This window comes from Bradyrhizobium sp. AUGA SZCCT0160 (assembly GCF_018130105.1).
Taxonomy (GTDB): Bacteria; Pseudomonadota; Alphaproteobacteria; order Rhizobiales; family Xanthobacteraceae; genus Bradyrhizobium.
Window position 1 is genome coordinate 1 of the sequence record NZ_JAFCMD010000024.1, and the last position, 113,519, is coordinate 113,519.

Sequence of the window (113,519 nt, forward strand, 5' to 3'; positions counted from 1 at the left end):
TTCCCTGCGCAATGGCTTTACGGCTTATGACGCGCTCTCCCCGGTGAGACGGCCTCTATTGCCACCGTCGCCCCTCGGAAGCGTTAGCTCCCGAAAGACTTGACGCCGTTACGGGCGCCAGGACCACACGCTTTCGCCGTACGCTTCAGCCGCGACCGTCAATCGCAACCTCAGCGTCCACCGCGACCCGCCCCTCGTTGTGACGATGGCCAACGCCCTCTGAGTGGGACGGGATGGCTATTGATGTGCAGGTGATTTGGGGGCGGAGGAAAGGGAAATATTTTTGATTGTCGGAAATTTTCTGCTTGACACGATTTCGATAAATCAGAATTTGGTTGCCGTGACTTCCACCTTCGCTCGTTGAGCTGCGGCGGACAGGTCGCCAAGGCTACGCCGGGCGCAGCCGTCGGCCGTTTTGTCGCGGTCGCCGGCGGCGGTGGGCCCGGGGCCAAGGATGACCGTGCCGGGGTCACCGGGAGGCGTGCCCGGCCCGGGCGGGGGCCGGGCTTACGACGGGAGGCGTACCGCCTCACGGGCGCGGCATCGAACCGGGGCACCATTTTCTCGCGCCATCTTCTCTGAAGGGAACCTTTGCCGGTGCCGTGTCAGCACGGCGTCAGACGACAATTGTGTGATGTCACGTTTTCGTTATCCCGGGCGCGGCCTCAATCTTGGGCAGTCGCGCCATCGGCGATTTTCCTGAAGGCCAGCGCTTCTAACCCATGCGTGGAGCCCAGTACCCGCACGGGCGCAAGGCGTGATCGTCCGCCATGCATTACGATTGTGCTTGATCCGATCGCCTTCTTGAACAGACTGGAAAGCAGTCACATCTGTGACCTCCGCCGGAGCGGCAGTCGCCTCCATCGATCGAGATGTCTGGAAGTGCAGGGGAGATGGAGCAGATGGAATTGGGCGCGATTGAACAACGGAATCGTCCGGGCCAACCGGAAGGCCGTCAAATATTACATCGTTTCTTGCATCCTTCATTCCGCAGTCTCTCGCCGCTGATCCTGGGGTCCGCGCTGGCGCTGTCGGGCTGCGGCGACAAGCCGCCGCAACCGGCGGCCGCGGCGCCACCATCCGTCACGGTCGCGCAGCCAGTGAAACGGACCGTCACCGATTGGGATGAATTCACCGGGCGATTCGAGGCGCTGGAAGAGGTGCAGGTGCGCGCCCGGGTCGGCGGCTTCGTCAACACCGTCGAATTCCGCGATGGCGCCATCGTGCGCGCCGGCGATCTGCTTTACACGATCGATTCCCGCCCCTTCGAAGCCGTCGCCGCGCAGGCCGAGGGCCAGCTCGCGGATTCGCGCGCCAAAGTGGAGCTTGCCAAGCGCGAACTCGATCGGGCCCTGAGCCTGGTCCAGACCAGTGCAGTCTCCGAACAAGTCGTCGACCAGCGCCGCCAGGCCTTGCAGGCCGCGCATGCCGCGGAGATGCAGGCCGATGGCGCGCTGAAGGCGGCTAAACTCAATATCGAATTCACCCACGTGCTTGCCCCGATGACCGGCCGGGTCAGCCGCCACCTCGTCAGCCCCGGCAATCTCGTGCAGGGCAGCGAAGGCAGTGCCACGCTGCTCACTTCGATCGTCACGCTCGATCCGATCTACATCTATTTCGACGTCGACGAGGCGACCTATCTCAAGAACAACAGGCTGTGGTTCGAGGGCAAGCGGCCGAGTTCGCGCGACACGCCGAACCCGGTGGAAGTCGCGCTGACCGGCGAGAGCAAGCCGTCGAAAGAAGGCAAGATGGATTTTCTCGACAACCGTCTCGATGTCTCGACCGGCACGCTGCGCAGCCGCGCCATCATTCCCAACAAGGACTTCTCGATTCTGCCGGGGCAATTCGGCCGCGTGCGGCTGATCGGCTCCTCGCCCTACGAGGCATTGCTGCTGCCGGACACGGCCATCGCCACCGACCAGTCGCGCAAGATCGTCTTTGTCGTCAAGGATGACAACACCGTCGAAGCAAGGCCTGTGCAGCTCGGACCGCTTGACGAAGGCTTGCGCGTGGTTCGCGAGGGGTTGAAGGCGGAAGATCGCGTCATCGTCGACGGTATCCAGCGCGCTCGGGTCGGCGCGAAGGTGACGCCGCACACCGCGCCAGCCGGTGGCAAGTCATGAATCTCGGCCGGCTCTCCATCAACCAGCCCATCCTGGCGATGGTGCTGTCGATCGTGCTGCTGATCGTCGGCGCGATTGCCTATACCACGCTGCCGGTCTCGGAATATCCGCAAGTGGTACCGCCGACCGTCGTCGTCACCACGCAGTATCCCGGCGCTACCGCGCAGACCGTCTCCGACACCGTTGCAGCTCCGATCGAGCAGGAGATCAACGGCGTCGAGGATATGCTGTATCTCTACAGCCAGGCGACCTCGAACGGCAATCTCACCATCACGGTCACCTTCAAGCTCGGAACCGATCTCGACAAGGCGCAGGTGCTGGTGCAGAACCGCGTCGCCATCGCGCAGCCGCGATTGCCGGAAGAGGTGCAGCGCAACGGCGTCGTCACCCGCAAGAACAGCCCCGACATCCTGATGGTCGTGTTCATGCTGTCGCCGGACGACAGTTTTGACCAGCTCTACATCTCCAACTATGCGCTGCTGCAGGTGCGCGACGAGCTGCTTCGCCTCGACGGCATCGGTGACATCCAGATGTTCGGCGCCCGCGACTACTCCATGCGGCTGTGGCTCGACCCGGACCGCATCGCGACGCTCGGCCTGACCTCGGCCGAGGTGATAGCTGCGATCCGCGCGCAAAACCTGCAGATTACGGGCGGGCAGATCGGCGAGCCGCCGATTGCCGACCGCGCATTCCAGCCCAATCTCACCTTCACCGGACGGCTGAAGGATCAGAGGCAATTCGAGGACATCGTGGTCAGGGCCGGCGCCGACGGCCGCACGGTGCGGCTGCGCGACGTGGCGCGGGTCGAGCTTGGTGCGCTGTCCTATTCGACCAACAGTTTCCTGCTGCGGAAATCGGCGGTGGCGCTGCTGGTGACGCAGCGGCCCGGCTCGAACGCGCTGGCGACCGCGAAAAATATAACCGATGCCATGGAGAAGCTGAAGACCCGTTTCCCAAAGGGCCTCGACTACAATATCGGTTACAACCCCACCGAATTCATCGCGCAGTCGGTCCACGAACTGATCAAGACGATCTACGAGGCCATGCTGCTCGTCGTCATCGTCGTGCTGGTGTTCTTGCAGGGCTGGCGCCCCGCGATCATTCCGATCATCGCCATTCCGGTGTCGCTGGTCGGCACTTTTGCTGTGATGGCGGCGCTGGGATTCTCGATCAACAATCTCACGCTGTTCGGGCTCGTGCTCGCGGTCGGCATCGTGGTCGACGATGCGATCGTGGTGGTGGAAAATGTCGAGCGGCACCTCGAGCACGGCATGAGCCGGCGCGATGCGGCGCTCAAGACCATGGATGAGGTCGGCAGCGCGCTGGTCTCGATTGCGCTGGTGCTGTGCGCGGTGTTCGTGCCGACCGCGTTTCTCGGCGGCATTTCCGGGCAGTTCTTCCAGCAATTCGCCGTCACCATCGCGGTGGCGACCGCGATCTCCTGTTTCTGCTCGCTGACCCTGTCGCCCGCGCTGGCCTCGATGATCCTGGTGCCGCACGCGGAAAAGAAGCCGCCGGCCAGCTGGAATTTCATTGGGCGCGGCTGGGACGCATTTGCGGGCGTCTTCAACCGGACTTTCGACCGGCTGTCCCACGGTTATGCCAATGCGGCCAACTTCGTGATCCGGCATTCGACGGTCATGCTGCTCTTGTATGTGGCGTTGATCGGCAGCGCCGGATGGCTGCTTGCGATCACGCCGCAAGGCTTCATTCCCGCCCAGGACCGCGGCTACGTCATCATATCGGCGCAGTTACCGGGAGCCGCATCGCTGGCGCGCACCACCGATATCGTCCGCCAGATCGAGAAAACGGCGCTGGACACCCCGGGCATCATTCGCGTCGCGGCGTTCGCCGGCTTCTCGGGCGCGACCCGGACCCAGTCGGGCAACGCTGCGGCCCTCTTCCCGGTGTTCGAAGAACCGGAAGTGCGCCTGAAGAAGGGCCTGACCTCGCAGGCGATCACCGCGGATCTGCGAAAGCGCCTGGCCGCGATCCAGGGGGCTTTCATCATTGTCATTCCGCCGCCGCCCGTGCCGGGCATCGGAACGGGTGGCGGTTTCACCATGCGGGTCCAGGATCGCCAGGGCCGCGGCCCCGAACTCCTGGCAGCCGCCAACGACGAGCTTGTCGCCGCGGCGCGCAAGGCGCCCGAGCTGACGCAGGTGTTTTCGCCCTTCACCGCCAACACGCCGCAGCTCTTCGTCGACATTGATCGGGTCAAGGCGCAGAAGCTCGGTGTGCCGATCTCCGGCGTCAATGAAACGATCCAGACCTATTTCGGCTCGACCTACGTTAACGACTTCAACCTGTTCGGCCGCACCTATCACGTCACGGCCCAGGCCGATCTGCCGTTCCGCAAGGAAGCGTCGGATCTGGCGCGGTTGCGCACCCGCAACGCCGCAGGCGACATGGTGATGCTCGGCAGCGTGGTGGATTTCCGCGACGTATCCGGCCCCGACCGGGTGGCGCGCTACAATCTCTATCCGGCCGCGGAACTGCAGGGCGAAGGGACGCCGGGCACGAGTTCGACGACCGCGATCAACACCATGAAGAAACTCGCGGAGGACACGCTTCCGAGCGGGTTCTCCTTCGAATGGACCGACCTTTCGTACCAGCAGGTCACGGGAGGCAATGCAGGTCTCTACGTGTTCCCGATCTGCGTGCTGTTCGTCTTCCTGGTGCTGGCGGCGCAATATGGCAGCTGGAGCCTGCCGTTCGCGGTAATCCTGATCGTGCCGATGTGCCTGCTCGCCGCCACCATCGGCGTGCGGATCATGGGGCAGGACGTCAACATCCTGACCCAGATCGGCTTCGTGGTGCTGGTCGGGCTGGCGGCAAAGAACGCGATCCTGATCGTCGAGTTCGCGCGCGACATCGAGCTTGAAGGCAAGCCGCGGCTGGAGGCGGTGATCGAAGCCTGCCGGTTGCGGTTGCGGCCGATCCTGATGACGTCGTTCGCCTTCATTCTCGGCGTGCTGCCGCTGGTGATTTCGTCCGGCTCGGGATCGGAAATGCGCCAGGCGGTCGGGGTTGCGGTGTTCTTCGGCATGATCGGTGTCACGCTGTTCGGCCTGATCTTCACGCCGATCTTCTACATGATCGTCCGTGGGCTGGCCGATCCGAAGAAGCCGAAGGATTCCGTCGCGGCTTGAGTCGCGGACTCCATCCCCGTCATCCCCGCGTAACGGCTTTGCCGTTATCGCTGGAGGAGCGCGCTCTTGCGCGTCTCGAAGGATGAATCGGCCACAGACGGGCCGTCGCCTTTCGAGGCAAGCAAGCCAGCGGCGCAATTGCGCCGCCGAGCGCACCTCCAGCGACAACGGCGATGCCGTTGCGCGGGGGTGACGGATCTCCCCATACCATCGGCCGATCTGAAATAGATGGGCAGCGGCAGGGTTATAAAATATTGTCGGGCGGAATTTATCCTGAACGGAAACTGCCGGGAGACGGATATGAAATCGGGTTTGTTGGCGACCGTAGCATTGAGCGGTCTTTTGCTCGCCGGATCGGCCTCGGCGCAGGGCGTCAAGATCGGCATTCTGAACGATCAGTCCGGAGTCTATGCCGATTACGGTGGCAAGTGGTCGTTCGAGGCCGCCAAGATGGCGATCGAGGATTTTGGCGGCGAGGTGCTCGGCCACAAGATCGAGATCGTCTCCGCCGACCACCAGAACAAGCCCGATCTCGGCACTGCGATCGCGCGGCGCTGGTATGAGGTCGAGAACGTCGACATGATCACGGAGCTGACGACCTCCTCGGTCGCGCTCGCGATCCATGATCTGTCGAAGCAGATGAAGAAGATCGACATCGTCGTCGGAGCGGCCACCTCGCGCCTCACCGGCGATGCCTGCCAACCCTACGGATTCCACTGGGCCTACGACACCCACGCGCTGGCGGTCGGCACCGGCGGGGCACTGGTGCAGGCCGGCGGCGACAGCTGGTTCTTCCTGACCGCCGACTACGCCTTCGGCCATGCGCTGGAAAAAGACACCGGCGACCTCGTCAAGGAAAAGGGCGGCAAGGTGCTGGGCGCCGTCCGCATTCCCCTGAACTCGTCGGATTTCTCGTCGTTCCTGCTGCAGGCGCAGAGCTCGAAGGCGAAGATCATCGGGCTCGCCAATGCCGGCCTCGACACCACCAACTCGATCAAGCAGGCCGCCGAATTCGGCATCGTCAGGAGCGGCCAGAAGCTCGCCGGCCTGCTGCTGACGCTCGCGGAAGTCCACGGCCTCGGGCTCGAAGCGGCGCAAGGCCTGGTGCTGACGGAAGGTTATTACTGGGATCGCGACGACAGGAGCCGTGACCTCGCGGGCCGCTTCTTCAAGCGCACCGGCCGGATGCCGAACATGATCCAGGCCGGCACTTACTCCGCGACGCTGCAATATCTCAAGGCGGTCAAGGCGGCCGGCACCAAGGACACCGAAGCCGTCGCCAGGAAGTTGAAGGAGCTTCCGGTCGACGATCTCTTCGCGCAGGGCAAGGTGCTCGAAAACGGCCGCATGGTGCACGACCTCTATCTGTTCGAGGTCAAGAAGCCGTCGGAGTCGAAGAAGCCGTGGGATTATTACAAGCAGCTCGCGGTGGTGCCCGGCGACAAGGCGTTTCCGAGCGCCAAGGATTCGGGTTGTCCGTTGGTGAAATGAGGGCACGATCTTTCAACACCGTCGTCCCGGCCTTGAGCCGGGACCCATAGCCACCGGCCGCTGTTGTTTGCAGAAGGCGTCTGCCAGCTTGCCTTAACGCGACTGCACGGCGTATGGGTCCCGGCGTTCGCCGGGACGACGTGGGGAGAGAGTGGCCGACGCGTTACGGATGCACGATTCGCCACACGATCGCGCCCGACGCCCCCACCCAGAGCACGATCGCAGCTAACGCCTGGATGCCAAAGCCGCGGCCGCGCTTGGCGGCGGCCTGCGAATAGCCGAGCATGTAGAGGAGGCGGCCGGCGATCCAGACCAGGCCGAGCCCTGCCGCAACCGGGTCGCTGATATAGACCGCGAACAGCCACAGCGACGGCAGGAAGATCGGCATCCATTCCAGCGTGTTCATCTGGACGCGAAAGACACGCTCGAAATCCGGATGGCCTGACGTCGCCGGTACCTTGACGCCGAACGTGCTGCGCGCTTTCGAGACCTGAATCGAGGTGAAGAAGTAGAACAGGATGGCAAGGCAGGTGACGAGAGCGGTGAAGTGATACATTGGAGGGATTCCCTTTGACTCTTTCCTTTCGTCATGCCCGGCCTTGTGCCGGGCATCCACGTCTTGGCTACAGTCAAGGAAGCAAGACGTGGATGGCCGGAACAAGCCCGGCCATGACGAATGAAACAGAAGCGCTTTTAGTACCCCGTCATCTCCAGATAGCCTAATCCGGTGTGGCTGCCACGAAAGCTGATCGGGCCTTCCCAATAGGGAAAATTCGTTCCCATCCAGCTCTTCGGGTTGAGCGGCGTGCAGTCGATCGTGACGACGAGTTTGGGAATCGCGATGCGCCATGAGGTCGGGATTTTGCGGTTCGCGATCTCCGTGTAAGCCTGCGGCGTGAAGCTGATGTCTGCTGAAGCGAGCAGCTCAGTGCTGCCGTCGCGGGCGACCCATTTGCCCGAGCCGTAATGCTGGCCGTCGGTCTGGCGCATCCGGTACAGCATCAGCTTTTCGCCGGTCTTGAAATGCAGCGACAGCCAGTCCCAGCCGCTCTGGTCGGAGGCCAGCGGCTGGCTGCTCCATTCGCGGTCCAGCCAGGCCTGTCCGGTGACATCGACGGTTTTGTCGTCGATGGTGATGCTGCCCTTCGCCTGATAATGCGGCTGAGTGTAGTAATAGGAGGCCTGTTCGCGCAGCGATTTTCGGCTGTAGCCGGCCTCGCCCTGCAGCACCAGCGGCCGGTCGGCATCGAGGCGCAGCGCATAGTTAAAATCGGCGCCTGAGGCCTTGAGTTCGAGCGGCGCCATGTTGGTCGCGCTCATGGAATCAAGCCCGCGCATTTCCCAGGAATCGATCCAGGCGAGAAATGGATCGGCGTCGGCGCCGGCCTGGCCGACGCCGCCGCGCGCAAAGGTCTCGCTGGTGCGATGGGTGTCCGCGCGCGTCACCGCGGCATGGCCCATCCAGAGCTGTTGATTGGCCCAGCCTTCCTGTTGCGCGCCCGGCTTTGTCGCCTGCCGGAACAATGTCCATTGCGCGCCATAAGGGACCCCGTTGGCATCGGCGAGATTGGCGGTCACGTACCACCACTCGATGCGGAATTCCGGATGCGGGCCGTGATCGGCGGGAAATGAAAATGTCCTGCCGGGCATGACGGCGGCATAGCCGCTGGCGCTCTCACCAAGTCCGGCAAAGCCCTGCGCCAACGCCTTGCCACTGAGCGAGGCGAGAAGGATGCCGCTCGTAAAACTGCGGCGGGATATCAGGCCGCTACCGCCCGCTGCTAAGAATCCGCTACCGCTCATTGGCAAAGATCCTGATCAGGCTGGCCGGCTGCATCCGCGCCAGCCGCATGACCGGAAGCGCTGCCGCACAAAACGCCGCCGCCATCGCGACGCCGACCAGCCACAGCAATTGCGCCGGGAAGACGTGGAACGGCAGACGCCAGCCAAAGGCCTTTACGTTCACGATCGCGAGCAGGCACCATGCCACCAGGAGGCCCAGCGGCAGCGCGAACAGCGCGGTGATCAACGCGACCGACATCGTCTTGAGAAGCTCGATCGCAGCCAGCCTGCGCCTAGTAATGCCGATCGCCCATAGCGGCGCCAGTTGCGGCAGGCGCGAATTGCTCAGCGTCAGCAGGCTGGTGAGGAGCGCGATGCCGGCGACGCCGAGCGTGAAGGCGTTGAGCGCCGCGGTCACTGAGAAGGTGCGGTTGAAGATGCGTTTCGATTCCGCCTTCATCGTCGCCTGATCGGCGACGTTGCGATCATCGAGCCCGAACTTTTCCTGCAAAGCCGTGATCAACGTCGGGATCTTCCCGGATTTGACGCGCAGGCCCATCCGTGTCAGCGGGGTTTCCGGAAAGCGCCGCGTCAGCGCGGCATAGTTGACCGCGATCTGGCTCTTGGGATTGCCGTAGTCGGCGTAGATGCCGACGATCTCGAGCGTCCAGTTGCCGCCGGACGCCGGAATGTCGATGCGATCGCCGATCGAAAGCTTCAGGCGCCGCGCCAATTGTTCGCTGACGAGACAGGTGGTGCCGGGACGAAGTCTGGTCCAGGCGTTTGGCGCCGACTCTAATAGCGGCCAGCTGTCGCGATAGGTGGTGTGATCGGGCAGGCCCAGCACCTCGAGCGGGGCGCCTGCCAACTGCGTGTCGGCGCGGCCGCCGGGCAGGATCGCCTCGACCTCGGGCCGTTCGCGCAGCCAATTCCTGATCTCGCTCGCCTGGGCATTGCTGGACGCGCTGATATAGACATCCGCCGCCAGCCTTCCGTCGAGCCAGACCAGGAAGGTGCGATTGAAACTGCCGACCATGGTGCCGACGCCGACATTGACCGCGAGCGCGAGCAGCAGCGCCATCAGCGCCAGCGACAATCCCGAGAGCTGCTGGCGGCTGTCGGCCCAGAACCAGGTGCTCAGCGGCCCACGCGCATGCCGCTGGCCGAACGCGAGCACGACTTCCAGCAGCATCGGCAGGATCAGCGCCGCGCCGAGCAGCAGGGCCGCGAGCACGGCAAAACCCGACACCAGGGAATCGCCGAACAGCAAAAACGCGCCGGCAGCGGCGAATACGGCAAGCGCCACAGCGCTCTGGAACATCAGCCAGCGGCGCTGCGCCTGTTGCCACGCATAAGGCTGCGCGGTGGCGAGCAGCGGCAAGCGAAGCGCCTTGGTCAGGCTGGTCGCCGCGGCGGCGAGCGCGCCCAGAATACTGATGGCGATGCCCGCGAGCCACCATTCGCCCTTCAGCGTCAACTGTCCCGGAATCTGCGCGCCGTATAGTCCGCGCAGGGACGCGGCGACGTCGGGCAGCAATGTCGCCGCAATCAGATAGCCGCAGACGAGCCCGATCAGGCCTGCGAAGAGCGCCAGCGAAACCAGCTCGATCACCATCACGCTGTTCAACATCCGCGCCGAGACGCCGCAGGCGCGCAGCGTGCGCAAGGTGGGCAGGCGCTGCTCGAAGGCAAGGCCGATGGCGGAATTGACGATGAACAGGCCGACGAAGAACGACAGCAGTCCGAATGCGGTGAGGTTGAGATGAAAACTGTCGGTGAGCCGTTCGAGATCGGTTTCGGCGTCCGGCGCAACCAGACGCAATTTGTCGCCGACGACGCTTTCCAGCGAGGGGTGTTTGCCTTTGGCCTTGCCGATCAGCAGGCGGGAGAGCTGTCCCGGCATGTTCAGGAGATTTTGCGCGATGCCGATGTCGACGACCAGCACGCCGGGCACGAGCTGCGTCTGGACGCGCAGCGGTGGTAATGCCACGCCGCCATTGGTGACAGCTATAGCGCCCTCGGTGAGCTTGAGATCGGAAAGCGTTTCCGGTGCCACCAGCACTTGCCCGGGCGGCGTCATGAAGGCCTGCAGATTGGCCGTTTCGACCCCGGGCGCGCTGCCGACCTCGCGCGGCAACGTCACGGGTTCGATGCCGAGCAGGCGGAACGAGCGTCCGCCGATCTGGATGCGGCCTTCGAGTGCGGGCGATACCGGCCAGCCGGCGCGGCGCAGGTCGACGAACAGTTGTTGCGGGAAGGTCGGACTGTCGCGGCCGACCAGCATGGCCGTCCGCGTGCCGCCGAATGTGGCGGCGGCGCGGTCGTAGGAGGTGCGCGCCTGCTGATTGAGTGCCTGCACGCCGCTCCACAATGCGGTTGCCGAGATCAGCCCGATCAGCAAGGTCGCGAGCTGCATCGGATGGCGCCGCCAATGGCTCAGCAGTACGGCGAGCGTCCAGAGCGCGCGTTTCACGCAATCACCCCGGCGTGCAGGTTGACCTGGCGGTCGAGCGTGGCGGCGAGGCGGGCGCTGTGCGTCACCATCAGGAAGCCGCAGCCGCTGCGCGCCACGAGGTCGCGCGCCAGCGCCAGCACTTCGTCGGCGGTGGCTTCATCGAGATTGCCGGTCGGCTCGTCCGCGAGCAGCAGCAGCGGCTTTGTTGCGAGCGCGCGGCCGATCGCGACGCGCTGCTGCTGACCGCCGGACAATTGCTCGGGATAGCGTTTCAAGAAATTCTTAAGGCCCAGCCGCTCCACCAACTCCTGATGCCAGGCATCATCGTGGCGTCCGGCGATGCGCGACTGGAACGCCAGATTGTCTTCGACGGTCAGGCTCGGGATCAGGTTGAATTGCTGGAACACGAGACCGAGGCGATCGCGGCGCAGTTCGGCGCGGCCGGCATCCGTGAGCTCGGAGACCAGGGCGTTGTCGAGCCTGATCGCGCCGCCATCGGCGGCATCGAGGCCGGCGATCAGGTGCAGCAGCGTGCTCTTGCCGCTGCCCGATTCACCGGTCAGCGCGACACTCTCGCCGGCCGCGACGGACAGGTTGACGCCGCGCAGCACCGCGACCTCCTCGCCGGCGGCGCGGTAGCTCTTGGTCAGGCCGTTCACGGTGAGCACGATTGATTCGCCGTTGATCATGCGCTGATCACAGCGGCTTCCGGCGCGTGGGGAAAGCCGCAGCGGCCAAAATATCGACGCGGCGATGGATTGATTTGACCATGAAAAATCCCTGACGTGGTGACCCCGGCAACATATCAGGGCCGCGATATCAGATCACGGCCTCAATATCAGGGACGACGGGATCGTGATCCGGTTGTAACGGCGCGCACCGGGCCGCGCGGAGTCGCGGGGCCTGTTTTCCGGTCAAAATGCGCAGTTGCCTTGCCGGCGAGGCCATGGCTAGCATCGCATGCCGAAGTCAGGGAATCGGCAGCGATAAACTTGGGGTAGCAGCCATGACCGAACATGTGACGCCCAAAGGCGCCTGGACAATCACATTCCTGCTGTTTCTGTTCATGCTGGTCAATTTTGCCGACAAGATCGTGGTCGGTCTGGCCGGCGTCCCAATCATGGAGGAGATGAAGCTCGACGCGGAGCAGTTCGGCACGCTCGGCTCCTCGTTCTTCCTGCTGTTTTCGATCTCGGCGATTGTCGTCGGCTTCATCGTCAATAGAGTGCAGACCCGCTGGGTGCTGCTGGCGATGGCGGTGATCTGGTCGGTGGCACAGTTCCCGATGGTCGGTACCGTCAGCTTCACGACGCTGCTGATCTGCCGCATCATTCTCGGCGCCGGCGAGGGCCCGGCGTTCGCGGTGGCGGTGCATGCGATCTACAAATGGTTTCCGGACGAGAAGCGCACGCTGCCGACCGCGATCCTGTCGCAGGGCTCGGCTTTCGGCGTGATCCTCGCGGTGCCTGCGCTGAACTGGATCATCGTCAATCACAGCTGGCACTATGCGTTCGGCGCGCTCGGCGTGGTCGGCCTGATGTGGGTGGTGGCGTGGCTGATCATGGGCAAGGAAGGCCCGCTGGTGCAGACGGTCGCGATGGCCGCCGCCGATCCACGCGTTCCCTATTTCCAGCTCCTGACCTCGCGCACCTTCATCGGCTGCTGTGCCGCGACCTTCGGGGCGTACTGGGCGCTGTCGCTCGGTCTCACCTGGTTCACGCCCTTCATCGTGCAGGGGCTCGGCTTCTCGCAACAGGATGCGGGTTGGGTTTCGGTGCTGCCCTGGGTGTTCGGCGCCGTGATTGTGCTGCTCACCGGCTGGATCTCGCAGGTGATGCTGACGCGCGGCTTCACCACCCGCGGGGCGCGCGGCGTGCTCGGCTCGGTGCCGCTGATCATCGGCGGCCTGATTCTCGCGATCATGCCCTATTCCACGCCGGGCGGAACGATGGTCGCGCTGCTCGTGGTCGGTACCGGGTTGAGCGGCGCGATCTATGTCGTCTGTCCGCCGATGCTCGGCGAGTTCACGCCGGTGCAGCAGCGCGGCGCCGTGATCGCGATCTACGGCGCGATCTATACGCTGGCGGGCATCATCGCGCCCCTGGTGATGGGCAGCGTGATCAAGCACGCGGCGACACCGCTCGAAGGTTATTTGACCGGTTTCACCATCAACGCGGTCATTATGGTGTCGTCGGGATTGCTCGGCCTGCTGCTGCTGTGGCCCAATAGCGAGCGGGCGCGGCTGCTGGCTCAGGCAGCACAACCGAAGTTCGCGTGAGCCAATGGCCCGCTACAAGCTCCATTGCATCGGCGCGCCCGTGGCGGCGCTTGCGCTCGCGCTGTTGTTCGCGCTGCCGATGGCCGTCGGTCTCACAGGCACCGCGATGGCGCAGGGTGCACTCACGAAGACGCAATCGGACGCGCTCAATGCGTACAATGATGCGGTGAAGAACTTCGAGGCGGTCCTGGGACAGCGGCGCGCGCAGATCAATTCGAAGCAGCCGCTGCCGAACCTGCCGGGACAGGCGCTCTATCTGGCGCGCAACAAAATGCTGAGCGCCTACAAGGATCTCACCGACGCGATGCCGTCCAAAATCGGTGGGCCCAACAAATACGAAATCCCGCCGGCGTATTTCAACGTGGCTACCGAGCCGCTGCTCGACGAGTACAGAAAGCTCTTCGATGTGATGCAGGCGCCGCCCGCCAGCGCGCAAAAATCAGATACCCCGTTCAAGGACGTCGTCGATCTGGGCACGGCGATCGCGCGTGCCAAAGGCCTCGATGCTGTCAATGCCGAGGCGGCTGGCCGGATCAGCCTCGGGCTGTTCTTTGCCGAGACCAACGGCAATCAAACCATCGGCAACGCGCGCTCGAACAAATACAAGGGCAGCCTGCAAACCGGTACGTCCGAAGATCTGAACGGCCGCAGGAAGTGGGCGGCGATCAAGCCGTCGATCGAAGCTTTCGATCCTGCACTGATCCTGCGCGACGACAAGGAGGAGGCGCGGGCCGGCAATATGGATCACCGGTTCAACCACTGGACCTCGGTGCGGGATGCCCTGATGAACGCGCATGCGGAAGTCTTCCCGCAGGTGCCGGCAATCGTGAAGACGCTGCCGGACCCGATCGATCAGATGAAACTGTTCGAGCTGATCCAGATTATTCCCTCGCCGACCAAGTCCGCGCTCAAGTCAGGCAATTTACTCAACTACCGGATTTCCGATCCCAGGATCATGGGATTCCTGCGGAACAACAGCGTTTTCACCTTTGGGCAGGCCGACAGGGCACGGACGTCTGCAACCATGCGCGAAATCCTCGATGCGATGTGGCTGTTCAATGCCAAATTCGAACAGGCGCTTGCCCGGTTCAAGGAGATCAAGGCGGGGCAAAAGGTTTGAAGCCGGCCGGTGAAACCTTGCAACCGGTAACGCATGGTTCATACTCCCGGCCGATGCTGTCCGATGCGGTCATGAAGCGCATAGAAGGTCACTCTGGGGGAGAGTGGGATTGCTGTCGGTAAGAAAAGCATTCGCCCGGTCAGGCTTTGGCGGTTGGCCCCGCTGCCGTACCACCGTCGCCGCGATGGTCGGCTTGCTGCTTCTGCCGGTCGAGGCCAGCCATGCCGGCTGGCTGTCTGATGTCTTCAAGGGCACGTCAAAGCAAGCTCAATCGTCAAAGCGTCAGGCGCCAAAGCAGAGTCCATCGCCAAAGCGCGCCGCCGCGCCAAAGCCGGCTGCTTCAAAGCCTGCCAGGGTAGCGAAGCCTGCCGCCGCGCCCAAGCGCCGCACGGCGAAGGTTGTTGCCCCGAAGGCGGCGGCCAAGCCGTCGGTTTCGAAGACGGCTGCAACCACCTGCGAACCGTCAAAGTTCCGGATCGTTCTGGATGTGGGGCATACCGCCCAGTCGGAAGGCGCGATCAGCGCCCGCAACGTTTCAGAGTTCATCTACAATCTGCGGCTGACGCAGCGGATCGAGGAGAAACTGAAGGCGGAAGGCTTTACCGAGACGAAGTTGCTGCTGACCGAAGGCAAGGCGAGGGCCAGCCTGGTCAAGCGCGTCGCCGCGGCGAACAATCTGCCCGCAAATCTGTTCCTGTCGATCCACCATGACTCCGTGCCCAAAAAATTTCTCGAGGACTGGGAGTTCGGCGGCAGGAAAAGCCGTTTCAGCGACCGCTTCAGCGGCTATTCCGTTTTCGTCTCCAGCAACAACCCGGAATACAAGGCGAGCCTCTCGATCGCCGAACTGCTGGCGAAGGAAATGAAGGCCCAGGGCCTGAAATATGCCGAGCAATATTCGCAACCCATCATGGGCCGCTACCAGCACCCGCTGCTGAACAAGGAAACCGGCGTCTACAGCTATGACAAGCTCATCGTGCTGAAAAAAACCAGAATGGCTGCCGTGCTGCTGGAGGCGGGCTCGATCATCAACCGGGACGAAGAGCTCCAGATGGACTCAGCCGAACGCCGGGGCATCATCAGCAGCGGTGTGGTCGCGGCCATCAAGGAATATTGCGATCGTCGATGGGGCATTCTCGGACCGCTGTGATGGCGGCGACCGGAGTTGGCCGGAAGCCCTGCGTCAGCGGGGAGCGCTGGGGATAATCGAAGCGCCGGGCAGCGAATTGATTTCGCTGTCGACGGCAACACTCCCCGATCGCTGGGTGTAGCCGAATCCGAGTGACAGGCTGAGATTCGGCGCCGGCTGGAATTCGATGCCGGCATTCGCGCGATAACCCGGCAGCGTGCCGGACTTCTTGTCGAACGCCGCAAACGGGCCGCCGATGCCGCTATCGTATTTCAAGGTTTCGAAGCCGGCATAGAGCGAAACGGGCAGGCCGCCCGCGCTTCCGAAATTGTAGCCGGCCTGCATGCCCTCGTAACGGAGCGAGCCGAAATTGCCGAACGCTCCAGCCTGGTTGATGCCGTTCCAGTTCAATCCCGCAGGAATGCTGGTGCCGCTGATAAACATGCCGTTCTGGAAATTGTAGCGCGTCGGGGCATCCTGGTCGGAGGGCAGGGTCCCGCCAAAGCCGAGCGGCCAACTCGGGCTCCAATATGGCACGGGGGCGGCCTGGGCGTGGGCCGTCCGCCCGCCCGGACAGAGCGTCGCCAGGACGAGCGCGAGACCTAATCTGCCTGCAAAAATCGACATCCGTACCATCGCCAAACTTCCCCAAATCATACCCTCCAGCTATGGGGAACGCCAGCACGGCGCCTATCGATACTTAGGTTCACACTCGGGTTCATACTTGGGTTCGAGATGGAACCGATGTACTTGGTACCGGTCAATTTGTTAGTATTCGAAGAACCTCTCCAGCCAAGGATATCCGCGTGCAAAAGTTCGAGCCGCTTCGTCAGGTCAACCCGGTTTCAGGCTACGGCAAAAACGACGTTTTGGTCATTTTCGGCGAGGTCTTTGCCCGAGGTTATGTCAACGGCCTGATCGATGAAGCCAAAAAAGCCGGGATGACTGTCATCTATGGCACGGTCGGACGCCGCGATGAAAATGAGCAGCTACGCCCCCTGACGGCGGAGGAGTTGGCGGAGAAAGACCAGCCGCTGGTCAACGTTCCCTTGGAATGCGGTTTCGATCTGGCAAAATCGAGCAAGGGTCTCAGCCCATGCGACCAGCTCAAGGGCTTAAAGCTCAGCGAGTGGGACAAGGCCACGCTTGATCTTGCGCAGGTGGAAGAGTCGCGCAAGGCCGGCCGCGAAAATTTTCGCGCGCGCGTGCAGCAATATCTGGCCGAATTGCAAAAGCAAATTCCCGACGGCGCCAAGGTCCTGATCGCTCACACCATGGCCGGTGGTGTTCCGCGCGCGAAGATCATGATGCCCGTCATGAACCGGGTCTTCAAAGGGACCGCTACCTCTTCCAAGGAGTTTTGGGAAGGCGACCTCGGCCGGCTCTGCGAAATGAGCTTTATGGATGTGAGTGCGAATAGTCTTTCGGATCTGATCGAACTGAGTGCCGGGCTACGCGACAGCGTCGCCAGGAACGGCGGTCAGGTTTCTTACGTTGCGTACGGTTATCATGGCACCGAGATCCTGATTGCCGGCGAGTATCATTGGCAGAGCTATTCACCCTACCTGCAGGGTTTCGCGAAAATCGAACTCGAAAATATCGCACGGCGCGCGACCGAGCAGGGTGTGAAAGCGAGTGTCTTCAATGCGCCGGAGATCCTGACCAATTCAAGCTCGATCTTTCTGGGTGTTGAAGTGGCGCTCTATCCGCTGCTCGCCGCCTTCAAGAAAGAGGCGCCCGATCATCCGGTCACCAGGAAGCTTCTGGCCGAGTGTGCCGACCTGCTGAAACCCGAACACAGCCTTGAGGCACTGATCGAGCTCACCGACAATTATTTCCGGTCAGACATTATCCAGCGCTGGACCAAGTTCGAACAATGGCCGCAGCACAATGGCCCCGAGCAGATGGAATTGATGCACGCCACGTCGAAAGCAATTATCGACATGCACAAGGACGGCCGCAAGCTTCTCACGGCGGCGCTGAGTGAAATCGTGTTCAAGGCCTGCGGATACGCCATGCTGCATGAGGCATTGAATCCCCGCCAACCGGTATGGTGGGTCGGCCATCAATTTGTCACCCAGGCTGCGACCAAGGCCTGACGGGCCGCGACGCCAAACTTCGGTCGTGACACCCCCGCGCGCCGGTTTGCCTGGGCGTGCGCCTGTGCCTTGCGATCACCCCGATTTGAGCGATCTTGAAGCCGTCACAGATTGCGGCAGTGCGGTAGGGGCCACACATGCGAAGCAGGGGGTGATTAAAGGAAATTTGCGATGCGTATTATTTTGGCCCTGGGCCTTTTGATCGCCTTTAGTGCTTCTGCCAGCGCCGCAAAAAAGGTGCATCACGCCAAGCCCCGACATGTCGTTGTCCGTCCGGTCCAGCCGGTGGACCCACGCTTTCCGCCCGTGCTCATGGACCAGACCCCCAGATACGATGATCCATCCAAGTTTGGCGGCGGCTGATCTCCGACGAACTGGAACGAGCAATGTGGCGATGGCATCGAAGCGCGGTCACGTGATCGGCTTCGATTGCGGCTAAGCCAATCCTGCCCTAGCTCGCCGCCGCGCCGAACTTCGGCTGGTTACCCTGCGCGCCGCGCACCAGTTTGCCCGGGCGTGCGCCGGTGGCCTTGCCGCCGCGCTGCGTCACCACGCCGGAGACGATGGTGGCGTCATAGCCGTCGACCTGCTGCATCAGCCGGCGTCCGCCGACCGGCAAGTCATAATGCACCTTCGGCGGATGCAGATGCAGCTTGTCGTAATCGATCACGTTGACGTCGGCCTTGAAGCCGGGCGCGATCACGCCGCGATCGTAGAGACCGACCGAGAGCGCGGTCTTGCGCGATTGCGCCGCCACCACGAACGGGATCGAGAGCTTTTCACCGCGGCTGCGGTCGCGGGTCCAGTGCGTCAGGAGGTAAGTCGGGAAGCTGGCGTCGCAGATGATGCCGCAATGCGCGCCGCCGTCGGAAAGGCCCGGCACCGCGTTCGGGTCGCGCAGCATCTCGCGCGTCGCATCGAGATTGCCGTCGGCATAATTGAGGAACGGCACGTAGAGCATGCCGCGGCCGTCGTCGGTGAGCATCGCGTCGTAGGCCAGCTCTTCTGCCTGCTTGCCCAGACGGCGGGCCTGCGCGCCCAACGTATTTTCGGGCGGTTGTTCGTAATCAGGGGGATTACCGAGCAGATACATCTTGTCGTAGTTCGGCCGGAAGAACAGCGGGTCATCGGTCGCGGTCGCGTGCTCGCTCAGGATCGCGGCGCGCACTTCGGGTTGGTGCAAACGTGCCAGCCGCTCCGTCAACGGCAGTTTCGCGATCGCCTGATAGCTCGGATGAGTCTGGAACGGGTTGCGCGACAATTCGAGGCCCAGCATCAGCCCGACCGGGCGGGCGGCGATCTGCGCGGTGACCGACAGGCCGCGCGCGGAAGCCTCCGCGATGGTGTCGAGCGTCTTGCGCCAGCGCTGCGGCGCCTTGTCGTTCTGCGTGATGGAAAACGACACCGGGATTTTGGTGTTCTCGGCCACCCGCAGCATCATCGGAAGGTCTTCGTTGATAGTGGAGAGGTCGAGCACGAACTGCAGCACGCTGCGGCCCTGGCCGTGCATCGCCGCGGCAATCGCGGTCAGTTCGTCCTCGCCGGCCTTCAAGGTCGGGGTGTAGTCGCCGGTCGAGGTGCGGTGATTGAGGGTGCGCGAGGTCGAGAAGCCGAGTGCGCCCGCGCGTACGGCATCGGCGGCGAGCGCCGCCATCGCCTTGTTGTCCTCGGGCGTGGAGGGATCGCGGCGCGCGCCGCGGTCGCCCATCACGTAGACGCGCAAGGCCGCGTGCGGCAGTTGCGCGCCGACATCCATGTCGAAGTTTCGTTTCGACAGCCACTCCATGTAATCCGGAAAGCTTTCCCAGGCCCAGGGAATGCCGGCGCTCAACACCGGCTCCGGAATATCCTCGACGCCTTCCATCAGCTGGATCAGGCGGACATGGTCGCTCGGCCGGCACGGCGCGAAGCCGCGCCGCAATTGCCCATGATCGCTGTGGTGACGCCGTTCTGCGACGACGGCGTAATCTCCTGGCTCCAGGTGACCTGGCCGTCATAATGTGTGTGGACGTCGACGAAGCCGGGTGTGACCAGCTTGCCCCGGGCATCGATCTCTTCCTTGCCTTTCCCGGAAACCTTGCCGACCTCGGTGATGCGGCCGCCCGAGATGGCGATATCGGCTTCATAGAGGTCGCCGCCCTTGCCATCGGCAATGTTGCCGCCACGGATCACGAGGTCATGGGAACTGGTCATGGCGATTCATCCCGGGTTGAATTTTTGTTGCCGCATCATCGGATATCCCCTGATGCAGTCAACGGCCGGGAATGAGGTTCAGGAATGCATCACGCCAGTAACCGGGCCCTCCGATCGCGTCTTCGGCTTGCGGTCGGTGATGAGCGCCAGCAGTACCGTCAGGACCATGAAGGCGACGGAGGCGCCGAACACCCAATGCGGCAGGTGCTGGTCCATGATCCAGCCGAACAATAGCGGGCTCATAATGCCGCTGAAGTTGAAGCCGGTGGAGACGATGCCGAAAGCGCGGCCGGCCGCACCCGGAGGGGCGGCGTTGCGTACCAGCATGTCGCGCGAGGGCGCGATCACGCCGCCGAGGAACCCGGCGATTCCCATCGCCGCGGTCAGCGCCACCGACGGCAAGGTGGTCGTCGCGATCACCAGCATGATGATGGCGTTGATCCCAAAACAGGCGGCGGCGACCTGTCCGTGGCGCGTGGTGCGGTCGGCAAGATAGCCGCCGGCCAGCACGCCCGCCGCACTGGCGCCGAGAAACGCGGTCAGCGCGATATTCGCGGCGGAGAATGTCACGCCATAGCCGCTCATCAGCGCGACCACGCCGAAATTGCTGATGCCGGCGTTGGACAGACCAAGCAACATGAAGAAGAACGTCAGCATGATGATCGCCGGCGTGATGACGCTTTGCCGGGGGGCGGCCGCGCCATCGGTCTTGCGGTCGGCCGAACTCGCATCGGGAATGCCGACGGCGATCAACAGCAGCGCCACGACAGGTCCGACCGCGCCGGCCACGATCAGCGCGCCGAGACCTCCGGCCCAAGCGACGAGTGCCGCCATGATCGCGGGCGCCACCGCGCCGCCGAGGAAGCCCGCAAACGTGTGGATCGAAAACGCGCGGCCCATCCGCGCTTCATCCATATGGGTGGAGAGGATCGCGTAATCGCAGGGGTGATAGACGCTGTTGGCGAGACCAAGCAGCGCGGCGCAGACGATCAGTGACGTGTAGCTCAGATGCATGCCGAGCATGATCAGCGCGAGACCGCCGACACAAAGGCCGATCAGCAGCACCTTGCGGGCGCCGATATGGTCGGCGAGATATCCGATCGGCGCCTGGGTCAGGCCGGACACCAATCCGAACACGGTCAGAGCGAAGCCGAGCTCGATATAGCCGACGCCGAGCTGTGCCTTCAGATAAGGAAACAGCATCGGCAGCACGAAGATATGGAAATGGCTGACCCAATGGGCCACCGAAATTCCCGCCAGCGTGCGCAGAGAACTGTCCGCTTTCACGTCCTGCGGTGCGGTCAGAACATCGACCATATCAGCGTCAAACCCCGTCTCGATCCACGGCCCGGCAAAGGCTGGCTTTACAAAAATGCCTGCCGAAAATAGTGGTTAGCGGTTATTTGTCCATGAATACAACTGCATGGCTGCCCCGGCGCAGGGTGTGGAAGGGCGCAAATGCGTCAATAAGTTCAGGGACAAAGTCGGCGGGCGCGGCAATGATCCGGCATGATTGATCCGGGGAAGCCGCTCCGGGTGCTGGTGTCAGAAGGTTCCAGTACCTCAGCCCGCGAGGCCATCACGATACTGGGCCTGACGGGCCATCATGTCGAGGTTTGCGATCCCTCCGCCCATTGCCTGGCGCGGTTCTCACGCTTCGTCCGCAAATTTCACCGCTGCCCGGGCCTGCGCAGGACCCCGCCGGATTTCTGGCGTTTGTCGAGCAATTGCTGACGCGCCAACGTTTTGACGTGCTGCTGCCGACGCATGAGCAGGGTTTTCTGTTTGCGCGGATGCGCGCGCGACTGGAGGGCCGTACCGGTGTTGCGTTGCCTTCATTCGAGAGCTATCGCACAGCGCACAGCAAGGCCGGATTCAGCCGGCTGCTCGATCAATGGAAGTTGCCGCAGCCGCTGACGCGGATCGTGAAATCCGCACGCGCGCTGCGCGACGCCATTGGTTTTCCGGCCGTGGTCAAGACCTCGATCGGCACCGCAAGCCGCGGCATCTGGTTCGTGCGCAATACGGATGATCTCGAAATAGCGTTGCGTGATCTCGGCGCCGGCGATGCGTTCACCGATGAGGTGCTGGCGCAGGACCTCATCACGGGCACCACCGAGAAGGCGCAGTCGGTGTTTTGCAGGGGACGGCTGGTCGGCTTTCATGCCTATCGGCAAGTCGCTGTCGGCGTCGGTGGCGGCGAGGCGATCAAGCAAAGCGTGGGCCGGCCGATAGTGCGAGCCTATCTGGAGACGATCGGCGGACAACTCGGCTGGCACGGTGCGTTGTCGGTCGACGTTATCATGCCGGACGATGGCACGGCGCCGCTCCTGATCGATTGCAACCCGCGGCTGGTCGAGCCGGTGAACGCCTATCGCGCCGGCATCGATCTCGTTGGGTTATTGCTGCGTGTCTCGCAGGGCGAGACGCCGGAGCCGTTGCCGGAAAGCCGCGAGGGCGTGCTCACGCATCTGGCGATGCAGGCGCTGCTCGGTTGCGCATCGCGCGGCGGCACGCGGGGCGATATTATCCGGGAATGCGGCCGTGTATTTACCGCCAGCGGACCCTACGCCGGCAGCCGCGAAGAACTCACGCCGGTGCGACTGGACTGGTTCAGCGCCGTGCCGCTGGCGATGACCGCAGTATTTCTGCTGGCCTCGCCGTCGTCAGCGATCAAATTGGCGCGCGGCGGTTTTGGCGCGCATCTGCTCGATGTCGGGAGTATCCGGAAGATTGAGAGTGAGGGATTTCACTAGATCTCGCGTCGTTCCGGCGCAACGCCGGGACGACAATAATCACAAGGGTTCGTCGTCATTGCCGTGGCGGTCGTGCTTTGGCGTGGCGATGTCGCCATCCTCGTAATCGTCGTCTTCGACAGGCAGGCCTTTCGGCTTCACGGGCTTGTCGTTGTCCTGCCTGGGAGGCTCGCTCTTCTTCCCGTGTCCACCCATATCGTGCCTTTTCACCGGCGCAACCGGCCTTATCCGGTCGAAATGACGCATTGACCGCAATCCGACCGACTTTGCGCAATATACTAGCGCCAGCAACACGAATTTTCCTTGCCCTTTTGGCCGATAGTGCTTCAAACGGGGCAATCAAACGGAGTCAGAATGAAGAAGCCTCGCATCGAAACCGAAGAACAGCAGCCACGCAAAGTTATCCGCGCCGACAAGGCGCCGACGTCAGGATATTCGCTGGTGGTCGACGGTCACTTCAAATCGCACCACGACACGGTCGAAGCCGCTGAAGAGGCGGGCACGGCGCTAAAGAACAAATTCCAAATGCTGCAAGTGCAGGTCTATGACGCCGAGACCAAGACGCGCTCGATGATCCATTGGCCACCGGCGTAACGCTGCAAGCTTAACTTCAGTGCTGAAGTTAAGGCTGAGCTCAAAGAGCCAGCCTTGGAATTGAGCCTTGGATCCCTGCCTCAGGGTCTTCGATCTTAGGTCCGTCGACCGCCGCTTTGCTGGCTCGCCAGCCAATCGCCCAATGCCGGGGTCGGCCGCTTCTCGGCCGGCTGTTTCGATTTGGCCGCGGCCTTCTTTGCCTTGACGGGAGCCGGAGGTGCGGCCGCTTCACGGGCAAGCCGCAACGCCTTCAGCTTCGCCATATTGTCGAGCATGGCCCTCGAGGCCGCATCGCGGTCGGCTTTGCCGGACCGCGCGTCCTGGGCTGCACGGGTGGTTTTATCCAGACGCGCCTGGGCGCGGTCGCGATCTTCTTTGGTCATTTTACGTCAGCCTTCTTCGCCACTTTGGCTTTCGCTTTGGGCTTGGCTTTCGGTTCGGGCGGATTAGCAAGGTCCTCAGCTTCCTTGGCCAGCCGCAGCGCGCGCAGCTTTTCAGTCCGCTTGCGAATTGCGATGTCGGAGGCCGCGATCTCGGCCATCGCTTTGATGCCCTCGACCTCCTGGGTACGCTTGCGGTGCAGCCGAATCTCTTTCATTTCGGCCGGACTCTTCGGTTCGTCGTTCATCATATACCTCTGGAACCGCGACGCATGCCGTCGGGCGGTGTTTCGGCCGTAATACCATGGATTGCGCCGCTGGGGGCGCGAATTTGGGCCGAAAAAGCCCCGTTATCGGGTTGATTCAGCCCTCATGGTGAAGAGCGGCGGGATCATCGCCGTCTTCAGGACCGCTCTGGTCGAAAGCGGCCAGCCAGGCCGCCAATGTCGTTGACGCCTGACCTTTGGCCTTGACCTGGCGCAGCGCAATGCGAATGCCGGCGCGGCCGTGACGGTCGCCGGCGATCGCCATCGGCGGTTCCCCCGCCAGCACCGCATCGACGACGCGCTGCTTGATCGCGAGCGTTTCGGGATCGCCGCACGCCGCCAGGACCCGTTGAAAACGCTGGTGATGTGCCTGGTCGAATGGCCGGGCCTCGCCCATTCCGTCACGCAACGGATGCGGCGGATAGATGTGCGCGCAGGGGATCCAGCCCTCGGGAACCGGCTCGGTGGCGGCATGGGTCCGGCCGCTTTTCAGCAGTCTTGGCAGCACATGGGTGTGCGGCCCGTCCGGGCTCGTGCCCGAGGGCGGCGGGATCGGCTGATAGACCTCGATGCGGCCGAGCCGGCTGATGAAGACGCGATGCGGGTTAGCGCCAAGGATCATCCCCATCGCGGGATTGTCGTGTTCGAAGATGGCGCGGCCGCAGAGTTGGCGCAGCCGCGCGGCGAGATTGGGATCGCCGACGCGCACGCAGAAATCCGCCTGCAGCGCACCGAGGCCGAGATCGAACAGGAAGGATTCGCGGTCCTCCGGCCGCAGCGCCTCTTGATCGGCGCCGATTTCCGTCAGCGTGGTGCGGCCGTTCATCGCGCAATCGCCTGACGGCAGGCACAGCGCGATCCGATGGCTCCAGCCCGACTTGGTGATGCTCTCGGAGGCGAACGGCCGGCTGTTGCCGTTGGGATTAAGCGCAATGCCGCCGCGCGGCGTCACGGCTGCAACGGCCTCGATCGATTGCGTCAGCCGCACCGGCTCGTCGCGATCGCGGGCGAATTCGGCGATGGCGCCGAACGTGCCGAGACTCCATTGCGTGTCGGGATCGGCGATTTCCCGCTGCAACAGATCGATCGCCGCGACGGCGGAAACATCAGGCATCAACCAGCATTCCCTTAACCCTCGGGGCCAAAGAGAATACTGGCTTGTCAGGTCAGGACAAGCCGGTCCGGAGCGGGCCCCGGACCGGCGTCCGGGCTCAGAACGTCGCGCCGGCCTTCACCATGTAGGTCCGGCCCGGCAGCGGATAGGCGCTGAAGCGGCCGTCGGTGAACGTGCTTGCGATCGCATAATCGTAGTATAGCGCGTTGAGCACGTTGTTGACGCTCACCGACCAGAAGAAGTGCTGATATGCCCCGCTCAGCTTGAAGTCGATGGTGGCATCGGCCGGGATGCGGCGCTGGGTATTCTTCTGGTCGTTGTCCATGTAGCGCTCGCTCCAGCCGCGCACCGTGGCGTCCGCAACCAGATAATTCTGCCAGATATTCCAGGTTACGCCGCCACTGGCGGTGTAGCGGGACACCAGCGGAACGTCATTGCCGGCGAACTGCCCTTCACGGAATACCGCACGGGTGTAAGCCACGCCGCCGCGCAGCAGCACGCTGTCGCTGACACGAAGCGAGGCGCTGGTTTCCGAGCCGTAACGGCGGGTCGGATCGAGGTTGACGTTAAAGAACAGTGCCGGGTTGAAATGGATCTCGTTTTCGAGGTCCATGTTGTAGATGCTCGATTGCATCTGGAACCCGCCCGACTTGATGCGGAAGCCGCCCTCGACGTCGTGCGAGGTCTGGGTTTTCAACTGGAAGGTGCCGGGAATTGGGGTGAAGAAGACAGGATCGAAGGAAGGTCCGGAGGACAATCTCTCGTCGACATTCGGCGTGCGGAACGCGCGGGCGGCCCGGCCGAATACCGAGACGATATTGTTGAAGCGATGTTCGAGGCCGACATGCAGCGCGTGCTGGACTTCGCTGCTATCCAGCGGAAGGTTCTGGGCGCCGCAGGTAAAAAACAGGGCGCAATTCGGCGGATCGTTAAGACGGTCCCGCGCACTCAGGCTGGCGTTTTGGATTCGCGCGCCGTACGAGAAATCCGTTGTCGGCAACAGCCCAAGGGTTTGCTGCCAATAGCCGGCAATCGTTCTCTGCGACAGATCGTAAGTATGGATCGGCGGTGTGCCCTGAAATTCCGGCCGCTCCTGGTGGAACGTCGCATCGTAATAATCGATGCCCGTCAGGATCGACGAGGGTAGCCCGAACATTACGTTCTTGACGCTCAATCGAGGCGTCAGGGACCATGTCTGCAGATGGCTGTCGACGTAACTGTTGGCGAAGGGATTGAAGAACGCGGCCTGCTGTTTCTTGTCCCGCACACCGCCATCGATGATGAGATCGACGCCGTTCCACAGGGTCTTGGTGAAGCCGGCGGTGGCGCTGGCGCCCTGCTGGTTGCCGTAGTCGAGCGGCGTGCTGGTGCCGCGGCGGTTGGTGACGAGCTCGTTGAGACCAATGGATGGATCGACCAGCCGGCCGCCGGGTAAGCCGAGCTTCTGATCGTCGCCGGTCACGGTTACGAAGGCGGTGAGGCCGGGCGTGGAGTAGTTGAGGTTGCCGACCCCGTTGCGCTGATCGAGCGCGTTGTTGACGCGGTAGCCGTCGGACTTGATGGCGTTGCCATAGAACGACGTCGACCACGGACCGAAATTGGTCGCGGCCGAGACCGAGGCCATGCGCTGATTGAAGGACCCGACGCCGGCTTCGCCGCGGATCGCGACCGGCGGGCCGCCGACACCGTTTTTAAGCACGATGTTGATGACGCCGCCGACGGCATTATCGCCGTACAGCACCGCGCCGCTGTTGCCGCGGGTGATTTCGATGCGCTCGATCGAATCGCGCGGAATGGTCGAAAAATCGACGCCGGCCATGTCGATGTCGTTGAGCCTTCGGCCGTTGATCAGCACCAGGGTATTGGAGGTCGCAAACGCACCGAATCCGCGCAGATCGACGCTGGTCTTCGCGCCGTTGACGCCGCCAAACAGGCTGGTCAGTTGCACGCCCGGTGTTTGCGCGATGATTTCCTGCAAGGTCTGCGCGGGTGAATGCGCGATTTCTTCAGCCGTGATGACGGTCGCCGATGTGCCGACGATACCGGCGAATTGCCGGACGGGCGCTCCGCCGCCGCCCTGGCCATCGCCTTGCGACGCGACGACGTTGGAGCCGGTCCCCGGCGCAGGGTTTCGATTGCTTGACGGCCTCGGGTTCGGCGCAACGACGCGGCGCGTGCCCGAGCCCTGATCGGAAGCGGGCTTGGCGCGGGTCCGGTTCTGGTCGCCGGGCGGGTTGACCTCGATCGCCGGCAGTTGATCGGCTGTGGCGGTCTGGGCCTGCGCGCCGGAATGGGTGAGCGCCATGATCGGCGCCAGAAAGCTGGACGCCAGCAAAAGACGGCGGCACCGCTTGGCGGCAGTGGTGGTGGAAGACATGGTTCAGGCCTCGGTATGACGTCAGTGGCACGTCACAGCGAACCAAGTCCCACCATCGTGCTGCAAACAGCTCTGATGAAACTAATGCCTGTACTCCCCGACCGACATCTTCGCGTGTGACCACGGCTGACGGCAGGTCTCCTGGCTTGCGGGTCGTTACCTTTCGTCGCCTTCCCAGGACCGAGAATCCCAGTGGCGTAGGACGAAAGATTCACCGCTTACAGTTGCGGGGGCAGCCGCGGAATTGGGGGACTGTCCCCGCACCGCATTCCCTTTTGATCCCCAAAACGGGAACCGTCGAAAATTATGGTAGAAGTTTGTCAAAGATAGAGTCAATCCCATCAGGCCTCGCCTGCGATCCTCACTGGACGAGTGCGTCTTTTATGTCGCATGAGCAGTACCGTTCGAACGCGTTGTGCGGTACGGGCTGACCGTTCGGGGACGATCGATGAGTGTTGAGACCATCACTGCTGCAAACGAGGAGGCCGCGCGGCGCCGGATTGGCGTGACGGCTGCGCTTGCCGGCCTTGTCGCGCTGCTGGTGCTGATCTCGCTCGGCATCGGGCCGGTGCGGCTGTCGCCGCTGGCGGTGATCGAAGCCCTCCTCGGCGGCGGCAGCGACGTGGCGCAGGTGATCGTGCGGGAAATCCGCCTGCCGCGGACCATTCTGGCGCTGGCGATCGGCGCCATCCTCGGAATGTCGGGCGCGTCGCTGCAGGGCCTGCTGCGCAATCCGCTGGCCTCGCCCTCGCTGTTCGGTGCGCCGCAATCGGCCGCCTTCGGCGCGGTGCTGGTGATCGCGCTGGGGTGGGCCGATGTGCGCTCCTATGCGCTGCCTGTCGTGGCGATCATGGCGGCGTTCGGTTCGGTGTTCGTGCTGCTGACGATTGCAGGCCGCAATGCCGGGCTGCTGATCCTGATCCTGGCCGGTCTTGCGATTTCGAGTCTGGCGGGCGCCGCTACCGCGCTGGTGATGAACCTCTCCAGCAATCCGTTCGTGGTGCTGGAGATCGCGTTCTGGCTGCTCGGATCGCTGGAGGATCGCAGTTTTCAGCACGTGATGCTGGCGCTGCCGTTCATCATCGCCGGCGGCATCATCCTGTTCAGCCAGCGCCATTCCTTTCGCGCGCTCAGCCTTGGCGAGGAAACTGCGCAGAGCCTCGGCGTCGATGTCGGGCGCCTGCGGCTGATCGTGATCACCGGCGTGGCGCTCGGGGTCGGCGGCGCGGTAGCGGTCACCGGCACCATCGGCTTCATCGGCCTCGTCGCGCCGCACCTGATGCGGCCCCTGATCGGCCATGATCCGGCGCGGCTCTTGGTGCCGAGTGCGCTGGCAGGCTCGGCGCTGCTGCTCGCCGCCGACATCGCGGTGCGGATCATTCCCTCGACCAGCGACATCAAGGTCGGCGTGCTGACCTCGATCATCGGCGTGCCGTTCTTCCTCTATCTGATCGCGCGCGAACGCCGCGCGCTCGGGGGAGGTGTCGCATGAGCGAAGCCGCGCTTCTCACGGCGCAAGGCGTGAACGTGACGCTGGCTGGCCGCCATGTGCTCAGCGATGTCACGCTGTCGCTGAGCGCGGGTCATCTGGTCGCCCTGGTCGGGCCGAACGGCGCCGGCAAAACCACGCTGTTGCGGGCGCTGTCGGGGCTGCTGCCGTCCCGCGGTGACATCCACATCGGCGGCGACGTACTGGCCGGTCTGTCGCTGCGCGAACGCGCCAAGCGATTTGCCTATCTGCCACAGGGCCACATCGTGCACTGGCCGCTGCCGGCGCGCGACATCGTGGCGCTCGGCCGCTATCCGCACGGCGCGACCGATCCGGCGCGGCTGTCGCCAAGGGATACTGACGCAGTATTGCGTGCGATGCAGGCGGTCGATGTGGTGGAGTTCAGCGAGCGCCGCGTCACCGAACTGTCCGGCGGCGAGCGCAGCCGCGTCGCGCTGGCGCGCGTGCTCGCGGTGGAAGCGCCGGTCATCCTCGCCGACGAGCCGACCGCCTCGCTCGATCCGCGGCACCAGATCGACGTGATGAAGAACCTGCGCGCCACCGCCGACAAGGGCGTGCTGGTCATCGTGGTGACGCACGACCTTGGCCTCGCCGCACGATTCGCCGATCATGTGCTGGTTCTGAAGGAGGGCCGGCTGGTGTCGCAGGGCGCGCCGGTGGAAGCGCTGTCGGAGCAGGTGATAGCCGACGTGTTCCGGATCAGCGCCTACCGCGCCGAATACCAGTGCGAGGCCGTAATCGTGCCGTGGGCGGATCTGTGATGCGCCGCCGGCTTGCCGTGCTGCTGGCGGTTGCGGCGCTGGCGATGCCTGGTGCGACGCTGGCCGCTCAATTGCCGCGCATCGTGTCGATGAACGTCTGCAGCGATCAATTGCTGCTGTCGCTGGCCGATCCCGAACAGATCCTCGGGCTTTCGCGGTATTCTCGCGATGCCTGGGTGGCCGGTGACGTCGCTCGCTATCCAAAACTGTCGGGCGGTGCGGAAGACGTGATGGTGCTGAAGCCCGACATCGTCGTCGCCAATCTGTACGACAAGCGTTCGACGCGGGAATTGCTCAAAGCGCACGGGTTGCGTCTTGCCGAACTTCCGGTGCCGCGAACCTTGCCCGAGGTGAAGGACCAGATTCGCGAGTTCGGTGATATCGTCGGTCACCCCGATCGCGCGGCGGCGCAGATCGCGTTGCTCGATGCCGCGCTCGCACGGGCGCGCCAGGCTGTCGCCGCAAAACACTATCGGGTGCTGCCGCTGTCGCGGCGCGGCTGGGTCGCGGGCAGCGACAGCTTTGTCGGCTCGCTGCTGGCCGAGACCGGGCTGTTCAACACGGCCGGCGATCTCGGCTTCAATTTCGGCGGCTTCGCCTCGCTCGAGGCGATCGTGAGCCAGAAACCGGATTTGCTCTTGGTGTCGCAGGCCGGCGATTTCGCGCGCGACGACGGCCAGGCCTTTCTGCTGCATCCGGCGCTCGCGCGGTTCTATCCGCCGGAAAAGCGCATCGTGATTCCGGAACGGCTGACCGAATGCGGCGGCGTGATGCTGGCGGAAGCGCTGGATGTGCTGACGGCGGAATTGAAACGGGTGGGGCGGTGACAGTCGCGGCGAATCGTAGGGTGGGCTAAGCGAAGCGTGCCCACCACCATTCAGGTGCAATGATTGGATAGATGGTGGGCACGGCGCAAGCGCGCCTTTACCCACCCTACGTTCCGTGAGTATTCACCCCATCACCACCGGGCCGCCGGCTTTCTTCCAGGCGTCGATGCCGCCTTCGATATGGGCGGTGTTGGCAAGGCCGGCGTTCTTGGCGGCGGTGACCGCCATCGCGGAGCGCTCGCCGAACGCGCAGAAGAACACCACGCGGCGTCCCGTCGCGGCCGCGACTTCGCGCAGCATGCCGCCCGGCGCTAAGCTTTCGGCGATGCCGGGGTAGGGCGCATGCAGCGCGCCCGAGAGCGTGCCGTGCTTGGCGCGCTCGCTGGCCTCTCGCAGATCGACCAGCAGGATGTCGGGTTTGCCGATACTGTCGATCGCGGCGCGCGCTGACAATGCGAGGCCCTGTTTGGCGAGATCGTCCTGGTGCAGGCCGACATGCATGTTGGCCGGCAGCACCACGTCCATCAGTTTTGGATTCGGCAGATTGAGATTGTTCATCAGCTCGACATACTCGTCGATGCCGCGCACCTGCAGGCGCGGATTGTACCGCTTCTCCTCGCCAATGGTGGAAACCGTGTCGCCCTTGTAGTCGTGGGCGGGGAAGACCATGGTCTCGTCAGGCAGCTTCAGCAGCCGGTTGAAGATCGAGTCATATTGCGCCCGCGCGCTGCCGTTCTGGAAATCGGTACGGCCGGTGCCGCGAATAAGCAGCGTGTCGCCGGTGAAGACGCGGTCGCCCATCAAATAGCTGTAGGAATCATCGGTGTGGCCGGGCGTGTACATGACATCCAGGCTCAAGCCTTCGATCATCACCTTGTCGCCGTCGGAGACGCGCATCGACACCACGTCGGCTTTGCTCTGTTCGCCCATGATGGTGATGCACTGGGTGCGGTCGCGCAGCTCGCCGAGGCCCGTGACGTGGTCGGCGTGCAGATGGGTGTCGACCGCCTTGACCAGCCGCAGGTCGAGTTCGCGCAGCAGCTGGCAATAACGGTCGGCCTTTTCCAGCACGGGATCGAGGATCAGCGCCTCGCCGCCGGCGCGGCTGGCCAGCAAATAGCTGTAGGTGCCCGAAACGCTGTCGAAGAGCTGACGAAAGATCATGATCGCTGCCGCGTTCTCTACTTCTCGCGGAGGATATTATTCTATTTCGTCGCGCCTCTCAAACGGCTTTCGTCTCTCCGACGTGGCTTTTTCGGGGTAATCTTGCTGATCAAAGGCTCGATCACGGTCTCACCAGCGTATATCCGTTCTCGGTCAGGAACAGAATCTGCGCGACGCCGACCTGAACCGGTGTCGCCGCCGCGATGAACTCCGGCCGTTTGCCGCTTTCGCGTTCGAGCGTGTCGACGGTGTTGAGGCAGATATCGAACCGCGCGCCCTGGGCGACCAAACTCTCGACCATCTTGCGGTTGGGATTTTCCGGGCGCAGCAGTTCGATGCCCGGGCCGAACGCGACGATTTCGATCGCGACCTTGTCGGGGTCGTAGTGCTTCATCAGATTGCTGGCGACGCTGAGCACGAGACCCTGCTTGCGCGGGTCATTGTCCGAAAGCTGCAGCACGATCTTGTGCTCGGCAAACGGCTTGTCCTGCAGCGGCGCCTGTTGGGCGCGCACGGCCGGTGCGGTCGCTGCGATCAACAGCGCCGCGGTCATGATGCGCAGGGTGGTGGTAAGGCCTGTCATGCCTGTTTCGAAATGCCCGGATTGCCTTCGACGCCCTTCAGCGTCACGACCGGGGCCGATCGGTTGGGCGGCTTGCCTGACTTCAGATGCTTCGCCACCACGTCCCACACCGGCGTGCCGGTCTGTTCGTTGACCGAAGCCCATCCCGCCACCTTGTAGCTCTTGGCGGCTTGCAGCGGGTTGCCATTGTCGAGCGTCAGTTCGGAGATCCGCTTGCCGACGCCTTCCGCCGGCGTGCAGGCATAGGAAAGGCCACCAAGGCGGACCATGTCGCCGCCTTGCTGGTAGTAGGGATCGGTGTTGAAGAGGTTGTCGCAGACGTCCTCGAGCACGTCCTTGATCTGGGCGCCGGTCATGGTCGCGACGTAGGTTTCGGGATAGGTGACCGCGGTTTGCGCCAGCACGTCTTCCATGGTCAGCGGCTGGCCCGCCAGTGTCGTGGTGCCCCAGCGGAAGCCCGGCGACAGCGCGATTTCGGTGTCGAGTTCGCTGCGCAGCGCGTCGCAGATCAACTGATCCATGCTGCCGCTGAAATTGCCGCGGCGGTAGAGCAGGCGATCGGCCGAAGCGATCTTGTCGACCCAGTCGCCCGCATGCGGCGCGCGGGTCTTGTCGATCAGCCCCTGCATCGCCGGATCCGGCTTCAGCAGTTCGGAGAACACCGGCAGCAGCCGGTAGCGCACGTTCGCGACCTTGCCCTTGCCGATGTCGAGATCGAGCACGGCCAGGAACTTGCCGTTCGAGCCGGCATTGGTCACCAGCGTGACGCCGCCCGGATTGGTCACCGCAATCGGCTGCGGCACCGCGTCGTGGGTGTGGCCACCCAGAATGACGTCGATGCCGGTGACGCGGCTGGCGAGCTTGAGATCGACGTCCATGCCGTTATGCGACAGCAAAATGACCGCATCGACCTTGTCGTTGTTGCGCAAGCCATCGACCAGCTTCTGCAGTTCTTCGTCGCGGATGCCGAATTTCCAGTCCGGCGTGAAGCGCTTGGGGTGCGCGATCGGCACGTAAGGAAACGCCTGTCCGATCACGGCGACCCGGCGGCCACCGATCTCCTTGATCGTGGCCGGTTTGAACACGCGGCCCGATGCCGGATCGAACGCCTTGGCGTCGTTGAAGGCGGCTTCCTCGGTCAGGAAAACGTTCTGCGCCAGGAACTCGCCCTTGAAGCGCTCGAGGTTGCTGCGCAGCGTTTTCTCGCCATAGGTGAATTCCCAGTGGCCGGTCATCGCGTCGATGCCGAGCAGGTTCGAGGCGTCGACCATGTCGGCGCCCTGCATGACGTTGGCAAGACCGGTGCCCTGCCAGAGATCGCCGCCGTCGAGCAGCAGCGAGCGGCCGGCGCCGACATCGCCGCGCAGGCGGTCGACCAGCGTCTTCAGGTGTGCGAAGCCGCCGAGCTTGCCGAACCGTTGCGCGCCTTTTTCGAATTCAATGCAGGTAAAGGCATAGGCATCGGCGCTGTCGGGCCGGATGCCGAAGCGGTCGAGAAAAGCTTTGCCGACCAGGTGCGGCGGATTGCCCTGCATCGAGCCGATGCCGAGATTGACACTGGGCTCGCGGAAAAACACCGGCTTGAGCTGCGCATGGGTGTCCGTGATGTGCAGGATGCGCGCATTGCCGAAGCGCTCGAGGTCGTAGACGCTGTCGGCGCTGTGCGCGAGGCGAGGCAGGCTGCCTGCGAGGGTAGCCGCGCCTGCTAGCGTCAGAAAATCCCGGCGGCGGATCGGCATACTAATCTCCGCGCGTCGCAAAACGCTCTCAACGAATTTCCAAATCTCTCCAGCGTTCTTTTTCGCTGGTCGCCTGGAAGATCGAAGCTTTCGCCAGCGCTTCCGCTTCTTTGGCTGACGCCGTGGCCTTGTCGAAATCGCCGCCGTCGGCGAACTTCTTGGCCACCGCCAGCGTTGACGCCGTCGTGGTCCATTGGTTGCGCAAGGAAGCCGCCTGCTTGTTGGCAGCTTCCGCGGCGGCGTAGGCGGCCTTGTAGTCGTCCTCGCCCGCGGCCAGCGCCGATGTCGCACCTAGCAGCAGCACCGCGGCGATCGAGGTGAGTGTCGTGATCCTCATGGCCGCGCTCCCGGACCTGATATCGGCAGCCCGTTGCTGACATAGGACAGGTAGTATTCGACGTTGCGGTATTCATCGTCCTGCGGCGTCAGCGGCACGCCGCGGATCTGGCTGTTGCAGGTGGTGAAGCGCCGGCTGGTGGTGCCCATGCCGTTCCATTCGGAGCGATAAATCGGCATCGCGTTGACAATGCCGAGCGCCGGCGCCAGCACTTCGGTGCGGACCCGCTCGCCCGGGCTCTGCACATGGCAGGTGGCGCAGGAGAAATTGAGCTGGCCGCGCCGCGTGTAGAAATATTCCTTGCCGTTTTCATAGGCCGCCAGCGCGCGCGGGTCGTTCGGAACCTTGATGTTGAACGGCTTGCCGCGCGAGGTGAAGGCCATGTAGGCGGTCAGCGCCGCCATCTCGTCGCGTACATAGGAGAACGCCGGCTCGCCATTGGCTTCGCGGCAACGGTTCAGTGCTAGCTCCAGCGTGATGACCTTGCCTTCTTTCTCGTCGAAGGTGGGATAGTCCTGGCGGATGCCGATGCCTTTATTCGGGAAGCAGTCGCCATAGGTCTTGCCGTTCTTGAACGGCTTGGAAAACATCTCCTTGCCCAGTTCGAGCGAGAACTCGTAGGGCGGGAACTGTTCCTTGTCCTGCCATTGCTTGTACAGGTCCGCGTCCATCGAATAGGGACCGTTGACGAAATCTTCCGGCTTCAGCTTGGGGAATTTGTCGTAGAAGAATTTTTTGAATGCTTTCTCGTCGGCGACCGGGTCGACCTTGTCGGCGGAGACCGCAGGCGGCGCGGCGAACGCCAGCAGGGCCAGCGCGAAGGCCGCCGCAGCGAACTGTATCCTGGCTCGCAGATTCATTGAATCTTCGCCGTGGTGGTGTCGGTGGCGCCCTTGTTGTCGACCCAGCTCACTTTCAGCTCGTCGCCCTTCTTGCCGCCCTTGAAGGCGAACTTGACGTAGGGGTCCTTGGAGACGCCGCCGCCCCAATCGGCAACGAATACCGGCTTGCCGTTATATTCGAAGGTCAATTGCTGGATGAAATGCGGCGGAATGAGCTCGCCCTTGGAATCCTTGATGAAGCCGGAATCCATCGGATGCTGGATCAACGCCTGCACTTCGGTGGTTTCGCCTGACGAGGTGGCGCGCACGCGAATGGTCGATGCCATTTTTTCGATCCTTCGATTATCTGTGTCTTAGCCGCCGCAGCCGCCGACGGTGACTTTGACTTCCTTGGTGGCGCTGTAGAGCTTGCCGCCGGCTTCGACGACGACGATCACGTTGCTGGTCTTCGCCATCTTGATGCGGTTGGCAACGTTCGGCATCGTGCCGGCCGGAATCTTGTAGGAGGCCACCAGGGCGACCGGGTTTTCAGCCACCAGGAACGAGATCGAGGTCACGTCGGCCAGCGTCGTCGAAACCGATACCGGCACCACCGCGCCGTTCTCGGCGATCTCGGGCGCGTCCATCTTTACCTTGTCGGAAGCTTCTGCCGTCCTGCCATAGAGCGATTTGATCGCGTCGGCTTCGGTCTTCTGCTTGAACGCCTCTTCCGGATATTTGTCGTTGGCGGCGAACGCCTGCGTGAGGCCAAAAGGAAGATTGCCAAGGCCGACCAGCGCCACCGCGCCCGCGCCTTGCAGGACCAGGCGCCGCGTGGCGGAAAATCCATTGTCAGTACGTGTCATCCGAAAGTTCTCCTGAAAGGCGCGTCGTCACAATGTTTGCAGGAAATCCACGACCGCGCTGATTTCCTTGTCGGTCAAAATCCGGTTTCGTCCGAACGGAGGCATCACTGTCAGCGGATTGCGCTTGGTTTCGTCGTAGATAATGGCGATGAGTTCGTCGCGGTTGGGGTACTTGCTCTTGATGTCGACCAGTTCCGGCCCGATCGTACCGGGATACTGGCCGCCTTTGATGGCGTGGCAGGTCAGGCAATTGCCCTTGCTGCGGTCGAACGCCAGTTTCTGGCCTTCCGCCGCCGCGGACTGGGCAGCAGCGGGGCTCACGGCTGCGCCGATCGATAGCGCCAGCACCGTCGCCGCGATCAGGCCGAGCTTGTTTAGAGGTGTGTTGCTCAAGGACGTTTCCCGTAATTCCTGTTCAGCTTGCCAATTCTACTTTGCTTGCCGATCCTACCTTGCCTGCATCGTGTCGAGTGGCCCCGTCGTACGTGGCGTCAGGTTCTTGCCTTCCGCCGTGGACACGATTTTGACGCTGGCAGGGTCAACGCACGCGCTCATGCACGGTTTCGCTGCCGTATCGGGCCTCGGATCGGTCCAGAGAAAATTGTCGCGATTGGGCATTTTGACTTTCGGCAAGCTTTCCCGGTCGGCGACAAATTCACTGGGAACGAGGTCGTTCAGGTTCAGAATATAGGCGGTCAAAGCATAAACGTCATCGGCTGACAATGTGTGCGGTGCGGCCATCGGCATGGCGCGGTTAATGTAGTCCCACAGGGTCGGCGCAAACGGCCAGTAGCTGCCAATCGTCAGCTCCGGCCGGTCGTCCCTGAGCGTCCCGGCGCCCCCGACGAGCTTGGGAAACCGGCCCTCGCCTTCGCCGAAAGTTCCATGACAGGCCGCGCATTGCTCGGCATAGACCTCCGCGCCCCTGATCACGCCGCCGCGGCCCGCGGGCAGGCCCACACCATCCTCGCCGCGCGCATCGATATCCCAGCCGGCGATCTGCTCGGGCGTCGCCCGCTCGCCATAGCCGTAATATCCGGGCTCGGCGCCGTAAGCGAAGGTGCCGGCCGCGATGACCATGCCGGCGCAAAGCAGCGCGAGGTGCTTAACCGAGCTGGACATCGAACACGCTCCCGTCGCCCTTCACCTGCCAGGTCTGGATCGAATTGTTGTGGTAGACCGAATTGGTTCCGCGCTGCTTGCGCAGCTGCGCGATGGTCGGCTGCACATAGCCGGTTTCGTCGATGACGCGGGATTCCAGCAGCGCCGGCGCGCCGTCCCAGCGCCAGGGGATGGTGAATTTCGTCAGCGCCTTCGACAGCACCGGCTCATGCAGCCGCGCGCTCTGCCAATTGATGCCGCCGTCGGTCGAGACGTCGACGCGCTTGACCTTGCCGTTGCCGGTCCACGCCAATCCCCTGATCTCATAGAGGCCGGGACCCGAGAGCGGCTTTTCGGGGCAGGGGAAGGTGATGACGGATTTGGCGTCGATCAGCCAGGTGAAGCCGCGCGAGGTGCCGTCCGGCATCAGGTCGGTATATTTCGAGGTCTCTTCGCGCGAATGCCAGGGTTTGTCGCCGAGCTTGATCCGGCGCAGCCATTTGATGCTGACATTGCCTTCCCAGCCCGGCACCACCAGCCGCAGCGGATAACCCTGTTCGGGCCGCAGCGCCTCGCCGTTCTGCGCGTACACCACGAGGCAATCGTCGAGGCATTTGTCGAGCGGCAGGCTGCGGTTCATGTGCGCGCCGTCGGCGCCCTCGACCATGACCCACTTGGCTTCCTTCTTGATGCCGACCTCTTCCAGCAGGGTCGACAGCCGCACCCCGGTCCATTCCGCGCAGGAGATCATGCCGTGATTGAACTGCAGCGAGTTCAACTGCGCGGCGCGCCACTCCATGCCGCCATTGGCCGGGCATTCGATGAAATGGATCCGCGTAACCTGCGGGAAACGGACGATGTCCTTCATCGAGAGCAGCAGCGGGCGCTCGACCAGGCCGTGGATCATGAGCTTGTGCTGCTCAGGATCGACGTCCGGCCGGCCGGCGTGATAGCGCTCGAAAAACAGGCCGTTCGGCGTGATGATGCCGTGCAGGTCCTGCAGCGGCGAAAAGCTGATCGAGGATTCGGTGCCGGCGGTGAGCCAGGGCACGTTGCGCCTGATGACGCCGGCCTCGGTGTCGGCGGGCCGGCCATAGGGACGGTCGACCACGCCGGGCCCGATCGATTGCGACCAAGGCGCGTCCGCCGGCGGGGAAGCCGGCGAGGGCTCTGCATTTCCCTGTTTTGGACCGAGCGCCAAGCCGCCGGTCAGCGCGGCGCCGAGGCCGAGCAGGGAGCGCCGGCCGAGCCGCGTGTGCGCGCCCGTGCTCGACAGTAGAGATATGCTGCGCCAGAGATCAGGCCGCACGTTTCATTCCCCTTGCCGCCACTTGGCCGCATCTTTTGTTGCTTTTTCGCGGGTTTATCGTCGTTCACTAATTTAGTCAATGCTAAATAACCATGGGCGCGATAAACTGGTACACCGCGCCTTGTCGGCGCTGATTTCGATCCGGATAAAGGCGATGAGAGCAGAAGCGGCAACAACCAACAAGATGCCCATCGGTAACGGCGCCGAGGACGAGGCGTCCCTGAAGAAGCTGGCGAAACAGGCCGGTGAGGCCGCGCAATTGCTCAAATTGCTCGGTCACGAAAAGAGGCTGCTGGTTCTCTGCTTTCTCGCGGTGCGCGGCGAGATGACGGTCGGTGAACTCGTCGGCGTCGCCAAGCTCAGTCAGTCGGCGCTGTCGCAGCATCTGGCAAAATTGCGTGCCGACGGCCTGGTCGAATTCCGGCGTGCCTCGCAGACGCTGCATTACCGCGTCGTCGACCAGCGCGCCCTGCGCGTCCTGCAGCTCTTGAAGGAAATCTATTGCGGAGACTTGAAGTGAGATTTTGCGGTGGCTGAGTTTGTGGTGGAGTTTGGCAAGGATGGCCGTCCGATTGAGGCCGACGGCCGGCTGGACGCGGCCGCATTCCATCGCAACCATGCGCCGATCTGGGCGGTGCTGCAGAAATTCCTCGCCGGCAAGTCCGGCGACGTGCTGGAGGCCGGCAGCGGCACCGGCCAGCATGTGGTGCATTTCGCCCGCCATACGCCCGACATCACCTGGTGGCCGAGCGATTTCAACGAGGCGCACCTGAACAGTATTGCGGCGTGGCGCGCGCATGCGGGCCTGCCGAACATCCGTCCTGCGATGCGGATTGATCTCAGTGATCCCGCATGGTCGCCTGCGATGCAGGACGGCAGCGGGCCTTCCGAATTGCTGGCGGTGTTCTGCGCCAATGTGATTCACATCGCGCCCTGGCGCGTCGCGGAAGGATTGTTCGCCGGCGCGGCGCGTTACTTGCGCAACGACGGCCAGCTGTTTCTCTATGGTCCCTTCAAGCGCGACGGCAAGCACACCGCGCTCAGCAATGCCGTCTTCGACACCAGCCTGCGCGACCGCGACGCCGAATGGGGCGTGCGCGATATTGAAGATGTCAGCCGATTGGCTGAAGGCGTCGGGCTTGCATTGATCGAAACCGTACCGATGCCGGCGAATAATTTGATTCTGGTGTTCGAGCGATCAATGAAGGGTGAGCCCAGCGCATAGCGCGCGCCCGTTTGCGTCGGTTGATCGCACGTCTGCACGTCTCCATAGTACCGCAAATCAGACAAGCCAATGAATTGCGGCTCCCGCCGGGGCCTGCCGGGCGGGAATGCCGATGCTGGATGCCACTGCCACCGCAGAGATCGTCGATGACGCGCGGGCGCGCGCCAATGTGCTGCGGCTCGCCGCGGCGCAGGCGCTGACCGGCGCCAACTCGGCGGTGATCTTCGCCACCGGTTCGATCGTCGGCGCGACGCTGGCGCCCGACATCTCGTTCGCGACCGTGCCGCTCTCGATGTATGTGCTGGGCCTTGCCGCCGGCACGCTGCCGACCGGTATGATTTCGCGCGCTTACGGCCGCCGCATCGCCTTCATCATCGGCACCGGCTGCGGCGTGCTCACCGGTCTGATCGGCGCGCTCGCGATCCTGCAGGGCGCGTTCTGGCTGTTCTGTTGCGCGACCTTCTTTGGCGGACTCTACGGCGCGGTGTCGCAATCCTATCGCTTTGCCGCCGCCGACGGCGCCAGCGTCGCGTTCCGCCCGAAGGCGGTGTCGTGGGTGATGGCGGGCGGCGTGTTCGCCGGCGTGCTCGGTCCGCAGCTCGTGCAATGGACCATGGATATCTGGCCGCCTTATCTGTTCGCCTTCAGCTTTCTGATGCAGGCTTTCGTCGCTTTGGTCGCGATGGCGGTTTTGTCCGGCGTCGATGCGCCAAAACCTGCGGCGGCGGACATGCATGGCGGCCGGCCGCTGTTCGAGATCGCGCGGCAGCCGCGATTCATTGCGGCGGCACTGTGCGGCGTGATTGCCTATCCCATGATGAATCTGGTGATGACATCAGCGCCGCTCGCGATGAAGATGTGCGGGCTCACCGTCAGCGATTCCAATTTTGGTATCCAGTGGCACATCGTGGCGATGTATGGGCCGAGCTTCTTCACGGGCTCGCTGATCGCACGCTTCGGCGCGCCGCGTATCGTCGCGCTCGGCCTGTCACTGGAGGCCGCCGCCGCGTTGATCGGATTGTCCGGGATATCGGCGATGCATTTCTGGGCCTGCCTGATCGTGCTCGGCGTCGGCTGGAACTTTGCATTTATCGGCGCGTCCGCACTGGTGCTGGAGACGCACCGGCCGCAGGAGCGCAACAAGGTGCAGGCCTTCAACGATTTCCTGGTGTTCGGGGTGATGGCGATCGGCTCGTTCTCGTCAGGCCAGTTGCTGGCGCATTACGGCTGGTCGATGGTCAACATGGTGGTGTTCCCGCCGGTGCTGCTCGGGCTCGCGGTGCTGTCGCTCGCATCATTCGCGCGGCGGCGGGCGAAGCTGCGGGAAGTTGACGAACTTGCCGGCCCCACTATCTGATAGCAGTCACATTCTGGAGGCCTCATGCCCTCACGCGCGCGTCTTGACGAATTCATCGCCGTCGTCGTTTCCGGCGACCATGCCGGCGCGATCGAGCGCTATTACACCGAAGACGCCACCATGCAGGAGAACTCAGCGCCGCCGCGCGTCGGCCGCGACGTGCTGGTGGGGCAGGAGCGCGCGACGCTGGAGCGGGTGTCGAGCGTTGTCACGACCTGCGTTTCCTCGGTCCTCGAGGGCGATCGTGTCGCGATCCACTGGATCTTCGATTTCACCTATCCGTCCGGCGCGGCGATGCGGATCGACGAAGTCGCGATGCAGGAATGGCGCGGCGACCGGATCTTTCGCGAGCGGTTCTTCTATGAGCCGCCGAAGAAGGCCTGATGACAACTGCTGACATTTCGGCGGCGGTCGAATTATTGCTCTTGTGATTCTGCTATTAGTTGTTGTCATGGCCGGGCAGAAGCGCGAAGCGCGTCTTCGCGCTAGATGACCCGGCCATCCACGTGCTTCGTGGCCGCTAGCAAGAAAGACGTGGATGCCCGGCACAAGGCCGGGCGTGACGGTGCAAGAACAAAGAACAAGAATGCTAAAAGGCCCCATTCACACCGCTATCGACGAAACCTCGCTCCGCTATGACGGCTGGCGGATTGTGCTCGTCTGTTTCCTGCTCGCGACCTTCGGCTGGGGGCTCGGCTTTTACGGCCAGAGCGTCTATGTCGCCGAGTTGCAGCGGCTGCACGGCTGGCCGGCGTCGCTGATTTCGCTCGGCACGACGTTCTTCTATCTGTCCGGCGCGGCGCTGGTGGCCTTCGTCAGCGAGGCGATCAGGGCGTTCGGTCCCCGGAACTGCATGATCGCCGGCATCGGCACGATGGCCATTGCCGCTGTTACCATCGGCCAGGTGCGTGAACCCTGGCAGCTCTATCTCGCCAACGCTTTTCTCGCCTTCGGCTGGGCCGGCACCAGCCTCGGCATGATCACCAACACGCTGGGCCTCTGGTTCGACAGGAAGCGCGGCATGGCGATCAGCCTGGCGCTGAACGGCGCCAGCTTCGGCGGTATCGCCGGCGTGCCGCTGCTGGTACTGGCGATCGGCTATTTCGGTTTCCCGGGCGCGATGATTGCCGCTGCGGTCGTGATGGTCGCGCTGATGGTACCGGTCATTTTGCTTTACGTCGGGCGGCCGCCGGACCATGCGAGCGCAAACGGGGGCGCGGTGATCGCCGCGGACGCGCCGTCGCCGATCCAGATTCGCGCGCGGGCATTTCGCGATATCGGATTTCTGACGGTATCGTCGGCCTTCGCGCTGGTGCTGTTCGCGCAGGTCGGCTTCATCGTGCATCTGATCGCGTTTCTGGATTCGGTGATCGGGCGCGAGCGCGCCGCCATCGCGGTCGCGCTATTGACCGCCATGGCGGTGGTCGGCCGCGTGCTGTTTTCGTTCGTGATCGACCAGATGAACCAGCGGCTGGCGTCCGCGCTCTCGTTCGTCAGCCAGGCCGTGGCGCTAGGGATCGTCATCAACGTGCACAATGACTACGCGCTGATGGCGGCCTGCGCGCTGTTCGGATTTTCGGTCGGCAATCTGATCACGCTGCCGGCGCTGATCGTGCAGCGCGAATTCGATCCGCGCTCGTTCGGCGTGCTGGTCAGCCTGATCACCGCGATCAACCAGATCACTTATGCCTTCGGGCCCGGCGTGGTCGGCCTGCTGCGCGACATGTCGGGCAGCTATGCGCTGCCGTTCTACGGCTGCATTGGCCTCGAGTTGATTGCCGCCGTGCTGATCATGATTCGTGGGAAGACGGCGTCATTGCGAGGAGCGTAGCGACGAAGCAATCCATAGCGCCGCGGGCGGAGCGATGGATTGCTTCGCTTCGCTCGCAATGACGGTGAGACACGACTACGCCTCCCGCGCCCGCAACAGATCCTCGAGATCCAGCCGCTTCGTGAACATCGACAGCGAACCGTCGGCGGCGCGCGGCCATTCTTCCTTGGGCCGGTCGCGGTACAGTTCGACGCCGTTCTCATCAGGTTCGCGCAGATAGAGCGCCTCGCTGACGCCGTGGTCGCTGGCGCCGTCGAGCGCAATGCCGGCCTGCATCACGCGATGCAGCGCGTCCGCCAGCGCCGGGCGCGTGGGGTAGAGGATCGCGGTGTGGAACAGCCCGGTGGTGCCCGGCGGCGGCGGATGGCCACCTTTGCTTTCCCAGGTGTTGAGCCCGATGTGATGATGATAGCCACCAGCCGAAATGAACGCCGCAGCCGAGCCCATCCGCTGCATGATCTCAAAGCCGAGCACGCCGCAGTAAAACCCCAGCGCGCGTTCGAGATCGGCGACTTTCAGGTGAACATGCCCGATCCGTGTGCCTGATATGATAGGCGTGTTGTCGGGCATGTCGATGCCTCCATTTGCCTTGCCGAGATTTTAAAGTAGGGAGAATCCGGGAGACGGGTACTGGCAATTCAGAAACCATGCGTTTCCAAATCTTATGCCAAGTCCGAAACTTCTCCATCCGGCAGTCCGAACTCAAACGTATTCAGCGTCATCGACACCATCGTGTAATAGCCGCACAGGCCGATGACCTCTGTCACGCCGCGCACCGTTAGCAATTCCACCGCCGCGTCATACAACGGCTTGGAGACGTCGTGCCCCTCATGCAATGACTTGGCGACGTCGTAGATCATCTGGCCCTTGGGGTCGTCGAAGGTGGGCGTGCGGCGGTCGCGGATGTCGTCGATGATCTTGGGGTCCATGCCGCCTTTCAGCGCCAGGCGCTTATGCGCGTACCATTCGTAATGCGAGGTCCAGTGCCGCGCGGTGACGAGGATCGCGATCTCGGAAAGCTTTGCCGGAAAGATCGTGTTGAAACGGAGTTGCTCGCCGAGCCGCGTAGCATGCTTGGCCATCTGCGGGCTGTTGAGCCAGGCCATCATCGGCGCCGGCGGCGCGCCGCGCTTGCCGGCAATCGACTCGTCGTAGGTCTCCTTTTGGTCGGGGCTCATTTCGCCAGGCGAAAGCAACTTCAGCCGCATGTCGGTTTCCTCTTGTTTTTCAATCGTTGCCGCCCCTGCGATACACCCGATCCCGGCGCGTGACTACGGCAGTCCGCGCATGGTGCGGCGCAGAGAGATGTTGAATTCCGCGATGCGGCGACTAAGGTCGTTTCAACTCGCCCCATATGGAAACGCACCATGTCCGATCCTGATCAATTCCGCCGTGAAACCCGCGCCTGGCTCGAGGCCAATTGCCCGCCAGAAATGCGCAAGCCCATGACGTCCGAAGGCGACACGTACTGGGGCGGCCGCAACGCCAAATTCTCTTCCGAGCCGCAGCGCGTCTGGTTCGAACGGATGCGCGACAAGGGCTGGACCGTGCCCGACTGGCCAAAGGAATATGGCGGCGGAGGGCTCGATCGCGCCGAGCACAAGGTGCTGCGCGAGGAAATGGCGGCGATGGGCGCGCGTTCGCCGCTGTCGAGTTTTGGTATCTGGATGCTCGGGCCGGCGCTGCTGAAATACGGCAACGAGGCGCAGAAGAAGGAGCACTTGCCGAAGATTGCTGCGGGCCTGATCCGTTGGTGCCAAGGCTACTCCGAACCGAACGCCGGATCGGACCTTGCCTCGCTGCAGACCCGCGCCGAGAGCGACGGCGATGATTTCGTCATCACCGGCCAGAAGATCTGGACGTCGTATGCCAACTACGCCGACTGGATCTTCTGCCTGGTGCGTACGGACGCGTCAGCCAAGAAGCATGACGGGATCAGTTTTATTCTGTTCGACATGACGTCGAAGGGCGTCACTACAAAACCGATCTTGCTGATCTCGGGCTACTCGCCGTTCTGCGAAACCTTCTTCGATGGGGTGCGGGTGCCGAAATCGCATGTGGTCGGCACCGTCAACCGCGGCTGGGATGTGGCGAAATATCTGCTGCAGCACGAGCGCGCGATGATCTCGGGCATGGGCGAGCGCGGCGTCGGCCGGCCGCTCGGCCAGGTCGCGGCCGACTCGGTCGGCAGCGACGAGCAGGGCCGGCTGGATGATGCGATGCTGCGCGGCCAGATCTCGACCTTCGAGATCGACGAGGCGGCACTGTCGGCGGCGGCGGAACGCGCGGTCGATCTCGCCAAAGCCGGCCAGTCGCATCCGGCGTTTTCCTCGGCGATGAAATATTACGGCACCGAGCTCAACAAGCGCCGCTACGAAATCCTGATGTCGGCCGGCGGCGTCGACGCGCTGGAATGGGAAAGCGAGCGCTCCAAAGGCGGCGCCCGCCCGCGCGCCTGGCTGCGCACCAAGGCCAACTCGATCGAAGGCGGTACGTCAGAGGTGATGCTCGGCATCGTCGCCAAGCGCATCCTCGATCTGCCGGGGGCGTGAGACGCTAACTGACGCCGTCATTCCGGGGCACGCGAAGCGTGAACCCGGAATCTCGAGGTTCCGGGTTCGCCGCTTCGCGCCGCCCCGGAACGACGATCTCAAAGATACTCGTTCGAAACACTTAGACCGGAACTCCTCCATGGCACTCGTCCTCACCGAAGAACAATCCATGCTGCGCGACAGCGCGCGCGGCCTTATCAGCGACAAGGCGCCGGTGTCGCATCTGCGCAGCTTGCGCGACAGCAAAGACACTACGGGATTTTCCCGCGAGCTCTGGAAGGCGTTTGCCGAGATGGGCTTTTCGGGCCTGCTGGTGCCTGAGAATTTCGGCGGCAGCGCCTTAGGCGCCGTCGAGGCCGGCGTGGTGATGGAGGAAATCGGCCGCACGCTGATGCCGTCACCGTTCCTGTCGACCGCCGTACTTGCGGCCTCCGCACTGACGCGCGGCGGCAGCGACGCGCAAAAGGCCGCGCATCTGCCCAAAATTTCGGACGGCTCGCTGCTCGCGACGCTCGCGATCGACGAGGGCGCCAAGCATCGCCCGCTGCAGACCAAGCTGCAGGCCGTGCGCTCCGGCAACGGCTTCAAGCTGAGTGGTGCAAAAGCCTTTGTTGTCGACGGCCACACCGCCGATCTCCTGATCGTCGCGGCGCGCACCGCTGGCTCCGCCGGCGAGCGCAACGGGCTGACGCTGTTCCTGGTCGATCCCAAGTCCAAGGGTCTTGCCGTGGAACGCACCGCGATGGTGGATTCGCACAATGCGGCGCGCATCGAATTCGACAATGTCGAGGTCAACGCCGACAGCGTGCTCGGCGAGGTCGATCAGGGCGGGGCATTGCTCGAAGGCGTGCTCAATATCGGCCGCGGCGCGGTCGCCTCCGAAATGGTGGGCCTCAGTGAAGAGGTGTTCGGCCGAACCGTGACCTATCTGAAAGAGCGCAAGCAATTTGGAAAACTGATCGGCGAATTCCAGGCGCTGCAGCACCGCGCCGCCGAACTCTATATCGATATCGAGATCACCCGCGCCGCCGTGCTGAAGGCGCTGCAGACGCTGGACGGCGATTTTGCCAACGCCAGTGCCGCGGTTGCGGTTGCAAAGGCACGCGCCGGGACCACCGCGACGCGGGCGGTACAGGAAGGCGTGCAGATGCATGGCGGCATGGGCATGACCGACCAGTTCGACATCGGCTTCTTCATGAAGCGCGCCCGGGTCTGCCAGGAATTGTTCGGCGACAGCAATTACCACGCCGATCAGCTGGCGCGGATGAAGAGTTATTGAGCTGCGCCTGCCGCGACATTGGCGGTGTCATCGCCCGGCTTGACCGGGCGACCCAGTACGCGGCGGCAGTCGTGATTGATCCGAAACGTCCCGGCGTACTGGATCACCCGCTTTCGCGGGTGACGACAGTGAGTGTGTGGCTACGTTCGCCGGCTTTCGGCCGTCACCGGATCGGTGGGGCGTACTGGATGCCGCCGTTGCTCCAGAGCGAGTTCAGTCCGCGCGGGATCTTCAGCTTGGATTCGGCGCCGACATTGCGGTCGTAGATCTCGCCGTAATTGCCGACGTGGCGGATGATGCGGGCGGCCCAGTCCTTGGAGAGGCCGAGGTCCTCGCCGTAGGCGCCTTCGGTGCCGACCAGCCGCATCACGTCAGGCTTCTTCGACTTCAGCGCCTCGTCGATGTTCTTGGAGGTGATGCCGAGTTCCTCAGCGTTGATCATCGCGTACAGCGTCCATTTCACGATCATCATCCAGTCGTCGTCGCGCTGCCGCACCACGGGCGCCAGCGGCTCCTTCGAGATGACGTCAGGCAGGATGGTGTGATCGTCCGGCTTGGAGAGGTTGATGCGCAGCGCGTAGAGCTGGGAGACGTCGGCGGTCAGGGTGTCGCACTTGCCTTCATTATAGGCTTTGACGACATCCTCCAGCTTGGCGAATTTCATCTCCGTGTATTTCATGTTGTTGGCGCGGAAATAATCCGCGACGTTGAGCACCGTGGTGGTGCCTTCCTGCACGCAGATCTTGCTGTTGTTCAGGTCCAGCGCGGAATCGATCTTGCGCGAGGCCGGCAGCATAAAGCCTTCACCATCATAATAGGCGACGGCCGGGAAATAGAGAGCGTTGTTGACCTCGCGCGACATGCTCCAGGTGGAATTGCGCGACAGAATGTCGACCTTGCGGCTCGACAGCTCCTTGAAGCGCTCGCTGGCGTCGAGGGGAATGAACTTCGCCTTCTTCGGATCGTCGAAGATCGCCGCCGCCACCGCGCGGCAGAAATCGACGTCGAAGCCGGTCCAGTCTCCCTTGTCGTCGGGGATCGAGAAGCCGGGCAGGCCCTTGTTGACGCCGCACAGCAGTTCGCCGCGCTTGAGCGTCCGCTTCAGGGTCTTGGTGTCATAGCGTTCATATGTGATTGCGCCAGCCGCGACCGCAGTTGCGACCGCCAGCCCAATGAGGAGGCCGCCTCGAAAATTACGTAGCATTTTTTAACTCACCAATTTCAGGGAAATGGATCTGCGGAAGAGACGGTACCGTTGCAATTACAGTTCGGGCTTCTGCCGGATGATCACCTTGGTGCCGACCGGGACGCGCTCATAGAGATCGGCGACGTCGGCGTTGACGAGCCGGAAGCAGCCGGAGGAGACGGCGGTGCCGATGGTGTCGGGGCGGTTGGTGCCATGAATGCGGTAGACGGTGGTGCCGAGATACATCGCCCGCGCGCCGAGCGGGTTACCCGGGCCGCCGGCCATGAAGCGCGGCAGGTAGGGCTGGCGTTGAATCATTTCCGGCGGCGGCGTCCAGTCCGGCCATTCCGCCTTGCGCGTGATGTTGACGAGTCCCTGCCACGTGAAACCCTCGCGGCCGACGCCGATGCCGTAGCGCAGCGCGCGGCCGCCGCCCTGGATCAGATAGAGATGGCGCTCGGCCGTGACCACGATGATGGTGCCCGGCGCTTCGTTGGTGCGGTAGAGCACCGCCGTCTTCCTGAACTGCGGATCGAGCTGGACGGACTCGTCGGCGATCAGTCCCGGCTGGTCACCCACATCGGGCTGGCGCAGCTGCGCATTGCTCTGCGAGGCTGAAAGGATCAGACCGCTCGTTGCGATCATCATCCAGATCAGGTGCCGAAACTTCGTCATTGCGGAGCTCTCCTTGTTGGCGCGTTGGCCAATTGGTTGGCGTTCTAAAGCATGATCCGGAAAAGTGTGAAGCGGTTTTCCGAAAAGATCATGCGCAAACAAAGAAACCAAAGCGCGATGACTAGCGCGCTTTGGCCAAATCAGCGGAACTATCAAATCTCAGGGCCAGCTTGATGGCAAGTTTAGGGCGGCAGGGCCGGTATCTTGCTGGAATGACTTCTATTTTCTGATATCACAATCGCCGGTGATTGTGGCAAAGGCGTCATTTCGGCGCGATCCAGAGCCGCAGGCCGTACGAGATCAGCGTCACCGTGCCAACGCCGCCGAGCCACAGCGCGGCAAACCAGAGCAGGCGTTGCGTCAGCGGCCGCGGTGTCGGCTCGCTGGAGCTTTTTTCGCTGGAGAACACTTTGGCCATCAGTGATAGCCGCTTTCGGCTTTGACCTTGCCGCGGAACACCCAATAGGCCCACGCGGTGTAGCCGAGGATCAGCGGTATCAGTATGGCGACGCCGACCAGCATGAACAGCTGGCTGTTTTCAGGCGAGGCCGCCTGCCAGATCGTGATGCTCTGCGGCACGATGTAAGGGTACATGCTGATGCCGAGCCCGGCATAGGACAGCGCGAACAGCGCCAGCGTCAGGAAGAACGGCTGGTAGTCATACTTGTTGGCGAGGCTGCGCAGCAGCATCACGGTGACGGCGGCCACCGCGACCGGCACCGGCGCGGTGAGGATGATGTTGGGCCAGGCAAACCAGCGATGGGTATACTGCACATGCAGGAACGGCGTTGCAATGCTGACGATGCCGATGGCACACAGCATCGCGACCAGCAGCAGCCAGCTCAGCTGATAGGCGCGGTCGCGCAATTCGCCTTCGGTCTTCATGACAAGCCAGGTCGAGCCGAGCAGCGCATAGCCGATCACGAGCGCGACGCCGGTCAGGATGCTGAACGGCGTCAGCCAGTCCCACCAGCCGCCGGCATAATGTCGCCCCGAGACCTGAATGCCCTGCAGGATGGCGCCGAGCGCGATGCCCTGCGCCAGGGTCGCCAGCAGCGAGCCGCCGGCAAACGCAATGTCCCAGCGGTTGCGTTCGCGCGTGGTGCGCCAGCGGAATTCAAAGGCGACGCCGCGGAATACCAGCCCGAGCAGCATCACGATCATCGGCGTGTAGAGCGCCGGCATCAGCACGGCATAGGCCAGCGGGAACGCCGCCATCAGGCCGCCGCCGCCGAGCACCAGCCAGGTCTCGTTGCCGTCCCAGACCGGGGCGACGCTGTTCATGATGACGTCGCGGTCTTCCTTCTTCGGAAACAGCGGAAACAGGATGCCGAGGCCGAGATCGAAGCCGTCCATCACGACATAGACGAAAACCGCAAAGGCGATGATGAAGGCCCAGATGGTCGGAAGGTCGATGGCTATCATCGGATCGCTCCCTCGGCGGCGACGCCGGCGGCCGGCGTGATGCCGGCGGCACGGGCAGGGACGTCGCTGCGCGGACCTTCCTCGCCGTGATGCGGCGGCTGTGCCATCAGGCGCAGGAGGTAGATCACGCCGGCGGTGAACACCACGAAATAGACGATGATGAAGGCGATCAGCGACGAGGCGACCGCGGGCGCCGCCAGCGGCGACGCCGAATCCACGGTTCGTAGCAATCCATACACCGTAAACGGCTGACGCCCGGTCTCGGTGGTGATCCAGCCCGCCAGGACCGCGATGAACCCCGACGGAGCCATCGCGACCGCAAAGATGTGCAGCAGGCGCGAATTGTACAGCGTGCCGCGGAAGCGCATCAGCAGGCTGAGGAGGCCGAGCCCCACCATCAGCAATCCCATGCCGACCATGATCCGGAACGACCAGAAGGTGATCGGCACCGGCGGCCAGTTTTCGCGCGGCACGGTGTCGAGGCCGGCCATCGGCGCGTCGAGGGAATGTTTGAGGATCAGCGAGCCGAGTTTGGGGACTTCGATCGCGTAATCCATCCTGCCCGCGGCCTGATTGGGCCAGCCGAACAGGATCAGCGGCGCGCCGTCCTTGTGGCTCTGGAAATGGCCTTCCATCGCCATGATCTTCACCGGCTGATGCTCCAGCGTGTTGAGCCCGTGCTGGTCGCCGGCGAGAATCTGGAGCGGGGCGACGATCGTCGCCATCCACATCGCCATCGAGAACATCACGCGCGGGCCGGCCAGGTGCGGGTCGCGCAGCAGATGCCAGGCGCCGACCGCGCCGACCACCAACGCGGTGGTCAGGTACGCCGCCAGCACCATATGCACGAGCCGGTAAGGGAATGACGGATTGAAGATCACCTTGAACCAGTCGACGGCGATGAACTGGCCTTCAGCATTGAGGGCGTGACCTGTGGGCGTCTGCATCCAGGAATTGGCCGACAGAATCCAGAACGCCGAAATCAGCGTGCCGACCGCAACCATCAAGGTTGCGAAAAAATGCAGTTTTGGGCCGACACGATCGAGGCCGAACAGCATCACGCCGAGGAAGCCCGCCTCGAGGAAGAACGCCGTCAGCACCTCATAGGCCATCAGCGGGCCGATCACCGGGCCGGTCTTGTCGGAGAAGGCCGACCAGTTGGTGCCGAACTGGTAGGACATCACGATGCCCGACACCACGCCCATGCCGAAGGCGACGGCGAAAATTTTCAGCCAATAATTGAACAGGTTGATGAAAACCTCACGCCCGGTCCACAGCCACAGCGCCTCAAGCACCGCGAGATAGCTGGCGAGCCCGATCGAGAAGGCCGGGAATATGATGTGGAACGACATCGTGAAGGCAAACTGCGCCCGGGCCAATACAACGGCATCCCAGCCTTCGAACATCGGCACCACCTGTCGCAGCTAACCCTGGCGTGAATCCTATCATGCCCGATGCGAGAACAGTACCGCGGCTTTTGCAGCAGAGGTCCTCTATCCGGACAATGTTCCGGCATCCGGAGGAGTATTGAGACGCCGAATGATTTCTGCGCGCACGGCACGTGCCGCATTTTCGTCGTGCTTTGTCGGGCTGCAGAAGGTCTGGCCCGTGTGCAACCGAATGCTGATGGTGCTGGTGCGGTCCTTGGAATCGGGCTCGTCGACCTCGATCGCTGCGACGTCATCTGTTCGGATCGTCTCGGCGGATGGCTTACCGCTTAACGCAATCCGCTCGATACGGATCTCGCCTTGCCGAATGGTCCAGCACGCGCCGGCTAATCGGTGCGCGTGGCGGTAGAGTGCAAAGGCAGCGAGAAAGCCGAGCGGCAAGAGCAATCCGAGCGCCATCTCCCACTCACCGATCCAGAATGCGATGAGGAACGGCAGAGCGCACAGGCCGGCCACAACCGGCACGGCGATTCGAATCACGCGGCCCAGATCGGGGTTGACCGGCGAGCCAAGGATGATCTCGGCGTTGCCGGCCTCGAGCGGGTTGTCGATGGGCGCGGCATCGGGAAGACCGAGCAATCCCGTAACCGTTGCGGTGGTTTCGTTGACGCGCGTGATGTCCGGCAGCGGTGGCGAGATCAAGACACCTCCGGAGGCCAACCTGCACACCAGGCTGAAACTCGCTGGGTAGCTGAACCTGTTCTTGCGGACGCGGACCTCTGCGATGTCGTGATGGCTGATCATTCGCTTGTGCACCTGGCCAAGCGGACGCTGCTCGCCGATCAGGATGCCGTCTTGCGTGATGATCCAGGCCACATTGCGTTCAAGAGCGGCAACGCCGATCAGGAACAATCCGAGCGGCACGACCCAGAGTGCAGGAATGAACGGTCGGCCGCCCGAGGCCCAGGTAAGCAGGCCCGGGACAATAATCAGAAGAATTACAACGCCGGAGCCCGCCTGGACAAATCGTTCCCTGAGCGAGGATCCCTTGCGCAGCCGAACTTCATCCGGGTTTGCCGCCGCATCCATTGTCAGCGGCTAACATCATGAGCGGCTCGATCGCGTCAAGCAGGAAGTGCAACATTACTCGATCACGATCTCGCCGGTCATGCCGAGATCGGCGTGGGTCTTGCCTTCAGCGCCCTTGATGTCGCAGCGCAGATCGGTGGCGCGGCCGGCGGCGACCGGTACCAGCCACCATTCGGCGGATTGCCCCGGATAAACCTCGATCTCGCGCATCGCGCCCTTGAACTCGGCGAGCGTAACGGTCTTGCCGTCGCGCTGTTGCGTGACCTGCACCTTTCGCGTCCACACCATCGCTGAGAAGGCGTGCGAGGTGAAATAATGCGGATCGTTGCTGTCGTTGCGCAGGATCAATTTGTAGAGCTTGCCGGTCTCGAACTTCAGTTGCTTCGGCGCGAATTCATGCTTGCCCGGCGAGCCCAATGTGACGGTGAGCTCGATCGGCGTTTGCCGCGACAAATCGCCGGCCGCGATCGCCGCCCCCGAGACAAGGCCCAGCAAAACAGACGCGCCAATGGCTGCGCGAAACGAGACGAACATGATGGCCTCCCCTGCGTTCCGGACAGGGCCGGAAACTGCTTAGATTTTAATGCAAGTGAGAATTAGTTGCAAATAAATCAGGGAGCGGTATCCACGTCCGGATGAAGGGGGGCCGCTTTACTTTGCATGGGGTTGTTTTCGAGATTTTTGTCCAGGCCCCGTCCTGGACGTTGGAGCGCCGCCAGCTGGCTCTTGGCGCGGCGCATTGGCCCGGCTCCCCAAATACAGAGCGACCCGGCTGGGGGGCATCCCGGCCGGGTCGTTGGAGGTTCTTGGGAGGTTAAGCCTTGGTCGGTCGTCAGAAACTTGGTTTAGCGAACGACGTCCGGGATCACACAGACCTCGGCGGCGCTCTTGGTGCTGCAATCGACCACTTGTTCGCGCACGAACATCGAACCGGTATCGCGCTGGGCGCGAGGGCTGACATTTTGAGCGGACAGCGAAGCAAGGGTAGCGACTGCGCCGAGCGGGACGATGAGGAAGCGGAAGGACGGCTTCAGCATGTTCGATCTCCTGTTCGGCGTTGGGTTGCGTTGCTGATGATGGGTATAGGGGCAGAGTTTTTCCGGGTGATGTCGCCAATTGTTTCATTTGTTTCGTCGCCTTTAATCTTTGGCTTCGAAATCGACCCGGTTTCCGCTCCCAATACCTATCTAACCGACTGAATAATCAGCGATTTATGCGGCGATGCTGTCCACGCCAGCGACCTTAAGCAAGTCGGCCAATTGTTTGCGGGCATAGAACATCCGGGTCTTCACCGTGCTCTGGGGAATACCGATGATCGCGCCGGCCTCTTCCACCGACTTCTCGTGGTAGTAGACCAGGTTGATGATCTCGCGGTGCGCCGGCGACAGCTTGGCGACGCAGGCGCGCAGGATGGCGCTGGTGTTGCTGCGGTCGAGCGACGCTTCCGGGGTGTCGGCCTCGTCGGCGATCTCGAGCACGTCGTCCTGATCGATGTCCTCATGCTTGCGCTGGCGCAGCGCGGTCAGCGCCTTGAAGCGGGCGATCGACAGCAACCAGGTCGAAACCTGGGAGCGGCCTTCGAACTGGCTGGCGGTGCGCCACACGTCCAGGAACACCTGGCTGACGAGGTCTTCCGCCATCGTGGTATCGCGCACCATGCGCAGGATGAAGCGGTAAACCCGTACGTGATGCCGGGAATAAAGCACGTGCATCGCCGTGCGGTTGCCCTTGGCAATGCTCTCCAGCAGCGATTCGTCCGATGTCGCGCGGGCATCGGCAATGTGCTTGCGGGCTGCAGCGTTGATGGCAATCACGTTCGGCATGACAAACTCCCAGTTCACCGCTTGGCGGCGTGTCGTTGGGAGATTTCTAGTTAATCAACGTTTCGGGATGTCTGCTCCGAAAGAGGAAAATGGTTTCGTGCCGGGGAGAATTGTTTCGTCGGGGCCGCCGCGACGAAACATTCGGGCCGAAAATAACAATAATTTCAATGTGCGGAAAATGGGAAGATTTCAGATCGAAAATCGTTCCGCGGAACCTACAAATCGATCGTCGTCCCGGCCTTGAGCCGGGACCCATAACCACAGGGCGTTGTTGTTTGGCGAGGTCACTACCACAGCACGCCAACACGACCGCTGCAGCGTATGGGGCCCGGCTCAAGGCCGGGACGACATGGATGCTAACCCTTTTCGCCGGTCGGCGAGAACAGATAACCGCCGCCGCGGATGGTGCGGATGACAGCGGGCTTGGTCGGGTCGATCTCGATCTTGCGCCGGATCCGCATGATGCGGAGGTCGACCGCACGGTCGAAGGCTTCGGCGTCGCGCGCATTCGCCAGCTCCAGCAGCCGCTCGCGCGACAGCACCCGCTTTGGGTTGGCCGCGAACACTTTCAACAGGCCGAATTCGGACGCGGTGAGCGGATGCTCGTTGCCCTCGTCGTCGCGCAGGGCCTGGGCTTCGAGATCGAGCCATTTGGTGCCGAACCGCACCAATTGCTCCTTTTCCGCCTTGGCGCCGGCGGCCTCGGGCGCCACCGCCTTGACCGGCGCGCTGCGGCGCAGCACCGAGCGGATGCGCGCCATCAATTCGCGCAGCTCGCAGGGCTTTGCAATGTAATCGTCGGCGCCTAGCTCGAGGCCAACGACGCGGTCGATCGGGCTTGCGGTCGCCGTCAGCATGATGACGGGGACATTGATGCGGCTTTTCAGGTCGCGGATGATCGAGAGCCCGTCTTCCTCGGGCATGTTGAGGTCGAGCACGACGAGATCGGGCACATTGGTCTCGATGACGCCGCGCAGGCTCTTGCCGCCGTCGCACAGCGTCACGGCGAAACCGTGCATCTTGAGGTAATCGCCGACCATTTCGCGGGCCGGCGCCTCGTCGTCGACGATGATGATGTGCTGGCTCTGGCTCATGGTGTCTCTGCTGCAGGCAGTGTAACCGTAAAGGTCGACCCCTGTCCGGGGCCGGGGCTATCCGCGGTCACATGGCCGCCATGCATGTCGATAATGCGTTTGACGATCGATAGACCGAGGCCGGTCGAGCTTTCGCCCGCGGTCGGCTTGGCCGACAGCCGCTGGAAGCGGCCGAACAGCCGACCGAGATCCTCGGGCGACAGGCCCGCGCCCTCGTCCGTGATCCGGACGACAGTGTTGTCTCCCTCATGGGTGACTCCGACCGTGATCTTGCCGCCGATCGGTGAATATTTGATGGCATTGCTGACCAGATTGTCGATCGCCTCGCGGATCCGGTCGACGTCGCACATGGTGACGAAATTCGGCGGTGCGGAGACGCTGATGGCCTGCTGCTTGTTGACCGCCGAGGGCAGATTGGCGTCGGTGACTTCGGCCACCAGGGCGCCGACGTCGACCGGCTCGCGGCGGATGGTGATGTCAAAGGCATCAGCCATCGCGTCCGAAATCAGATGATCGACCATCGAGGTCAGGCGCTTGGTGGCGTCGCGGATGTGGTCGACCTGCGCGGTGACGTTCTCCTTCGGCGAGCCGGCGCCGATCAGTTCGTTGAGCATTTCGGTGCGGCCGAGAATGACGCCGAGCGGATTTTTCAGGTCGTGGGCGACGGTGCCGAGGATTTCGTTCTTGAAGCCGTTGGCGCGCTGCAGCCGCAGCCACTGCGCCGAAAGCCGGCGGTTGGCCTGCATCAGCGCGCGGGTGCGCTGGGCGACGCGGTCTTCGAGCTGGGTATTGGCCGCATGCAGCTGCTGGTAGAGGATCACATTGTCGAACGCGATCGACAGCCGGCTGGAGAAAATCTCGACCAGCGCGCGGTCGGTGTCGGAAAGCTGGCGTTCGGCCTGCAGCAGCACCACGACCTCGCGGCCGGAGCCGGTGCGCAGGTAAAGCACGCTGCGGTGGTCGGCGAACTCGTTCTTGCGGCGCGTGAAGGCGTCTTCCACCATCTGCCGCAAATCCGGATCGAGCGACTTGGAGCTGGTGGTGCCGATAAAGCGACTGTAGCAGCCCGAGCCCGCCAGCACGGAGAATTCGCTGCCAGGGGCGCCGTCGTCGCGCAGCACCAGTATACCGGCGCAATCGACATTGAGCAGCGAAGCCAGTTGCGTCAGCACGCCTTCGGCGAGGCGCTGCATCGATTTGAAGTCGTACAGGGTCGAGGCGGCGTCGATGATGATTTCGAGCCCGCGCCTTGTCTGCACCATGCGCTCGAGTTGCTGGTAGCTGCGCAAGGCGGCGGTCAGCGAGGTGAACAGCTTGTCGGCGGTGAGCTCGGTCTTGGCCTTGTAATCGTTGATGTCGTACTGGACGATGACGCGGCGCTCCGGCGCCTGGCCGGGCTGGCCGGTGCGCAGGATGATGCGGACGGTCTCGTTCTTGATGTCGTTGCGGATGTACTCAACGAGGTCGAGGCCGGCGACGTCGGTTTCCATGATGACGTCGAGCAGCACGGCGGCGATATCGGGATTGTCGCGCATCAGGACGCGGCCTTCGGCCGCGGAATAGGCGGAGAGGATTTCCAGCGTGGCGCCGTGGAGGTTGTAGTCGCTCAGCGCAAACCGCGTGCCTTCATGCACCGCATGATCGTCGTCGATGACGGCGATCTTCCATTTGCGTGCAGACGAATCATCCGGGGCGGTTTCGGAATCGTCGATCAGGTGGAGGACATCGTCCTGTTCGGCCATTGAGGGGTTCCGTCGGCTGCTGCGTCTGTGATCGTGGGTCCGCTGGTTACAATTCCCTTGGCGACCTTAGGCATGATAATGCGGAAAGTGGTGCCTTGTCCTAGCCTTGACTCCAGCATCATCCGGCCGCCGAGCTGTTGAGTGACAAGATTATAGACGATATGCAAGCCCAGTCCGGTACCGCCCTCGTTGCGGCGCGTGGTAAAGAACGGATCGAACGCCTGCCGCTGGACGTCCGGCGTCATTCCGGCCCCATTATCGGCAAAAATGATTTCGACATCGTCACTGCCGCGGGCCCGTGCCGAAAGCGAGATCGCCCCGGAACGGCCGTCGGCGAAGGCATGATTGGCTGCGTTGAGGAAAAGATTGGTTAAAATCTGGCCGTAGGAGCCGGGATAGCCGTCGATCAACAGACCCTCCGGCACGTCGACCGACAGCGTAATCGTCGCCTTCTTCAACACCGGGCGCAGGCTCGCCACGATCTGGTCGGTGGCCTCGCTGAGGCTGAATTGCCGGCGCTCGGCATGGGAGCGGTCCACCGCCACCTGCTTGAACGACTGGATCAGTTCGCCGGCACGGTGCAGATTGGCCACCAGTTGCCCGGCGGCGTCGCGCGAGCTCTTGACGAACTCGTCGAGCTTGGAGCGGCGCAGCGGCTCGGTGCGCAGCTCGGTCTCGAAGATATCAGCGCGGCGCGCGAAGCTCGATGCCACCGTCAGGCTGATCCCGATCGGGTTGTTGACCTCGTGGGCGACGCCGGCGACCAGGCCGCCCAGCGCCGCCAGCCGTTCGGCGTCGATCAGGTTCTGCTGGGCGGCATTGAGCTCGAGCAGCGCGCCCTCGGCCTTTTCCTTCGACGCGCGCAGCTCGTCCTCGGTCTTGCGTTTGGCGATGGCGTTTTCGCGGAACACCTCCACCGCGCGCGCCATCGCGCCGACCTCGTCCTTGGCTGACGTGCCCTGCACGGCGCGATCGTAATTGCCCGAGGTGATCGCGTGCATCGACGCCATGATCTGCTGCAGCGGCAGCCGGATCGAGAGCGCGATCAGGACACCCGCGGACAGGATGATGCCGAGGAAGATCACGGCGATCGACAGCACCCGGCGCGAAATGCCGGCCAGCGTGCGGTCGAAGGTTTCCTGCGCCTTTTGCTCGCGCTGGCGCATCTTCACGGACAGGCGGTCGATCACGCCGATCGCATCGGCCTGGCTGGCGTCGATGGTGTTGCGCAACAATTCGGTCCGGACCGCAAGCTGCTCGGTCAGCTTCGCCAGTCCCTCGCGCAGCGCCAGGGTTTTCGCATGCAGCCGCGTCAGCGCCATGCGCTGCAAATCATTGTCGGCGAGGTCGGACATGACAGGGATGGTCTTTTCGATCGTCTCGGTATTCCGGCGGGCGTCCTCGGCCGACGCCGACGCCAGCGAAAGGTAATAGGCGTTGGCGGCGACCAGCATCCCGGTAAACGCCTCGCGGGATTTTCCGAGCGACGGCCAGATCAGCGCATCGCGGTGCCCGGTGGCGCCCTCGATGATGGAATAAAGCCCGGCCATGTCCCTGGCCGGGCCCAGAACCTGCTGCTCGTAGGTTTTCGCGATCGTCGCCTGCACCGCGCGCAGTTCGCCGAAACCGTTGAGGAAGCGGTCGGTGACCTGCTCGAGCTGTTCGACCGAGCCCGAAAGCATCGGGTCGTTTGAGGCGCGGTTGGTCAGCGTGCCGAGCACGGCTTCGCGCAGCAGCAGAATCTCCGCGAACAGTTCGGGGCTCGGCTGGTTGATGTAGCGATGGATCAGGTTCTGCAGCCGGCTGGTTTCGCTTTCGAGCAGCGCCAGGATCTTGTCGGATTCCCTGACGTGGCGGACATCTTCCCAGGCCGAACCGAGCACCTTGGCGCCGTTCCATATCAGCGCGGCCAGCACCACGACCACGGCGGAGTTCAAGGCCGCGATCGACAGGATGCGCCAGCGGATCGGGACCGCGCGCAGCACCTGGACGATGCGAATACGGCCGCGCACGGCGAGGCTCGCCGGCCGTTCCACTGATCCGTCCCGTTGCGAGGTTGCGGCCAACTCACTGCACCCCACGAATTCGTTCAATGAGCTGTGCCATCGCGGGGTTTTGCTGCGCCTTGGCGTAAATTCCCGCCATCGCCCCCTCGAGCGGCTTGCGGTCGAAATCGGTGACGATCTTGACGCCGGCGTCTTCCGCCTGCTTGCGCGAGCGCTCTTCGAGATCGCGCCATTTCCCGCGCATGAAGCGGCTCGAACGCATGGCGGCTTCGCGAAAGGCCTTCTGGTCCTCGGGCGACAGGCCAGACCACGCCTTTTTCGACATGACAAGCACTTCGGGGCTCATCGTATGTTCGGTGAGGGTGTAGAAGCCGGCGAATTTGTAGTGATCGGTGGTGACAAAGGACGGCCAGTTGTTCTCGGCGCCGTCGATCAATTTGGTGGAGAGCCCGGTCAGCACCTGACCGTAGGGCAGTGCGACCGGATCGGCGCCGAGCGAGCGGATCATCTCGACCATCTGCTCGGATTGCTGCACCCGAATCCGCAAGCCCTTGAGGTCGGCCATCGAGGTGACCGGACGGACGTGGTTGTAGATCGAACGGGCGCCGGAATCGTAGAACGCGAGGCCGACGAAGCCGTAAGGTTCGAAGCTGTCCAGGATCTCATTGCCGATTGGTCCATCCAGCACCTTCTGCAAATGCTCGATGGAGCGGAACAGAAACGGCATCGCCAGCACATTCATCGCCGGCACCATGCTCCCGATCAATGCGACGTTGGTACGATTGATATCGATGGCGCCTGCGCGGGTCTGCTCCAGGGTTTCCTTTTCCTCGCCGAGCTGGCGCGAATGGAACACCTTGATCTCGTGGCGGCCGCCGGTGCGTTCCGCAACCAGGCTGCCCATATAGTGCAGCGCCTGCACGGTCGGATAACTCTCGTTCTGGGTATCGGCGGCGCGAAATTCGCGCGCAAAAGCGCTCGTTGAGGCCGCTGTCAGGAACAACGCCAGAACAAGCATTATGGTCCGCGAAAGGTCGGCGCGGCGATACACAGGCAACAAATCCCCTTGTGAAGAAGTCTGCGGCGGGAAGAAAAGGTTCAATATTTTTCTAGCAGAAAGCGCCCACACTTGGCTATCCGGAGCCGCTGCAATCGTTAATTGTGCGCTGCGACGGTGGTAGTGGATTGAAACGTCCGGCGCGGGCATCTATGACGGCGCAGCGCGCAGATTTGATCGCGGCCCTGACAAGCGGTTTTGGCAAAGTGATTCATCAGTGAAGTCGATCTTGAGGCTGTTTCAGTTCGTCGCGCTCGCACTCACCGTGCTGGTGTCTCCGGCGCAAGCGACCACCGAGATCATGTGGTGGCACGCGATGTCGGGTGAGCTCGGCAAGCAGCTGGAGAAGCTCGCGGCCGATTTCAACGCCTCGCAATCCGACTACCGGATCGTTCCGACCTACAAGGGCAATTACACCGAAACGGTGACGGCGGCGATCTTCGCCTTCCGTTCGCGCAGCCAGCCCGCCATCGTTCAGGTCAACGAGATCGCGACCGCGACCATGATGGCGGCAAAAGGCGCGATCTATCCGGTGTTCGAGTTGATGCGCGACCAGTCGGAGCCGTTCTCGCCGGCGGCCTATCTGCCGGCCGTCGCCGGCTATTATTCCGACGTCGCCGGCAACATGCTGTCGTTCCCGTTCAACGCCTCGACACCGATCCTCTACTACAACAAGGACCTGTTCCGCGCCGCCGGTCTCGATCCGGAAGTCGCACCGAAGACCTGGCCCGAGGTGGGGGCCGCGGCGAAGAAGCTGCGCACGGCCGGCGCGGTGTGCGGTCTGACCACCTCCTGGCCTTCCTGGATCAATGTCGAGAATTTTTCGGCATTCCATAACCTGCCGCTGGCGACCAAGGGCAATGGGTTTGGCGGTCTCGACGCCGAACTGACCTTCAACAATCCGACCGTGGTGCGCCACATCACGCAGCTGGCGGAATGGCAGACCACGAAAGTGTACGACTATAGCGGCCGCGGCCAGTCGGCCGAGCCGCGCTTCCAGAAGGGCGAGTGCGGAATCTTCATCGGCTCGTCGGCGACCCGCGCCGACATCAAGGCCAATTCGAAATTCGAGGTCGGCTACGGCCTGATGCCGTACTATTCCGACGTCAACGGCGCGCCGCAGAACACCATCATCGGCGGCGCGACCTTGTGGGTGCTGCGGGCCCGGCCACGCGATGAATATACCGGGGTCGCGAAGTTTTTCGCGTTTCTCTCGAAGCCGGAAGTTCAGGCGGCCTGGCACCAGAACACCGGCTACCTGCCGATCACCCGCGCCGCCTTCGACCTTTCACGGGCGCAGGGGTTCTATGATCGCAATCCCGGCGCGGCGATCTCGATCGAGCAGATGACCCTGAAGCCGCCGACCGAGCACTCCAAGGGAATCCGGCTTGGCTCGTTCGTGCTGATCCGCGACGCGATCGACGAGGAACTGGAGCAGGTCTTCAGTGGCAAGCGGCCCGCGCAAGCCGCCCTCGACCTCGCCGCCGAGCGGGGCAACCGTCTGCTGCGCCAGTTCGAGCGGGCGAATCCGGACCGATAGGACGCGTAGGGTTTCGACTTTTCCGTCATTGCGAGCGAAGCGAAGCAATCCATCGCTCCCAAGGAAAGAAAGAATGGATGCTTCGCTTTGCTCGCAATGACGGTTGTGTGATGACACCTTCACTGCCGGCCCTCGCAGACTACGAAGCCTTCCATGCCTGGCGCGCCGACCAGTCCCGCTGGCTGCCGGTGGCATCAGACGTCGCGCACGGCCATGGCCTGAAAGCAACATCGCCGCATGTCTTCGCGACCGGTACCAACCTCGTCGTCGGCCTTGGCGATGACCTGATCCTGAAGCTTTTCCCGCCAATGCTTCGCGGCCAGTTTGTCTCCGAGCGCGCATCGCTGAGGCAGTTGCGCGGACAATTGAGCCTCCCGATTCCGGAAATTCTGTTCGAAGGCGAGCGCGACGGCTGGCCCTATCTCATCTTCACGCGGCTGCACGGTGTCGTCGGCTCCGAGGTCTGGCCGACGCTGCCTGAAGACCAGAAGGAACGCGTGCTTGCGCAGATCGGCGCGACCATCGCCGAAGTGCAGCGCGCCCCGCTCGGAGAACTCGCAAGCATCGAGCCGCAATGGGCTGACTTCATCCCGAAACAAATCGAGGGCTGTCGCGCGCGCCACACGCGCCTCGGATTGCCGCCAAAATTCCTTGCCGGGTTCGACGATATCCTGCGCGATGCGGCATCGCTCATTCCGTTGGACGCGCCGCCGGTCATCCTCACCGGCGAATACATTCCGGAGAATTTTCTGCTGAGCCGCGACGGCAATGGGTGGCGTCTCTCGGGGCTGTTCGACTTCGGCGACGTGATGACGGGTTTTGGCGAGTATGACCTGTTGGGGCCGAGCGCCTTCATGACCGCGGGGGTGAGGCGACGGGTGCGCAGCCTGTTCGAGGGGTTTGGGTATTCAAGCGCCGATATCCATCCGGCGATGAAGCGGCGGTTGATGGCGCTGATGCTGCTGCATCAGCACAGCGACCCGATCCGGCATATCCAGATCGAAGGCTGGCAGGAGAAAGCCGGCGACCTCGTTGAACTGCAGGATCTGGTGTGGCCGACCTGACGGGTGCGACGAAGCCGCACATCAAACAGGCGCTCAAAATATTTGCATAATTAGTGAGCAAACATGCCTCTTTGTATGCAATTTGAGCCTCGCTTTGAGGAGCCGAATGCATCAAAAATTCATATTCGTTCGTATTATCAGTCAATTAGATCGTGTTTAGTTTTCCATTAAGGTTTGGCACGAACCTTGCGATTCCCGGTTCCAAAGCCGTTCCCCTCAGGCGTTGGAGCATCACCATGAAGCGTCGCGATTTCCTGAAATCCGTCACGGGGGTCGCCGCGGGCGCCCTGGTGCCGGCGCCGGCCATTTTCTCTCCCGCCAAGGCCGATGCGCGGTCGGAGACGCTTTTGATCGTCTCGGAAGGCGGTCCCAACAACCTCGACATCCATGGCGTCGGCACCAACGTGCCCGGCTATGAAGTGTCGTGGAATTGCTACGACCGCCTGATCACCCATGAGATGAAGAGCGGGCCCGGCGGCGTGCCGTATTACGACCGCGACAAGTTCAAGGGCGAACTCGCCGACGACATGAAGATCGACGACATGTCGGTGACCTTCAAGCTGAAGAAGAACGCGAAATTCCATGACGGCACGCCGGTGACGTCCAAGGACGTCAAATGGTCGCTCGATCGCGCGGTCTCGGTCGGCGGCTTTCCGACCTTCCAGATGAGCGCGGGCTCGCTGACCAAGCCGGAGCAGTTCGTTGTCGTCGATGACAACACGCTGCGAGTGGACTTTGCCAAGAAGGACCGCCTGACGATCCCCGATCTCGCCGTCATCGTGCCCTGCATTGTCAATTCGGAGTTGGTGAAGAAGAACGCCTCCGAGAAGGATCCCTGGGGTCTCGAATATACAAAACAGCAGACCGCGGGCTCCGGCGCCTACAAGCTGTCGAAGTGGACCGCCGGCACCGAAGTCATCATGGAGCGCAACGACGCCTGGGTCGGTGGTCCCCTGCCGAAGATCAAACGTGTGATCTGGCGCATGGTGCCGCAGGCCGGCAACCGCCGCGCGCTGCTGGAGCGTGGCGACGCCGACATCTCCTATGAACTGCCGTTCAAGGATTTCCAGGAGATGAAGGCCAACGGCAAGCTCAACGTGGTGTCGCTGCCGTTCAGTAACGGTATCCAGTATATCGGCATGAACGTCACCAAGCCGCCGTTCGACAATCCCAAGGTGCGTCAGGCGATCGCCTACGCGCTTCCCTATCAAAAAATCATGGACGTCGTGCTGTTCGGCCTCGCCAACCCGATGTTCGGCGCATCCGCCGACAAGGCCACCGAGGTGGCGTGGCCGCAGCCGACCAAATTCTCCACCGATATGGCCAAGGCGAAGGCGCTGCTCAGCGAGGCCGGCTACGCCAGCGGTTTCGAGACCACGATCTCGTTCGATCTCAATTTCGCAGGGGTCAACGAGCCGCTCTGCGTGCTGGTGCAGGAGAGCCTCGCGCAGCTCGGCATCAAGGCCACGATCAACAAGATCCCCGGCGCCAACTGGCGCACCGAACTAAACAAGAAGGAGATGCCGCTCTACACCAACGTGTTCTCGGGCTGGCTCGATTACCCCGAATACTTCTTCTACTGGTGCTATCACGGCAACAATTCCGTCTTCAACACCATGAGCTACAAGTCGCCGGAGATGGACAGACTGATCGACGGCGCGCGCAACGCGGCCTCGACCGGCGACAAGGCGGCCTACGACAGCGACGTGAAGGGTTTCGTCGATCTCGCCTACAAGGATATCCCGCGGATTCCGCTGTATCAGCCCTTCGTCAACGTCGCGATGCAGAAGAACATCTCGGGCTATCAATACTGGTTCCACCGAAGGCTCGACTATCGTGCGCTGGTGAAGGCGTGAGGGGCGAATGGTGAGTAGCGAATGGCGAATAGGGGGTAGTGAAGGATGAAAGAACGTAGCCGCGATCGTCCATTCACTATTTGCCATTCGCTATTCGCTGGCGCGGAGCGCCTGCCATGCTGACCATGATCGGCAAGCGGCTGATGTTCGCGATCCCGTCGTTGATCGGGGTCGTGATCGTCACGTTTCTGCTGACGCGGGCGCTGCCTGGCGATCCCGCCGCGTACTTTGCCGGGCCCGCCGCGACCAAGGAGGCGGTCGAGCAGATCCGGAAAAAACTCGGCCTCGACAAGCCGCTGATCGAACAGTTCTTCCGCTACACCAATGATCTCGCCCATGGCGATTTCGGCAATTCGCTGACCACCGGCCAGCCGGTCGCCGCCGAAATCCGCAATCGCCTGCCGGCTTCCGCCGAGCTGACGCTGCTCGGCCTGTTCGTTTCCATCGTGATCGCCATCCCGCTCGGCGTGCTCGCCGCCACAAGGCCCGGCTCGTGGATCGATCATCTCTGCCGCATAACGACGACGGCCGGCGTCTCGCTGCCGGTGTTCTTTACCGGATTGGTGCTGGTCTACGTCTTCTATTTCCGGCTCGGCTGGTCGCCGGCGCCGCTCGGCCGGCTGGACGTGTTCTACAGCGCGCCGCCGACGGTGACCGGCTTCTATCTGATCGACACCCTGATCGCGCGCGATCCCGAGGCGTTTCGCTCCGCGCTGAGCCAGCTGATCCTGCCCGCGACGACGCTGGCGATCTTCTCGCTGGCGCCGATCGCGCGCATGACGCGGGCCTCGATGCTGGCGGTGCTGGCCTCGGATTTCGTCCGCACCGCGCGCGCCAGCGGCCTGTCGCCGGGCACCGTGATCATCACTTATGCTTTCCGTAATGCGATGCTGCCTGTGATCACCACGCTCAGTATGGTGTTCTCGTTCCTGCTCGGGGCCAACGTGCTGGTGGAAAAAGTCTTCGCCTGGCCTGGCATCGGCTCCTATGCGGTGGAGGCCCTGATCTCGTCGGACTTCGCGCCGGTGCAGGGTTTTGTGCTGACCATGGCAGTCATGTACGTGCTGCTCAATCTGGTCATCGACATTCTCTACGGTGTGATTGATCCGCGCGTGAGATTGGAAGGGTAACAAGCATGAGCACCGTTGCGCCTGCCGTTGAACCTGTCAGCCCCGCGCGAACCTCGGGACTATCAGCGATCTTCGAGCACACCCGCTATGTGCTCGGCGAGAACCGCGTCACCGCTTTTGCCTTCGCCCTGTTGATCGTGATCCTGTTCGCGGCGGTGTTCGGGCCCTACATCGTGCCCTACGATCCGCTCGCCAGCGACACGTCAGCTGCCTTGAAGGCGCCGTCGGCGGCGCACTGGTTCGGCACCGATCAGTTGGGCCGCGATATCTTCAGCCGCGTCATCGTGGCTACACGGCTGGATGTGTTCATCGCGGTGGCTTCGGTGGCGCTGGTGTTCCTGATGGGCGGCCTTGCCGGCATCGCCGGCGGCTATTTCGGCGGCTGGGCCGACCGCATTGTCGGACGTATCGCCGACACCATCATGGCGTTTCCGCTGTTCGTGCTGGCGATGGGTATCGTCGCTGCGCTGGGCAATACCGTGCAGAACATCATCATCGCGACCGCGATCGTGAATTTTCCACTCTATGCCCGCGTCGCCCGTGCCGAGGCCAATGTGCGCCGCAATGCAGGTTTCGTGCAGGCGGCGCGATTGTCGGGCAATGGTGAGTTCCGGATTTTGCTGGTGCACATCCTGCCCAACATCATGCCGATCATGATCGTGCAGATGTCGCTGACCATGGGTTACGCGATCCTCAATGCCGCGGGCCTGTCGTTCATCGGCCTTGGCGTGCGGCCGCCGACCGCCGAATGGGGCATCATGGTCGCGGAGGGCGCTGGCTTCATGGTGTCGGGCGAATGGTGGATCGCGCTGTTTCCGGGCCTCGCGCTGATGATCGCGGTGTTCTGCTTCAACCTGCTCGGCGACGGTCTGCGTGACATCGTCGACCCGCAGCGAAGAACCTGAGGACATACCGATGACCGCGCAGCCATTGCTCGACGTCAACGACCTCACGGTGGAATTCGCCACGCGGCGCGGCATCGTGAAAGCGGTGCAGCACGTCAACATCTCCGTGGCCAAGGGCGAGACGCTCGGTATCGTCGGCGAGTCCGGCTCCGGCAAGTCGGTGACCTCGTACGCCGTGATGCGGATCCTCGACCGCGCCGGCAAGATCGCCGAGGGCTCGGTGATGTTTTCCGGCATCGACGTCAAGGCCGCGACCGAGAACCAGATGCGGGATTTGCGCGGCCGCGAAATCTCGATGATCTTCCAGAACCCGCGCGCGGCGCTCAATCCGATCCGCAAGGTCGGCGACCAGATCGAGGACGTGCTGCGCCAGCATGTGCAGTCAGCGGCCAGTGATCGCGGCGAGAAGGCGATCGAGGCGCTGGAACAGGTCAAGATCGCACGGCCGCGCGAGCGCTACCACGCCTATCCGTTTGAGCTCTCCGGCGGCATGTGCCAGCGCGTCGTGATCGCGCTGGCGCTGGCCTGCAATCCGCAGCTTCTGATCGCCGACGAGCCGACCACCGGCCTCGATGTCACGACGCAAAAGGCTGTGATGGATTTGATCGTCGAACTCACAAAACGGCGCGGCATGTCGACCATCCTGATCACGCATGACCTCGGCCTCGCCGCAGCCTATTGCGATCGCGTCGTGGTGATGGAAAAAGGCCGCGTGGTCGAGACCGCGAAATCCGCCGATATCTTCGCCAACCCGGAACACGCCTACACCAAGAAGCTGATGCGCGCGACGCCGCGGATCGGCGTCTCTTTGCGCGATCTGTTGCCGGAGGAAGACGCGGCGGCGCTACCACCCGTCATGGCCGGGCTTGACCCGGCCATCCATCAATCTTCGAAAGATTCCTTTGAAGCGATGGACCCCCGGGTCAAGCCCGGGGGTGACGAGAAGCCGCTGCTGCTGGTCGAGAAACTGGTGAAGGAATATCCGCGCCAGGGCGCCACGGCCGTTCTCGGCAAGCTGTTTTCCCGCAAGCCGCCGATCGAGACCGAACTATTCCGCGCCGTCGACGGCATCAGCTTTACGGTCGGCCGCGGTGAGAGCGTCGGCCTGGTCGGTGAATCCGGCTGCGGCAAATCGACCACTTCGATGATGGTGATGCGGCTGCTGGATCAGACCTCCGGCCGCATCGTGTTCGACGGCGACGAGATTGGCACCATGCTGCCCAACGCCTTCGCACGGATGCCGCTGCGCAAGAGCATCCAGATGGTGTTCCAGGATCCGACCGACAGCCTCAACCCGCGCTTTACTGCGGCGCGCGCCATCGTCGATCCGATCATGCAGCTCGGCGACATCAGGGGACGCGATGCGCTGCGCGCCCGTTGCGAGGAACTCGCCGGGCTGGTCGGTCTCCCCATTAATCTGCTCGATCGCTTCCCGCATCAATTATCCGGTGGCCAGAAGGCCCGCGTCGGCATCGCTCGCGCGATTGCGCTGCACCCAAAGCTCGTGATCCTCGACGAGCCGACCGCGGCGCTCGACGTCTCCGTGCAGGCGGTGGTGCTCAATCTCTTGCAGGACCTCAAGTCGTCGATGGGTATGAGCTATCTGTTTGTCTCCCATGATTTGAATGTGGTGCGCCTCTTGTGCGATCGTGTCATCGTGATGCGCGCGGGACGAATCGTGGAACATGGCCCGTCCGAACAGGTCTTGGGCAATCCGCAGGACGCCTATACAAAGGAGCTGCTGACGGCGATCCCGCATCCGCCGTTGCCGGTTCACTAAACCTGAATGGGAGCGAAATGGCCGAACCCCTGGACGAATATATCGACGCCGTCGCGAAAGCGCTGGCGTTGCCGGTGGAGGATTCCTGGCGGCCGGTGGTGCGCGCGAATCTTGAAGTATCGCTGAGGCTGGCGCGGCTGGTCGATGAATTTGCATTGCCCGACGAAACCGAGCCCGCCAGTGTCTTCGCAGCCTGACCGCGCCATGACCGCAGAAGAGATCGCCCGGGCCGTGGCCGGCGGCAAGATGACCGCGCTCGCCGCGACCGAAGACGCGCTGGCGCGGATCGCCAAGCATGATTCGGTTCTGAACTCCTTCACTGACGTCACCGCGGATCGCGCACGTGCGAAAGCCCGCGCCGTCGATGTGGCGATTGCGGCGGGGCAGAAAGTCGGTCCGCTCGCGGGCGTGCCGTTCGCGGTCAAGAACTTGTTCGACGTCAAGGGCCTGCCGACGCGCGCGGGCTCGAAGATCAACCGCGACCTCGCACCGTCTTCGCGCGATGCGACGCTGGTGGAACGCATGGAGGCGGCAGGCGCCGTCCTGGTCGGCGCGCTCAACATGGGCGAATACGCCTACGACTTCACGGGCGAGAATGTGCATGACGGCCCGTCGCGCAATCCGCACGATCCGACACGCATGACCGGCGGCTCATCCGGTGGTTCCGGCAGTTCGGTCGGCGGCAGCCTGGTGCCGATCGCGCTGGGCTCGGACACCAATGGTTCGATCCGGGTGCCATCGTCGTTCTGCGGGATCTTTGGCCTGAAGCCGACCTATGGCCGGCTGTCGCGGGCACGGTCGTTTCCGTTTGTCGCGAGCTTCGACCACCTCGGACCGCTTGCGCGCAGCGTCGGCGATCTCGCGCTGGCCTATGATGCGATGCAGGGGCCGGATGCCGATGATGCCGCGTGCACGACGCGGCCGGTTGAGCCGGTGACGTCGCAGCTCGCGCAAGGCGTCGGCGGATTGCGGGTCGCAATAGCCGGTGGCTATTTCCAGAAGAATGTGTTTCCGGAGGCTGTCGAGGCCGTGGCGCGCGTCGCCAAGGCGCTTGATGCGACACAGACGATCGAAATCCCCGAAGCCGCACGGGCCCGCGCCGCGGCTTACGTGATTTCCACCACCGAAGGCGCTTCGCTGCATCTTGATCGCCTGCGCAAGCGCCCGAACGATTTCGATCCGGCGGTGCGCGATCGCCTGATCGCGGGCGCGATGGTGCCGGCGCCGCTGGTCGATCGGGCGCAGAAATTCCGCCGCTGGTATCGCATGCAAGTGCTGGAGCTGTTCAAATCGGTCGACGTGATCATCGCGCCTGCCACGCCCTGCACCGCGCCCAAACTCGGGCAGGTAACGTTCAAGCTCGACGGCGTCGAACTACCGGTGCGCGCCAATATCGGCATCCATACCCAGCCGATTTCGTTCATCGGACTGCCCGTGGTCGCGGTGCCGGTGCCGCTGGAGCCGATGCCGATCGGGGTCCAGATCATCGCCGCACCCTGGCGCGAGGATATCGCGCTTCGCGTCGCTCGTGCATTGGAGCAATCCGGCGTTGCTGCGGCGCCTGCGCCAAGAGGAATTTAGCGAGGAATTTAGCCATGGATATCGATCTTCCCGACGTGCTCGCTGAAGTGTCAGCGCAATTCGCGCGCTATGAAGCGGCGCTGGTATCGAACGACGTCGCGGTGCTGGATGAATTGTTCCGCAACGATCCCCGCACGCTGCGCTACGGCATCAACGAAAACCTCTACGGCTATGAGGCCATCATGGCGTTCCGCGCCGGCCGCTCGCCGGTGGGGCTGATGCGTACGACCGACAAGACCGTCATCACCAGCTATGGCCGCGATACCGCTGTTGCCTCGACGTTGTTCTATCGCGATGCGTGGAGCGGCAAGAAGGTGGGGCGGCAGATGCAGACCTGGGTGCGGTTTCCTGAGGGGTGGAGAATCGTCGCCGCCCACGTCAGCATCATCGACGAGCCGGCTTCGTAGGGTTGGATTTCGAAAGGATTTGGGTCAAACGACATGAGCCTTGACGATCTTCCTACCCGCAGCCCGCAATCCGGCCCCGAAGGCGAGCCGGTGGTGCGGCGCGTCGACCGCGCCTCGCCGCAGGCGGACAAGGTCACGCGCGCGGAGGAATTGCGACTGCAACTCGCCGACGAGATCGTGCGCGGGGTGCTGGCGCCGGGATCGGGACTGGACGAGACCGATATTGCGCGGCGCTTCAGCGTGTCGCGGACCCCGGTGCGCGAGGCGCTGCGGCAGTTGGTGGCGAGCGGTCTCGTCGAATCCCGCGCCCATCGCGGCGCCGTGGTGGCGCAGCCGTCGATCGAGCGGCTAACCGAAATGTTCGAGGCGATGGCGGAGCTGGAAGCGCTGTGCGCAGGCCTTGCTGCGGAGCGGATGCCGGCGGCGGATCGCCAGAAGCTCGAAAGCATCCACGAGGAATTGCGGGTGCTGAGCTACGCCGGCAATCCTGAAAGATTCCACGAAGTCAACGAGCGCTTTCACAACGCCATCTATGCCGGCTCGCAGAACGGCTATATCGCCGAGATGACGCTGGCGACGCGGGTGCGGGTGCAGCCGTTCCGGCGTGCCCAGTTCCGCAATCTCGGCCGCCTCGCCAAATCCCACGCCGAGCACGACCGTGTCGTGGTCGCGATCATGCGCGGCGACAAAACCGGCGCCGCGGCCGCGATGCGTGCGCATATCGAACTGGTGCGCGGGGAGTATGAGCTTTACGCGGTGTCGCATCCCTGAGCGTGGTAGGATGGGTAGAGCAAAGCGAAACCCATCATAACTGCTCATCCTGCATGCCGTACGATGATGGGTATCGCTGCGCTCCACCCATCCTACGAAGCTTTACACCGCCGCCTTCTGCGCCATGAACGCCCGCCAGCCGCCGGACGCTGAAATATCGCGAGCGCCTGTAACAGCCGCCGGTTCGACCAAAAATCCCTTCACGCCGCGGCCGTCCGCGAGACGAATGGTACCGATCGACAGCGGCGGCGGAATCGCGGCGACGAACTTTCCGAACGCCGCCGCCGACAGCGCCCAGAGTTCGAGCTTGATCTGCGATCCCGCGCCAGCCTCGACGCGCAGCATGCCGGGTTTTGGCGGCGTGGTGTCGAGCGCATAGAGCCTGTAGTCCGGCGCGGTCGAGGTTTCCTCCAGCAGGCGTCCGCCGAGTGACGTCAGCTCGCCGTTCAGCGCCATGCCGGATAGATGCGCGCCGACCGCCGCGATTGCGATTTCGTCGCCGCTGAGTTGTGGCGAGGGCGCTGCGAGCGGCGGCTGCGTCAGGCCCTTGGCGCCCATCTTCAGTCCAGTGTGGGCATGGAAGGCGCGGCCGATGCTGGCGAGCTGCGCGTCGTGGCCGGTCGGCGCGAGCAGCGTGATGCCGAACGGGATGCCGTCCGGCCGCATCGCCGCCGGCAATGCCAGCCCGCAGAGATCGAGCAGATTGACGAAATTGGTGTAGGTGCCGAGCCTGGAATTGAGCTCGATCGGATTGGCCAGCACCTGCGCCGTTGAATAGGAGGTTGGCGCCGTCGGCAGCACCAGCGCGTCGATGTCGGTAAAGGTGCGCTCGGCGACGCGCCGCAGCGCCTGCAAACGATAGAGCGCCGCGAAGGTATCGGCCGCGGTCGGCCGCGCGCCGGCCATGGTGATCTCGCGCGTGACGGGATGAATCGCATCCGGCGACGATGCCAGGAGATCGCGGATCACGAGAAAACGTTCGGCGACCCACGGTCCCTCATAGAGCAGCCGCGCGGTCTCATAAAACGGTTCGAGATCGAATTCGACCAGGGTTGCGCCGAGTGAGGTCCAGCGCTTCAGCGCTTCGCCATAGGCCTGCTCCGACTCACGGTCGCCGAAGAAGACCAACTGACCGCTGCGGGGAACGCCGAGCCGCAACTCTCCGGAAAACGCGGTGACCGCGCCGAGCGGCCGGTCGCGTGAAAACGGATCGGCGTCATCGGGGCCGGCCATCGCTGATAGCGCCGTCACGGCATCGTCCACCGTGAGCGCAAACACCGAAATGCAATCCAGCGTCCGGCAGGCCGGCACCAGCCCGGCATTGGAGATCAGCCCGAGGCTCGGCTTCAACCCGACGATGTTGTTGAGCATCGCCGGCACACGGCCACTTCCGGCGGTGTCGGTGCCGAGCGCCAGCGGCACCAATCCGGCTGACACCGCGACTGCCGATCCCGAACTCGATCCGCCCGGAACGAGATCGGCGCGGATCGGATTTGTCGGGATGCCATAGGGCGAGCGCACGCCGACGAGGCCGGTCGCGAACTGGTCGAGATTGGTCTTGCCGACGATGATGGCGCCGGCCGCGCGCAGCTTTGCGACCGCGGTCGAGTCCTGCGTCGGCGAATAAGAAAACGCCGGGCAGGCGGCCGTGGTCGGCAGGCCCAGCGCGTCGATATTGTCCTTCACCGCGACCGGCACGCCCAGCAGCGGAAGCGTCGCCGGATCCTTTGCGCTCAGCGCTTGCGCCTCCGCCAGCGCGTCCCTTTCGTCGCGCAGGGAGATGAACACGGCCGGATCGTTGTGGTCGCGGATGCGCTGATAGCTGCGCGCGACGGTTTGCGCCGGCGTCATGGTGCCGGCGCGGTGCGCGGCGACGATCGCAGCAACGGTTTCAGTCAATTGATGCCCCGTCCTGGGTTGGCTGAGGTCAGTCACGGTCGACTTACCAAAGCGAGGAGTTCCGTCCGGATTGAAGCAAGTGATGTGCCATTGTGTACAATTAGGGATGCAACCCAAGACACGGCAATAACTCTGCAATGTTCGTGGGTTAGTTGCCTTGTCGGAAAACGAGGCGTGTCCGCGGTCCAAGCGCGGCGCCTTGCCTCTGCCTAATTTGTAGGCGGCATTGTCAGTTGTGGGGCTTGGAGTTCGTCGCGCCCGCGCGCTCAGGTGAACGCCGCCAGAATCCGGAGCAGGTGCTCCCGATTCGCGGCCCCGATCTTCTCGGCGACGTGACGCTCGTGTTCGGCCGCGAGCAGCTTGAACTGCCGCAGCGATGCCTCGCCCCGCCCGGTCAGGTGCAGCGCGTGGGAACGGCGGTCGGTCCTGGATTGGACGCGCCGCACCAGCTTGCGATCTTCGAGACTGTCCAGCAGGTGCACCAGCCGGGCGCGCTCGATCCCGAGCCGCTTGGCGACCGCCATCTGGCTCAGGCCCGGATTGGCACCGATCACCGTCAGCACCGAATATTGCGTCGGCTTGATATCGACCGCCGCCAGCGTCCGGATGAAGTCCTGAAAGATCCAGATCTGGAAGCGCCGCACCGCGTAGCCGGCATGGCCGACCAGCCCGTCGAGGCCGACCTCGATATCCTGCTCCCGGTGGCGTGCCTTGCCATTTCCGCCGCGCTTGTCGTTCGCGGAAACGGGGGTTTTCAAGGCTGGTTGGGTCGCTCTGCTGGACACATGCTTCTCCCCGCGTCGCTCTCCTTCTAGCGCTTTGCGGCCGGGAAGGAAATATTGTTGTTGACGACAACAATTGTTGTGACCAACAATATGCGCAAGAGCGGCCCAAAGAGGCCGGCGGCAGACGGGCCGCGCGAGGAGGAAACCGATGACGACAGCCGCCGCCACAGGCCGCGACCCATCCGAAGCGCTGTTCGCGAGGCCTGCGATCTCTGCCGATCGCCGCGCGGACGGCAGCATCATCCTGAAATCGACGGTGCCGCTGAAGCCAGGCGCGCGCTGCGTCGGCGATTGGCTGGAACATTGGGCCCGGCAGACGCCGGAGCGGATTTTTCTTGCCGACCGCAAGACGCCGGATGCGCCGTGGAACAAGGTCACTTATGCCGGTGCATTGCGGCAGGTTCGCTCGGCTGCGGCGTGGATTCTGGCGCAGGGGCTGAGCGCGGAACGGCCCTTGGTGATCCTGTCCGACAACAGCGTCGACCATGCATTGTTCGCGCTGGCCGCCCAGCATGTCGGCGTGCCCTCGGCGGCGATCTCGCCGGCCTATTCGCTGATGTCGAAAGATTTCGACAAGCTCAAGGGCATGATCAAGCTGCTCGGGCCCGGCGCGATCTATGTCTCCAGCGCCAAGCCATTCGCGGCGGCGCTCGCGGCGATTGCACCGCTGCACTCGGCTGCGATCGTCAGCAGCGATTCCAGCGATAGCGATGTGATCCCGTTCCGCTCGGTTGCGGCGACGCCGGAAACGCCCGCCGTTGAAACAGCCTTCAAGGCCGTGACGCCGGACACGATTGCAAAGTTCCTGTTCACCTCGGGTTCGACCGGCACGCCGAAGGCTGTGATCAACACCCAGCGCATGCTGACCTCGAGCCAGCAGGCCAAGGCGCAGACCTGGACGTTCCTCGAGGCGGCGCGCGACGATCTCGTGATTCTCGACTGGCTGCCGTGGAGCCACACGTTCGGCGCCAACCACAATTTCAATCTGGTGCTGCGCAATGGCGGCACGCTCTATGTCGACGGCGGCAAGCCGGCGCCGGGGCTGTTCGCGACGTCGCTGGCGAACCTGCGCAGCGTGATTCCGACGGTGTATTTCAACGTGCCGCGCGGTTTTGATATGCTGATCGCGGCGCTCCGCAGTGACGACGAGTTGTGCGGCAAGTTTTTCAGCGAGGTGAAGTTCGCGTTCTATGCGGGTGCCGCGCTGCCGCAGAATCTCTGGGATGCGCTGGAGGAACTCTCGATCAAAACCAGCGGCCGCGCGTTGCCGATGGTATCGGCCTGGGGCTCGACCGAAACCTCGCCGCTCGCGACCGACTGCCATTTCCAGGCCAGGCGCTCCGGCAATATCGGCGTGCCGATATCAGGGACAGAGCTGAAGCTGGTACCGTCAGGCGACAAGCTCGAAGTGCGGGTGCGCGGACCGAATGTCACGCCGGGCTACTGGAAGGCGCCGGAACTCACCGCGCAGGCATTCGATGCGGAAGGCTTTTATTTGATCGGCGATGCCGTGACCTTTGCCGATCCTGAGCGACCAGAACTCGGATTGTTTTTCGACGGCCGCGTCGCCGAGGATTTCAAGCTCAACTCCGGCACCTGGGTCAATGTCGGCACGCTGCGCGTTGCGGGAATCGCGGCATTGGCGCCGCTGGCGCAGGACATTGTCGTTACCGGCCACGGCGGCGATGAAGTGCGTTTTCTGGTGTTCCCCAACATCGCCGCTTGTCGTGCCCATGCCGGTCTGCCCGACAGCGCCGCCGCCGACGAGGTCATCGGTCACGAAAAAGTTCGCGCCGCGATCGGGCAGGGCCTCGCCAAACTGAAAGCGCAGGGCGGCAACTCATCCGGCCACGCCACGCGCGCGTTGCTTCTGGCCGAACCTGCCTCCGTCGATGGTGGCGAGATCACCGACAAGGGCTACATCAACCAGCGCGCGGTGCTGACCCGGCGGGCAGGCGCGGTAGCGACGCTGGACGACGGCGCGTCGACCGAGTGGATCGGCTGCGCCGGCTAGATATCAAGCGATTTCGCTTCGCGAAAGTTCGCGCCGGTAGGCCTCGACCAGCCGCGTCAGCATGTGAAGAAATGCCGCCCTCTCTGGCTTGCTGAGCGGGGCGAGCGTCTGTTCATTGAAGATCTCGCCAGCCCGGCTTGCCTCATCGGCCCGTCTTTGCCCGGCCGCGCTGAGCGAAAGCTCGACCGCGCGCTTGTCGCGGGACGATCGCTTGCGCCTCACGATGCCGGCCTCTTCCATGGCAGACAGGATCTTCACGAGGTTGGGCAGCTGCATCTTGAGCACGGCGGCGAGTTCGCTCTGCGTCACGGCCTCGTTGTCGCGCACGGTCATGAGGATGGAATATTCCACCGGCGACACTTCCAGCGCCTGGAAGTGCCGGAAGAAAGCTTCGAAATTCAAGAGCTGCAGGATCCGGATCATGAACCCGGGCGTCTGCTGTAACGCGCTCAGATCGAGCGACTTTTTCTTGTCATCGGCGGTTTCAACCAGCGGGGATTTTTTCGCCGCGGCGCGGCTGCGGGTCTTTTGCATTTGTTCGGTGATTCCCGGTCGAGATTGACTCTCCGAAAAATACTTATATTATATAAGTAATTTCGGCAGCGTGAAGATTGCCTTTTGGAGTTGTAAACACAGGGAGGTCCGGATGGGTCATGTTTTTTCGCGGCTGAAGACGCCGCTGGTTGCTGCGGCCGCGGTCCTGCTCGTCTCGGGCGCGCAGGCGCAGGAAAAAGTCCGCATCGGTATCCTGAACGATCAGTCCGGCGTGTTCGCGACCTACCAGGGCATCGGCTCGGTGGTCGCGGCGCAGATGGCGGTCGAGGATTACGGCGGCAAGGCCGCCGGCAAGGTCGTGGAGGTGGTCGCGGCCGATCACCAGAACAAGCCTGACATCGGCGTCGGCATCGCGCGGCGCTGGTATGAAAACGAAAGCGTCGATGCGATCTTTGATCTGCCGAACTCGGCGATCGCGCTCGCGGTCGCCGGCATCAGCGAACAGAAAAACAAGGTGTTCATCGGCTCCGGCGCCGGAACCGTGCTGCTGACCGGCGCGAAATGCACCCCCAACACCGTACACTGGACCTACGACACCTACGCCTATGGCCACGGTCTCGGCAAGGCGGTGGTGGCGAAGGGCGGCAAGAAATGGTTCTTCCTGACCGCCGACTATGCGTTCGGTCACGATCTCGAAAAGCAGGCGATGGAAGCGGTCAAGGCCGCCGGCGGCGAGGTGGTCGGCGCCGTCCGCCATCCGCTGGGGACGGCGGATTACGCCTCCTTCCTGCTGCAGGCGCAAGGCTCGGGTGCTGATATCGTCGGCATCGCCAATGCCGGCGACGACACCATTACGTCGATGAAGCAGGCGGCCGAATTCGGCCTCACCCAGAAGCAGAAGCTGGTCGGCCTGATCCTTGGCATGAACGGGTTGCCGGCGCTGACGCTGAAGGCGGCACAGGGCGCGCAGATCATGAATCCGTTCTACTGGGATCTGAACGACGGCACCCGCCGCTTCGCCGCAAAGTTTGCCGAGCGCCACCCGCAGAAGAACTATCCCAACGACATGCAGGCCGGCGTCTATGCCTCGGTGATTCACTACCTCAAGGCCGTCGACAAGGCCGGCGGCGCCACCGACGGCAAGGCCGTTGTCGAAGCGATGAAGGTGATGCCGACCGACGATCCCCTGTTCGGCAAGGGCTTCATTCGCGCCGACGGCCGAAAGATCCATCCGCTCTATCTGCTCGAGGTCAAGAAGCCCGATGAGTCGCAGTCGAAATGGGACCTTTTGAAAGTGGTCGGCACGATCAAGGGCGAGGATGCATTCCGGCCCGAGAAGGACGGCGGCTGTCCGCTGTCGAAATAGACGGCGCGCCGTAGCGCGCGATCATCGTCAGGGTCTGGCCCAAAAGCAGTCAGTACTTTCGCTTTCTCGTCATGGCCGGGCTTGTCCCGGCCATCCACGTCTTTCTTGCTTAATGGATGCAAAGACGTGGATGCCCGGCACCCGTCTCCGCCAGGGCTTCGACGGGGCCACGAGTGGTCGGCCCGCCGAAGCTCTAGCGAAGGCGGCAAGGCCGGGCATAACGAGCGCCGCCATAATAACCCGTTCATCGATTCCCCCAGCTCGCAAAGCGGCCAAAGTTCCCGACCAACCATTTCGTTGCCTTAGCAACACTCTATTGTTGCCACGGCAACTAATTCGTGACAGTCTCGCGATCAATGATGGCCACAGAAGCAGCCCAGCTGCCGGGTCTCGCAGGGAGGTATGGATGCCCGAAAGCAAAGGCGGGTCACGGAACGCCGCCGCTTCATACGCGGCGCGGATCGCCGCGCATCACATGAAATGGCCGTTGCTGGGCCGCCTACGGGCCACCGACGCCCTTGACGGCATCGAGATTGCCGTGGACGCGGCGCAGCAGGTCGATCAGCACTTCCCGCTCGTCCTTGCGCAGGACGGACAGCAGCCGTCGTTCGCGTTCAAGCGCGGCGACGATGACCTTGTCGTGGGTCGCGCGTCCCTTCGCGGTCAGCGATATCGAATGGGTGCGTCCGTCGTCCGGGGCGGTCCGGATCGCGACCAGGCCGCGTTTCTGCAGCATCGACAGGGTGCGGCTGACCGGCCCCTTGTCGAAGCCGATCACGTGGCAGATCCGCGAGGCCGGGATGCCGGGCTCGATCGCCAACAGCGACATGATCCGCCATTCCGTGACGTTGACGCCGAAATTGCGCTGATAGAACGCGGTGGCGCTGTTCGAGAGCTTGTTGGCGATGAAGGTGATGAACGCCGGAACGTAGCGCTCGAGATCGAGGGTCGGGCCGTCATCGGCGTCTGCGACCTCCACCGGTCTCGGCCGGCGCGCATTCCTGGCGGGTGGTTGACTGCTCATGTCCCTGATCATCGCTGCAAACGCTAGGCTTGAGAGATAGAGACATGCGCCAGCGCTTTACAAGAACAAACTTTGGGAGGTCGGAATGAGTGCATCAGGCTTCACGCCATCGGCAGGCGTGCCGCATATGGACATCGATCCGTTCTCGATCGAGTTCTTCGAAGACCCGCATCCCGCCCACGAGGTGCTCCGGGAAGCCGGGCCGGTCGTTTGGTTCGACAAATGGAAGGTCTACGGCGTCGCCCGCCATGCCGAGGTCCATGCCGTCCTCAACGATCCCCTGACCTTCTGCTCCAGCCGCGGCGTCGGCCTCAGCGACTTTGCGAAGGAAAAGGCCTGGCGGCCGCAAAGCATCATCCTGGAGGCCGATCCGCCGGAACATGCGCGCACGCGGGCGGTGCTGAGCCGGGTGCTCTCGCCGACGGTGATGAAGCAATTGCGCGGCAGCTTTGTCGCAGCCGCCGAATCCCGGGTGGAAGCGCTGCTCGCCAAAGGCAGCTTCGACGCCATCGCAGACCTCGCCGAGGCCTATCCGCTGTCCGTGTTTCCCGATGCGCTCGGGCTCAAGCCGGAGGGGCGCGAAAACCTGCTGCCCTATGCGAGCCTCGTCTTCAATTCGTTCGGGCCGCCGAACCAGCTGCGCCAGGACGCGATCGAACGCTCCGCGCCGCATCAGGCCTATGTCGCCGAACAATGCCAGCGCGAAAATCTCGCGCCCGGCGGTTTCGGCGACAGCATCCATGCCCGCGCCGATGCCGGCGACATCACGGCGGCGGAAGCGCCATTGCTGGTGCGCTCGCTGCTCAGCGCCGGCCTCGATACCACAGTCAACGGCATCGGCGCGGCGGTCTATTGCCTGGCGCGTTTTCCCGATCAATGGGCGCGGCTGCGGAGTGACCCGACGCTGGCGCGCAACGCCTTTGAGGAGGCGGTGCGGTTCGAAAGCCCGGTGCAGACGTTCTTCCGGACCACGACACGGGACGTCGAAATCAGCGGGTCGCGGATCGGCGAGGGCGAGAAAATCCTGATGTTCCTCGCCGCCGCCAACCGCGATCCGCGGCGATGGGACCGGCCTGACGAATATGACGTCACGCGCAAGACCAGTGGCCATGTCGGCTATGGCTCCGGCATCCACATGTGCGTCGGCCAGCTGGTCGCGCGGCTGGAAGGCGAGGCGGTGCTTTCGGCGCTGGCCAAACGGGTCAGCGCGATCGAGATCACGGGACCGGCGACGCGCCGTTTCAACAACACGCTCCGCGGCCTCGAAAGCCTGCCCGTGTCAATCAAAGCAGTGTGAGCCTGATCATGCCGACCATCATTTTCAATCGCCCCGACAACCGTTCCGAACGCGTCGACGCGAGCGCCGGCGACAGCGTCATGCAGGTCGCAACCACGCACGGCGTCGACGAGATCGTGGCCGAGTGCGGCGGCAACGCCATGTGCGCGACCTGCCATGTCTATGTCGATGAAGGCTGGATCGCGCGGCTCGCGCCGATGAGCGAGGAGGAGGATGAGCTGCTCCACGGCGTCGCCGCCGAGCGGCTGCCAAACAGCCGGCTGTCCTGCCAGATCAAGATCACGCCGGAGCTCGACGGCCTCGTCGTGCGGCTGCCGGACCGGCAGATCTGAATTCAAACCCGGCGCAGTCCGGGAACAACAACGATCACATCGATAGGGAGAGAATGATGAAGAATATCAGGGTCTATCTGGCGCTCGCGCTATCCTGCGCCGCGTTCGGACCGGCGCGGGCGGAGATTTCCGAAAATGTCGTCCGGGTCGGCGTGCTCAACGACATCTCCGGCATCTTCCAGGACACCAACGGCATGGGGTCGGTGGAAGCCGCGCGCATGGCGGCGGAAGATTTTGGCGGCGGCGGCAAGAACATCAAGGTCGAGATCGTCTATGCCGATCACCAGAACAAGGCTGACGTCGGTCAGGGGATCGCGCGCAAATGGCTCGATGTCGAGGGTGTCGATGCCATTGTCGACGTGCCGAACTCGGCGGTCGGGCTCGCCATCAATGCGCTGGTGCGGGACTCCCGCATGACGTTCCTGGCGTCATCGACAGCGAGCTCTGACCTGACCGGCAAGGCCTGTTCGCCCAACACCATTCAATGGGTCAACGACGCCTGGGCCACCGGCAACACCACAGCGGCGGCGATGATGGGGCGCGGTGGCAAGGACTGGTACTTCGTCACGGTCGACTATGCGCTCGGCAAGGGCATCGAGGCCGAAGCCACCAACTACATCGAAAAGAATGGCGGCAAGGTGCTGGGCTCGAGCAAGCATCCGCTCGGCACGTCGGACTTCGCCTCGTTCCTGCTGCAGGCGCAGAGCTCCAAGGCCAAGGTGATCGGCCTTGCCAATGCCGGCGGCGACACAATCAATGCGGTCAAGCAGGCCAATGAGTTCGGCATCCAGCAGAGCGGCCAGACCATGGTGGCGTTCCTGTTGTTCGTCAACGACGTGCACGGCATGGGATTGAAGATCGCGCAGGGGCTGCAACTGCTGGAGGCGTTTTACTGGGACATGGATGACGACACCCGCGCGTTCGCAAAGCGCTTTGCGGCGCGGCCGGGCATGAACGGCAAGATGCCGAGCGGCAACCAGGCCGGCGTCTATGCCTCCACGCTCGCTTATCTCAACGCGGTGGCGGCGACCGGCAGCGACCATGCCAAGGACGCCGTGCCGCAGATGAAAAAGTTCAAGGGCAAGGACAAGTTGTTCGGCGACGTCACCATCCGCCAGGACGGCCGCGTCATCCACCCGATGTATCTGTTCGAGGTGAAGAAGCCGGCGGAGTCGAAATATCCGTATGATTATTACAAGCTGGTATCGACGATCCCGGCCGATCAGGCGTTCCGGCCGATGGCGGACGGCGGGTGTTCATTGGTGAAGTGAGGGTCGCGCCGTCGCGGTTTCTTACCTCACCCCGCTGCGGGGAGAGGTCGGATCGCATCGCAGATGCGATCCGGGTGAGGGGGTACAGGTCTCACGAGTGACGTCACTCTTGGAGAGAGCCCCTCACCCCGACCCTCTCCCCGCAAGAGCGGGGCGAGGGAGAAGATCGCTCACCCCGTCACCTTGCTGCTCCCTTGCGTGATCAGCCGCGCCGCTCGCTGATTCCTGGCGTGGATCCAGAGCCAGCTCATGGCGACGCTGAGCCGGTGGCGCAGGCCGATCAGGAAATAGATGTGGGCGATGCCCCAGATCCACCAGGCGAGATTGCCGCGCAGCTTCATCCAGCCGAAATCGATCACCGCCTTGCGCTTGCCGATCTGCGCCAGGCTGCCGGCATGTTTGTAGCGGAACGGTGGCAGCGTCCCGCCGCCGAGCCGCGCCTTGATGAGGGCAGCGACGTAGCGGCCCTGTTGCTTGGCCGCCGGCGCAATGCCGGGCACCGGATTTCCGCTCGCATCTGCAATCGTTGCGGTGTCACCCACAGCGAAAATATCGGGATGGCCGGGCACTGTCAGGTCCGGCTTTACCTGCACGCGATAGGCGCGATCGGCGGGCGCGCCCAGCCATTCGGCCGCGCGTGAGGCACGTACGCCCGCGGCCCAGATGATGGTTTTCGCGTCGAGCCTGGTGTCGCCATAGACCACGCCATCGATGCTGCATTCCGTCACCGGCTTTCCCAGCATCACTTCGACGCCGAGGCCCTCGAGTGAGGTTTGCGCGTAGGCCGAGAGATCGTCGGGAAAGCCCGCGAGCACGCGAGGACCTGCCTCGATCAGCACCACGCGCGCCTTGCTGGTGTCGATGTTGCGGAAATCCTTCGGCAGCGTGTCCCTGGCGAGGTCGGCGATGGTGCCGGCGAGTTCGACGCCGGTGGGGCCTGCGCCGATGATGACGAAAGTCAGCAGCGCGGCGCGCCGCGCCGGATCGGTTTCGCGCTCGGCGCGCTCGAAGGCGACCAGGATGCGCCGCCGCAGCGTGGTGGCGTCCTCCAGCGTTTTCAGCCCGGGTGCGAACGGTTCCCATTCGTCGTGGCCGAAATAGGCGTGACGCGCACCGGTGGCAAGGATCAGCGTGTCATAGGGCAGTGCCTCGCCGTCATCGAGCAGCACGCGCTTGCCCGCGGCGTCGACGCCATTGACGTTGGCGAACAGCGTCGTGACATCGGGCCGGTCGCGCAAGAGGTAACGGATCGGCCAGGCGATCTCGGAGGTCGCCAACGATGCGGTGGCAACCTGATAGAGCAGCGGCTGGAACAAATGGTGGTTGCGCCGGTCGATCAGCGTGATTTTGACAGGTGCGCCGGCTAGCCCGAAGGCGGCTTCCAGCCCGCCGAAACCGGCGCCGACGATCACCACGTGGTGCTGATTTTTCGGCACTGTCGTCATGGAATCCGGCCTCGGTTCGAGATGTCTCCGTGCCCTCATTATGTAGTTATTTGTGCACTGCTTCCAAGAGAAGCTTCAAGCCGTGTTTGCCAATCGACCGATAGCGAAAGCGCATCGTGAGGGATGAAACACATGGCCGAAAATATTCTTTTCGAGCCTGCATCCTTTGCCCACCGCCAGACGTCCTTGGGTCGAGCTGCCAGGTTCTGCAGCACCCACGCCATGGAGAAGCACATGAAACGGACCCTGATCAGGTATAAAACAAAACCTGAAATGACCGAGAAGAACGCCGAACTGGTCGCCGCGGTGTTTGCCGAACTGAAGGCGCTGCAGCCGGAGGGCGTCCGTTATCTCTCGCTGCGGCTGGAAGACGATACGTTCATCCATTTCGTTGAGACCACGGCCGATGATGGCGCCAGCGCGTTGCCCAAACTGGCATCGTTTGCCGCCTTCCAGAGTGGTATTCGGGAGCGTTGCGCTGAACCGCCGCTGGCGCGCGCCGTTACCATCGTCGGCAATTATCGGATGCTGGGCGAGATATCAGCTCTTCGGAAGCGCGAATGACAGAGTTACCTGAAGCCTCGCCAGCCGCGACGGATATCGATGCGCTTCTGGTCGCGCTGCGGCCAAAACTGCATCGCTATTGCGCTCGCATGGTGGGTTCGGTGATCGACGGCGAGGACGTACTGCAGGACGCGCTGATCAAGGCGGTGGAAGCCTTGTCAGCCCCTAGAGCGTTTTCCAGCGGCAATCCCGAGGGTTGGCTGTTCCGGCATGCACACAACACCGCGCTGGACTTTTTGCGTAGGCGCAAGCGCCAGGAGGCGCTTTTTTCGGGGGAGGAGGCGGAGATGATGGCCGACCAGCTCGATGCCGTGACAAGCCGCCAGATCGCGAACGCCAGTCTGCGCACCTTCATGCGCCTCAATGTGACGCAACGCTCATCCGTGATCCTGATGGATGTGCTCGGATATTCGCTGGCGGAAATCTGCGCTGTCATGGACGTGAGCCTTGCCGCGGCCAAGGCCGCGCTGGTTCGCGGCCGCGCACAACTTCGAAAATATGCCGATGAGCCTGACGATGCGCCGCAGCCGAAATTGTCCGACGCCGATCGCAAGCGGCTCGGCGCTTATGTCGCCCATTTCAATGCGCGGGATTTCGACGCCATCCGCGCCATGATTGCGGATGACGTACGGCTCGATCTCGTCAACAAGGCCCGCATGACCGGCAAGGCCGAAGTGTCGCGTTACTTCGGCAACTATTCCAAAGTCAGCGACTGGCATCTGGTGCCTGGCCTGGTGGAGGGGCAACCGGCGGTTCTGGTGTTCGATCCGAACGAGCCCAACTCGAAGCTGAAATACTTCATGCTGCTGAACTGGTCGGCCGACAAGGTCGCCACCATCAGGGATTTCCGCCACGCGCCTTACGTCATCGATGGGGCTGAATATCAGGTTTGAGCAACTCTGCGCGCGTTCTGGACCAGCGCAAACGGATGACCGTTACGCTGACGACGGCCACGCGGTCGACGCCTCGATGATGTCTGCGGTTCGCCGGTAATGCTCGGCCAGGTAACGCACGGCATCTTCGCTGCGGCGTAGCGCGGCGTCCATGATTTGCTGATGTTCGGCGGCAACGTCGCGCGCCGACGTTCCCGCCACCGGGCCGACCAGGCATGGCAGCCGGTAGCGCTGGGTTTCGACATAGAGCTGGTCTGCCAGGTCGAGCAGCCGCGGCGACCGGCAATGGGCGATCAGCGCCCGATGGAATTGATAGTGCCGCTCGTCCATCGCATGCATGTCGACGGCGTCCACCTCGCCGGAGAGGCGCAACTGCCGTTCGGCCTGCAGGCTGAGCGCATGGAAGGCGGCCACGATGCCGGCTTCCCAGTCATCGTCGCCGTCCTGCATCGATCGGCGCAGCGCTTCGGATTCGATCAGGATGCGGGTTTCCGTCGCGTCCTTCATTTCCTCGCGCGACAGCGGCGCGACGGAAAAGCCGCGCAGCGCCGTCGAGAACACCAGACGCTCGGACTGCAGCCGCATCAACGCCTCGCGCAGCGGCGAGAAGCTCAGGCCATAGCGCTGCTTCAGCGCTTCGAGCCGCAGCGGCTTGCCCGCGCCGAGCACACCGGAGACGATATCGGTGCGCAGACGCTGATAGGCCACCTCGCTCAATGTTCCGGGCTCGCCAGCTCCTTCACTGACGATCCGGCGGTCGCCTGCCACGCCGGCCATTTTTCCTGCTTTCGCGGCCACCATTACGGATTCGATTTCTTTCGAAAATTTTCTATTGCTTCGAAGATATATCTCATTTTATATGATTGGCAACCCAGGGAGAGCGAAATGGCAACAGGACGCCGCGAAAACCACCGGGAAGACGTCGCCGGGCGCGCCAATGTCGAGGACACCCCGGAGCTGCTCGCCTATTACGACGAGCTGGAAAATCTGGACGCGGGTGCGCTGTGGACGGTCGCCAACAAGATCGAGCCCTGGCAGCCGAAATCGTCATCCGTCCCCGTGCTCTGGCGCTATGAGGACCTGCGCCGGCATGTGCTGCGGTCCGTCGAACTGGTGTCTCCCGAAAAGGCCGGCCGCCGCGTCATCTATCTGAACAATCCCGGTCGCCGTGATCATGCCGCCGCCGTGGGCTGGCTGTATTCCGGTCTGCAGGTGATGCACCCCGGCGAGGTCGCCTCCGCCCATGCCCATTCGGCCTCGGCGCTGCGCTTCATCATGGAAGGCGAGGGCGCCTACACCATTGTCGATGGCCACAAGCTCACGCTCGGCGCCAATGATTTCGTGCTGACGCCCAATGGCACGTGGCACGAGCATGGCGTCGCCAGCGAAGGCACGCCGTGCATCTGGCAGGACGGTCTCGACATCCCGCTCGTGAACACGCTCGAAGCCAATTTCTACGCGGTGCATCCGAAGATGCAGCAGGAGGTTGGTTATCCCGTCGACGACATGACGCATGCCTGGGGCAATCCCGGCTTGCGTCCTGCGGGCGCGGAATGGACGCGCGGATATTCACCGCTCCTGAAATACGAGTGGGGGCCGACCTACGAGGCGCTGCAGCGCTACGGCAAGGCCTCCGACGGCTCGCTTTATGACGGCGTGCTGATGAACTACGTCAATCCCGTCACCGGCGGTCCTGTGATGCAGACGATCGGTGCGTCGATGCAGATGCTGCGGCCCGGCGAGGCCACCAAGGCCCATCGTCACACCGGTAGTTTCATCTACCAGGTGGCGAAGGGAAGCGGTCACTCGATCATCGACGGCAAGCGCTTCGAATGGAAGGAGCGCGACATCTTCTGTGTGCCGTCCTGGTCCTGGCATGAGCATGTCAACGGATCTGCCAGCGACGATGCCTGCCTGTTCACCTTCAACGATCTGCCTGTGATGCATGCCCTCGGCCTGTATCGCGAGGAAGCCTATGGCGACAATCAAGGCCGGCAGCCGCTGACATCTTAAGGATCCAACCATGCGTCTTGTTACCTACCGCGCCAACATCGAGGCGGCGGCCCGCCTCGGTGCCATCGTCGATGACCTGGTCGTGGACGTCGAGCGGATCGGCGCGCATGCCGGCACAGCATTGCCATCCTCGATGCTCGATCTGATCGATCTCGGGCCGCCGGCAACGATGGCGCTGAAGAAGATTTTAAGCGATCATGCAAGCCAGTGGCCGGTGGGCGCCGCGCTGCCGCTGGCCAATGTCAAGCTGCTGGCGCCGATCCCGCGGCCGCGCAAGAACATTTTCGGGTCGGGCTGAACTATGTCGAGCACGTTGCGGAATCGTCGCGCGCGCTGGACACCGCGAAGGAATTGCCGAAGCAACCGATCATCTTTTCAAAACCTCCGACCAGCGTGATCGGGCCCAATGAGGCCATCGAGCACAACCGGACCATCACGCAGCAACTCGATTGGGAAGTCGAACTCGCCGTCGTGATGGGGCGAACGGCGCGCCGGATCCCGGAAGCGCAGGCCCTCGATTTCGTTTTCGGCTACAGCGTGATGATCGACGTCAGCGCCCGCGACAACCGCCGCGCCGGGCAGTGGCTCTATTCCAAGGGCCAGGACACCTATGCGCCGTTCGGTCCGTGCATCGTGACGGCAGATGAAATCGGCGATCCGCACGCGCTCGATCTCTGGCTCACGGTGAACGGCGTCGAGAAGCAGCGCTCCAACACCCGCCACATGCTGTTCAAGGTGCCGCTGCTGATCTCGGACATTTCGGCCGCGATCACGCTCGAGCCGGGCGACATCATCGCGACCGGTACGCCCGATGGCGTCGGCGCGGGGCGGACGCCGCAGGAATGGCTGTGGCCTGGCGATGTCGTCGAAGCGGAAGTGGCCGGCATCGGCCGGCTGCGCCATCCAGTCGTGGCGGTCTGAGCACGGGGGCCGGCGATGCTGTTCGACATGGAGACGCTGGAGGCCCAACAACGCTACAAGATATTGACGGCGACGGTGACCCCGCGGCCAATCGCCTGGGTGACGACACTTTCCGAAGATGGCGTCGTTAATGCAGCTCCCTACAGCTTCTTCAACGTGTTGGGGCACGAGCCGCCGACGCTGGCGATCGGGCTGCTCGCCGGGCCGGGGCGCTTCAAGGATACCGCGACGAATATTCTCGCGACCGGAGAGTTCGTGGTGAACCTCGTGTCCGAACAGAACGCCGCGGCCATGAATGTCACCTGCATCGATGCGCCGCCCGAAATCGATGAACTCGCGCTGGCGGGCCTCACCGCCGCCCCGTCACATGCGATACGGCCGCCGCGCATTGCGGAGTCCCCGGTTTCCTTCGAATGCCGGGTGCTGAGTTCGATGGTGACCGGACCGCGCCAGACGGCGGTGATCGGCCGCATCCTCCGCGCCCACGTCGAAGATTCCGCGGTTCAGGACAAAGCGCGCTGCTATATCGATACGCCTGCGCTGCAGTTGATCGGCCGCATGCACGGCAGCGGCTGGTACGCCCGCTGCACCGATCTGTTCCAGCTCGACCGGCCGAGCTGGGCGGAGTGGCGACGAAACGCCGCGCCCCAACCGGATCAGGCGCCATGAACATGATGGCGCACGCTGTCTCTTCCGATCGTGCCGCGGCCGAGCCTGCGACATTTGTTGCCCCGGCAACCGGAACTATAGTTCTTGCCTTCGGCGCCGTCTGCGAATTATGGTGCAGGCCGCTGGGGTATGGGCCGAAGGTTCTAATCGGAGCGTTCGGTTCGTGCTTGCTGCGGGCCGGAGATTTCGCGCACAAAATATCCGGGCTTACCGGGATCATACGAAGGCGCAGGCCTCGAACGGCAGCCGCATTGGCTGGCGTAACAAAATAGATAATGAGGAGGGGAGTGAATATGAAAAAGACATTCTGGCTGGCGGGCGCAATGGCTCTGGCGCTGGCGCAGCCCGCGCTTGGCGCCGACAGCATCAAGATCGGTTTCGTCTCGACCTTCAGCGGCCCCACGGCTGCGATCGGCAACGACATGCGCAACTCGTTCGAACTGGCGCTCGACCATCTGGGCCGCAAGATGGACGGCAAGCCGGTCGAGGTGATCTATGAGGACGACGGCCAGAAGCCGGATGTCGGCAAGCAGAAGACCGAAAAGCTGATCCAGTCCGACAAGGTGGATTTCATCGTCGGCTACATCTGGTCGAACGTGCTGCTGGCCTCGCTGAAGACCGCGGTCGATTCCAAAACGTTCCTGATCTCGGCCAATGCCGGTCCCTCGCAGCTCGCCGGCGAATTGTGCTCGCCTTACGTGTTCTCGACCTCCTGGCAGAACGACCAGACGCCGCAGGCGATGGGCACCTACATGAACCAGAAGGGCGTCAAGTCGGTGTTCCTGATCGGTCCGAACTATGCCGCCGGCAAGGACATGCTGGCCGGCGTCAAGAGCACGTTCAAGGGCCAGGTGGTCGGTGAGGAATACACGGTGTGGCCGAGCCAGCTCGACTTCTCCGCCGAACTCACCAAGGCCAAGAACTCCAAGGCCGAGTCGATCTTCGTGTTCTATCCGGGCGCTGCCGGCGTGCAGTTTCTCAATCAGTACGCTCAGGCCGGCATCAAGGCGCAGATCCCGCTCTATACGGCGTTCACCATCGACGAATTGTCGCTGCCGCTGCAGAAGGAGAACGCGCTCGGCGTTCCCGGCGCCCAGCAATGGGTCAACGACCTGCCGAACCCCGAGAACAAGAAGTTCGTCGAGGACTACCGCAAGAAATATCCGAACCTGCGCCCGACCTTCTATGGCGCGCAATCCTATGATGCCGCGCAGCTGATCAACAGCGCGGTGGTTGCGGTCAAGGGCGACGTGACGAAGAAGGACGCGATGAAGGCCGAGATGGAGAAAGCCAACTTCAAATCGGTGCGCGGTCCGTTCAAATACGGCAAGAACCATATTCCGATCCAGAACTTCTATCTGCAGGACGTGGTCAAGGATGCCGATGGCCAGCTGGCGCTGAAGACGGTGGCCACCATCGTCAAGGACAGCCAGGACGGCTTCCATGATAAATGCCCGATGAAGTGATCGGGTACTTCCGGCACATGATCTGTCGCGGTATGAGTGTTTCGGCGAAGATCATCGCCCAATAAAAATAGCGGCGGCGCAACGGCGCTGCCGCTGTTTTGTTTCGAGCTTTAGGGGTCGAGCTTGGTTCTTGTCGAACAATCGCTGAATGGGTTGCAGTTCGGCCTGCTGCTGTTCCTGCTGGCGGCCGGCCTGACGCTGGTGTTCGGCATCATGGACTTCGTCAATCTGGCGCACGGCTCGCTCTACATGATGGGCGCCTATTTCGCCGCGACGTTCACCGCCTGGACCGGAAGCTTCATCCTCGGCGTCCTGCTGGCGCTCGGCGCCACGCTGCTGCTCGGGATCGTGCTGGAGTTTGTCGCGCTGAGGCATCTCTACGGCCGTGACCACCTCGACCAGGTGCTGGCGACGTTCGGACTGATCCTGTTTTTCAATGACGCGGTGCGGCTGATCTGGGGTCCGGCCGGCCTTGCGCTGCCGCTGCCGGCCTGGCTGACCGTGCCGGTCCAGATCATCCCCGGCGTGTACTATCCGGCCTACCGGCTGTCGATCATCATCGTCGCGCTCGCGGTCGCTGCATTGCTTTATGTCGTGGTGATGCGGACCAAGATCGGCATGCTGATCCGCGCCGGCGCCTCCAACCGCGAAATGATCGGCGCGCTCGGCATCAACATCAAACTGCTGTTCACGCTGGTGTTCGGGCTTGGTGCGGCGCTCGCCGGCCTTGCCGGGCTGATGCAGGCGCCGATCCTCACCGTGCAGATCGGCATGGGCGAGAACATCCTCATCCTCGCCTTCGTCATCATCGTCATCGGCGGCATCGGTTCGATCCGCGGCGCGTTCCTCGCCGCGATCTTTGTCGGCATGATCGATACGCTCGGCCGCGCCTTCCTGCCTGATCTCCTGCGCATGGTGCTGAGCTCCGCCGCCGCCTCCACCGCCGCACCCGCGCTGTCGTCGATGCTGATCTATCTTTTGATGGCGATCGTACTGGTGGTGCGACCGGAGGGGCTGTTTCCGGCCGCCAAGCGATGAAATCACAGATCAATACAAGCAACGTCGTCGTGGCGCTGGTCGCTGCCGGACTGGTCGTGCTGCCGCTCTATTCGCAGCTCACCGGCAACATCTTCATCCTGACGCTGTTCACCCGCATCATCATCTTCGCGCTGGCCGCGGCCAGCCTCAATCTCATCATGGGCTATGGCGGCATGATGAGCTTCGGCCATGCCGCCTATCTCGGCATCGGCGGCTATGCGGTCGGCATCCTCGCCTTCGAAGGCATCGGCTCCGGCTTCATCCAGTGGCCGGTCGCGCTAGCCGTGTCGGCGCTGTACGCGCTCGTGATCGGCGCGCTCAGTCTGCGCACGCGCGGCGTCTATTTCATCATGATCACGCTCGCCTTTGCCCAGATGGCCTATTACATCGCCTCGGGCATGTCGCGTTACGGCGGCGACGATGGCCTGACCATCTACAAGCGCAGCACTTTCGGCGGCCTGATCGACCTGTCGAACCGCGTGCAGTTCTATTATCTCTGTCTGGCCTGCCTGTTCGGCGGCATCTACCTGATCTGGCGGATCATCAATTCGCGCTTCGGCCTGGTGGTGCAGGGCGTTCGTTCCAACGAGCAGCGCATGCAGGCGATCGGCTTCCACGCCAACCGCTACCGGCTGGTCTGCTTCGTCATCTCCGGCACCATCTGCGGCCTCGCCGGCGCGCTGCTCGCGAACAACACCGACTTCGTCAGCCCGGCCGGAATGTACTGGACCCGCTCCGGCGAGCTCATGGTGATGGTGGTGTTCGGCGGCATGGGCTCGTTGTTCGGTCCTGTGATCGGTACGATCTTCTTTCTGCTGCTGGAAGAACTGCTGTCGCAATTCACCGAATACTGGGCGCTGATCATGGGGCCGCTGCTGCTGCTGATCGTGCTGTTCGCGCGCGGCGGCATCATGGGCCTGCTCGGGAGGTTTAACCGTGGCTGATCCCTTGCTCCGCGTTGAAAATCTGGTGCGGCGCTTCGGCGGCATCCTCGCCACCGACAATCTGTCGCTCGATGTCATACCTGGCGAATTGCACGCCATCATCGGCCCCAACGGCGCCGGCAAGACCACGCTGATCAGCCAGCTGACCGGGCAGTTGATGCCGAACTCAGGCACCATTGTTTTCGGCGGCCGCGACGTCACCGCCCTGCCGTCCTATAAGCGCAGCCGGCTCGGGCTGGCGCGCTCGTTCCAGATCACGTCGCTGCTGCCGGATTTTACCGCGGCCGACAATGTCGCGCTCGCGGCGCAAGCCCATGACGGACACTCGTTCCGGTTCTGGGGCAATGCGCGCAAGGAAAGACCTCTGCGTGACGCGGCGCAGGCCGCGCTGACGCGGGTCGGGCTCGGGGCACGCGCCGACGTGCCGGTGTCCGAACTCAGCCATGGCGAACAACGCGAACTCGAGCTTGCGGTCGCGCTCGCCACAAAGCCGCAATTGCTGCTGCTCGACGAGCCGATGGCGGGACTTGGCGTCACCGAGTCGGCGCGCATGGTGGCGCTGCTGAAGGAACTGCGCAAGGAAGTCACCATCGTGCTGGTCGAGCACGACATGGAGGCGGTGTTCGCGCTCGCCGACCGCATCACCGTGCTCGTGTACGGCCGCGTCATCGCCTCGGGCGATCCCGATGCGATCCGCCACAACGACGAAGTCAAGCGCGCCTATCTCGGTGATCAGCACGTGGTGGTCGCTCATGGCTGAAACCCTTCTGGAAGTCGACGGTATCGAAACCTGCTATGGCCTCAGCCAGGTGCTGTTCGGCCTGTCGCTAAAGGTTCAGTCAGGTGAAATGGTCGCCCTGATGGGCCGCAACGGCATGGGCAAGACCACGACGATCCGCTCGATCATGGGCATGACGGGTGCGCGTGCCGGCACCATCCGTTTCGCCGGCGAGGAGGTGCGCGGCCTGCCGTCGTACAGAATCGCAAAACTCGGCATCGGCCTGGTGCCGGAAGGCCGCCAGATCTTTCCGAATCTCACCGTGTACGAAAACCTGGTCGCGGCTGCCGGCAATCGGGCGGGGAATTCCGATCCCTGGACCATCGAAAAAATCCACGCGCTGTTTCCCCGTCTCGCCGAGCGCGGCGGCAACATGGGCGTGACGCTGTCCGGCGGCGAGCAGCAGATGCTGGCGATCGGCCGCGCGCTGATGACCAATCCGCGATTGCTGATCCTCGACGAAGCCACCGAAGGCCTCGCGCCCCTAATCCGCGAGGAAATCTGGAGCTGCCTGTCGATGCTCAAGGGACGTGGGCAATCGGTGCTGGTGATCGACAAGAACGTCGCCAACCTCTCCCGCATCGCCGACCGGCATTACATCATCGAGCGCGGCCGCACGGTGTGGAGCGGCACGCCGGAGCAGTTGATCGCCGAGCCGGATTTGCAGCACCGGTATCTGGGGATTTGAGTTATCTCTGTCGTCGTCCCGGCCTAGTGCGCAATTGCGCACTAGGCCGGGACGACGACAAAGCGCGCGATTCAGCAAGGCCTCTTGCTTGGCCATAGCGCCTACTCCAAATTTGCCACCATGAACCCCGACGCCGACCGGATCATCAGACTCTGTCAACGCCACGCCCGCGCCTGGGCGCAGGACCGCGGCAACCGGTTGATGGAGCGCGCGTGGCTCGACCGGTTTCGCGCGCTGCTGCGCCCCGGAGCTGCCGTGCTCGACATCGGCTGCGGTTCAGGTGAGCCGATCGCCCGTTACCTCACCCAGCAGGGATGTCATCTCACCGGTGTGGATTCGTCGCCGGAACTGATCGCCCTGTGCACGACGTCTTTTCCGCATCTCGCGTGGCACGTCGCCGACATGCGCACGCTCTCGCTTGCGCGACGCTTCGACGGTCTGCTGGCGTGGGACAGCTTCTTCCACCTCTGTCCCGATGACCAGCGCCGGATGTTCGCCGTCTTCCGGCAGCATGCTGCGCCGCGCGCGGCATTGATGTTCACGAGCGGTCCGGCGCACGGCGAAGCGATCGGGAGCTACAGGGGCGAGCCGCTCTATCATGCCAGCCTGGACGCTGCCGAATACCGCGCGCTGCTCTGCGCAAATGGTTTCGACGTGGTGGCGCATGTCGTCGAAGATCCGGACTGTGGCGGTCATACCGTCTGGCTGGCGCAGCTCACCTAGAGTGGTCGGCTGGCCCACGCTGCGTGCAGGTCAGCCAGAACGAACACGGACACGCCAGGGGGCCCGGGATTGTTGGAAGATGACGAACGCTGGTATACTCTTTTTCGTCAAACTGACATGTTCCATCGGGGCCGCCTGCAATCAAACCCGCAAGCCGAATCGTGACCTCCATCAGGCCAAAGTATGTTTAGCAATATATTCAATTGCCTTCCTGTTGACCGGCAGGTTTTCACGATTGTCGGCGCCGCGACCACCGCGCCGCAATACGACGTTGAGCACCGCTTGCTCCTGATCTAGCCCAAGGCATTGCGCGATGTCCCTCGATGCTCCCACCGCGTTGCGATCTGGTTTGCCGACCCGGCCGACCGGCGCTTCCCGCAAGAGCGTGCCGCTGGCGCTTTTCCTTGTTTCGATGAGCATGATTGTTGCGGTCTGGTACTGGCTGGCGGCGCCGGTGCTGCTGGATCATGCGCTGATCGATCCTGCGAAGAAGCTCGACTGCGTGTCCTACGCGCCGTTCCGGAGCGGGCAGACGCCGTGGAATTCCGACATCATCATCAGTCCGGAGCAGATCGCGGAAGATCTCGGCCAGTTGGCCGGGATATCGAACTGCATCCGCACCTACTCGGTCGAGAACGGGCTCGACAGGGTGCCTCAGCTGGCGTCGAAGGTCGGGCTGAAAGTCATTCTCGGCATCTGGCTCGGACGCGACCGCGTGAAGAACACAACGCTGATCGACACTGCGGTATCGCTGGCCAAGGATTATCAGGGGACCGTGACCTCCGTCATCGTCGGCAGCGAGGTGCTGCTCCGCGGCGAAATGACGGTGGCAGACCTTCGCGAAATCCTCCGCTCGGTCAGGTCGCGTATCACGACGCCGATAACTTACGCCGATTCCTGGGATTACTGGCTGCGCTACCGCGAGATGGCGGCCGACGTCGATTTCGTCACGGTCCACATGTTGCCGTTCTGGGAAGATGAGCCGATCCGGGCCGAAAACGCGGCGGGGCATGTTATCGATATCTACCACAAGGTCGCGCGGGCGTTTCCCGGCAAGGAAATCCTGATCGGGGAGGCGGGCTGGCCGAGCAAGGGACGCATGCGGGAGGTCTCGCTGCCGTCACGCATCAATCAGGCCCGCTTCATTTCCGAACTGCTCGACCGGGCGGAGCGGGAAAAAATCCGCGTCAATGTGTTTGAGGCCTACGACGAGTCTTGGAAGCGCCAGTGGGAAGGCACGGTCGGCGCGCATTGGGGCCTTCTCGTCGGCGATAGCCGTCAGATCAAGCATGCGCACGGAGCGGCCGTCAGCAATTATCCGTTCTGGAAGCTGCAACTGGGAGCTGGCCTTGCTTTCGCCATTTGTGTCTTTGCCGTTGCATTGTTGACGCTTTGGCGTCGGCGGACGGCGACAGCATTGGCGCCGTGGCTGGCGGTGTCGGCTTGCGCGACGACGGGCGGAATCCTGCTGGGGCTCGGCGCCGAAAAGGCCGTTTACGAAAACTACGGCGTCGCAGGTCTGCTGAACCAGGGATGGCTTCTGACCGCGGCCATCGCGCTGCCGCTGCTGTGCGCCAACGCGTTGATGGCCGGACGGCCGTTGCCGTCGTTCCGGGAATTGCTCGGCCCGCGCGAGGGCTGGCCGTCATCAGTGCCTGCGCTGGTCCTGGGCGTTGTGATGATGGTCACCACGCTGATCACAGTAGAGGTCGCGCTCGGCCTCGTGTTCGATCCGCGTTCGCGGGATTTCCCGTTTGCCAGCGTGGCCATGGCGGCTGTGCCGGTCTGGATGGTGGCGCTGCTCTGCCGTCGAAAGTCAGACGACGGCGTCACCGCCGAGATGGCGTTCGCCGGCCTGCTCGCGGCGGCTGCGCTTTTCCTCTTGTTCAATGAGGGTGTTCACAACTGGCAGTCGCTGTGGACAGCGGTGGCATTTCTCCTGTTTGGCGCCGCGCTGTGGCCGCCGCGTTTCGTTGCCGTGTGGAGCGCGCTACCGAACATGCCGTTCGTCTTCCGGAAGACGCTTCGCAAGCAACAACTCGCCGTACAACCGGTCGCCGTCGCTTCCCTGCCGCCGCCAAAGCCGCAGGCCGCCGCCGGCGGCTTTGTTGCGGCGACGTCAAAGGTCGAATGCGACAAATAGCTTTGTGCTGAAGAGGGCTCTGGTCCGGGAACGAACGCATGTGGTCGAACAGATTTTCCCGGCGCCGTTTTGGCAAGATCGCAGGATGGGCGGCGCTCGGCCTGTCGGCGGGATCGGTCAAATCGGCCGATGCCCAAAGCAGACCCAGTGACCAGAAATCCATTGCGGCCTTTCCGGTTGATTTCCGATGGGGCACCGCGACCTCGTCCTATCAGATCGAAGGGGCCGTCAACGAGGACGGTCGAGGGCCGTCGATCTGGGATCGTTTTGCGCACACGCCCGGAAAAATTGCCGATCACAGCACTGGCGACGTCGCTGATGACCACTTTCATCGCTACAAGGACGACGTCCAGTTGATGAAGGCGCTGGGGACGAAGACCTATCGCTTCTCGATCGCGTGGCCTCGCGTTTTTCCGGAAGGAACGGGCACGCCCAACCCGAAAGGTCTCGATTTTTACAATCGGCTTCTCGACGAACTGCTGGCCAACGGCATCGAACCGTTTGCTACGCTGTACCATTGGGACTTGCCGCAGACGCTGCAAGACCGCTTCGGCGGCTGGATGTCGCGCGATACTTCGAAAGCGTTTGCAGATTACGCGGGCTATGTCAGCGAGCGCCTGAGCGATCGCGTCAAGCACATTTTCACGATCAACGAATGTTCGAGGCTGGTTCATCTCGGCCATGGCCTTGGCCTCGACGCGCCGGGCCTGAAACTGTCGCAAGGCGAACAGAACCAGGTTCGTCACCATGTCGCCCTCGGACACGGCCTTGCCGTGCAGGCAATCCGGGCCTACGCCAAGGCCGGAACCAAAATCGGCCTCGCCGAGAACATGGTCAACTGCATCCCCGCGATCGAGACGCCGGCGAATATCCGCGCCGCCGAGATCGCGGTGCGCGAGCTCAATGCCGGCTACCTGACCGCCATCCTCGAGGGAAAATTCACGGAAAGTTATCTGGCACACGCCGACGCCCCGAAACACACCGCCGATGATATCAGCATCATTTCATCGCCGATCGATTTCGTCGGGCTGAATGTCTACACGCCCGATCATTACGTCGTGGCGGCGGACAATTCTCGCGGCTACATGCTGGCGCCGTTTCCGGCATCGTTCCCGCATACGGATGCGTCTTGGCTGAGGATCGGTCCGGAGGCGCTATACTGGGCGCCGCGTCACGCGGCGAAGATCTGGGGCGTGAAGTCGATCTACATCACCGAGAACGGGACGTCGTCGACCGATCAGCCGGCCGCGGACGGCAACATCTATGACGTCGACCGCGTCATGTATCTGCGCAACTATCTGTTCCATCTGCAGCGCGCGACGGCGGAAGGCGTCCCGGTGGCCGGCTACTTCCTGTGGAGCCTGATCGACAATTTCGAATGGATGGACGGCTACCAGAAACGCTTCGGCCTCTACCACGTCGATTTCAACACCCAGCGCCGCACGCCGAAACTGAGTGCGTCATTTTACCGCGAGATCATCAAGCAAAACGCCGTGGTTTAATATCGGCGGTGATTGACAGGACCGTCTAAAACTTTTCCCGTGCGCGGACCGTCATGGTACCGTCAAGTGTGGCCGCCCGCTACGAAGCGGCATCAGGGTTGGGAAATCAACATGAAGCGGCGGGATTTTATTGCGCTTGTCGGCGGCGCGACGGCTTGGCCGTTCGCGGTGCGAGCGCAGCAGGCGCAACTAAGCCGGATCGGCGTGCTCGTCATCGGTAATGCGGATGTGCCTTCGTTCGGAAAGGAACTTCGTGAAGGTTTGCGCGAACTCGGCCGCATCGAAGGACAGCATTACGTTAGCGAGTTTCGTTCTAGGACAACTCAGCCGCCTGCCGGAACTCGCGGCGGAACTGGTTCGGCTCAAAGTCGATGTCATCGTGGCGCTCTTCACGCCGTGCGCCCTCGCAGCGAAGCAGGCGACGCGCGAAATCCCTATCGTCATTCTGTCGGGCGATCCGCTTGGGACCGGTTTGGTTCAGAGTCTTGCCAACCCTGGCGCAAACATCACCGGCCTATCGCAGATGGGCGCGGAAACCCATGGCAAATGTGTCGAGCTGTTCCGCGACATGCTGCCATCGACACGGCGGGTCGCGCTGATTGCCAATGCCGCCGATCCGGTATTTGCAAAATCCTTTCTCGAACAAGCCCAGCGCGCCGGCGCCGGTACATCAAGCGAAATCGCTCCCGTCATCACGGTTCGTGGCCCGGAAGAACTGGAAGCGGCCTTTGCAACGGCGGTGAAGGAAAAGGCCGGCGCGGTCGTCTTTCAGGCCAGCCTGCCGACCAAACGCATGGTCGAGCTCGCCCTTGCACATCGCCTGCCGGCTGCAACCATTATCCGTGGCTTTGCCGAGACCGGCGGCCTGATGTCCTATGGTTCGGACGGGCCGGTGCTGTTCAAGCGCGCCGCGACGTTCGTGCACAAGGTCCTGCGGGGCGAAAAGCCGGCGAACATTCCTGTCGAGCAGGCGGTCAAGTTCGAGCTTGTCATCAATCTCAAGACCGCAAGGGCGATCGGCTTGACCGTACCAGCAGGTCTGCTTGCCCGGGCCGATGAAGTGATCGAATGAGTTTGAGAATTTTGAGCTGTATTTCTGTCGTCCCGGCGAAGGCCGGGACCCATACCGCGTGATCCATCGAGCGCGCTGTTCGACGACCTCTCGCAACCACAAATATTTGTGGTTATGGGTCCCGGCTCAAGGCCGGGACGACGAAGAATGTCAAAACATCTCGAAATATTCGCGATGTTCCCACTCCGACACTTCGGCCTGGAAGCGTTCGATCTCGGCGTTCTTGATGTGGACGTAATAGTCGACGAATTCCTGGCCGAACGCCCCGCGAAAAAACGGATCATCATTGAGCGCGGTCACAGCTTCACGCAGCGTTTTCGGCAGCAGCGCCGCCTTGGTCTCATAGGGCGTGTCGGCGGAGGGTCCGGGATCGAGCTTGCGGTCGACGCCGTCGAGCCCCGAGAGAATCTGCGAGGCCATGTAGAGATAGGGATTGGCGGCGGGCTCGCCGATGCGGTTTTCGAGGCGCGTTGCGGCATCATTGGGGCCGCCGAGCACGCGGATCATGACGCCGCGGTTGTCGCGGCCCCAGATCGCGCGATCCGGCGCCAGCGAATAGGTGCGGTAGCGCTTGTAGCCGTTGATGGTCGGCGTCGTGAATACGGCGGAGGCGCGGGCATGTGTCAGCAGTCCCGCGAGATAGCTGCGCGCAAAGGGGCTGAGAACTTCGCCATCGTTCTTGGTCATGAACGCGTTCTCGCCGCTGGCGCGCGACACGATCGATTGATGCAGGTGCCAGCCGGACGCGAACACGTTCGGCAGTTTGGGCCGGCACATGAAGGTGGCGTGATAGCCGTGGCGCCGGGCAACCTGTTTTACGGCGCTGCGAAACAGTACCATGTTGTCGGCGGGCGTCAGCCCCCTGGTCGGCGCAAAGGTGAATTCGCACTGGCTCGGGCCGAACTCGACCTCGACCGAGCGTAGCGGCAAGCCGAGCGCCAGCACGTCGCGCCGGATGATTTCCAGCACCGGCTCCATCTGGTCGTAGCGCTGCTCGGTCAGGTATTGATAGCCGTGCGACAGCAGGCTCACCGAAGGCGGCTGTCCCGGCTGCCCGGCATCCTCCGGCGCCATGCGCGCGTCTTCGAGCTTGAAGATGTGAAACTCGACTTCGAGGCCCGCGACAAAATCGTAGCCGCGCTGGCCGAGTTGATCGAGCACGCCGCGATAGAGGTTTCGCGTCGCGAACGGCACGGGGCGGCCGTCGTTGAAATAGAGGTCACACAGCAGCCAGCCTGTCGTCGGCGCCCATGGCAGCACGCGGAACGTGGTGGGATCCGCGACCATCAAGACGTCGGCAGCACCTTCCATTTCGCGCATGCCAAACCCGCCGCCGGACGTGAACACCGGAAACACCGTGCGGTGCGAGGTGTCCTTGGCGAGCATGGTCGTGGTGATCGAGCAGCCGCTCTCGAGCGAGGCCAGCGCCTCGCTCGCGACCAGCGTCTTGCCACGCAAAATGCCGTGCTGGTCCGGGAACGAGAGCCGGATGACTTCGAGTTTTTGTTCTTCGACGATGCGGCGCAGGCGGCTAGCCGCCTCCTTCTGCTCCGCCGACCACAGGCCGTGACGCTCGACAAAGCTCAATGCGCCGCTCCCTGTCTCGTCGTCATTGCGAGCGAAGCGAAGCAATCCATCGGGCGGAATAACGGATGGATGGATTGCTTCGTCGCTACGCTCCCTTGCGCAAACGCTTCGCGTTTGTCGCAGGCAATGACGGTAGCTGGCATCCTCGACCCCATCACTCGGCCGCCGTCAAATGCCGGATCTTGTCGGATATCTCCCCCGGCACCGGCGCCGCCCACGGCGCGCCGCGGCGGCGTTTGACGTCGACTTCCATCCAGTAGATTTCCCAGCCCCGCGTCGGCCCGATGCCGTCCATGGTGGCAGGGCCCTGGATGCTGCGCGCGCGGGACGCGTCGAGGAACATGAACGGTTTCTCGCCGCCGGAAACCTTTTCGATCTCCTGGCGCAGCAGGCGGCGATATTGCACGATCGCCTTGTCCGAGGTGCCGAGATGTTCGTTGGTGCGGTCCTGGATCGCGCCCATCGACTCCACCGCCCACTGGTCGTGCACATTGATGTCGGCGCCCATGCCGGTATAGGTCTCGGTCGCCTGCTCGTGCGGATCGAACCCGTAATCGTTCGACTTGTTCTTGCGCGATTTGTAGTCGGGCAGTTCATAGAGTTCGAGGCGCTGGTCGCGCATTTTCTTCTTGTCGACCGGCGCCGTGTAGGAGGTGAAGATCGCGTACCAGTAGCAATTCTCGTCATCGACAGGCACATGCCACTGCGTGATCGTCATCTCCGTGCTCATCGGAATCACGAAGCCGTGCGGGAATAATTGATTGGTGACGCGCACATGGGTGCGCTCTTCGTCGATCTCGCGCAGCGCGATCAGCCGCAGGCCGTATTCGGTGTGCTCGACATTGATGATCGGATTGTCGTATTCGCGCAGGATTTTCGTCATCGGCATGTCTGAGCCGGCGGACGCGCCGCGGAACTGCTTGCCGTAACTGGCGGAAGTATCCTCGTCCTCGAAGAAGCGATGCAGGAACGAGGCGTGCGCCGGATCGATGCCGACTTCGAGCGCCTGCAGCCAGTTGCAGTTGATGTGGCCCTTGAACGCAAACGTATGGCTGTCGGGCGCGATGAAGCAGTCGATCTCAGGAAACGCCGGCGGCTCGCCTTCGCCGAGATAAGCCCAGAGGATGCCGCTCTTCTCGATCACGGGGTAGGAGCGCTGCTTGATGCCCTTGCACAGGTTCGAGCCCTTCGGCTCCGCCGGCGTCTCGATGCACTGGCCCGACGTGTCGAACAGCCAGCCATGGAACGCGCAGCGCAGGCCGCCATGTTCGAGCCGGCCGAACGCGAGATCGGCGCCGCGATGCGCGCAATGGCGGTCGATCAGGCCAAAGCTTCCGTTCTCGTCGCGGAACAGCACGAGGTTCTCGCCGAGCAGCTTGACGGCTTTGACCGGCCGCGGGCCCTGCAGCTCGTCGACCAGTGCCGCCGGCTGCCAGTACATCCGCATCAGTTTCCCGCAGGGGTCTTTTGCCCCGGTGCGCGTGATCAGGTCGTTCGCTTCCTGGCTCATCATGGCGTTCAGCCCTTTCGTCGGAGGCAGTTTGTTCGCCTATTGAACGAATGGGCGAATTATGCCATGACTGGAAAGGACGGCAAGCACAATTTTGAACGCTTCCAACCGGAAGAGCCAATGCCAAAGCTGAAACGCGCCGAAGGCGACGAACGCGCCACCGATTTCGTCGAGAGTCTCGACCGCGGCATCCGCCTGCTCCAGGCGTTCGGCACGATCGGCGGCCCCGCGACCTTGAGCGATCTGGCGCGCGCCGCCGATCTGCCGCGCGCCACCGCCCGCCGCATCCTGTTCACGCTCGAGCACGGCGGCTTCGTCACCTCAGACGGCAAGCTGTTCACGCTGACGCCGCGCGTGCTGACGCTCGCCGCCTCCTATCTGCAATCGAGCCAGGTGGTCACGGTGCTGCAACCGGTGCTCGACCGGATCGCGCTGGCCGCGCAGGAAATAAGCTCGCTTGCGGTGCTCGACGGCGACGAGGTCGTTTTCATCGCGCGCGGCAGTCCGACGCGGGTGTTCTCCGCCGGCCTCGACATCGGCTATCGCCTGCCGGCGTTCTGCACCTCGGTCGGCCGCGTCATGCTCGGCCAGTTCGACGATGGCGATCTCACGGCGCGGCTCGCGGCGATGCGGCGCGAGCCGATGACGCCGCACACGGTGACCGATCCAAAACGATTGCTGGCTTGCGTGCGCGCCGATCGCGAACAGGGCTATTCGCTGGTCGATCGTGAGGCCGAGCCGCATTTCCGTTCGATCTCGGTCCCCGTGCGCCGCTACGACGACGTGATCGTCGGCGCCATCAACATGGGCGCGCATGTCGACCGCGTCTCGATGGCCGAGATGATCGAGCGATTCCTGCCACTGCTGCGGGAGGGCGCGGAATCGGTCAAATCCATGCTGCTGTGAACGTAGCTGCGTAGGATGGGTTGAGCCCTTGCGAAACCCATCGGTTGTCGATCGAGATGATGATGGGTTTCGCGAAGAGCTCAACCCATCCTACGATCCAGCGCCCAAATTTTCGCTCCCGTGTCATGAACGCAATTCCCTCCGGCATGCACGAAGTCGATGCAGATGCCGCGAGAGATCGAATGAGCAATCCCGATTGGGCTGTCCGTATCGTCGCCGTTCCCCCCGGCGAAGCCCCGCTATGGGTACGCCAGAAATGGGTCGGCCTCGATTTGCCGGTCATGCGCTATGCGGCGCATCGAAAGCTTCTCGCCTTTGGGGTTCTGTCGCGGCCGCATTCATGGCCGGCGCAATGGGCGGCCGTGTTTCGCGGGCAAGCAGAGCTGATCGCCGGCTATGCGGTGGAAGCGGTGCCTGCCGTCGGCATTCTCGCCAAAGCTAGTCCCGAGGCCGCCGCATGGTGGCGCGAGAACACGCCGCATCTGATCGCGCCGAAGCGCTACCTCGTGTTTCACGAAGAAGTCTGCCGTATTGCCGATATCTGACGGGATACTAAATCCGCCTGAGCGCGGCGGCGATCATTTCGAACTTGGCGACGATCTGCGGTGTCACCAGATAGCGAAGCGTGCCCGCAACCGACAGGCTGACGACGATCGCGACGATCGTGTACTGCGCCGTCAGCACCGCCAGTATCGCGCGAAGCGGGCGCCGCCGGCTCCTCGGCATCTTCGCGGCGACGCGGATGGAAGCGTCGTCTTCAAGGGTACTCATGCGATTTCATCCTGGCTGGCGGCTGAGTGGATCGCATCAGTGTTCGGATCGCAGCTGATCGAGGCGCGACCGCAGTTGCCGGTTCGCGCGTTCGCTGGCGCGCAGCTTGCGCGCCCAGTTAAGCTCAACGACGCCTCCCGTCTCGCTTGCGCCTGAAAACACCAGGCCTGCCGCGAAACGATCGCGCCAGACGAGGCGCGCCAGGCAGGAGATTCCCTTGCGTTCGATCTCGAAATCCACCTCGTCGGGCACGAGCGCGGAATTTTCAAATTCGATTCTGGCTCCGAACTGGCTGAAGTTGCGCACGACGCAGGCGAGCGTCGAAGAGCGCGCGTTGAACGTGACCCTCCCACCGTAATAGACGCGGTTTCTCGGCAGTTTGCGGCGCTCTGACATGATCTGTATTCCTGCGTTTAACGCTTTGGTAACACTATTAAAGGGTGTGTTTCCGCAAGGAACCGTTGCGGTGGTTAACCGCGGCCGTGGTTAATGGTGACGTTGTTTCGCGAGCGGTGCGCGAAGACACCGCGCCCGCTCAGCCCCGCGCGAACATCCGCGCTTCATCATGCAGCACTGGCGCCACCGCATCGACCAGCCGCGACGCGGCGTCGTTGACGTTCAGCCCCGCGGTATCCACTACGGCCGACGCGCGGGCGTAGAGCGGTTCGCGGCTGACCAATATGGTGCGCAGTTCGGCCATCGCGGAGCGATCGTCCGCCATCGGGCGCAGGTCGCCCTGGCCGCGCACGCGCGCCATGTGTTCTTCGGGCTTGGCCTTCAGCCAGATCGTGTAGAACGACGACAGGATCAGGTCGAACGTCAGCGGTTCGGAGACGATGCCGCCGCCGGTCGCTAGCACCATCAATTCCTTGCGCGCCAGCAATTGCCCGAGGGCTGCCTGCTCCATGCGCCGAAAGCCTTCCTGGCCGTAGAGCGCGATGATCTCGGCGACGGACAATCCGTTCTGCGCCTCGATCTCCTTGTTGAGTTCGACAAAGCTCCAGCCGATTTTCTTCGCCAGCATCTTGCCGAGCGTCGATTTGCCGGCGCCGCGCAGGCCGATCAGCGCGATACCCGAGAACGACATCTTGCGATGCGCCGCAGTACTCCCGCCCGCGAGCACATCCTTGGCCTGCGCGATCTGCGCGGATGTCGCCTTGCGCACGAGGTCGCGAATGACAGCCCAGTCCGGCACAGGTTCGGTGGAAGGAATGAGATCTTCCAGATGCGCGCCCATCGCGTTCGACACCCGGCGCAGCAGCACGATCGAGACGTTGCCCTTGCCGCTTTCGAGTTGGGCGATATAGCGTTCGGAAATGCCGGAAACTTTCGCGAGCACTTTTCGCGACATGCCGCGCAACGCCCGCATGGTGCGCACGCGCTGGCCGAGCTGCTCAAGAAAGCCGGTTTCGGGATCGCTGGTTTCGGACATTTCCCTGAAGTAGCCCTTAGCTCGCCCTGGCTGCAAATCAGCGCGTTTCGGAAACATAATGCCGATGAGGATTGACAGCAAGCGCGCCCGGTGGTCTTTATATGAATTATAATTCTTAAAATCTGGGAGAAGCGTCTTGAGCGGCACGTCCGGTTCCTACAATGCGGTGACCTGGCTGCTTGATCGCAATGTCGACGACGGCCGCGGCGCCAAGCTCGCCTTCACCGATACGGTTTCCGAACTCACCTATGGCGATCTGCAGCGGCAAAGCCGTCGCGTCGCCAACATGCTGCGCCGGTTTGGCGTCCGCCGCGAAGAGCGCGTCGCGATGATCATGCTCGACACCGTCGATTTTCCCTCAGTGTTCCTCGGCGCGATCCGCGCCGGCATCGTGCCGGTGCCGCTCAACACGCTGCTGACAGCGGATCAATATGCCTATGTGCTGGCGGATTGCCGCGCGCGCGTGCTGTTTGTGTCCGAAGCGCTGCTGCCGGTCGTGAAAGACATGGTCGGGCGGATGCCGGACCTCGAACATGTGATCGTGTCCGGCAAGGATGCGCACGGCCACAAGAAGCTCTCGGACGAACTGTCGCGCGAAAGCGACACGTTTGCGACCGCGGCGACGCATCCTGACGAGCCTGCATTCTGGCTCTATTCGTCGGGCTCCACCGGCATGCCCAAGGGCGTGCGCCACCTGCATTCCAATCTGCAGGCGACGGCGGAAACCTACGCCAGCCAGGTGCTCGGCATTCGCGAGGACGACGTCGGCCTGTCGGCGGCAAAGCTGTTTTTTGCCTACGGCCTCGGCAACGCGCTGACCTTTCCGATGTCGGTCGGCGCGTCAACGGTGCTGAATTCCGATCGTCCGACGCCGGCGGCGATGTTCGCGCTGATGAACAAATACAACCCCAGCATCTTCTTCGGCGTGCCGACATTGTTCGCGGCCATGCTCAATGACGAGACGCTGAAGGACACGTCCGCCGGCCAGCGGCTTCGCGTCTGCACCTCGGCGGGCGAAGCGCTGCCGGAATCGGTCGGCAATGCCTGGAAGGCGCGGTTTGGCGTCGACATTCTCGACGGCGTCGGCTCCACCGAACTGTTGCACATCTTTCTTTCCAACGCGCCCGGGGACATCAAATACGGCTCGTCCGGTCGCCCCGTGCCGGGCTACCGCGTGCGGCTCGTCAATGAAGCAGGCGCCGACGTGCCCGATGGCGAGGTCGGCGAATTGCTGGTCGATGCGCCCTCGGCCGGCGAGGGCTACTGGAACCAGCGCAGCAAGAGCCGGCAAACGTTTGAAGGCCACTGGACCCGCACCGGCGACAAATACATCCGCGACGCCGACGGCCGCTATACGTTCTGCGGCCGCAGTGACGATATGTTCAAGGTGTCCGGCATCTGGGTGTCGCCGTTCGAAGTCGAGAGCGCGCTGATCACCCATCCCGCGGTGCTGGAAGCCGCCGTGGTGCCCGAGGCCGATCCGGAAGGTCTGCTGAAGCCCAAAGCCTTCGTGGTGCTGCGCGCCGAAACCAAAACCGACGGCCTGCATGATGCGCTGAAGGAGCACGTCAAGCAGAAGATCGGGCCGTGGAAATATCCGCGCTGGATCGATGTGGTCGACAGTTTGCCGAAGACGGCGACGGGAAAAATCCAGCGGTTCAAGTTGCGGGATGGAGCATAACCTCAACGCGTCGTCCCGGCGAACGCCGGGACCCATACGCCGCGGCCTATCGTCTACGGGCGGTGTGCGAGACCGTCTAACACAACGAAAGCCGGTGGTTATGGGTCCCGGCGTTCGCCGGGACGACACCCCACTAGGACTGCGACCTCTGGATCATATCATGACAACCCTCTCCCCCACCGGCTTCCTCACCATCGGCGCCGCCAATCTCGAATACCGCATGATCGGTCCGTCGCCTCAGGACGCGCCGACCATCGTGATGCTGCATGAAGGCCTCGGCTCGGCCGGCCTGTGGGGCGATTTTCCGGACAAACTTCAGGCCGCCACCGGCGCCGGTGTGTTTGTTTACTCGCGCGCGGGCTATGGCGCGTCGACGCCGGTGAAACTGCCGCGTGCCGTCGACTACATGCACAGCGAAGCGCTCGACGTGTTGCCAAAGCTGCTCGATCAAATCGGCTTTCGCCGCGGGCTGCTCGTCGGCCATTCCGATGGCGCCTCGATCGCGGCGATCTATACGGGTGCGCATCAGGATCACCGCGTTGAAGGCGTCGTGATGATCGCGCCGCATTTCATCGTCGAGGACATCTCGGTGAGCTCGATCGCCAACATCAAGGCCGCCTATGAGACCTCCGACCTGAAGGCAAAGCTGGCGCGCTGGCACAAGGATGTCGACAACGCCTTCTATGGCTGGAACGGCGCCTGGCTCGATCCGGCCTTCCGCAATTGGGACATTTCCGAATACCTCGCCTATATCCGCGTGCCGGTCGCGATCCTGCAGGGTCGGGATGACGAGTATGGGACAATGCGCCAGATCGAGATCGCCCAGGAAGAGTGCTATTGTCCCGTCGATGTGACCGTGATCCCGGGGGCGGGACACCAGCCGCATCGGGAGGCGCCAGGGGCGACGCTGGATGCGGTCCAGGAATTCGCAAACGCGGTGTTGCGTGTTGACGGCTCGCAGGGACGGGCCGCGTAAACTATTTTCCATGCACTGTTTGGGATTGTCGGTCGTCGGGTCATGCCCCGATGACCACGCTGCCTCTGGCCACGGGCAACCTTCCGCTGCCGCGATGGGCCTATGTGCCGGGCGAGACCGTTGAAGCCGACGCCGATTACGAAACGCTGGCGCAGGTCACCGCGCTGGTGCCGTCGCGGTTCGGTGGCCACGTGCCGGCGCGGCATCCGGCGCTGCGGCTCAACGACCACGGTTATTTCTGGGAGTCGCAGGAGATCCTTGAGGCGGTGTGGGCGGCCGCACCGCAAGGCGGCCGCGAGCGAATCCTGCTGCGCGCCTGCATCCAGATCGCGACCGCGAATTTGCGCCTGCGCATGCAAAAGCCGCACGCCGCAGCAAGGCTGCTTGGGGAAGCGCTCGCCGACCTCAAGGCGCTCGGCCTGCGCAACGCCGGCGGCGACGGGTTCGCCGACGGTTTTCCGGTTTTGGCCCTGGCCGAACTCGTCAAGGTCAAACTAGGGCGGCCCCAGCTTGCCAAGGCCGATTGGGTGGCCTTTGGCTCTGTCAGCCGAACATGAAACAAAATGCATGTTTCGAAGTTTTGGACTAGACTGGACCAAAAACATGCATTATTGTGCATGTAAGGTAAGGCTAACAAAAGCGTCAGGGTGGCCCAATGGCTGGCGAAAATCGCGTCCTCGCAGGCGGTGCAAAATACATCGATTTCCAGACTGATCCGTCGCGCTACCGGCATTGGAAGCTCGATGTCGATGGTGCCGTCGCGACGCTGACCATGGACGTCGACGAGAATGCCGGCCTGTTCGAAGGCTATCAGTTAAAACTCAATTCCTACGACCTCGGCGTCGATATCGAGCTCGCCGATGCCGTGCAAAGGCTGCGCTTCGAGCACCCGGAGGTAAAAGTCGTGGTGATGCGCTCGGGCAAGAACCGCGTGTTCTGCGCCGGCGCCAATATCCGCATGCTGGCGGGCGCCACCCACGCCCACAAAGTCAATTTCTGCAAATTCACCAACGAGACCCGCAACGGTCTGGAAGACTCTTCCGAGAATTCCGGGCAGCGCTTCATCAGCGTCGTCAACGGCACCGCGGCCGGCGGCGGCTATGAACTGGCGCTGGCGACCGATCACATCATGCTCGCCGACGACGGCTCGGCGGCGGTGTCGCTGCCGGAAGTGCCGCTGCTCGCCGTGCTGCCGGGCACCGGCGGCCTGACGCGCGTGGTCGACAAGCGCAAGGTGCGCCGCGATCACGCCGATTATTTCTGCACCATCGAGGAAGGCATCAAGGGCAAGCGCGCCGTGGAATGGCGCCTGGTCGACGAAATCGTGCCGAACAGCAAGCTGGAGGCCAAGGTCGCCGACCGCGCCAAGGAATTCGCCGCCCTCTCGAAGCGCAACGGCAATGGCAAGGGTCTCGCGCTGACGCCGCTCCAGCGCACCATCAACGAGGCCGGCATCCGCTACGGCTTTGTCAGCGTCGATATCGACCGCGCCCAGCGCATCGCCACCATCTCGATCAAGGCGCCGGAAGAAGCCCCGCCCGCCGATATCGACGGCCTGATCGCGCAAGGCGCGTCGTTCTGGCCACTGCAGGTCGCGCGCGAGCTCGATGATGCGATCCTGCATCTGCGCATCAACGAGCTCGAGACCGCGATGCTGCTGTTCAAGTCGCATGGCGACCGCGCCGGCGTCGTCGCCTGCGACGCGTTCCTCGAAGCCAACAAGGCACACTGGCTGGTCAACGAGATCAGGCAATACTGGAAGCGGGTGCTCAAGCGCATCGACGTCACCTCGCGCACGCTGGTGACGCTGGTCGAGCCCGGCTCCTGCTTCGTCGGCACGCTGGCCGAACTCGTGTTCGCCGCCGACCGTTCCTACATGCTGATCGGCCAGAAGCAGGGCGACAACCGCGCCCCGCCGACCATCGAACTGACCGCGATGAATTTCGGGCCGTATCCGATGAGCCACGGCCTGACGCGGCTGCAGTCGCGCTTCCAGGCCGATCCGTCCGATCTCGAGCGCGCCGAGGCGACTATCGGCACCACGCTCGATGCCGAGGCGGCCGAAGAGCTCGGCCTCGTCACCTTCGCGCTCGACGATATCGACTGGGACGACGAGGTGCGGGTGTTCCTGGAGGAGCGCACCTCCTTCTCGCCCGACGGCCTCACCGGCATGGAAGCCAATTTGCGCTTCGTCGGACCCGAGACCATGGAATCGAAGATCTTCTCGCGCCTCACCGCGTGGCAGAACTGGATCTTCCAGCGCCCCAACGCCGTCGGCGAAGACGGCGCGCTGCGCCGCTACGGCACCGGCCAGAAGGCGCAGTTCGATATGACGCGGGTTTAGATTTCGTGTCCCGGGCGCTGCGCGGCACGCTTGTGACGCGCTGCAGAACCGGGACCCACACGGACCGTTACTGAAATGGTCCCGGCTCTGCGGCGCACCGCTTCGCGTCGCACCGCGTCCGGGACACGAGAGCGAGCAAGGAGCACGCCATGAACTTCATGAACGTCGACTACTCAACCAAGATTCCCAACAATGTGAATCTCAGTGAAGATCGCCAGGTGCTCAAGGCGCTCGAAGGCTGGCATCCCGGCTACATGGATTGGTGGGGCGACATGGGGCCGGAAGGCTTCCAGCAGTCGCTGGTCTACCTGCGCACCGCCTATTCGGTCGATCCGCGCGGCTGGGCCAAGTTCGATTACGTCAAGATGCCGGAATATCGCTGGGGCATTCTCCTTGCTCCCCAGGAGGAAAATCGCGTCATTCCGTTCGGCGAGAACTTCGGCAAGCCGGCCTGGCAGGAAGTCCCGGGCGAACATCGCGCCACGCTGCGCCGCCTGATCGTGATCCAGGGCGACACCGAGCCGGCCTCGGTCGAACAGCAGCGCCATCTCGGCAAGACCGCGCCCTCGCTCTACGACCTGCGCAACCTGTTCCAGGTCAATGTCGAGGAAGGCCGCCATCTCTGGGCGATGGTCTATCTCTTGCAGAAGTATTTCGGCCGCGACGGCCGCGAAGAGGCCGATGATTTGTTGCGCCGCCGCTCCGGCGACGCGGATAGCCCGCGCATGCTCGGCGCCTTCAACGAGGCGACGCCCGACTGGCTGTCGTTCTTCATGTTCACCTACTTCACCGACCGCGACGGCAAGATGCAGCTGCACTCGCTGGCGCAGTCCGGCTTCGATCCCTTGTCGCGCACCTGCCGCTTCATGCTGACCGAAGAGGCGCATCACATGTTCGTCGGCGAGACCGGCATCAGCCGCGTCGTGCAGCGCACCTGCGAGGCGATGAAGGCGGCCGGCATCACCGATCCCACCGATATCGCAAAAGTCCGCGCGCTCGGCGTGATCGATCTGCCGACCATCCAGAAGAAGCTGCATCTGCATTATTCGCTGTCGCTGGATCTGTTCGGCTCCGAAGTCTCGACCAACGCGGCGAACGCCTTCAACGCCGGCATCAAGGGCCGCTACAAGGAAACCCAGATCGACGACGACCATCAGCTGAAGAACGCGACCTACCCGGTGCTGAAGCTGGTCGATGGCGTGATCAAGCGCGTCGACGAGCCGGCGCTGACCGCGCTCAACATGCGCTTGCGCGACGACTACACGCAGGATTGCGCCAAGGGCATGCTGCGCTGGAACAAGATCATCTCGCTCGCCGGCTACCAGTACAAGCTGACGCTGCCCGACGTCGCCTTCCACCGCCATATCGGCGAGTTCAAGGACATCAACGCGACCCCGGAGGGCGTGTTGATCGACGCCGCCACCTGGAACGCGCGCAAGAACGATTGGCTGCCGTCATCGGACGATGGCGACTTCATCGCTTCGCTGATGACCCCGGTCACCGAAGCCGGCACCTACGCCTCCTGGATCTCGCCGCCCAAGGTCGGCATCGACAACAAGCCCGGCGATTTCGAGTACGTGAAAATCGAGACGTGAGTTGTTAGGGAGCCCCGCTCGACGGGCTCCCTCCCCCCTTGCGGGGGAGGGTTGGGGAGAGGGGTAGCCCCACAAAAGGTGTTTGAAAGAAGAGACCCCTCTGCGAACATCGGTTCATCACGTCGACACGCAAGCCGAGAGAGCACGTCGTGTGGCACCCCTCTCCCTGACCCTCCCCCGCAAGGGGGGAGGGAACGGAGAAATTCTCGGCTGCCTCACTTGATCCCCGCTGTCACCTGCCGCGATGGATCGCGCCCTCTACCCCGCAATCTCCAGTCCCGCATTCGCGTACACCACGCCGCCATCAACCGCGATGGTGTTGCCGATCACATAATCGCCGGCGCGCGAGGCGAGATAGATCGCAATCCCGGCCATATCCTCATCGGTGCCGATGCGTTTGGCCGGAATGCGTTTTGCGACTTCATCCGAGTGATCGCGTGCGGCCTTGTTCATGTCCGACTTGAAGGCGCCCGGCGCGATCGCGGTGACGTTGATGTTGTCCTTGACCAGTTTGGTCGCCATGCGCCGCGTCAGATGGATCACCGCGGCCTTGCTCGCGGCGTAGGAATAGGTCTCCGTCGGGTTGACGAAGATGCCGTCGACCGAGGCGATGTTGATGACCTTGGCGGGCCGTTCATGCGATGCGGCCGCGCGCAGCGGTTTCGCCAGCGCCTTGGTCAGGAAGAACAGTGACTTGACGTTGAGGTCCATGACCTTGTCCCAGCCGCTCTCCGGAAATTCGTCGAACTCCGCGCCCCAGGCGGCGCCCGCATTGTTGACGAGGATATCGAGCTTCGGCTCGAGCTTGATCATCTCGGCGGCGAGCCTGTCGCAACCTTCGACCGTCGAAATATCGATCGGCAACGCGATGCACTCGCCGTCATACGCCGCCGTGAGCTCTTTTGCGGTCGCTTCGCAGGGACCGGCCTTGCGCGCGGTGATGTAGACCTTCGCCGCTCCCTGCGCGAGAAACCCGGCCGCGATCATCTTGCCAATCCCGCGCGATCCACCCGTCACCAGCGCGACGCGGCCCTTGAGCGAAAACAGATCCTTGAACATGCGTTCCTCCATTGCTCTTGCCGGCGGTTTTGAGCGCGAGAGGAGACCGAGTCAACTCTTCCCCTCTCCCCTTGTGGGAGAGGGTGGCTTCGCGAAGCGAAGACGGGTGAGGGGTTCTCTCTACACGGTGAGATTTCGAGGAGGATGGAGGCCCCTCATCCGGCGCTTCGCGCCACCTTCTCCCACAAGGGGAGAAGGGAAGTGAGGCGTCAATGACGACAACTACGCCGCGTCGATGCGCCGAAAACCGTTCCACATCGCGGTGGCGGCGCCGGAGGTCAGCACGGGGATGATGCGCTCGTCCTGGTAATTGCCGTTGAGCGAGACCCGCTGCAGCGCGGTCAAATGACCGGCGCTTTCCGGGAAGATCATGCCCGGCCGGGTCGTCACCGCGGTCTTGAAGCCGGCCGCCTTGGCGAGTGTGAACTCCCGCTGCCCGGCGGCGATCTTGTCGCCATAGGGATAGGCAAGATGCAGCACCGGACGTTGCAGCGCCGCCTCGATCCGCATCCGGCTGGTGGCGATTTCGAAACTGGCGGTCGCCTCGGTCTGCTTCGCCAGGTTGCAATGCGTGATTGTATGCGCGCCGATGGTCACGAGCGGTTCGTCTGCAAACGCCTTCAACTCGTCCCAAGACATGCAGAGGTCGCGGGCGATCTTCGTCTCGTCCACATCATAGCGCGTGCAGAGCGCGGAGATTTCGCGTTGTACGTCGAGCTCGCCCGGCAGGCTGCGCAGCCACTCGTGCAGCCGGTCGAAGGCGACCTGCTTGGCCGCCGGCGTCGAGGCATCGAGACGGGTAACCACGCCGCCGATCGGCACCTCGATCGAGGAAGCCTTGGCGAGCGCCAGCTCCATTGCAACCCACCACAACCGGCCGGTGCCTTCGGCGAAATCGCTGGTGACGTAGACCGTCATGGGTGCGTCGAATTCACGCATCACGGGCAACGCGAAATCGCGGTTGTCGCGATAACCGTCGTCAAAGGTGAAGCAGGCAAAGCGCCGCGCGAAATTGCCCTGGGAGAGCCGCGCATGCGCCTCGTCCATGGTGACCAGGTCGACGTTGAGGGACTGCAGATGCGCGAGCACCGCGCGCAGGAATTCGGGTTCGACCTCGAGATGATAATTAGGCTGGAATTCCACGTCGCGGCGCGGGCGCACATGATGCAGCATGAAAATTGCGCCGACACCTGCGAAGATTGGTCGCAGCAAATAATGCGCGC

General features: G+C 63.2%; 107 protein-coding genes, 1 pseudogene and 1 riboswitch (1 of these 109 running past the window's edge). Of the genes and pseudogenes, 57 read left to right on the top strand and 51 right to left on the bottom strand.

The window, feature by feature from the left end; translation table 11 throughout:
* Positions 1-974: 974 nt before the first annotated feature.
* The 3 genes from JQ558_RS29815 (at position 975) to JQ558_RS29825 (ending at position 6,769) form a co-directional block, all read left to right on the top strand.
* Positions 975-2,126 (top strand): efflux RND transporter periplasmic adaptor subunit, encoded by a 1,152-nt coding sequence (locus JQ558_RS29815; RefSeq protein WP_249128051.1) that lies wholly within the window; start codon positions 975-977, stop codon positions 2,124-2,126.
* Positions 2,123-5,278, top strand: coding sequence for an efflux RND transporter permease subunit (locus JQ558_RS29820; RefSeq protein WP_212296010.1), 3,156 nt, complete (start codon positions 2,123-2,125; stop codon positions 5,276-5,278). Before JQ558_RS29815 ends, JQ558_RS29820 begins: the two co-directional genes overlap by 4 nt.
* Positions 5,279-5,578: 300 nt before the next feature.
* Positions 5,579-6,769: an ABC transporter substrate-binding protein gene (locus JQ558_RS29825; RefSeq protein ID WP_212296011.1), complete on the top strand. Its 1,191-nt coding sequence runs from the start codon at positions 5,579-5,581 to the stop codon at positions 6,767-6,769.
* A 163-nt stretch (positions 6,770-6,932) separates the two neighbouring features.
* Here the strand turns inward: JQ558_RS29825 and JQ558_RS29830 are convergent, their stop codons facing one another.
* From JQ558_RS29830 to JQ558_RS29845, 4 genes are all read right to left on the bottom strand, one after another.
* Complete coding sequence (locus JQ558_RS29830; protein ID WP_212296012.1) at positions 6,933-7,325, bottom strand: MAPEG family protein; 393 nt, start codon at positions 7,323-7,325, stop codon at positions 6,933-6,935.
* 137 nt (positions 7,326-7,462) lie between these two features.
* Positions 7,463-8,572 (bottom strand): lipocalin-like domain-containing protein, encoded by a 1,110-nt coding sequence (locus tag JQ558_RS29835; RefSeq protein WP_212296013.1) that lies wholly within the window; start codon positions 8,570-8,572, stop codon positions 7,463-7,465.
* Entirely contained in the window at positions 8,562-11,024 is a 2,463-nt protein-coding gene (locus JQ558_RS29840) for an ABC transporter permease (RefSeq protein WP_212296014.1), read from the bottom strand. The genes JQ558_RS29835 and JQ558_RS29840 overlap by 11 nt, the downstream gene beginning before the upstream one ends.
* Entirely contained in the window at positions 11,021-11,695 is a 675-nt protein-coding gene (locus tag JQ558_RS29845; protein WP_212296015.1) for an ABC transporter ATP-binding protein, read from the bottom strand. The genes JQ558_RS29840 and JQ558_RS29845 overlap by 4 nt, the downstream gene beginning before the upstream one ends.
* Positions 11,696-12,012: 317 nt before the next feature.
* On the opposite strand from JQ558_RS29845, the gene JQ558_RS29850 reads away from it, so the two are divergent.
* From JQ558_RS29850 to JQ558_RS29860, 3 genes are all read left to right on the top strand, one after another.
* Positions 12,013-13,284: an MFS transporter gene (locus JQ558_RS29850; RefSeq protein WP_212296016.1), complete on the top strand. Its 1,272-nt coding sequence runs from the start codon at positions 12,013-12,015 to the stop codon at positions 13,282-13,284.
* A 4-nt stretch (positions 13,285-13,288) separates the two neighbouring features.
* Positions 13,289-14,404 (top strand): hypothetical protein, encoded by a 1,116-nt coding sequence (locus JQ558_RS29855; protein WP_212296017.1) that lies wholly within the window; start codon positions 13,289-13,291, stop codon positions 14,402-14,404.
* 109 nt (positions 14,405-14,513) lie between these two features.
* Positions 14,514-15,554 carry an N-acetylmuramoyl-L-alanine amidase gene (locus JQ558_RS29860; protein WP_249142697.1) on the top strand — a complete coding sequence of 347 codons (1,041 nt, stop codon included), beginning with the start codon at positions 14,514-14,516 and terminating at the stop codon, positions 15,552-15,554.
* 33 nt (positions 15,555-15,587) lie between these two features.
* Here the strand turns inward: JQ558_RS29860 and JQ558_RS29865 are convergent, their stop codons facing one another.
* A complete protein-coding gene (locus JQ558_RS29865; protein ID WP_212296018.1) occupies positions 15,588-16,160 on the bottom strand; it encodes an outer membrane protein in 573 nt (190 codons plus the stop codon).
* A 179-nt stretch (positions 16,161-16,339) separates the two neighbouring features.
* On the opposite strand from JQ558_RS29865, the gene JQ558_RS29870 reads away from it, so the two are divergent.
* Both JQ558_RS29870 and JQ558_RS29875 read left to right on the top strand, forming a co-directional pair.
* Entirely contained in the window at positions 16,340-17,632 is a 1,293-nt protein-coding gene (locus JQ558_RS29870) for an enoyl-acyl carrier protein reductase FabMG (protein WP_212296019.1), read from the top strand.
* A 171-nt stretch (positions 17,633-17,803) separates the two neighbouring features.
* Complete coding sequence (locus tag JQ558_RS29875; protein ID WP_212296020.1) at positions 17,804-17,995, top strand: hypothetical protein; 192 nt, start codon at positions 17,804-17,806, stop codon at positions 17,993-17,995.
* An 88-nt stretch (positions 17,996-18,083) separates the two neighbouring features.
* On the opposite strand, the pseudogene JQ558_RS29880 reads toward JQ558_RS29875, so the two are convergent.
* Both JQ558_RS29880 and JQ558_RS29885 read right to left on the bottom strand, forming a co-directional pair.
* A pseudogene (locus JQ558_RS29880) lies at positions 18,084-19,825 on the bottom strand (N-acyl-D-amino-acid deacylase family protein).
* A gap of 78 nt (positions 19,826-19,903) precedes the next feature.
* The gene (locus tag JQ558_RS29885) at positions 19,904-21,142 is read right to left on the bottom strand and encodes an MFS transporter (RefSeq protein ID WP_212296021.1); all 1,239 of its coding nucleotides are present in this window, start codon (positions 21,140-21,142) and stop codon (positions 19,904-19,906) included.
* Between the two features lie 317 nt (positions 21,143-21,459).
* Here JQ558_RS29885 and JQ558_RS29890 point away from each other — a divergent pair, with 317 nt between their 5' ends.
* Positions 21,460-22,581: a hypothetical protein gene (locus JQ558_RS29890; protein WP_249142698.1), complete on the top strand. Its 1,122-nt coding sequence runs from the start codon at positions 21,460-21,462 to the stop codon at positions 22,579-22,581.
* Between the two features lie 39 nt (positions 22,582-22,620).
* Here JQ558_RS29890 and JQ558_RS29895 read toward each other — a convergent pair whose 3' ends face one another.
* A complete protein-coding gene (locus JQ558_RS29895; protein WP_212296078.1) occupies positions 22,621-22,827 on the bottom strand; it encodes a hypothetical protein in 207 nt (68 codons plus the stop codon).
* A 108-nt stretch (positions 22,828-22,935) separates the two neighbouring features.
* Here JQ558_RS29895 and JQ558_RS29900 point away from each other — a divergent pair, with 108 nt between their 5' ends.
* Complete coding sequence (locus tag JQ558_RS29900) at positions 22,936-23,175, top strand: hypothetical protein (protein ID WP_192735553.1); 240 nt, start codon at positions 22,936-22,938, stop codon at positions 23,173-23,175.
* Positions 23,176-23,270: 95 nt separating this feature from the next.
* Here the strand turns inward: JQ558_RS29900 and JQ558_RS29905 are convergent, their stop codons facing one another.
* The 4 genes from JQ558_RS29905 to JQ558_RS29920 all read right to left on the bottom strand — a co-directional run bounded on the left by JQ558_RS29905 (position 23,271) and on the right by JQ558_RS29920 (position 27,312).
* A complete protein-coding gene (locus JQ558_RS29905) occupies positions 23,271-23,558 on the bottom strand; it encodes a hypothetical protein (protein ID WP_249119084.1) in 288 nt (95 codons plus the stop codon).
* Positions 23,555-23,803 (bottom strand): transcriptional regulator, encoded by a 249-nt coding sequence (locus JQ558_RS29910; protein WP_249128059.1) that lies wholly within the window; start codon positions 23,801-23,803, stop codon positions 23,555-23,557. The genes JQ558_RS29905 and JQ558_RS29910 overlap by 4 nt, the downstream gene beginning before the upstream one ends.
* Before the next feature lie 115 nt (positions 23,804-23,918).
* Entirely contained in the window at positions 23,919-24,935 is a 1,017-nt protein-coding gene (locus JQ558_RS29915; RefSeq protein ID WP_212296022.1) for a DUF6925 family protein, read from the bottom strand.
* A gap of 97 nt (positions 24,936-25,032) precedes the next feature.
* Positions 25,033-27,312, bottom strand: coding sequence for a TonB-dependent receptor (locus JQ558_RS29920; RefSeq protein ID WP_212296023.1), 2,280 nt, complete (start codon positions 27,310-27,312; stop codon positions 25,033-25,035).
* Between the two features lie 113 nt (positions 27,313-27,425).
* A riboswitch (cobalamin riboswitch) is annotated at positions 27,426-27,626 on the bottom strand.
* A 134-nt stretch (positions 27,627-27,760) separates the two neighbouring features.
* Between JQ558_RS29920 and JQ558_RS29925 the strand changes: the two genes are divergently transcribed.
* From JQ558_RS29925 to JQ558_RS29935, 3 genes are read left to right on the top strand one after another with little or no spacing between them, the layout of a single operon-like run.
* Complete coding sequence (locus tag JQ558_RS29925; RefSeq protein ID WP_212208908.1) at positions 27,761-28,804, top strand: iron ABC transporter permease; 1,044 nt, start codon at positions 27,761-27,763, stop codon at positions 28,802-28,804.
* The gene (locus tag JQ558_RS29930) at positions 28,801-29,583 is read left to right on the top strand and encodes an ABC transporter ATP-binding protein (RefSeq protein WP_212296024.1); all 783 of its coding nucleotides are present in this window, start codon (positions 28,801-28,803) and stop codon (positions 29,581-29,583) included. Before JQ558_RS29925 ends, JQ558_RS29930 begins: the two co-directional genes overlap by 4 nt.
* Positions 29,583-30,410 carry an ABC transporter substrate-binding protein gene (locus tag JQ558_RS29935; RefSeq protein WP_212208906.1) on the top strand — a complete coding sequence of 276 codons (828 nt, stop codon included), beginning with the start codon at positions 29,583-29,585 and terminating at the stop codon, positions 30,408-30,410. Before JQ558_RS29930 ends, JQ558_RS29935 begins: the two co-directional genes overlap by 1 nt.
* Before the next feature lie 123 nt (positions 30,411-30,533).
* Here JQ558_RS29935 and JQ558_RS29940 read toward each other — a convergent pair whose 3' ends face one another.
* From JQ558_RS29940 to soxC, 10 genes are all read right to left on the bottom strand, one after another.
* Entirely contained in the window at positions 30,534-31,574 is a 1,041-nt protein-coding gene (locus JQ558_RS29940; RefSeq protein ID WP_192735547.1) for an MBL fold metallo-hydrolase, read from the bottom strand.
* A gap of 121 nt (positions 31,575-31,695) precedes the next feature.
* Positions 31,696-32,157, bottom strand: coding sequence for a hypothetical protein (locus JQ558_RS29945; RefSeq protein ID WP_212296025.1), 462 nt, complete (start codon positions 32,155-32,157; stop codon positions 31,696-31,698).
* A complete protein-coding gene (soxB, locus tag JQ558_RS29950) occupies positions 32,154-33,896 on the bottom strand; it encodes a thiosulfohydrolase SoxB (protein WP_212296026.1) in 1,743 nt (580 codons plus the stop codon). Before soxB ends, JQ558_RS29945 begins: the two co-directional genes overlap by 4 nt.
* Before the next feature lie 28 nt (positions 33,897-33,924).
* Positions 33,925-34,233 (bottom strand): hypothetical protein, encoded by a 309-nt coding sequence (locus JQ558_RS29955; protein WP_212274157.1) that lies wholly within the window; start codon positions 34,231-34,233, stop codon positions 33,925-33,927.
* Positions 34,230-35,093, bottom strand: a complete 864-nt coding sequence (soxA, locus tag JQ558_RS29960) for a sulfur oxidation c-type cytochrome SoxA (protein WP_212208903.1) — start codon at positions 35,091-35,093, stop codon at positions 34,230-34,232. The genes JQ558_RS29955 and soxA overlap by 4 nt, the downstream gene beginning before the upstream one ends.
* On the bottom strand, positions 35,090-35,401 hold the full coding sequence (gene soxZ / locus JQ558_RS29965) for a thiosulfate oxidation carrier complex protein SoxZ (protein WP_212001821.1): 312 nt from the start codon (positions 35,399-35,401) through the stop codon (positions 35,090-35,092). The genes soxA and soxZ overlap by 4 nt, the downstream gene beginning before the upstream one ends.
* Before the next feature lie 27 nt (positions 35,402-35,428).
* Positions 35,429-35,920, bottom strand: a complete 492-nt coding sequence (soxY, locus tag JQ558_RS29970) for a thiosulfate oxidation carrier protein SoxY (RefSeq protein WP_212208902.1) — start codon at positions 35,918-35,920, stop codon at positions 35,429-35,431.
* 27 nt (positions 35,921-35,947) lie between these two features.
* Entirely contained in the window at positions 35,948-36,241 is a 294-nt protein-coding gene (gene soxX / locus JQ558_RS29975; protein WP_212296074.1) for a sulfur oxidation c-type cytochrome SoxX, read from the bottom strand.
* Between the two features lie 126 nt (positions 36,242-36,367).
* Positions 36,368-37,042, bottom strand: coding sequence for a cytochrome c (locus tag JQ558_RS29980; protein WP_212296027.1), 675 nt, complete (start codon positions 37,040-37,042; stop codon positions 36,368-36,370).
* Positions 37,026-38,306, bottom strand: a complete 1,281-nt coding sequence (gene soxC, locus JQ558_RS29985) for a sulfite dehydrogenase (protein WP_409410606.1) — start codon at positions 38,304-38,306, stop codon at positions 37,026-37,028. The genes JQ558_RS29980 and soxC overlap by 17 nt, the downstream gene beginning before the upstream one ends.
* A gap of 208 nt (positions 38,307-38,514) precedes the next feature.
* On the opposite strand from soxC, the gene JQ558_RS29990 reads away from it, so the two are divergent.
* The 5 genes from JQ558_RS29990 (at position 38,515) to JQ558_RS30010 (ending at position 42,743) form a co-directional block, all read left to right on the top strand.
* Positions 38,515-38,850 carry a helix-turn-helix transcriptional regulator gene (locus JQ558_RS29990; RefSeq protein ID WP_212033593.1) on the top strand — a complete coding sequence of 112 codons (336 nt, stop codon included), beginning with the start codon at positions 38,515-38,517 and terminating at the stop codon, positions 38,848-38,850.
* A gap of 9 nt (positions 38,851-38,859) precedes the next feature.
* A complete protein-coding gene (locus tag JQ558_RS29995; protein WP_212208900.1) occupies positions 38,860-39,555 on the top strand; it encodes a DUF938 domain-containing protein in 696 nt (231 codons plus the stop codon).
* A gap of 112 nt (positions 39,556-39,667) precedes the next feature.
* Positions 39,668-40,912, top strand: coding sequence for an MFS transporter (locus JQ558_RS30000; RefSeq protein ID WP_212296028.1), 1,245 nt, complete (start codon positions 39,668-39,670; stop codon positions 40,910-40,912).
* A 24-nt stretch (positions 40,913-40,936) separates the two neighbouring features.
* Positions 40,937-41,296: a nuclear transport factor 2 family protein gene (locus tag JQ558_RS30005; protein WP_212208898.1), complete on the top strand. Its 360-nt coding sequence runs from the start codon at positions 40,937-40,939 to the stop codon at positions 41,294-41,296.
* A 202-nt stretch (positions 41,297-41,498) separates the two neighbouring features.
* Positions 41,499-42,743, top strand: a complete 1,245-nt coding sequence (locus JQ558_RS30010; protein WP_212296029.1) for an MFS transporter — start codon at positions 41,499-41,501, stop codon at positions 42,741-42,743.
* Positions 42,744-42,818: 75 nt separating this feature from the next.
* On the opposite strand, the gene JQ558_RS30015 is transcribed toward JQ558_RS30010, so the two are convergent.
* Both JQ558_RS30015 and JQ558_RS30020 read right to left on the bottom strand, forming a co-directional pair.
* Positions 42,819-43,313: a VOC family protein gene (locus JQ558_RS30015; protein WP_212296030.1), complete on the bottom strand. Its 495-nt coding sequence runs from the start codon at positions 43,311-43,313 to the stop codon at positions 42,819-42,821.
* A gap of 92 nt (positions 43,314-43,405) precedes the next feature.
* Positions 43,406-43,951, bottom strand: a complete 546-nt coding sequence (locus JQ558_RS30020; protein ID WP_212296031.1) for a carboxymuconolactone decarboxylase family protein — start codon at positions 43,949-43,951, stop codon at positions 43,406-43,408.
* Between the two features lie 159 nt (positions 43,952-44,110).
* Here JQ558_RS30020 and JQ558_RS30025 point away from each other — a divergent pair, with 159 nt between their 5' ends.
* Together JQ558_RS30025 and JQ558_RS30030 are read left to right on the top strand one after the other, a co-directional pair.
* A complete protein-coding gene (locus JQ558_RS30025; protein ID WP_212208894.1) occupies positions 44,111-45,295 on the top strand; it encodes an acyl-CoA dehydrogenase family protein in 1,185 nt (394 codons plus the stop codon).
* A gap of 139 nt (positions 45,296-45,434) precedes the next feature.
* Complete coding sequence (locus JQ558_RS30030; protein ID WP_212296032.1) at positions 45,435-46,574, top strand: acyl-CoA dehydrogenase family protein; 1,140 nt, start codon at positions 45,435-45,437, stop codon at positions 46,572-46,574.
* Between the two features lie 163 nt (positions 46,575-46,737).
* On the opposite strand, the gene JQ558_RS30035 is transcribed toward JQ558_RS30030, so the two are convergent.
* From JQ558_RS30035 to JQ558_RS30095, 13 genes are all read right to left on the bottom strand, one after another.
* Positions 46,738-47,778 (bottom strand): amino acid ABC transporter substrate-binding protein, encoded by a 1,041-nt coding sequence (locus tag JQ558_RS30035; protein WP_212274165.1) that lies wholly within the window; start codon positions 47,776-47,778, stop codon positions 46,738-46,740.
* Positions 47,779-47,835: 57 nt separating this feature from the next.
* The gene (locus tag JQ558_RS30040; protein WP_212208891.1) at positions 47,836-48,435 is read right to left on the bottom strand and encodes a L,D-transpeptidase; all 600 of its coding nucleotides are present in this window, start codon (positions 48,433-48,435) and stop codon (positions 47,836-47,838) included.
* Positions 48,436-48,697: 262 nt separating this feature from the next.
* Complete coding sequence (locus JQ558_RS30045) at positions 48,698-48,853, bottom strand: DUF2474 domain-containing protein (protein WP_212208890.1); 156 nt, start codon at positions 48,851-48,853, stop codon at positions 48,698-48,700.
* Positions 48,853-49,860 carry a cytochrome d ubiquinol oxidase subunit II gene (gene cydB, locus JQ558_RS30050; protein WP_249119081.1) on the bottom strand — a complete coding sequence of 336 codons (1,008 nt, stop codon included), beginning with the start codon at positions 49,858-49,860 and terminating at the stop codon, positions 48,853-48,855. Before cydB ends, JQ558_RS30045 begins: the two co-directional genes overlap by 1 nt.
* Positions 49,857-51,266 (bottom strand): cytochrome ubiquinol oxidase subunit I, encoded by a 1,410-nt coding sequence (locus JQ558_RS30055; RefSeq protein ID WP_212208889.1) that lies wholly within the window; start codon positions 51,264-51,266, stop codon positions 49,857-49,859. The genes cydB and JQ558_RS30055 overlap by 4 nt, the downstream gene beginning before the upstream one ends.
* Before the next feature lie 87 nt (positions 51,267-51,353).
* Positions 51,354-52,160, bottom strand: a complete 807-nt coding sequence (locus JQ558_RS30060) for a hypothetical protein (RefSeq protein ID WP_212296033.1) — start codon at positions 52,158-52,160, stop codon at positions 51,354-51,356.
* Between the two features lie 231 nt (positions 52,161-52,391).
* On the bottom strand, positions 52,392-52,871 hold the full coding sequence (locus JQ558_RS30065) for a hypothetical protein (protein ID WP_212296034.1): 480 nt from the start codon (positions 52,869-52,871) through the stop codon (positions 52,392-52,394).
* Positions 52,872-53,182: 311 nt separating this feature from the next.
* A complete protein-coding gene (locus tag JQ558_RS30070; protein ID WP_212296035.1) occupies positions 53,183-53,374 on the bottom strand; it encodes a hypothetical protein in 192 nt (63 codons plus the stop codon).
* A 174-nt stretch (positions 53,375-53,548) separates the two neighbouring features.
* Positions 53,549-54,160 (bottom strand): sigma-70 family RNA polymerase sigma factor, encoded by a 612-nt coding sequence (locus JQ558_RS30075; RefSeq protein ID WP_212208885.1) that lies wholly within the window; start codon positions 54,158-54,160, stop codon positions 53,549-53,551.
* Positions 54,161-54,516: 356 nt separating this feature from the next.
* The gene (locus JQ558_RS30080; RefSeq protein WP_212208884.1) at positions 54,517-55,254 is read right to left on the bottom strand and encodes a response regulator; all 738 of its coding nucleotides are present in this window, start codon (positions 55,252-55,254) and stop codon (positions 54,517-54,519) included.
* Positions 55,251-56,996 (bottom strand): DUF3369 domain-containing protein, encoded by a 1,746-nt coding sequence (locus JQ558_RS30085; RefSeq protein ID WP_212208883.1) that lies wholly within the window; start codon positions 56,994-56,996, stop codon positions 55,251-55,253. Before JQ558_RS30085 ends, JQ558_RS30080 begins: the two co-directional genes overlap by 4 nt.
* Positions 56,966-59,008, bottom strand: coding sequence for an ATP-binding protein (locus JQ558_RS30090; protein WP_312014864.1), 2,043 nt, complete (start codon positions 59,006-59,008; stop codon positions 56,966-56,968). The genes JQ558_RS30085 and JQ558_RS30090 overlap by 31 nt, the downstream gene beginning before the upstream one ends.
* Before the next feature lie 55 nt (positions 59,009-59,063).
* The gene (locus tag JQ558_RS30095) at positions 59,064-60,059 is read right to left on the bottom strand and encodes a TRAP transporter substrate-binding protein (protein WP_212296036.1); all 996 of its coding nucleotides are present in this window, start codon (positions 60,057-60,059) and stop codon (positions 59,064-59,066) included.
* Positions 60,060-60,285: 226 nt separating this feature from the next.
* Here JQ558_RS30095 and ugpB point away from each other — a divergent pair, with 226 nt between their 5' ends.
* From ugpB to JQ558_RS30145, 10 genes are all read left to right on the top strand, one after another.
* A complete protein-coding gene (gene ugpB, locus JQ558_RS30100) occupies positions 60,286-61,599 on the top strand; it encodes a sn-glycerol-3-phosphate ABC transporter substrate-binding protein UgpB (RefSeq protein WP_409410607.1) in 1,314 nt (437 codons plus the stop codon).
* Positions 61,600-61,709: 110 nt separating this feature from the next.
* The gene (locus tag JQ558_RS30105) at positions 61,710-62,663 is read left to right on the top strand and encodes a phosphotransferase (protein WP_212296038.1); all 954 of its coding nucleotides are present in this window, start codon (positions 61,710-61,712) and stop codon (positions 62,661-62,663) included.
* A 236-nt stretch (positions 62,664-62,899) separates the two neighbouring features.
* Positions 62,900-64,519 (top strand): ABC transporter substrate-binding protein, encoded by a 1,620-nt coding sequence (locus tag JQ558_RS30110; RefSeq protein WP_212296039.1) that lies wholly within the window; start codon positions 62,900-62,902, stop codon positions 64,517-64,519.
* Positions 64,520-64,635: 116 nt separating this feature from the next.
* Positions 64,636-65,649 (top strand): ABC transporter permease, encoded by a 1,014-nt coding sequence (locus tag JQ558_RS30115; RefSeq protein WP_212296040.1) that lies wholly within the window; start codon positions 64,636-64,638, stop codon positions 65,647-65,649.
* Positions 65,650-65,654: 5 nt separating this feature from the next.
* Positions 65,655-66,554 (top strand): ABC transporter permease, encoded by a 900-nt coding sequence (locus JQ558_RS30120; RefSeq protein ID WP_212296041.1) that lies wholly within the window; start codon positions 65,655-65,657, stop codon positions 66,552-66,554.
* Between the two features lie 10 nt (positions 66,555-66,564).
* Positions 66,565-68,334: an ABC transporter ATP-binding protein gene (locus JQ558_RS30125; protein WP_212296042.1), complete on the top strand. Its 1,770-nt coding sequence runs from the start codon at positions 66,565-66,567 to the stop codon at positions 68,332-68,334.
* 17 nt (positions 68,335-68,351) lie between these two features.
* The gene (locus tag JQ558_RS30130) at positions 68,352-68,531 is read left to right on the top strand and encodes a DUF4089 domain-containing protein (protein WP_212296043.1); all 180 of its coding nucleotides are present in this window, start codon (positions 68,352-68,354) and stop codon (positions 68,529-68,531) included.
* 7 nt (positions 68,532-68,538) lie between these two features.
* On the top strand, positions 68,539-69,915 hold the full coding sequence (locus JQ558_RS30135; protein WP_212296044.1) for an AtzE family amidohydrolase: 1,377 nt from the start codon (positions 68,539-68,541) through the stop codon (positions 69,913-69,915).
* A 14-nt stretch (positions 69,916-69,929) separates the two neighbouring features.
* Positions 69,930-70,322, top strand: a complete 393-nt coding sequence (gene hpxZ / locus JQ558_RS30140; RefSeq protein WP_212208872.1) for an oxalurate catabolism protein HpxZ — start codon at positions 69,930-69,932, stop codon at positions 70,320-70,322.
* Between the two features lie 33 nt (positions 70,323-70,355).
* Positions 70,356-71,093 carry a GntR family transcriptional regulator gene (locus tag JQ558_RS30145; RefSeq protein WP_212296045.1) on the top strand — a complete coding sequence of 246 codons (738 nt, stop codon included), beginning with the start codon at positions 70,356-70,358 and terminating at the stop codon, positions 71,091-71,093.
* A gap of 102 nt (positions 71,094-71,195) precedes the next feature.
* On the opposite strand, the gene atzF is transcribed toward JQ558_RS30145, so the two are convergent.
* Together atzF and JQ558_RS30155 are read right to left on the bottom strand one after the other, a co-directional pair.
* Positions 71,196-72,992 carry an allophanate hydrolase gene (atzF, locus tag JQ558_RS30150; RefSeq protein WP_212296046.1) on the bottom strand — a complete coding sequence of 599 codons (1,797 nt, stop codon included), beginning with the start codon at positions 72,990-72,992 and terminating at the stop codon, positions 71,196-71,198.
* A gap of 266 nt (positions 72,993-73,258) precedes the next feature.
* Positions 73,259-73,750: a MarR family transcriptional regulator gene (locus tag JQ558_RS30155; RefSeq protein WP_212296075.1), complete on the bottom strand. Its 492-nt coding sequence runs from the start codon at positions 73,748-73,750 to the stop codon at positions 73,259-73,261.
* A 175-nt stretch (positions 73,751-73,925) separates the two neighbouring features.
* Here JQ558_RS30155 and JQ558_RS30160 point away from each other — a divergent pair, with 175 nt between their 5' ends.
* Positions 73,926-75,791, top strand: coding sequence for a feruloyl-CoA synthase (locus JQ558_RS30160; RefSeq protein ID WP_212296047.1), 1,866 nt, complete (start codon positions 73,926-73,928; stop codon positions 75,789-75,791).
* 3 nt (positions 75,792-75,794) lie between these two features.
* On the opposite strand, the gene JQ558_RS30165 is transcribed toward JQ558_RS30160, so the two are convergent.
* Positions 75,795-76,325, bottom strand: a complete 531-nt coding sequence (locus JQ558_RS30165) for a MarR family winged helix-turn-helix transcriptional regulator (RefSeq protein WP_212208868.1) — start codon at positions 76,323-76,325, stop codon at positions 75,795-75,797.
* Positions 76,326-76,437: 112 nt separating this feature from the next.
* On the opposite strand from JQ558_RS30165, the gene JQ558_RS30170 reads away from it, so the two are divergent.
* On the top strand, positions 76,438-77,652 hold the full coding sequence (locus JQ558_RS30170; protein WP_212208867.1) for an ABC transporter substrate-binding protein: 1,215 nt from the start codon (positions 76,438-76,440) through the stop codon (positions 77,650-77,652).
* Positions 77,653-78,151: 499 nt separating this feature from the next.
* Here JQ558_RS30170 and JQ558_RS30175 read toward each other — a convergent pair whose 3' ends face one another.
* Positions 78,152-78,676 carry a MarR family winged helix-turn-helix transcriptional regulator gene (locus JQ558_RS30175; RefSeq protein WP_212208866.1) on the bottom strand — a complete coding sequence of 175 codons (525 nt, stop codon included), beginning with the start codon at positions 78,674-78,676 and terminating at the stop codon, positions 78,152-78,154.
* Between the two features lie 85 nt (positions 78,677-78,761).
* On the opposite strand from JQ558_RS30175, the gene JQ558_RS30180 reads away from it, so the two are divergent.
* The 3 genes from JQ558_RS30180 to JQ558_RS30190 are packed head-to-tail and all read left to right on the top strand — an operon-like array spanning position 78,762 to position 81,576.
* Positions 78,762-79,973 (top strand): cytochrome P450, encoded by a 1,212-nt coding sequence (locus tag JQ558_RS30180; RefSeq protein ID WP_212296048.1) that lies wholly within the window; start codon positions 78,762-78,764, stop codon positions 79,971-79,973.
* 8 nt (positions 79,974-79,981) lie between these two features.
* The gene (locus JQ558_RS30185) at positions 79,982-80,305 is read left to right on the top strand and encodes a 2Fe-2S iron-sulfur cluster-binding protein (protein ID WP_212208864.1); all 324 of its coding nucleotides are present in this window, start codon (positions 79,982-79,984) and stop codon (positions 80,303-80,305) included.
* A gap of 56 nt (positions 80,306-80,361) precedes the next feature.
* Positions 80,362-81,576 (top strand): ABC transporter substrate-binding protein, encoded by a 1,215-nt coding sequence (locus JQ558_RS30190; RefSeq protein WP_212208983.1) that lies wholly within the window; start codon positions 80,362-80,364, stop codon positions 81,574-81,576.
* Between the two features lie 170 nt (positions 81,577-81,746).
* Here JQ558_RS30190 and JQ558_RS30195 read toward each other — a convergent pair whose 3' ends face one another.
* Positions 81,747-83,021: an NAD(P)/FAD-dependent oxidoreductase gene (locus tag JQ558_RS30195; protein WP_212296049.1), complete on the bottom strand. Its 1,275-nt coding sequence runs from the start codon at positions 83,019-83,021 to the stop codon at positions 81,747-81,749.
* A gap of 234 nt (positions 83,022-83,255) precedes the next feature.
* On the opposite strand from JQ558_RS30195, the gene JQ558_RS30200 reads away from it, so the two are divergent.
* Both JQ558_RS30200 and JQ558_RS30205 read left to right on the top strand, forming a co-directional pair.
* Positions 83,256-83,585, top strand: coding sequence for a hypothetical protein (locus JQ558_RS30200; protein ID WP_212296050.1), 330 nt, complete (start codon positions 83,256-83,258; stop codon positions 83,583-83,585).
* Entirely contained in the window at positions 83,582-84,478 is an 897-nt protein-coding gene (locus JQ558_RS30205) for a sigma-70 family RNA polymerase sigma factor (RefSeq protein ID WP_212296051.1), read from the top strand. Before JQ558_RS30200 ends, JQ558_RS30205 begins: the two co-directional genes overlap by 4 nt.
* A gap of 42 nt (positions 84,479-84,520) precedes the next feature.
* Here JQ558_RS30205 and JQ558_RS30210 read toward each other — a convergent pair whose 3' ends face one another.
* Complete coding sequence (locus tag JQ558_RS30210) at positions 84,521-85,279, bottom strand: GntR family transcriptional regulator (RefSeq protein ID WP_249142700.1); 759 nt, start codon at positions 85,277-85,279, stop codon at positions 84,521-84,523.
* An 84-nt stretch (positions 85,280-85,363) separates the two neighbouring features.
* On the opposite strand from JQ558_RS30210, the gene JQ558_RS30215 reads away from it, so the two are divergent.
* From JQ558_RS30215 to JQ558_RS30255, 10 genes are all read left to right on the top strand, one after another.
* Positions 85,364-86,491: a cupin domain-containing protein gene (locus tag JQ558_RS30215; RefSeq protein ID WP_212296052.1), complete on the top strand. Its 1,128-nt coding sequence runs from the start codon at positions 85,364-85,366 to the stop codon at positions 86,489-86,491.
* A gap of 10 nt (positions 86,492-86,501) precedes the next feature.
* Complete coding sequence (locus JQ558_RS37525) at positions 86,502-86,789, top strand: hypothetical protein (protein WP_249142701.1); 288 nt, start codon at positions 86,502-86,504, stop codon at positions 86,787-86,789.
* Positions 86,699-87,412, top strand: a complete 714-nt coding sequence (locus JQ558_RS37530) for a fumarylacetoacetate hydrolase family protein (RefSeq protein WP_312015050.1) — start codon at positions 86,699-86,701, stop codon at positions 87,410-87,412. Before JQ558_RS37525 ends, JQ558_RS37530 begins: the two co-directional genes overlap by 91 nt.
* A gap of 15 nt (positions 87,413-87,427) precedes the next feature.
* A complete protein-coding gene (locus tag JQ558_RS30225) occupies positions 87,428-88,081 on the top strand; it encodes a flavin reductase family protein (protein ID WP_212296053.1) in 654 nt (217 codons plus the stop codon).
* Positions 88,082-88,374: 293 nt separating this feature from the next.
* On the top strand, positions 88,375-89,547 hold the full coding sequence (locus JQ558_RS30230; RefSeq protein ID WP_212208857.1) for an ABC transporter substrate-binding protein: 1,173 nt from the start codon (positions 88,375-88,377) through the stop codon (positions 89,545-89,547).
* Between the two features lie 123 nt (positions 89,548-89,670).
* Complete coding sequence (locus JQ558_RS30235; RefSeq protein ID WP_212208856.1) at positions 89,671-90,585, top strand: branched-chain amino acid ABC transporter permease; 915 nt, start codon at positions 89,671-89,673, stop codon at positions 90,583-90,585.
* Positions 90,582-91,529: a branched-chain amino acid ABC transporter permease gene (locus JQ558_RS30240; RefSeq protein ID WP_212296054.1), complete on the top strand. Its 948-nt coding sequence runs from the start codon at positions 90,582-90,584 to the stop codon at positions 91,527-91,529. Before JQ558_RS30235 ends, JQ558_RS30240 begins: the two co-directional genes overlap by 4 nt.
* A complete protein-coding gene (locus JQ558_RS30245; protein ID WP_212274192.1) occupies positions 91,522-92,289 on the top strand; it encodes an ABC transporter ATP-binding protein in 768 nt (255 codons plus the stop codon). Before JQ558_RS30240 ends, JQ558_RS30245 begins: the two co-directional genes overlap by 8 nt.
* The gene (locus tag JQ558_RS30250; protein ID WP_212296055.1) at positions 92,282-92,995 is read left to right on the top strand and encodes an ABC transporter ATP-binding protein; all 714 of its coding nucleotides are present in this window, start codon (positions 92,282-92,284) and stop codon (positions 92,993-92,995) included. Before JQ558_RS30245 ends, JQ558_RS30250 begins: the two co-directional genes overlap by 8 nt.
* Before the next feature lie 120 nt (positions 92,996-93,115).
* Positions 93,116-93,718, top strand: coding sequence for a trans-aconitate 2-methyltransferase (locus tag JQ558_RS30255; RefSeq protein ID WP_212296056.1), 603 nt, complete (start codon positions 93,116-93,118; stop codon positions 93,716-93,718).
* Positions 93,719-93,889: 171 nt separating this feature from the next.
* On the opposite strand, the gene JQ558_RS30260 is transcribed toward JQ558_RS30255, so the two are convergent.
* Positions 93,890-94,138: a hypothetical protein gene (locus tag JQ558_RS30260; protein WP_212296079.1), complete on the bottom strand. Its 249-nt coding sequence runs from the start codon at positions 94,136-94,138 to the stop codon at positions 93,890-93,892.
* Between JQ558_RS30260 and JQ558_RS30265 the strand changes: the two genes are divergently transcribed.
* The 3 genes from JQ558_RS30265 to JQ558_RS30275 all read left to right on the top strand — a co-directional run bounded on the left by JQ558_RS30265 (position 94,131) and on the right by JQ558_RS30275 (position 98,435).
* Positions 94,131-95,861 (top strand): glycosyl hydrolase family 17 protein, encoded by a 1,731-nt coding sequence (locus JQ558_RS30265; RefSeq protein ID WP_249142702.1) that lies wholly within the window; start codon positions 94,131-94,133, stop codon positions 95,859-95,861. The genes JQ558_RS30260 and JQ558_RS30265 overlap by 8 nt on opposite strands.
* A 38-nt stretch (positions 95,862-95,899) precedes the next feature.
* Entirely contained in the window at positions 95,900-97,363 is a 1,464-nt protein-coding gene (locus tag JQ558_RS30270) for a GH1 family beta-glucosidase (RefSeq protein WP_212296058.1), read from the top strand.
* Positions 97,364-97,616: 253 nt separating this feature from the next.
* Positions 97,617-98,435, top strand: a complete 819-nt coding sequence (locus JQ558_RS30275; RefSeq protein ID WP_212296059.1) for an ABC transporter substrate-binding protein — start codon at positions 97,617-97,619, stop codon at positions 98,433-98,435.
* A 150-nt stretch (positions 98,436-98,585) separates the two neighbouring features.
* On the opposite strand, the gene JQ558_RS30280 is transcribed toward JQ558_RS30275, so the two are convergent.
* Together JQ558_RS30280 and JQ558_RS30285 are read right to left on the bottom strand one after the other, a co-directional pair.
* Positions 98,586-100,022, bottom strand: coding sequence for a glutamine synthetase family protein (locus JQ558_RS30280; protein ID WP_212208848.1), 1,437 nt, complete (start codon positions 100,020-100,022; stop codon positions 98,586-98,588).
* A 154-nt stretch (positions 100,023-100,176) separates the two neighbouring features.
* The gene (locus JQ558_RS30285; protein ID WP_212296060.1) at positions 100,177-101,535 is read right to left on the bottom strand and encodes an aromatic ring-hydroxylating dioxygenase subunit alpha; all 1,359 of its coding nucleotides are present in this window, start codon (positions 101,533-101,535) and stop codon (positions 100,177-100,179) included.
* Positions 101,536-101,652: 117 nt separating this feature from the next.
* Between JQ558_RS30285 and JQ558_RS30290 the strand changes: the two genes are divergently transcribed.
* A complete protein-coding gene (locus JQ558_RS30290; protein WP_212274198.1) occupies positions 101,653-102,438 on the top strand; it encodes an IclR family transcriptional regulator C-terminal domain-containing protein in 786 nt (261 codons plus the stop codon).
* Between the two features lie 182 nt (positions 102,439-102,620).
* Positions 102,621-102,983, top strand: a complete 363-nt coding sequence (locus JQ558_RS30295) for a hypothetical protein (RefSeq protein ID WP_212296061.1) — start codon at positions 102,621-102,623, stop codon at positions 102,981-102,983.
* Positions 102,984-102,990: 7 nt separating this feature from the next.
* On the opposite strand, the gene JQ558_RS30300 is transcribed toward JQ558_RS30295, so the two are convergent.
* From JQ558_RS30300 to JQ558_RS30310, 3 genes are all read right to left on the bottom strand, one after another.
* Complete coding sequence (locus JQ558_RS30300) at positions 102,991-103,209, bottom strand: hypothetical protein (protein ID WP_212296062.1); 219 nt, start codon at positions 103,207-103,209, stop codon at positions 102,991-102,993.
* Positions 103,210-103,245: 36 nt separating this feature from the next.
* Complete coding sequence (locus JQ558_RS30305; protein ID WP_212296063.1) at positions 103,246-103,605, bottom strand: PilZ domain-containing protein; 360 nt, start codon at positions 103,603-103,605, stop codon at positions 103,246-103,248.
* A gap of 139 nt (positions 103,606-103,744) precedes the next feature.
* Entirely contained in the window at positions 103,745-104,641 is an 897-nt protein-coding gene (locus tag JQ558_RS30310; RefSeq protein ID WP_212033461.1) for a helix-turn-helix transcriptional regulator, read from the bottom strand.
* Positions 104,642-104,777: 136 nt separating this feature from the next.
* Between JQ558_RS30310 and JQ558_RS30315 the strand changes: the two genes are divergently transcribed.
* The 5 genes from JQ558_RS30315 to boxB all read left to right on the top strand — a co-directional run bounded on the left by JQ558_RS30315 (position 104,778) and on the right by boxB (position 111,237).
* Positions 104,778-106,322 carry a benzoate-CoA ligase family protein gene (locus JQ558_RS30315; protein WP_249142704.1) on the top strand — a complete coding sequence of 515 codons (1,545 nt, stop codon included), beginning with the start codon at positions 104,778-104,780 and terminating at the stop codon, positions 106,320-106,322.
* A gap of 160 nt (positions 106,323-106,482) precedes the next feature.
* Positions 106,483-107,298, top strand: coding sequence for an alpha/beta fold hydrolase (locus tag JQ558_RS30320; protein ID WP_212296064.1), 816 nt, complete (start codon positions 106,483-106,485; stop codon positions 107,296-107,298).
* Between the two features lie 50 nt (positions 107,299-107,348).
* Complete coding sequence (locus JQ558_RS30325) at positions 107,349-107,855, top strand: DUF309 domain-containing protein (RefSeq protein ID WP_212296065.1); 507 nt, start codon at positions 107,349-107,351, stop codon at positions 107,853-107,855.
* Positions 107,856-107,953: 98 nt separating this feature from the next.
* The gene (boxC, locus tag JQ558_RS30330; RefSeq protein WP_212296066.1) at positions 107,954-109,642 is read left to right on the top strand and encodes a 2,3-epoxybenzoyl-CoA dihydrolase; all 1,689 of its coding nucleotides are present in this window, start codon (positions 107,954-107,956) and stop codon (positions 109,640-109,642) included.
* A 158-nt stretch (positions 109,643-109,800) separates the two neighbouring features.
* On the top strand, positions 109,801-111,237 hold the full coding sequence (gene boxB / locus JQ558_RS30335; protein WP_212208980.1) for a benzoyl-CoA 2,3-epoxidase subunit BoxB: 1,437 nt from the start codon (positions 109,801-109,803) through the stop codon (positions 111,235-111,237).
* A 258-nt stretch (positions 111,238-111,495) separates the two neighbouring features.
* Here the strand turns inward: boxB and JQ558_RS30340 are convergent, their stop codons facing one another.
* Both JQ558_RS30340 and JQ558_RS30345 read right to left on the bottom strand, forming a co-directional pair.
* Positions 111,496-112,296, bottom strand: a complete 801-nt coding sequence (locus tag JQ558_RS30340; RefSeq protein ID WP_212208829.1) for an SDR family oxidoreductase — start codon at positions 112,294-112,296, stop codon at positions 111,496-111,498.
* A 222-nt stretch (positions 112,297-112,518) separates the two neighbouring features.
* A protein-coding gene (locus JQ558_RS30345) for a polysaccharide deacetylase family protein (RefSeq protein ID WP_212296067.1) crosses the window boundary here: on the bottom strand, positions 112,519-113,519 show its 3' portion. 58 nt of this gene lie beyond the right edge of the window; the window shows 1,001 of its 1,059 coding nt (coding positions 59-1,059); its start codon lies off the right edge, out of view; its stop codon occupies positions 112,519-112,521.

Coding starts and splice junctions, on each gene's coding strand:
- JQ558_RS29980 (WP_212296027.1), bottom strand. CDS start 37,042: ATGTCCAGCTCGGTTAAGCACCTCGCGCTGCTTTGCGCCGGCATGGTC.
- JQ558_RS29820 (WP_212296010.1), top strand. CDS start 2,123: ATGAATCTCGGCCGGCTCTCCATCAACCAGCCCATCCTGGCGATGGTG.
- JQ558_RS30080 (WP_212208884.1), bottom strand. CDS start 55,254: ATGAGCCAGAGCCAGCACATCATCATCGTCGACGACGAGGCGCCGGCC.
- JQ558_RS30270 (WP_212296058.1), top strand. CDS start 95,900: ATGTGGTCGAACAGATTTTCCCGGCGCCGTTTTGGCAAGATCGCAGGA.
- JQ558_RS30135 (WP_212296044.1), top strand. CDS start 68,539: ATGACCGCAGAAGAGATCGCCCGGGCCGTGGCCGGCGGCAAGATGACC.
- JQ558_RS29955 (WP_212274157.1), bottom strand. CDS start 34,233: ATGAGGATCACGACACTCACCTCGATCGCCGCGGTGCTGCTGCTAGGT.
- JQ558_RS30030 (WP_212296032.1), top strand. CDS start 45,435: ATGGCACTCGTCCTCACCGAAGAACAATCCATGCTGCGCGACAGCGCG.
- JQ558_RS30175 (WP_212208866.1), bottom strand. CDS start 78,676: ATGAGCAGTCAACCACCCGCCAGGAATGCGCGCCGGCCGAGACCGGTG.
- JQ558_RS29925 (WP_212208908.1), top strand. CDS start 27,761: ATGAGTGTTGAGACCATCACTGCTGCAAACGAGGAGGCCGCGCGGCGC.
- JQ558_RS30165 (WP_212208868.1), bottom strand. CDS start 76,325: ATGCAAAAGACCCGCAGCCGCGCCGCGGCGAAAAAATCCCCGCTGGTT.
- JQ558_RS29945 (WP_212296025.1), bottom strand. CDS start 32,157: ATGACAGGCCTTACCACCACCCTGCGCATCATGACCGCGGCGCTGTTG.
- JQ558_RS30170 (WP_212208867.1), top strand. CDS start 76,438: ATGGGTCATGTTTTTTCGCGGCTGAAGACGCCGCTGGTTGCTGCGGCC.
- JQ558_RS30020 (WP_212296031.1), bottom strand. CDS start 43,951: ATGCGGCTGAAGTTGCTTTCGCCTGGCGAAATGAGCCCCGACCAAAAG.
- JQ558_RS29845 (WP_212296015.1), bottom strand. CDS start 11,695: ATGATCAACGGCGAATCAATCGTGCTCACCGTGAACGGCCTGACCAAG.
- JQ558_RS29855 (WP_212296017.1), top strand. CDS start 13,289: ATGGCCCGCTACAAGCTCCATTGCATCGGCGCGCCCGTGGCGGCGCTT.
- JQ558_RS30070 (WP_212296035.1), bottom strand. CDS start 53,374: ATGCTGAAGCCGTCCTTCCGCTTCCTCATCGTCCCGCTCGGCGCAGTC.
- JQ558_RS30260 (WP_212296079.1), bottom strand. CDS start 94,138: ATGCTCATCGAAACAAGGAAAAGCGCCAGCGGCACGCTCTTGCGGGAA.
- JQ558_RS30190 (WP_212208983.1), top strand. CDS start 80,362: ATGAAGAATATCAGGGTCTATCTGGCGCTCGCGCTATCCTGCGCCGCG.
- soxZ (WP_212001821.1), bottom strand. CDS start 35,401: ATGGCATCGACCATTCGCGTGCGCGCCACCTCGTCAGGCGAAACCACC.
- JQ558_RS30000 (WP_212296028.1), top strand. CDS start 39,668: ATGCTGGATGCCACTGCCACCGCAGAGATCGTCGATGACGCGCGGGCG.
- JQ558_RS29915 (WP_212296022.1), bottom strand. CDS start 24,935: ATGCCTGATGTTTCCGCCGTCGCGGCGATCGATCTGTTGCAGCGGGAA.
- JQ558_RS30210 (WP_249142700.1), bottom strand. CDS start 85,279: ATGGTGGCCGCGAAAGCAGGAAAAATGGCCGGCGTGGCAGGCGACCGC.
- JQ558_RS30285 (WP_212296060.1), bottom strand. CDS start 101,535: ATGATGAGCCAGGAAGCGAACGACCTGATCACGCGCACCGGGGCAAAA.
- JQ558_RS29850 (WP_212296016.1), top strand. CDS start 12,013: ATGACCGAACATGTGACGCCCAAAGGCGCCTGGACAATCACATTCCTG.
- JQ558_RS29930 (WP_212296024.1), top strand. CDS start 28,801: ATGAGCGAAGCCGCGCTTCTCACGGCGCAAGGCGTGAACGTGACGCTG.
- hpxZ (WP_212208872.1), top strand. CDS start 69,930: ATGGATATCGATCTTCCCGACGTGCTCGCTGAAGTGTCAGCGCAATTC.
- JQ558_RS30125 (WP_212296042.1), top strand. CDS start 66,565: ATGACCGCGCAGCCATTGCTCGACGTCAACGACCTCACGGTGGAATTC.
- JQ558_RS30295 (WP_212296061.1), top strand. CDS start 102,621: ATGAGCAATCCCGATTGGGCTGTCCGTATCGTCGCCGTTCCCCCCGGC.
- soxY (WP_212208902.1), bottom strand. CDS start 35,920: ATGACACGTACTGACAATGGATTTTCCGCCACGCGGCGCCTGGTCCTG.
- JQ558_RS30145 (WP_212296045.1), top strand. CDS start 70,356: ATGAGCCTTGACGATCTTCCTACCCGCAGCCCGCAATCCGGCCCCGAA.
- boxB (WP_212208980.1), top strand. CDS start 109,801: ATGAACGTCGACTACTCAACCAAGATTCCCAACAATGTGAATCTCAGT.
- JQ558_RS29835 (WP_212296013.1), bottom strand. CDS start 8,572: ATGAGCGGTAGCGGATTCTTAGCAGCGGGCGGTAGCGGCCTGATATCC.
- JQ558_RS30180 (WP_212296048.1), top strand. CDS start 78,762: ATGAGTGCATCAGGCTTCACGCCATCGGCAGGCGTGCCGCATATGGAC.
- JQ558_RS30265 (WP_249142702.1), top strand. CDS start 94,131: ATGAGCATGATTGTTGCGGTCTGGTACTGGCTGGCGGCGCCGGTGCTG.
- JQ558_RS29865 (WP_212296018.1), bottom strand. CDS start 16,160: ATGTCGATTTTTGCAGGCAGATTAGGTCTCGCGCTCGTCCTGGCGACG.
- JQ558_RS30040 (WP_212208891.1), bottom strand. CDS start 48,435: ATGACGAAGTTTCGGCACCTGATCTGGATGATGATCGCAACGAGCGGT.
- JQ558_RS30045 (WP_212208890.1), bottom strand. CDS start 48,853: ATGGCCAAAGTGTTCTCCAGCGAAAAAAGCTCCAGCGAGCCGACACCG.
- boxC (WP_212296066.1), top strand. CDS start 107,954: ATGGCTGGCGAAAATCGCGTCCTCGCAGGCGGTGCAAAATACATCGAT.
- JQ558_RS30065 (WP_212296034.1), bottom strand. CDS start 52,871: ATGTTCGTCTCGTTTCGCGCAGCCATTGGCGCGTCTGTTTTGCTGGGC.
- JQ558_RS30215 (WP_212296052.1), top strand. CDS start 85,364: ATGGCAACAGGACGCCGCGAAAACCACCGGGAAGACGTCGCCGGGCGC.
- JQ558_RS30105 (WP_212296038.1), top strand. CDS start 61,710: ATGACACCTTCACTGCCGGCCCTCGCAGACTACGAAGCCTTCCATGCC.
- JQ558_RS30055 (WP_212208889.1), bottom strand. CDS start 51,266: ATGTTCGAAGGCTGGGATGCCGTTGTATTGGCCCGGGCGCAGTTTGCC.
- JQ558_RS29885 (WP_212296021.1), bottom strand. CDS start 21,142: ATGGTCGATGTTCTGACCGCACCGCAGGACGTGAAAGCGGACAGTTCT.
- JQ558_RS29940 (WP_192735547.1), bottom strand. CDS start 31,574: ATGATCTTTCGTCAGCTCTTCGACAGCGTTTCGGGCACCTACAGCTAT.
- JQ558_RS29910 (WP_249128059.1), bottom strand. CDS start 23,803: ATGAACGACGAACCGAAGAGTCCGGCCGAAATGAAAGAGATTCGGCTG.
- JQ558_RS30255 (WP_212296056.1), top strand. CDS start 93,116: ATGAACCCCGACGCCGACCGGATCATCAGACTCTGTCAACGCCACGCC.
- JQ558_RS30320 (WP_212296064.1), top strand. CDS start 106,483: ATGACAACCCTCTCCCCCACCGGCTTCCTCACCATCGGCGCCGCCAAT.
- JQ558_RS30085 (WP_212208883.1), bottom strand. CDS start 56,996: ATGGCCGAACAGGACGATGTCCTCCACCTGATCGACGATTCCGAAACC.
- JQ558_RS30015 (WP_212296030.1), bottom strand. CDS start 43,313: ATGCCCGACAACACGCCTATCATATCAGGCACACGGATCGGGCATGTT.
- JQ558_RS30130 (WP_212296043.1), top strand. CDS start 68,352: ATGGCCGAACCCCTGGACGAATATATCGACGCCGTCGCGAAAGCGCTG.
- JQ558_RS30195 (WP_212296049.1), bottom strand. CDS start 83,021: ATGACGACAGTGCCGAAAAATCAGCACCACGTGGTGATCGTCGGCGCC.
- JQ558_RS30250 (WP_212296055.1), top strand. CDS start 92,282: ATGGCTGAAACCCTTCTGGAAGTCGACGGTATCGAAACCTGCTATGGC.
- JQ558_RS30185 (WP_212208864.1), top strand. CDS start 79,982: ATGCCGACCATCATTTTCAATCGCCCCGACAACCGTTCCGAACGCGTC.
- cydB (WP_249119081.1), bottom strand. CDS start 49,860: ATGATAGCCATCGACCTTCCGACCATCTGGGCCTTCATCATCGCCTTT.
- JQ558_RS30010 (WP_212296029.1), top strand. CDS start 41,499: ATGCTAAAAGGCCCCATTCACACCGCTATCGACGAAACCTCGCTCCGC.
- JQ558_RS30230 (WP_212208857.1), top strand. CDS start 88,375: ATGAAAAAGACATTCTGGCTGGCGGGCGCAATGGCTCTGGCGCTGGCG.
- JQ558_RS30120 (WP_212296041.1), top strand. CDS start 65,655: ATGAGCACCGTTGCGCCTGCCGTTGAACCTGTCAGCCCCGCGCGAACC.
- JQ558_RS37525 (WP_249142701.1), top strand. CDS start 86,502: ATGCGTCTTGTTACCTACCGCGCCAACATCGAGGCGGCGGCCCGCCTC.
- JQ558_RS29830 (WP_212296012.1), bottom strand. CDS start 7,325: ATGTATCACTTCACCGCTCTCGTCACCTGCCTTGCCATCCTGTTCTAC.
- soxA (WP_212208903.1), bottom strand. CDS start 35,093: ATGAATCTGCGAGCCAGGATACAGTTCGCTGCGGCGGCCTTCGCGCTG.
- JQ558_RS29875 (WP_212296020.1), top strand. CDS start 17,804: ATGCGTATTATTTTGGCCCTGGGCCTTTTGATCGCCTTTAGTGCTTCT.
- JQ558_RS29935 (WP_212208906.1), top strand. CDS start 29,583: ATGCGCCGCCGGCTTGCCGTGCTGCTGGCGGTTGCGGCGCTGGCGATG.
- JQ558_RS30300 (WP_212296062.1), bottom strand. CDS start 103,209: ATGAGTACCCTTGAAGACGACGCTTCCATCCGCGTCGCCGCGAAGATG.
- JQ558_RS30325 (WP_212296065.1), top strand. CDS start 107,349: ATGACCACGCTGCCTCTGGCCACGGGCAACCTTCCGCTGCCGCGATGG.
- JQ558_RS29900 (WP_192735553.1), top strand. CDS start 22,936: ATGAAGAAGCCTCGCATCGAAACCGAAGAACAGCAGCCACGCAAAGTT.
- JQ558_RS30035 (WP_212274165.1), bottom strand. CDS start 47,778: ATGCTACGTAATTTTCGAGGCGGCCTCCTCATTGGGCTGGCGGTCGCA.
- JQ558_RS30200 (WP_212296050.1), top strand. CDS start 83,256: ATGAAACGGACCCTGATCAGGTATAAAACAAAACCTGAAATGACCGAG.
- JQ558_RS29825 (WP_212296011.1), top strand. CDS start 5,579: ATGAAATCGGGTTTGTTGGCGACCGTAGCATTGAGCGGTCTTTTGCTC.
- JQ558_RS30290 (WP_212274198.1), top strand. CDS start 101,653: ATGCCAAAGCTGAAACGCGCCGAAGGCGACGAACGCGCCACCGATTTC.
- JQ558_RS30160 (WP_212296047.1), top strand. CDS start 73,926: ATGACGACAGCCGCCGCCACAGGCCGCGACCCATCCGAAGCGCTGTTC.
- JQ558_RS30110 (WP_212296039.1), top strand. CDS start 62,900: ATGAAGCGTCGCGATTTCCTGAAATCCGTCACGGGGGTCGCCGCGGGC.
- JQ558_RS30075 (WP_212208885.1), bottom strand. CDS start 54,160: ATGCCGAACGTGATTGCCATCAACGCTGCAGCCCGCAAGCACATTGCC.
- JQ558_RS29920 (WP_212296023.1), bottom strand. CDS start 27,312: ATGTCTTCCACCACCACTGCCGCCAAGCGGTGCCGCCGTCTTTTGCTG.
- JQ558_RS29895 (WP_212296078.1), bottom strand. CDS start 22,827: ATGCGTCATTTCGACCGGATAAGGCCGGTTGCGCCGGTGAAAAGGCAC.
- JQ558_RS30305 (WP_212296063.1), bottom strand. CDS start 103,605: ATGTCAGAGCGCCGCAAACTGCCGAGAAACCGCGTCTATTACGGTGGG.
- JQ558_RS30025 (WP_212208894.1), top strand. CDS start 44,111: ATGTCCGATCCTGATCAATTCCGCCGTGAAACCCGCGCCTGGCTCGAG.
- JQ558_RS30205 (WP_212296051.1), top strand. CDS start 83,582: ATGACAGAGTTACCTGAAGCCTCGCCAGCCGCGACGGATATCGATGCG.
- JQ558_RS29990 (WP_212033593.1), top strand. CDS start 38,515: ATGCCCATCGGTAACGGCGCCGAGGACGAGGCGTCCCTGAAGAAGCTG.
- JQ558_RS30310 (WP_212033461.1), bottom strand. CDS start 104,641: ATGTCCGAAACCAGCGATCCCGAAACCGGCTTTCTTGAGCAGCTCGGC.
- JQ558_RS29905 (WP_249119084.1), bottom strand. CDS start 23,558: ATGACCAAAGAAGATCGCGACCGCGCCCAGGCGCGTCTGGATAAAACC.
- JQ558_RS30115 (WP_212296040.1), top strand. CDS start 64,636: ATGCTGACCATGATCGGCAAGCGGCTGATGTTCGCGATCCCGTCGTTG.
- soxB (WP_212296026.1), bottom strand. CDS start 33,896: ATGCCGATCCGCCGCCGGGATTTTCTGACGCTAGCAGGCGCGGCTACC.
- JQ558_RS30005 (WP_212208898.1), top strand. CDS start 40,937: ATGCCCTCACGCGCGCGTCTTGACGAATTCATCGCCGTCGTCGTTTCC.
- JQ558_RS30225 (WP_212296053.1), top strand. CDS start 87,428: ATGCTGTTCGACATGGAGACGCTGGAGGCCCAACAACGCTACAAGATA.
- JQ558_RS30240 (WP_212296054.1), top strand. CDS start 90,582: ATGAAATCACAGATCAATACAAGCAACGTCGTCGTGGCGCTGGTCGCT.
- JQ558_RS30340 (WP_212208829.1), bottom strand. CDS start 112,296: ATGTTCAAGGATCTGTTTTCGCTCAAGGGCCGCGTCGCGCTGGTGACG.